This is a genomic window from Pseudomonas bijieensis, from assembly GCF_013347965.1.
Classification (GTDB): Bacteria; Pseudomonadota; Gammaproteobacteria; order Pseudomonadales; family Pseudomonadaceae; genus Aquipseudomonas; species Aquipseudomonas bijieensis.
On sequence record NZ_CP048810.1, the window covers coordinates 2472073 to 2587415 of the forward strand.

92 protein-coding genes, 1 tRNA gene and 7 pseudogenes (2 of these 100 only partly in view) are annotated in these 115343 nt (G+C 60.3%); 40 read left to right on the top strand and 60 right to left on the bottom strand.

Going from position 1 to position 115343, the window contains the following annotated elements:
* Nucleotides 1–3867: the start of a retention module-containing protein gene (locus GN234_RS10665; protein WP_176688439.1), read on the bottom strand. It extends 3963 nt beyond the left edge of the window; the window shows 3867 of its 7830 coding nt (coding positions 1–3867); its start codon is at nucleotides 3865–3867; the stop codon falls past the left edge of the window.
* A gap of 453 nt (nucleotides 3868–4320) precedes the next feature.
* Here GN234_RS10665 and GN234_RS10670 point away from each other — a divergent pair, with 453 nt between their 5' ends.
* From GN234_RS10670 to GN234_RS10680, 3 genes are all read left to right on the top strand, one after another.
* Nucleotides 4321–5679 (top strand): TolC family outer membrane protein, encoded by a 1359-nt coding sequence (locus tag GN234_RS10670; RefSeq protein ID WP_109755801.1) that lies wholly within the window; start codon nucleotides 4321–4323, stop codon nucleotides 5677–5679.
* A gap of 27 nt (nucleotides 5680–5706) precedes the next feature.
* Nucleotides 5707–7866 carry a type I secretion system permease/ATPase gene (locus GN234_RS10675; protein ID WP_116834191.1) on the top strand — a complete coding sequence of 720 codons (2160 nt, stop codon included), beginning with the start codon at nucleotides 5707–5709 and terminating at the stop codon, nucleotides 7864–7866.
* Between the two features lie 186 nt (nucleotides 7867–8052).
* Entirely contained in the window at nucleotides 8053–9417 is a 1365-nt protein-coding gene (locus GN234_RS10680; protein WP_176688440.1) for an HlyD family type I secretion periplasmic adaptor subunit, read from the top strand.
* A gap of 144 nt (nucleotides 9418–9561) precedes the next feature.
* Here GN234_RS10680 and GN234_RS10685 read toward each other — a convergent pair whose 3' ends face one another.
* Nucleotides 9562–10164, bottom strand: coding sequence for a tRNA-uridine aminocarboxypropyltransferase (locus GN234_RS10685; RefSeq protein ID WP_176688441.1), 603 nt, complete (start codon nucleotides 10162–10164; stop codon nucleotides 9562–9564).
* Nucleotides 10165–10166: 2 nt separating this feature from the next.
* Nucleotides 10167–11060: a LysR family transcriptional regulator gene (locus tag GN234_RS10690; protein WP_003184133.1), complete on the bottom strand. Its 894-nt coding sequence runs from the start codon at nucleotides 11058–11060 to the stop codon at nucleotides 10167–10169.
* 340 nt (nucleotides 11061–11400) lie between these two features.
* Here GN234_RS10690 and speB point away from each other — a divergent pair, with 340 nt between their 5' ends.
* From speB to GN234_RS10710, 4 genes and pseudogenes are all read left to right on the top strand, one after another.
* Nucleotides 11401–12351, top strand: a complete 951-nt coding sequence (speB, locus tag GN234_RS10695) for an agmatinase (protein WP_003184135.1) — start codon at nucleotides 11401–11403, stop codon at nucleotides 12349–12351.
* A gap of 9 nt (nucleotides 12352–12360) precedes the next feature.
* On the top strand, nucleotides 12361–12768 hold the full coding sequence (locus GN234_RS10700; protein WP_116831728.1) for a YybH family protein: 408 nt from the start codon (nucleotides 12361–12363) through the stop codon (nucleotides 12766–12768).
* Between the two features lie 54 nt (nucleotides 12769–12822).
* Nucleotides 12823–14335: pseudogene (locus GN234_RS10705) on the top strand (purine-cytosine permease family protein).
* A gap of 197 nt (nucleotides 14336–14532) precedes the next feature.
* A complete protein-coding gene (locus tag GN234_RS10710; RefSeq protein ID WP_116831726.1) occupies nucleotides 14533–15921 on the top strand; it encodes a sodium:solute symporter family protein in 1389 nt (462 codons plus the stop codon).
* A gap of 245 nt (nucleotides 15922–16166) precedes the next feature.
* Here the strand turns inward: GN234_RS10710 and GN234_RS30140 are convergent, their stop codons facing one another.
* Complete coding sequence (locus GN234_RS30140; protein ID WP_267904898.1) at nucleotides 16167–16295, bottom strand: PA1414 family protein; 129 nt, start codon at nucleotides 16293–16295, stop codon at nucleotides 16167–16169.
* A 139-nt stretch (nucleotides 16296–16434) separates the two neighbouring features.
* Entirely contained in the window at nucleotides 16435–17328 is an 894-nt protein-coding gene (ptrR, locus tag GN234_RS10715) for a putrescine utilization regulator PtrR (protein ID WP_176688442.1), read from the bottom strand.
* Nucleotides 17329–17432: 104 nt separating this feature from the next.
* Between ptrR and GN234_RS10720 the strand changes: the two genes are divergently transcribed.
* Nucleotides 17433–18605 carry an MFS transporter gene (locus GN234_RS10720; protein WP_176688443.1) on the top strand — a complete coding sequence of 391 codons (1173 nt, stop codon included), beginning with the start codon at nucleotides 17433–17435 and terminating at the stop codon, nucleotides 18603–18605.
* On the opposite strand, the gene GN234_RS10725 is transcribed toward GN234_RS10720, so the two are convergent.
* Both GN234_RS10725 and GN234_RS10730 read right to left on the bottom strand, forming a co-directional pair.
* Nucleotides 18606–20051 (bottom strand): NCS1 family nucleobase:cation symporter-1, encoded by a 1446-nt coding sequence (locus tag GN234_RS10725; RefSeq protein WP_116831724.1) that lies wholly within the window; start codon nucleotides 20049–20051, stop codon nucleotides 18606–18608.
* Between the two features lie 402 nt (nucleotides 20052–20453).
* On the bottom strand, nucleotides 20454–21290 hold the full coding sequence (locus GN234_RS10730; RefSeq protein ID WP_109755810.1) for a CvfB family protein: 837 nt from the start codon (nucleotides 21288–21290) through the stop codon (nucleotides 20454–20456).
* Between the two features lie 339 nt (nucleotides 21291–21629).
* Here GN234_RS10730 and GN234_RS10735 point away from each other — a divergent pair, with 339 nt between their 5' ends.
* The 3 genes from GN234_RS10735 (at nucleotide 21630) to GN234_RS10745 (ending at nucleotide 23675) form a co-directional block, all read left to right on the top strand.
* Nucleotides 21630–21818: a hypothetical protein gene (locus GN234_RS10735; RefSeq protein WP_172436054.1), complete on the top strand. Its 189-nt coding sequence runs from the start codon at nucleotides 21630–21632 to the stop codon at nucleotides 21816–21818.
* A 192-nt stretch (nucleotides 21819–22010) separates the two neighbouring features.
* Entirely contained in the window at nucleotides 22011–22727 is a 717-nt protein-coding gene (locus GN234_RS10740) for a TorF family putative porin (protein ID WP_109755811.1), read from the top strand.
* 81 nt (nucleotides 22728–22808) lie between these two features.
* Entirely contained in the window at nucleotides 22809–23675 is an 867-nt protein-coding gene (locus GN234_RS10745; RefSeq protein WP_176688444.1) for a DUF6279 family lipoprotein, read from the top strand.
* A gap of 142 nt (nucleotides 23676–23817) precedes the next feature.
* Here GN234_RS10745 and GN234_RS10750 read toward each other — a convergent pair whose 3' ends face one another.
* Nucleotides 23818–24210, bottom strand: a complete 393-nt coding sequence (locus GN234_RS10750) for a transcriptional regulator (protein WP_176688445.1) — start codon at nucleotides 24208–24210, stop codon at nucleotides 23818–23820.
* Nucleotides 24211–24394: 184 nt separating this feature from the next.
* Here GN234_RS10750 and GN234_RS10755 point away from each other — a divergent pair, with 184 nt between their 5' ends.
* From GN234_RS10755 to GN234_RS10765, 3 genes and pseudogenes are all read left to right on the top strand, one after another.
* Nucleotides 24395–25126 (top strand): DUF899 domain-containing protein, encoded by a 732-nt coding sequence (locus tag GN234_RS10755; protein WP_176688446.1) that lies wholly within the window; start codon nucleotides 24395–24397, stop codon nucleotides 25124–25126.
* A gap of 251 nt (nucleotides 25127–25377) precedes the next feature.
* Nucleotides 25378–25650, top strand: a complete 273-nt coding sequence (locus GN234_RS10760; protein WP_176688447.1) for a hypothetical protein — start codon at nucleotides 25378–25380, stop codon at nucleotides 25648–25650.
* 53 nt (nucleotides 25651–25703) lie between these two features.
* Nucleotides 25704–25844: pseudogene (locus GN234_RS10765) on the top strand (helix-turn-helix domain-containing protein); the annotation flags it as partial.
* Nucleotides 25845–25872: 28 nt separating this feature from the next.
* On the opposite strand, the gene GN234_RS10770 reads toward GN234_RS10765, so the two are convergent.
* From GN234_RS10770 to GN234_RS10785, 4 genes are all read right to left on the bottom strand, one after another.
* Nucleotides 25873–26136 (bottom strand): hypothetical protein, encoded by a 264-nt coding sequence (locus GN234_RS10770; protein ID WP_176688448.1) that lies wholly within the window; start codon nucleotides 26134–26136, stop codon nucleotides 25873–25875.
* A gap of 151 nt (nucleotides 26137–26287) precedes the next feature.
* Entirely contained in the window at nucleotides 26288–26641 is a 354-nt protein-coding gene (locus GN234_RS10775; RefSeq protein WP_233459543.1) for a hypothetical protein, read from the bottom strand.
* The gene (locus GN234_RS10780) at nucleotides 26620–26832 is read right to left on the bottom strand and encodes a hypothetical protein (RefSeq protein ID WP_176688449.1); all 213 of its coding nucleotides are present in this window, start codon (nucleotides 26830–26832) and stop codon (nucleotides 26620–26622) included. The genes GN234_RS10775 and GN234_RS10780 overlap by 22 nt, the downstream gene beginning before the upstream one ends.
* Before the next feature lie 335 nt (nucleotides 26833–27167).
* A complete protein-coding gene (locus GN234_RS10785) occupies nucleotides 27168–27497 on the bottom strand; it encodes a hypothetical protein (protein ID WP_176688450.1) in 330 nt (109 codons plus the stop codon).
* 177 nt (nucleotides 27498–27674) lie between these two features.
* Between GN234_RS10785 and GN234_RS10790 the strand changes: the two are divergent.
* A pseudogene (locus GN234_RS10790) lies at nucleotides 27675–27908 on the top strand (IS4 family transposase); the annotation flags it as partial.
* Nucleotides 27909–27983: 75 nt separating this feature from the next.
* Here the strand turns inward: GN234_RS10790 and GN234_RS10795 are convergent.
* The 4 genes from GN234_RS10795 to GN234_RS10810 form a co-directional block, all read right to left on the bottom strand.
* Entirely contained in the window at nucleotides 27984–28331 is a 348-nt protein-coding gene (locus GN234_RS10795; protein ID WP_176688452.1) for a DUF3969 family protein, read from the bottom strand.
* On the bottom strand, nucleotides 28332–41222 hold the full coding sequence (locus GN234_RS10800; protein WP_176688453.1) for a two-partner secretion domain-containing protein: 12891 nt from the start codon (nucleotides 41220–41222) through the stop codon (nucleotides 28332–28334).
* 28 nt (nucleotides 41223–41250) lie between these two features.
* Nucleotides 41251–42957 carry a ShlB/FhaC/HecB family hemolysin secretion/activation protein gene (locus GN234_RS10805; RefSeq protein ID WP_176688454.1) on the bottom strand — a complete coding sequence of 569 codons (1707 nt, stop codon included), beginning with the start codon at nucleotides 42955–42957 and terminating at the stop codon, nucleotides 41251–41253.
* A 335-nt stretch (nucleotides 42958–43292) separates the two neighbouring features.
* Complete coding sequence (locus tag GN234_RS10810; RefSeq protein WP_116831711.1) at nucleotides 43293–45785, bottom strand: sialidase family protein; 2493 nt, start codon at nucleotides 45783–45785, stop codon at nucleotides 43293–43295.
* A 339-nt stretch (nucleotides 45786–46124) separates the two neighbouring features.
* Between GN234_RS10810 and GN234_RS10815 the strand changes: the two genes are divergently transcribed.
* Nucleotides 46125–46397, top strand: coding sequence for a hypothetical protein (locus GN234_RS10815; RefSeq protein ID WP_109755818.1), 273 nt, complete (start codon nucleotides 46125–46127; stop codon nucleotides 46395–46397).
* Between the two features lie 221 nt (nucleotides 46398–46618).
* Here GN234_RS10815 and GN234_RS10820 read toward each other — a convergent pair whose 3' ends face one another.
* On the bottom strand, nucleotides 46619–47965 hold the full coding sequence (locus GN234_RS10820; RefSeq protein WP_109755819.1) for a DEAD/DEAH box helicase: 1347 nt from the start codon (nucleotides 47963–47965) through the stop codon (nucleotides 46619–46621).
* Nucleotides 47966–48158: 193 nt separating this feature from the next.
* On the opposite strand from GN234_RS10820, the gene GN234_RS10825 reads away from it, so the two are divergent.
* On the top strand, nucleotides 48159–49457 hold the full coding sequence (locus GN234_RS10825) for a mechanosensitive ion channel family protein (protein ID WP_109755820.1): 1299 nt from the start codon (nucleotides 48159–48161) through the stop codon (nucleotides 49455–49457).
* Nucleotides 49458–49574: 117 nt separating this feature from the next.
* Here the strand turns inward: GN234_RS10825 and GN234_RS10830 are convergent, their stop codons facing one another.
* Entirely contained in the window at nucleotides 49575–50441 is an 867-nt protein-coding gene (locus GN234_RS10830) for a carboxylate/amino acid/amine transporter (protein ID WP_109755821.1), read from the bottom strand.
* A 162-nt stretch (nucleotides 50442–50603) separates the two neighbouring features.
* On the opposite strand from GN234_RS10830, the gene GN234_RS10835 reads away from it, so the two are divergent.
* A complete protein-coding gene (locus tag GN234_RS10835) occupies nucleotides 50604–51305 on the top strand; it encodes a cyclase family protein (protein WP_116831709.1) in 702 nt (233 codons plus the stop codon).
* 173 nt (nucleotides 51306–51478) lie between these two features.
* Here GN234_RS10835 and GN234_RS10840 read toward each other — a convergent pair whose 3' ends face one another.
* Together GN234_RS10840 and GN234_RS10845 are read right to left on the bottom strand one after the other, a co-directional pair.
* On the bottom strand, nucleotides 51479–52078 hold the full coding sequence (locus GN234_RS10840; protein ID WP_109755823.1) for an FMN-dependent NADH-azoreductase: 600 nt from the start codon (nucleotides 52076–52078) through the stop codon (nucleotides 51479–51481).
* Nucleotides 52079–52228: 150 nt separating this feature from the next.
* The gene (locus GN234_RS10845; protein WP_109755824.1) at nucleotides 52229–52543 is read right to left on the bottom strand and encodes a 3-phosphoglycerate kinase; all 315 of its coding nucleotides are present in this window, start codon (nucleotides 52541–52543) and stop codon (nucleotides 52229–52231) included.
* A gap of 50 nt (nucleotides 52544–52593) precedes the next feature.
* On the opposite strand from GN234_RS10845, the gene GN234_RS10850 reads away from it, so the two are divergent.
* The 5 genes from GN234_RS10850 (at nucleotide 52594) to aqpZ (ending at nucleotide 57910) form a co-directional block, all read left to right on the top strand.
* The gene (locus tag GN234_RS10850) at nucleotides 52594–53517 is read left to right on the top strand and encodes a LysR family transcriptional regulator (RefSeq protein WP_109755825.1); all 924 of its coding nucleotides are present in this window, start codon (nucleotides 52594–52596) and stop codon (nucleotides 53515–53517) included.
* Between the two features lie 14 nt (nucleotides 53518–53531).
* Complete coding sequence (locus tag GN234_RS10855; protein WP_176688455.1) at nucleotides 53532–54335, top strand: alpha/beta fold hydrolase; 804 nt, start codon at nucleotides 53532–53534, stop codon at nucleotides 54333–54335.
* 4 nt (nucleotides 54336–54339) lie between these two features.
* A complete protein-coding gene (locus GN234_RS10860) occupies nucleotides 54340–54903 on the top strand; it encodes a peptidylprolyl isomerase (protein ID WP_109755827.1) in 564 nt (187 codons plus the stop codon).
* A gap of 83 nt (nucleotides 54904–54986) precedes the next feature.
* Nucleotides 54987–56819: an ABC transporter ATP-binding protein gene (locus GN234_RS10865; RefSeq protein ID WP_176688456.1), complete on the top strand. Its 1833-nt coding sequence runs from the start codon at nucleotides 54987–54989 to the stop codon at nucleotides 56817–56819.
* A 401-nt stretch (nucleotides 56820–57220) separates the two neighbouring features.
* A complete protein-coding gene (gene aqpZ, locus GN234_RS10870; RefSeq protein ID WP_116831707.1) occupies nucleotides 57221–57910 on the top strand; it encodes an aquaporin Z in 690 nt (229 codons plus the stop codon).
* Between the two features lie 16 nt (nucleotides 57911–57926).
* On the opposite strand, the gene GN234_RS10875 is transcribed toward aqpZ, so the two are convergent.
* The 7 genes from GN234_RS10875 to aceK all read right to left on the bottom strand — a co-directional run bounded on the left by GN234_RS10875 (nucleotide 57927) and on the right by aceK (nucleotide 69122).
* Nucleotides 57927–59051 carry a GNAT family N-acetyltransferase gene (locus tag GN234_RS10875; protein ID WP_163854944.1) on the bottom strand — a complete coding sequence of 375 codons (1125 nt, stop codon included), beginning with the start codon at nucleotides 59049–59051 and terminating at the stop codon, nucleotides 57927–57929.
* A 143-nt stretch (nucleotides 59052–59194) separates the two neighbouring features.
* Nucleotides 59195–60505 carry an OprO/OprP family phosphate-selective porin gene (locus GN234_RS10880; protein ID WP_109755831.1) on the bottom strand — a complete coding sequence of 437 codons (1311 nt, stop codon included), beginning with the start codon at nucleotides 60503–60505 and terminating at the stop codon, nucleotides 59195–59197.
* Nucleotides 60506–60783: 278 nt separating this feature from the next.
* Entirely contained in the window at nucleotides 60784–61020 is a 237-nt protein-coding gene (locus tag GN234_RS10885) for an anti-sigma factor family protein (RefSeq protein WP_176688457.1), read from the bottom strand.
* Entirely contained in the window at nucleotides 61014–61625 is a 612-nt protein-coding gene (locus tag GN234_RS10890) for an RNA polymerase sigma factor (protein ID WP_176688458.1), read from the bottom strand. Before GN234_RS10890 ends, GN234_RS10885 begins: the two co-directional genes overlap by 7 nt.
* A gap of 175 nt (nucleotides 61626–61800) precedes the next feature.
* Nucleotides 61801–62922, bottom strand: coding sequence for a beta-ketoacyl-ACP synthase III (locus tag GN234_RS10895; RefSeq protein WP_109755834.1), 1122 nt, complete (start codon nucleotides 62920–62922; stop codon nucleotides 61801–61803).
* A 338-nt stretch (nucleotides 62923–63260) separates the two neighbouring features.
* Nucleotides 63261–67172 (bottom strand): ATP-dependent RNA helicase HrpA, encoded by a 3912-nt coding sequence (gene hrpA, locus GN234_RS10900; protein WP_176688459.1) that lies wholly within the window; start codon nucleotides 67170–67172, stop codon nucleotides 63261–63263.
* Nucleotides 67173–67400: 228 nt separating this feature from the next.
* A complete protein-coding gene (gene aceK / locus GN234_RS10905; protein ID WP_109755837.1) occupies nucleotides 67401–69122 on the bottom strand; it encodes a bifunctional isocitrate dehydrogenase kinase/phosphatase in 1722 nt (573 codons plus the stop codon).
* Nucleotides 69123–69251: 129 nt separating this feature from the next.
* Here aceK and GN234_RS10910 point away from each other — a divergent pair, with 129 nt between their 5' ends.
* Entirely contained in the window at nucleotides 69252–70160 is a 909-nt protein-coding gene (locus GN234_RS10910; protein WP_176688460.1) for a DMT family transporter, read from the top strand.
* Between the two features lie 146 nt (nucleotides 70161–70306).
* Here the strand turns inward: GN234_RS10910 and GN234_RS10915 are convergent, their stop codons facing one another.
* The 3 genes from GN234_RS10915 to cysK all read right to left on the bottom strand — a co-directional run bounded on the left by GN234_RS10915 (nucleotide 70307) and on the right by cysK (nucleotide 73816).
* Nucleotides 70307–71170, bottom strand: coding sequence for a DMT family transporter (locus tag GN234_RS10915; RefSeq protein ID WP_176688461.1), 864 nt, complete (start codon nucleotides 71168–71170; stop codon nucleotides 70307–70309).
* A gap of 339 nt (nucleotides 71171–71509) precedes the next feature.
* Nucleotides 71510–72448, bottom strand: a complete 939-nt coding sequence (locus tag GN234_RS10920) for an aspartyl/asparaginyl beta-hydroxylase domain-containing protein (protein ID WP_176688462.1) — start codon at nucleotides 72446–72448, stop codon at nucleotides 71510–71512.
* 393 nt (nucleotides 72449–72841) lie between these two features.
* A complete protein-coding gene (gene cysK / locus GN234_RS10925; RefSeq protein ID WP_109755841.1) occupies nucleotides 72842–73816 on the bottom strand; it encodes a cysteine synthase A in 975 nt (324 codons plus the stop codon).
* 147 nt (nucleotides 73817–73963) lie between these two features.
* Here cysK and GN234_RS10930 point away from each other — a divergent pair, with 147 nt between their 5' ends.
* From GN234_RS10930 to GN234_RS10940, 3 genes are all read left to right on the top strand, one after another.
* Complete coding sequence (locus tag GN234_RS10930) at nucleotides 73964–75040, top strand: DUF748 domain-containing protein (protein WP_176688463.1); 1077 nt, start codon at nucleotides 73964–73966, stop codon at nucleotides 75038–75040.
* Between the two features lie 232 nt (nucleotides 75041–75272).
* The gene (locus GN234_RS10935; RefSeq protein ID WP_003184225.1) at nucleotides 75273–76118 is read left to right on the top strand and encodes an AAA family ATPase; all 846 of its coding nucleotides are present in this window, start codon (nucleotides 75273–75275) and stop codon (nucleotides 76116–76118) included.
* A 34-nt stretch (nucleotides 76119–76152) separates the two neighbouring features.
* The gene (locus tag GN234_RS10940; protein ID WP_176688464.1) at nucleotides 76153–77331 is read left to right on the top strand and encodes a vWA domain-containing protein; all 1179 of its coding nucleotides are present in this window, start codon (nucleotides 76153–76155) and stop codon (nucleotides 77329–77331) included.
* A 106-nt stretch (nucleotides 77332–77437) separates the two neighbouring features.
* On the opposite strand, the gene GN234_RS10945 is transcribed toward GN234_RS10940, so the two are convergent.
* From GN234_RS10945 to GN234_RS10975, 7 genes are all read right to left on the bottom strand, one after another.
* Complete coding sequence (locus GN234_RS10945; protein ID WP_176688465.1) at nucleotides 77438–78358, bottom strand: 5-oxoprolinase subunit C family protein; 921 nt, start codon at nucleotides 78356–78358, stop codon at nucleotides 77438–77440.
* Nucleotides 78355–79059 carry a 5-oxoprolinase subunit PxpB gene (gene pxpB / locus GN234_RS10950; protein ID WP_116831691.1) on the bottom strand — a complete coding sequence of 235 codons (705 nt, stop codon included), beginning with the start codon at nucleotides 79057–79059 and terminating at the stop codon, nucleotides 78355–78357. Before pxpB ends, GN234_RS10945 begins: the two co-directional genes overlap by 4 nt.
* Nucleotides 79056–79808 (bottom strand): 5-oxoprolinase subunit PxpA, encoded by a 753-nt coding sequence (locus tag GN234_RS10955; protein WP_116831690.1) that lies wholly within the window; start codon nucleotides 79806–79808, stop codon nucleotides 79056–79058. Before GN234_RS10955 ends, pxpB begins: the two co-directional genes overlap by 4 nt.
* Before the next feature lie 64 nt (nucleotides 79809–79872).
* Nucleotides 79873–81156: an MFS transporter gene (locus tag GN234_RS10960; protein ID WP_176688466.1), complete on the bottom strand. Its 1284-nt coding sequence runs from the start codon at nucleotides 81154–81156 to the stop codon at nucleotides 79873–79875.
* Nucleotides 81157–81512: 356 nt separating this feature from the next.
* The gene (locus GN234_RS10965; protein WP_109755849.1) at nucleotides 81513–82055 is read right to left on the bottom strand and encodes a DUF2937 family protein; all 543 of its coding nucleotides are present in this window, start codon (nucleotides 82053–82055) and stop codon (nucleotides 81513–81515) included.
* Between the two features lie 12 nt (nucleotides 82056–82067).
* Nucleotides 82068–82844 (bottom strand): class II glutamine amidotransferase, encoded by a 777-nt coding sequence (locus GN234_RS10970; RefSeq protein ID WP_116831687.1) that lies wholly within the window; start codon nucleotides 82842–82844, stop codon nucleotides 82068–82070.
* A gap of 32 nt (nucleotides 82845–82876) precedes the next feature.
* Nucleotides 82877–83374, bottom strand: a complete 498-nt coding sequence (locus GN234_RS10975) for an MFS transporter (protein ID WP_109755851.1) — start codon at nucleotides 83372–83374, stop codon at nucleotides 82877–82879.
* A gap of 135 nt (nucleotides 83375–83509) precedes the next feature.
* Between GN234_RS10975 and GN234_RS10980 the strand changes: the two genes are divergently transcribed.
* Both GN234_RS10980 and GN234_RS10985 read left to right on the top strand, forming a co-directional pair.
* Nucleotides 83510–85564 (top strand): S9 family peptidase, encoded by a 2055-nt coding sequence (locus GN234_RS10980; RefSeq protein WP_176688467.1) that lies wholly within the window; start codon nucleotides 83510–83512, stop codon nucleotides 85562–85564.
* Between the two features lie 152 nt (nucleotides 85565–85716).
* Nucleotides 85717–86191, top strand: a pseudogene (locus GN234_RS10985) (cyclic nucleotide-binding domain-containing protein).
* Between the two features lie 148 nt (nucleotides 86192–86339).
* Here the strand turns inward: GN234_RS10985 and GN234_RS10990 are convergent.
* Complete coding sequence (locus GN234_RS10990; RefSeq protein ID WP_176688468.1) at nucleotides 86340–86636, bottom strand: hypothetical protein; 297 nt, start codon at nucleotides 86634–86636, stop codon at nucleotides 86340–86342.
* A gap of 73 nt (nucleotides 86637–86709) precedes the next feature.
* Here GN234_RS10990 and GN234_RS10995 point away from each other — a divergent pair, with 73 nt between their 5' ends.
* The 4 genes from GN234_RS10995 (at nucleotide 86710) to GN234_RS11010 (ending at nucleotide 90518) form a co-directional block, all read left to right on the top strand.
* On the top strand, nucleotides 86710–87396 hold the full coding sequence (locus GN234_RS10995) for a spermidine synthase (RefSeq protein ID WP_176688469.1): 687 nt from the start codon (nucleotides 86710–86712) through the stop codon (nucleotides 87394–87396).
* Nucleotides 87397–87444: 48 nt separating this feature from the next.
* Entirely contained in the window at nucleotides 87445–87819 is a 375-nt protein-coding gene (locus GN234_RS11000; protein WP_003184246.1) for a YajD family HNH nuclease, read from the top strand.
* A gap of 285 nt (nucleotides 87820–88104) precedes the next feature.
* Complete coding sequence (locus GN234_RS11005; protein WP_176688470.1) at nucleotides 88105–88356, top strand: DUF2933 domain-containing protein; 252 nt, start codon at nucleotides 88105–88107, stop codon at nucleotides 88354–88356.
* A 2-nt stretch (nucleotides 88357–88358) separates the two neighbouring features.
* Nucleotides 88359–90518, top strand: coding sequence for a copper-transporting P-type ATPase (locus GN234_RS11010; RefSeq protein ID WP_176688471.1), 2160 nt, complete (start codon nucleotides 88359–88361; stop codon nucleotides 90516–90518).
* A 77-nt stretch (nucleotides 90519–90595) separates the two neighbouring features.
* On the opposite strand, the gene GN234_RS11015 is transcribed toward GN234_RS11010, so the two are convergent.
* The gene (locus GN234_RS11015) at nucleotides 90596–90928 is read right to left on the bottom strand and encodes a DUF2790 domain-containing protein (RefSeq protein ID WP_116831682.1); all 333 of its coding nucleotides are present in this window, start codon (nucleotides 90926–90928) and stop codon (nucleotides 90596–90598) included.
* Nucleotides 90929–91111: 183 nt separating this feature from the next.
* Here GN234_RS11015 and GN234_RS11020 point away from each other — a divergent pair, with 183 nt between their 5' ends.
* Nucleotides 91112–91582, top strand: a complete 471-nt coding sequence (locus GN234_RS11020) for an RNA methyltransferase (protein ID WP_003198862.1) — start codon at nucleotides 91112–91114, stop codon at nucleotides 91580–91582.
* Nucleotides 91583–91659: 77 nt separating this feature from the next.
* Nucleotides 91660–92037, top strand: a complete 378-nt coding sequence (locus GN234_RS11025) for a YgaP family membrane protein (RefSeq protein ID WP_109755858.1) — start codon at nucleotides 91660–91662, stop codon at nucleotides 92035–92037.
* A gap of 124 nt (nucleotides 92038–92161) precedes the next feature.
* Here GN234_RS11025 and GN234_RS11030 read toward each other — a convergent pair whose 3' ends face one another.
* Nucleotides 92162–93391: a hypothetical protein gene (locus GN234_RS11030; RefSeq protein ID WP_109755859.1), complete on the bottom strand. Its 1230-nt coding sequence runs from the start codon at nucleotides 93389–93391 to the stop codon at nucleotides 92162–92164.
* 32 nt (nucleotides 93392–93423) lie between these two features.
* Nucleotides 93424–93873, bottom strand: a complete 450-nt coding sequence (locus tag GN234_RS11035) for a YcgN family cysteine cluster protein (RefSeq protein ID WP_109755860.1) — start codon at nucleotides 93871–93873, stop codon at nucleotides 93424–93426.
* Between the two features lie 161 nt (nucleotides 93874–94034).
* Here GN234_RS11035 and GN234_RS11040 point away from each other — a divergent pair, with 161 nt between their 5' ends.
* Nucleotides 94035–94628, top strand: a complete 594-nt coding sequence (locus GN234_RS11040) for a nitroreductase family protein (RefSeq protein ID WP_109755861.1) — start codon at nucleotides 94035–94037, stop codon at nucleotides 94626–94628.
* A 136-nt stretch (nucleotides 94629–94764) separates the two neighbouring features.
* Here GN234_RS11040 and GN234_RS11045 read toward each other — a convergent pair whose 3' ends face one another.
* The 6 genes from GN234_RS11045 to GN234_RS11070 form a co-directional block, all read right to left on the bottom strand.
* Nucleotides 94765–95697 carry a D-2-hydroxyacid dehydrogenase gene (locus tag GN234_RS11045; RefSeq protein WP_163854969.1) on the bottom strand — a complete coding sequence of 311 codons (933 nt, stop codon included), beginning with the start codon at nucleotides 95695–95697 and terminating at the stop codon, nucleotides 94765–94767.
* A 127-nt stretch (nucleotides 95698–95824) separates the two neighbouring features.
* Entirely contained in the window at nucleotides 95825–96118 is a 294-nt protein-coding gene (locus GN234_RS11050) for a YcgL domain-containing protein (protein ID WP_053120094.1), read from the bottom strand.
* Nucleotides 96115–97248 (bottom strand): ribonuclease D, encoded by a 1134-nt coding sequence (gene rnd / locus GN234_RS11055; RefSeq protein WP_176688472.1) that lies wholly within the window; start codon nucleotides 97246–97248, stop codon nucleotides 96115–96117. The genes GN234_RS11050 and rnd overlap by 4 nt, the downstream gene beginning before the upstream one ends.
* A gap of 121 nt (nucleotides 97249–97369) precedes the next feature.
* Nucleotides 97370–98011 carry a class I SAM-dependent methyltransferase gene (locus GN234_RS11060; RefSeq protein WP_109755864.1) on the bottom strand — a complete coding sequence of 214 codons (642 nt, stop codon included), beginning with the start codon at nucleotides 98009–98011 and terminating at the stop codon, nucleotides 97370–97372.
* A gap of 68 nt (nucleotides 98012–98079) precedes the next feature.
* Complete coding sequence (locus GN234_RS11065; protein ID WP_163854974.1) at nucleotides 98080–99729, bottom strand: phosphoethanolamine transferase; 1650 nt, start codon at nucleotides 99727–99729, stop codon at nucleotides 98080–98082.
* Between the two features lie 165 nt (nucleotides 99730–99894).
* Entirely contained in the window at nucleotides 99895–101277 is a 1383-nt protein-coding gene (locus tag GN234_RS11070; RefSeq protein WP_109755866.1) for a glutamine synthetase family protein, read from the bottom strand.
* A gap of 521 nt (nucleotides 101278–101798) precedes the next feature.
* On the opposite strand from GN234_RS11070, the gene GN234_RS11075 reads away from it, so the two are divergent.
* The gene (locus GN234_RS11075; protein ID WP_176688473.1) at nucleotides 101799–102731 is read left to right on the top strand and encodes a LysR family transcriptional regulator; all 933 of its coding nucleotides are present in this window, start codon (nucleotides 101799–101801) and stop codon (nucleotides 102729–102731) included.
* Between the two features lie 3 nt (nucleotides 102732–102734).
* Here the strand turns inward: GN234_RS11075 and GN234_RS11080 are convergent, their stop codons facing one another.
* The 6 genes and pseudogenes from GN234_RS11080 to GN234_RS11105 all read right to left on the bottom strand — a co-directional run bounded on the left by GN234_RS11080 (nucleotide 102735) and on the right by GN234_RS11105 (nucleotide 108508).
* Nucleotides 102735–103100 carry a 5-carboxymethyl-2-hydroxymuconate Delta-isomerase gene (locus GN234_RS11080; protein WP_176688474.1) on the bottom strand — a complete coding sequence of 122 codons (366 nt, stop codon included), beginning with the start codon at nucleotides 103098–103100 and terminating at the stop codon, nucleotides 102735–102737.
* A gap of 103 nt (nucleotides 103101–103203) precedes the next feature.
* Nucleotides 103204–104127 carry a LysR family transcriptional regulator gene (locus GN234_RS11085; protein ID WP_176688475.1) on the bottom strand — a complete coding sequence of 308 codons (924 nt, stop codon included), beginning with the start codon at nucleotides 104125–104127 and terminating at the stop codon, nucleotides 103204–103206.
* Between the two features lie 240 nt (nucleotides 104128–104367).
* Nucleotides 104368–106453, bottom strand: a pseudogene (locus GN234_RS11090) (DUF6311 domain-containing protein).
* Nucleotides 106450–106785 carry a GtrA family protein gene (locus tag GN234_RS11095; RefSeq protein ID WP_109755951.1) on the bottom strand — a complete coding sequence of 112 codons (336 nt, stop codon included), beginning with the start codon at nucleotides 106783–106785 and terminating at the stop codon, nucleotides 106450–106452. Before GN234_RS11095 ends, GN234_RS11090 begins: the two are co-directional and overlap by 4 nt.
* Before the next feature lie 44 nt (nucleotides 106786–106829).
* Nucleotides 106830–107537 (bottom strand): class I SAM-dependent methyltransferase, encoded by a 708-nt coding sequence (locus GN234_RS11100; protein WP_109755870.1) that lies wholly within the window; start codon nucleotides 107535–107537, stop codon nucleotides 106830–106832.
* Nucleotides 107538–107539: 2 nt separating this feature from the next.
* Nucleotides 107540–108508: a glycosyltransferase family 2 protein gene (locus GN234_RS11105; RefSeq protein WP_176688476.1), complete on the bottom strand. Its 969-nt coding sequence runs from the start codon at nucleotides 108506–108508 to the stop codon at nucleotides 107540–107542.
* A 302-nt stretch (nucleotides 108509–108810) separates the two neighbouring features.
* Here GN234_RS11105 and GN234_RS11110 point away from each other — a divergent pair.
* The 3 genes and pseudogenes from GN234_RS11110 to GN234_RS11120 form a co-directional block, all read left to right on the top strand.
* Nucleotides 108811–108993, top strand: a pseudogene (locus GN234_RS11110) (YegP family protein); the annotation flags it as partial.
* 332 nt (nucleotides 108994–109325) lie between these two features.
* On the top strand, nucleotides 109326–110132 hold the full coding sequence (locus GN234_RS11115) for an AraC family transcriptional regulator (RefSeq protein ID WP_176688478.1): 807 nt from the start codon (nucleotides 109326–109328) through the stop codon (nucleotides 110130–110132).
* Nucleotides 110133–110232: 100 nt separating this feature from the next.
* Complete coding sequence (locus GN234_RS11120) at nucleotides 110233–110601, top strand: cupin domain-containing protein (RefSeq protein WP_109755873.1); 369 nt, start codon at nucleotides 110233–110235, stop codon at nucleotides 110599–110601.
* Nucleotides 110602–110612: 11 nt separating this feature from the next.
* Here the strand turns inward: GN234_RS11120 and GN234_RS11125 are convergent, their stop codons facing one another.
* The 7 genes and pseudogenes from GN234_RS11125 to purC form a co-directional block, all read right to left on the bottom strand.
* Complete coding sequence (locus GN234_RS11125) at nucleotides 110613–111359, bottom strand: phytanoyl-CoA dioxygenase family protein (protein ID WP_176688479.1); 747 nt, start codon at nucleotides 111357–111359, stop codon at nucleotides 110613–110615.
* 12 nt (nucleotides 111360–111371) lie between these two features.
* Nucleotides 111372–112160: a methyl-accepting chemotaxis protein gene (locus tag GN234_RS30305; RefSeq protein WP_371925648.1), complete on the bottom strand. Its 789-nt coding sequence runs from the start codon at nucleotides 112158–112160 to the stop codon at nucleotides 111372–111374.
* A gap of 117 nt (nucleotides 112161–112277) precedes the next feature.
* Nucleotides 112278–113006, bottom strand: a pseudogene (locus GN234_RS30310) (MCP four helix bundle domain-containing protein); the annotation flags it as partial.
* Between the two features lie 207 nt (nucleotides 113007–113213).
* Nucleotides 113214–113870 (bottom strand): hypothetical protein, encoded by a 657-nt coding sequence (locus tag GN234_RS11135; protein WP_176688481.1) that lies wholly within the window; start codon nucleotides 113868–113870, stop codon nucleotides 113214–113216.
* Nucleotides 113870–114277 (bottom strand): hypothetical protein, encoded by a 408-nt coding sequence (locus tag GN234_RS11140; protein ID WP_176688482.1) that lies wholly within the window; start codon nucleotides 114275–114277, stop codon nucleotides 113870–113872. Before GN234_RS11140 ends, GN234_RS11135 begins: the two co-directional genes overlap by 1 nt.
* Before the next feature lie 529 nt (nucleotides 114278–114806).
* Nucleotides 114807–114896, bottom strand: a tRNA-Ser gene (locus tag GN234_RS11145).
* 83 nt (nucleotides 114897–114979) lie between these two features.
* Nucleotides 114980–115343, bottom strand: partial view of a phosphoribosylaminoimidazolesuccinocarboxamide synthase gene (gene purC, locus GN234_RS11150; RefSeq protein WP_116831670.1) — the 3' portion only. 350 nt of this gene lie beyond the right edge of the window; only the last 364 of its 714 coding nucleotides appear in the window; its start codon lies off the right edge, out of view; it ends in the stop codon at nucleotides 114980–114982.

Consider the following 115343-nt stretch of genomic DNA (forward strand, 5'->3'; position numbering starts at 1 on the left):
ATAGGTGAAGCTTTCGCTCAACACATTCGGGCCGTCGTTGGCGTGAGGCGTGGTGGTGGCTGGCGCAGTCAATGTGTAGGTATAGGAACCGTCGGGCTGAAGCGACAGTTGACCGTAGGCACCGGTGGCGTTGCCCACCAGCGCGAAGGTCACTGCGCCAACGGCGCCGCTGACCGAACCGACAAGGCTGCCGCTGGCGGTCTCGCTGGTGGCGCTTGGGGCGCTGCCGGTGACGGTGCCGGGCGCCAGGTCCTGGCCGTCCTGGTTCAGGTCGAGGGCTTTTTCGTAGACGCTGACTTCCTGGTCTGGCGTAGCGACGAGGCAGACATCGTGGACATCGATGGTGATGGTGGTGGTGCTTTCATCGCCGTCGGCGTCGCGCACGGTGTAGGTGAACACATCGGTGGCACCCGGGGCGCTGACGGTGTTCGGGTTGCTGTGGTAGACGGCGTTGCCGTTAGCGTCCAGGGTCAGGTAGCCATAGGTGCCGTTGATCTGGGTATTCAAGCCGCCAATCGCCGGGGTCGAGGTGTCGTTGCCAGCACGCACGCCAATCACCGCTCCACTCGCGGCCGGCCCGTCGGCACCGCCTTCGTCGTTATTCAGGACGTTGCCACTGACCGTCCCGCCCTCATCCACGGAGGCGGAATCAGCGTGGGCAGTCGGCAGGTCGTCGACGATGTTCACGTCGAGGTTGCCGTTGGCGGTGGTGCCGTTGTCGTCGGTGACAACTACGGCAAATTGCTCGCTCAGGCTGTTGGCACCGTTGGCGTTTGGATGGGCTTCATTGTCCAGCAGCGTGTAGCTGTAGCTGACCACGCCCGTGGTGGCGTTGTAGCCGGTGATGGTCAACGTATTGCCGAGTGCGGTGGTAATCGATTGCGGGAAACCGGCTGCCACACCGCCGGTGACGACGTTGATGCCGCCGACGCTCAACGTCTGCACACCATCCAAAGCAGTAATCGTAAAAGTACCGCTTTGCGTCAGGGCCGGCGCATCCGGGCTGCTGCCGTCGCTGAGGTTTTTTTCCTGGACCGCCAACTCGCCACCCTCGGTGTCGAGACCGGTGATGATCACCGGGTCGTCGTTGTTGTGCACTTGCAGTACCAGGTTCGCGGTACTGGTGTCGCCATCGGCATCGGTCAGGGTGTAGGTGAAGGTCTCGCTGCCGTTGCCGCCGCCGTGCAAGCCTTTGAAATCGGCGTCGGCAGTGTTGAGGGTGTAGGTGTAGGAGCCATCGGCGTTGAGCACCAGGGTACCGTAGGTGCCGGTGAAGGTACCGGGGGTGATCGGACCGGAGGCCACATGGTCCGCACCTTGAGTGTCATTGGTCAGCACGCTGCCGGTCAGGGTCAGGTTGGTTTCCGAAGCGGTACTGGCATTGCTGTCGTCCACGGCTTTTGGCAGATCGTCAACGATATTCACGTCGAGGTTGCCGTTGGCGGTGGTGCCGTTGTCATCGGTGACAACGACGGCAAATTGCTCGCTCAGGCTGTTGGCACCGTTGGCGTTTGGATGGGCTTCATTGTCCAGCAGCGTGTAGCTGTAGCTGACCACCCCAGTCGCAGCGTTGAAACCGGTGATGGTCAGGGTGTTGCCCAAAGCGGTGGTAATCGATTGCGGGAAACCGGCTGCCACGCCGCCGGTGACGACGTTGATGCCGCCGACGCTCAAGGTCTGCACACCGTCCAAAGCAGTAATCGTAAAAGTACCGCTTTGCGTCAGGGCCGGCGCATCCGGGCTGCTGCCGTCGCTGAGGTTTTTTTCCTGGACCGCCAACTCGCCACCCTCGGTGTCGAGGCCGGTGATGATCACCGGGTCGTCGTTGTTGTGCACTTGCAGCACCAGGTTCGCGGTACTGGTGTCGCCATCGGCATCGGTCAGGGTGTAGGTGAAGGTCTCGCTGCCATTGCCGCCGCCGTGCAAGCCTTTGAAATCGGCGTCGGCAGTGTTGAGGGTGTAGGTGTAGGAACCGTCAGCGTTGAGCACCAGGGTGCCGTAAGTGCCGGTGAAGGTGCCGGGCGTGATAGGGCCTGAGGCCACGTGATCCGCACCTTGAGTGTCGTTGGTCAGCACGCTGCCGGTCAGGGTCAGGTTGGTTTCCGAGGCGGTGCCGGCGTTGCTGTCGTCCACGGCTTTTGGCAGATCGTCAACGATATTCACGTCGAGGTTGCCGTTGGCGGTGGTGCCGTTGTCATCGGTGACAACCACGGCAAACTGCTCGCTCAGGCTGTTGGCACCATTGGCGTTTGGATGGGTTTCATTGTCCAGCAGCGTGTAGCTGTAGCTGACCACCCCAGTCGCAGCGTTGAAACCGGTGATGGTCAGGGTGTTGCCCAAAGCGGTGGTAATCGATTGTGGGAAACCGGCTGCCACGCCGCCCGTAACCACATTGATGCCGCCGACGCTCAAGGTCTGCACACCGTCCAACGCCGTCACGGTGAACGTGCCGCTTTGCGTCAGGGACGATGCATCCGGGCTGCTGCCGTCGCTGAGGTTTTTTTCCTGCAGTGATAACTCTCCACCTTCGGTATCGAGGCCCACCAACACCACTGGATCGTCGTTGTTATGCACCTGCAGCACCAGGTTCGCGGTACTGGTGTCGCCATCAGCGTCGGTCAGGGTGTAGGTGAACGTCTCGGTGCCGCTTCCGCCACCGTGCAACGCGACGAATTGCGGGTCGCTGGTGTTCAGGGTGTAGGTGTACGTGCCATTGGGGTTTAGCACCAGGGTGCCGTAGGTACCGGTGAACGTCCCGCCAATGATCGGCCCGCTGTCGGGGCCGGTGGGGATACGGTCGGCGCCCTGGTGATCGTTGGTCAATACGTTACCCGTGAGGGTGACGAGGGTTTCCGAGGCTGTGTTGGCGTGGCTGTCGTCGATCGCCTGGGGCACGTCGTCGGTGATGTTAACGTCCAGGGTCCCGGTAGCGGTGTCGCCATCGGAATCGACGGCAACGACCGGGAACTGTTCGGTGATGTTGTTGGCACCGCCACCGGCAGGATGGGTTTCATTGTCCGTCAGAGTGTAGGTGTAGCTGACCACGCCGGTAGTCGGGTTGTAGCCGGTGATGGTCAACGTGTTGCCCAGCGCCGAGGTGATGGTTTGAGGGAAACCTGCGGGCACACCGCCAGCAATCACGCTGATGCCGCCGATGCTCAGGCTGCTCAGCCCATCGGGGGCAGAAACCGTGAAGGTGCCGCTTTGCACCAGTGCACTTGGGTTGCTCGCCGAACCATCGGCCAGATTGGCCTCATTGGTGGTCAGTTCGCCGCCTTCCACGTCCACGCCATCCAAGGTCACGGGGTTGTCTGGTGTTTCGGGGGTGACTGGCGGCACGGTGCTATCGCCGTCGTTATCCGGATCACCGGCCAGGCGCAGTTGCGGAAACTCGGGTATCCCGTTGAACCCGGCCGTAGGGAAGCCAATCTGCGGATCGACCTCGCCACCGACTTCTTCCAACAGCACGAAACTGTGCCCGCCGCCCACGCCACCGGGGTTACCACCCTCGGGGCCCGCGGCCGTGGCTTCGCCGGTCTGGGTCGGGTCGGCACCGGCGGCGATGGCTTGTTGCAGTTTTTGTACGTCGGTCAGTTGCGCGTTACTCGGTGTCAGCGCTTCAGGCGTGTCGACATGGGGTGCGTGGTTGGCGAGCAGCTGTGGGGTAAGGGTTAGGTTACTTCCGCGTCCCAGGGTCAATTCCTGGCCATTTTGCAGATGCACCGCCACGGCCCCTTCGCCCCCGGTGATCAGGTGTTCGCCGGCATAGAGCCGGTCGCCTTCGACCAGAGGCCGCCGCAGGCCACCGGCCGCTTCTGCGAAAACCTGCCCGACCACTTTACTGACGATACCGATGAGCGCTGCCATGTGCATTTCCTCCGTTGCCGACCGCAATCGGCACCTGTCTGGGTGAAGAATCCGTCCTCAGGTTGGCGACCGGGAAAGCTGGAAAATCTGCCAGCTTTCGTGAAAGCGGAAGGTGCTGGCAATTCGCCAAAACGACAAAAAACCGTCACACAAACTTGCTTCTCACATCGCCCTTTCGGCACTTCTTCACATCGCTTAAAAAACTGAACGGAACTTTTATTGACGCCTAAAAGCCGTCAGAACCCGCGAATTCAAAGGCTTTCGCTTTGAACAATGTGCTGGTTTTTTTCAAGTACATAAGTTTTTTTCGGCATAAGCGTTATGAGAAATTCTTCTTAGGTTTTGCGCAGGATGTTCTTAGCTGTGTTGTTACAAGGTTGAAACGGTTTTGATCTTAAATACGTCAATATATTGGCGACAACGAAGCACTACAGACCTCAGGAGATGCACCCCATGCGCGTTCTAACCCCCCTCTGCAGCGCGGTTTTGCTGGCCATGGCCTGCTCTTCTCAGGCGCAGGCCATGTCCTTGACCGAAGCGATCCAGAGCACCATCGCTACCCACCCAGAGCTGGCACAACGGGTGGACAGCCGTCTGTCGGCCAATGAAGACGTCAAGGTCGCCAGGGGGGGCTTTTTCCCGTCGGTGGATCTCAATGCCGGTTACGGTCGCGGCTACAGCGACAACACCAACACCCGGGCCTTGGGCAACCACCACACCAATATCCTGACCTACACCCAATCAGAGCTGCGCCTGCGGCAGATGATCTTCGACGGGTTCAACACCGCCAATGAAGTGGAACGTACCCAGGGCGTGGTCAACTCCCGGGCCTATTACGCCCAGGGCACCGCCCAGGATCTGGCGCTGCGTACCATCGAGGTCTACCTGGAAGTGCTCAAGCGTCGCGAACTGGTGACCCTGGCCAAGAACAACCTGCAGGCGCACCTGCGGGTCAACGACCAGATCGGCCTGCGCACCGAACGTGGGGTGGGCAGCACCGCCGACTCCGACCAATCCAATGCCCGTCGGGCCCTGGCGGAAAACAACTACGACACCGCCCAGGTGGACCTGGCCGACGCCGAGGCGAATTTCTACAGCGTGGTCGGGCGCATGCCCGATGAGTTGGAAATGCCGCCCTCGACCAAGGGCGAAATCCCCGCCGATCTGCGCGAAGCCCAGCAAAGCATGGTGGATAACAACCCGTACCTGAAATCGGCCCAGGCCGACATACAGTCCGCCGAAAGCCAGTACGAAGTGGCGAAGTCACCGTTCTACCCCCGTTTCGATGCCGAGGCGGCGGTGGGCGCCAATAACAACATCGGTGGCGAAGAAGGCCATGACAACAACTGGCGGGTCGGCGTGGTGATGAACTACAACCTGTTCCGCGGTGGCAGCGACAAGGCGCGGCTGGCCTCCAACGCCCACCAGATCAACCAGGCCATGGACATTCGCAACAATGCCCTGCGCCAGCTCAACGAAGACACGCGCCTGGCCTGGAACGCAATGCTCAACGCTCGCAAACAGACGCCTACCGCCCGGGAATACGCCGAAACCACTTCCCGCGTGCGGGCCGCCTACCAGGATCAGTTCGGTCTCGGTCAGCGCACCCTGCTCGACCTGCTCGACAGCGAAAACGAGCTGTACAACGCCAACCGTCGCTACACCGAGGTGCGTTACACCGAGGAATACTCGATGTACCGGGTGCTGGCGAACATGGGCCTGCTGTTGCACAAGCAACGGATCGTGCTGCCGGCCGACGCGGTCGCGCAGACCGAAGTCAAGAATCAGGCCCGGCTGCCGGAACTGAAGTAGTCCCCCCGGAAAATGGGAGCGATCAATGTGACCAGCATGGAACCTGCAACCCCCGGCGCTGATCCGCGGCTGAATTTCGATGATCCCTTGCTGGACGGCCTGTTGATCCTCTGCAAACTCCATGGCGCGACGGTCAGCCGCGCCAGCCTCAGCGCCGGGCTTCCTATGGCGCACCAACGCTTGAGCCTGGACCTGCTGCCACGCGCAGCGGCCCGGGCGAGCTTGCAGGCGCGACTGTTGCGTCGTGAGCTGGCGGATATCTCGCCCCTGAACCTACCGGTGATGCTGGTCCTGGTGGGCGGCCGCTGTGCGGTATTGCGGCGCTGGGGTGAGGATGGCAAGGCGCTGATCCTGCCCAGCGAAGCCGACGGCGGCGAACAATGGGTCAGTCGCGAGGAACTGGCCCTCGATTACAGCGGCCAGGCCTTGTTCGCCCGGCCGCGCCATGAACTCGAAGACCTGCGCTCGCCTTTGGTGCCGCGGGTCGAGGCGTGGTTTCGCGACACCTTGAAACTGTCGCGCTGGCTGTACAGCGACGCGATCCTGGCGAGTTTCCTGATCAATCTGCTGGGCCTGATGGTGCCGCTGTTCGTCATGCAGACCTACGATCGCGTGGTGCCGAACCAGGCCACGTCGACCTTATGGGTGCTGGCCGTGGGGCTGCTGATCGGCACCGGTTTCGAACTGGTATTGCGGGTGGTACGCGCCCACCTGCTGGACACTGCTGGCAAGAAAACCGACGTGGTTCTTTCCGCCACCCTGTTCGAGCGCATCACCGGCATGGCGATGAAGGCCAAGCCGGTGACCATCGGCGGCTTCGCCCAGAGCATCCATGACTTCCAGGGCCTGCGGGAGTTTCTCACCGCCGTAACCCTCACCAGCCTCATCGACCTGCCCTTCGCCCTGCTGATGCTGGTGGTGATCGGCCTGCTCGGTGGCTGGCTGGTGGTGATTCCAGTGGTGGCGTTTCCCATCACCATTGTCTTCGCGATGATCATCCAGGTGCGCCTGCGCGACACCGTGCAAAAAAGCCTGGCCCTGGGTGCCCAGCGCCAAGCCTTGTTGATTGAAACCCTCGGCGGCCTGGAAACCCTCAAGGCCTGCAGCGCCGAAAGCGAACGCCAGCATCAGTGGGAAAGCACCCACGGCGCCCTCACCCGCCTGGACAGCCATGCGCGCAACCTCTCGGCATTGGCGACCAACGGCACGTTGTTCCTGCAACAACTGGCCGGCATGGCAACCATCGTCGCCGGGGTCTACAGCATCATCGCCGGCAACCTCAGCGTCGGCGCGCTGGTGGCGACCTACATGCTCGGCAGCCGAGTGCTCGCCCCTCTCGGGCAGATCGCCGGGCTGATCACTCGCTACCAACAAGCCCAGCTCACCATGCGCAGCACCGATGCCTTGATGGCATTGCCCCAGGAGCGTGACGCCAAGCAACGGCCACTGGATCGCACCCAATTGCAGGGCGCGCTGGAGGTCAACGGCGTGACCTTCCATTACAACGGCCAGAGCTCCCCCGCGCTGGCCAATATCAGCTTCAGCCTCAAGCCCGGCGAACGGGTCGGGATCATCGGTCGCAGCGGTTCGGGCAAGAGCACCCTGGCGCGCCTGGTGATGGGCTTCTACGCGCCGGAGGAAGGCCAGTTGCTGCTGGACGGCCTGGACCTGCGGCAACTGGACGTCGCCGACCTGCGCCAACAGATCGGCTATGTCGCCCATGACCTGCCATTGCTGGCCGGCAGCCTGCGGGACAATCTCACCCTGGGCGCCCGCTACATCAGCGATGCGCGCATGCTGGAAGTGGCGGAACTGACCGGTGTCACCGAACTGGCGCGCCAGCATCCCCAAGGTTTCGACCGCCCGGTGGGCGAGCGCGGGCAACTGCTGTCCGGCGGCCAACGCCAGGCCGTGCTGCTGGCCCGGGCCTTGTTGCTCGACCCGCCGATCCTGCTGCTGGACGAACCCACCAGCGCTATGGACAACAGCAGCGAAGACGTTTTGCGACAAAAGCTCCACACCCACGTACAGGGCAAGACCGTGCTGCTGGTGACCCACCGCACCTCGATGCTGAGTCTGGTGGATCGCTTGGTGGTGTTGGACAACGGCCGGATCGTGGCGGATGGACCGAAGGACGCGGTGATCGATGCATTGCGCAAGGGACGGGTGGGGTCTGCGGCGGTATAGCTGCCAATACAGCAACCTGTGGGGGCAAGGTTTGTGTGGGAGCAAGGCTTGCCCGCGATACAGGCGCCTCGGTTCCAGTGAGACCGCATTAGCTTCATCGCGGGCAAGCCTTGCTCCCACAGATAACCCTCTCAAGCCACAGGTATGTGTTCGGCTTTATTTCACTTAACTGACGGGTACCGCCCCATGTCTGCTCAAACCCCGGATTCAGCCGCCCGAAGCTACTTCGGCAGTTTCAGCAAAAGCGCCGAAAGCGAGTTCATGGCGGAAACCGCCGGCGCCACATTGCAGGATTCGCCGCGCCGCTCGCGGGTCACCGTGTGGCTGGCCACCGGCTTGATCGTCACCGGGCTGGTCTGGGCCAAACTGGCGGTCTTGCAAGAAGTCACCACAGGCGAAGGCAAGGCGATTCCGTCGAGCAAGGTCCAGGTGATCCAGAACCTGGAGGGCGGCATCGTCACCGAGATTTTCGTGCGCGAAGGGCAGATGGTGAACAAGGGCGACACCCTGCTGCGCCTGGACGACACGCGCTATCTGTCGAACAAGGGCGAGAGCGAGGCCGACCGCTATGCCTTGACCGCCCAGGTCGAACGCTTGTCGGCCGAGGCTGAAGGGCGGCCATTCGCACTCTCGGCAGAGATAACCGCCAAGGCCCCGCAAGTGGCCGAGGACGAACGCTCCCTGTACGAACAACGGCAACGGCGCCTGGCCAGCGAACAACGGACCCTGACCGAACAACTGCGGCAGAAGACCCAGGAACTGGCGGAGTTTCGCTCCAAGCAAGGCCAGTTCAGCTCTGCCCTGGCCTTGCTGCAAGAAGAAATGAACATGTCCGCACCGCTGGTGCGCACCGGGGCAGTGTCGCCAGTGGAGATCCTGCGACTCAAGCGCAGCGCGGTGGAAATCCGCGGCTCACTCAACGCCACCACCCTGGCCATTCCCCGGGCCGAATCGGCGATCAACGAGATCAAGAGCAAGATCGACGAATCGGAACAGACCTTCCGCTCCGAAGCGGCCAAGGACCTCAACGAGAAACGCACCGAACTGTCGAAAATCACCGCCTCGAGCATCGCCATCGACGACCGCGTGACCCGCACCACCGTGGTCTCGCCGGTGCATGGGGTGATCAAGCAACTGAAGGTCAACACCATCGGCGGCGTGGTGCAGCCGGGCAACGACATGGTGGAAATCGTCCCCCTGGAAGACAACCTGCTGATCGAAGCCAAGGTCCGCCCCCAGGACGTGGCTTTCCTGCACCCGGGTCAGAAAGCCATGGTCAAGTTCAGCGCCTACGACTACACCATCTATGGCGGACTGAGCGCCAAGCTCGAACTGATCGGCGCCGACACCATCACCGACGACAAGGGCAACAGCTTCTACCTGATCCAGGTGCGCACCGATAAAAATCATTTGGGCGGGGATGCCAAACCGTTGCTGATCATTCCGGGGATGGTGGCGACGGTGGATATCATTACCGGGGAGAAAAGCGTGCTGGATTACTTGCTCAAGCCGGTGTTGAAGGCGCGGACCGAGGCGATGCGCGAGCGGTAGCCCCTGAGCTGAGACTTTCATTGATTGTTCTACCACTATCGCGAGCAGGCTCGCTCCCACAGTTGATCTCCAGTGCATGCACAAATCTGCTAACACCACAGATCCAATGTGGGAGCGAGCCTGCTCGCGATGAGGCCAGCACAGTCACGACCTATTCTCAGCATGGTTACGCTGGAAGGTCTCTTCCCCCATCGCCGCAATCTGCCCCTCGATCAATGCCTCGAACGGCCAGAGCAACGGCTCGAAGCTGCTTGGCGCTTCCAATGTCTGCAACGCCTGGACAATCGCCTCCACCGTCGACAACGCCCCCGGCCCCGGGGCCTTGCGCAAGCGATAACGGGACACGCCGCCTTCGGCCAAGGTCACCCTCGGCAGCGCCGCCAACAACGGGTTGAGGTGCAGCAGCTTGCGCGCCTTGCGCCAGGTACCGTCGGGCACGACCAACAGCAGCGGCTCCTCGGACGGAACATAAGCCTGCAGCGGCTGCGCATCCTCATTGGGAAACAGCAACCGCGCCCGATAACCCGGTGGATTGAGCAGCCTGGGCAAGTCCTCGAACACCTCGCCCACGATCAACTCGGCATTATTGAGCCCCAGCGCCGCCAGCCTGGCCGTGTTCAAGGCATGGTTCACTTCGCTGGGATGCTGCAACAGCAAGACCCGGGTGCGGCTGTCGAGGCTGGGGATCAACGGGCACAAGCAATGGCTTTGCGGTCGTTGGCAGCGCGGGCATTGAGTTCTGGACATGGTCAGGCCTGATTCAGTTGAGCTTTGAGCAAATCACGGAATGTCTGGATCAGCGGCTCGCGGCTGCGACCACGACGCACGATCATCGAAAATGGCGCCTGATAACCGAAGGTCGCCGGCAGCAGCACGCGCAAATCGCCCTTGTCGACCCACGCCTGGGCATAGTGCTCAGGCAGATAACCGACGTAGGCACCGGACAACACCAGGATCAATTGCGCCTCCATGCTCTCCACCGTCGCCGCGCTGTGCTTGAAGCCATGGCGGGCCAGCTCGGCCTGGCTCCAGTAACCGCGCCCGACCATGCGCTGCTGGGTGATGACTTGCTCGGGGATGCGCCGCTCGTTGAACAGCGGGTGGCGGTTGCTGCAATACAACCAGTGCTGCTCGCGGTACAGCGGCATGTAGACCAGCCCGCTCATGCGCGTGGAAAACGCACCGATGGCCAGGTCCAGGCGGTTGTCCTGCACGCCGAGTTGCAGTTCGTAAGGGCTCATGACCGACAGGTGCAAATGCACCGCCGGATGCTCCTGGCTGTAGGCGCCGATGGCTTCGGCGAATGGCAAGGCCTTGTCGCTGACCGTGGAATCGATCACCCCCAGGTTCAACGTGCCGCGCAATTCGCCCTTGAGCGCGGCGGCGTACTGCTCGAACCCTTCGAGTTCGCCCAGCAGGCGCAGGGTTTCCTGATGGAACAACTCGCCCTTGCTGGTCAGGCTGAACCCGCCCCGGCCGCGATGACACAACACCAGGCCCAGGGCTGATTCAAGCTGGCTCATATAGGTGCTGATGGCCGACGTGGAAAGGTTGAGTTCGTGCTGGGCATTGGCGAACCCCTGGTGCCGGACCACGCTGACGAAAATGCGCAGCAGTTTCAGGTCGGGTAGAGCGTTGGCCATTGGGTGTCTCCCGATCACATATGGATAGCACTTGTCGCGCTGTTGTGGTGAGGGAGCTTGCTCCCGCTCGGCGGCGCAGCCGTCGTAAAACCTGGCGACGCGGTCTGTCTGATTCACCGAGGTGAATGGTTTTGGGGCCGCTTCGCTGCCCAGCGGGAGCAAGCTCCCTCGCCACAGGGGCATCCTGTCCTCCAGGACTGCACTGCTGCGAAGTCTATCGCCCTCTCCCACATTAGTTTAGAAAAATCTGAACTAAGTATTTGCCCCCAGCGATTCTTCCCCTCCCAGGCTTTTCGCAGAATCGGCCCCTGATAAATAAAACAACGATGAGGCCCTACCCGTGGACAAGATTCTTCACCAACCACTGGGCGGCAACGAAATGCCGCGCTTCGGCGGCATCGCCACCATGATGCGACTCCCCCATTTGCAGACCGCTGCCGGCCTGGACGCTGCGTTCGTCGGCGTGCCGCTGGACATTGGCACCTCCCTTCGCGCTGGCACCCGTTTCGGGCCGCGGGAGATTCGCGCCGAATCCGTGATGATCCGCCCCTACAACATGGCCACTGGCGCCGCGCCGTTCGACTCGCTGTCGGTGGCCGACATCGGAGACGTGGCGATCAACACCTTCAACCTGCTGGATGCGGTGCGGATCATCGAGGAGTCGTACCACAAGATCCTCGAACACAACGTCATTCCCCTGACCCTGGGCGGCGACCACACCATCACCCTGCCGATCCTGCGGGCGATCCACAAGAAACACGGCAAGGTCGGCCTGGTGCACATCGACGCCCACGCCGATGTGAACGACCACATGTTCGGCGAGAAAATCGCCCACGGCACCACCTTCCGCCGCGCCGTGGAAGAAGGCTTGCTCGACTGCGACCGCGTGGTCCAGATCGGCCTGCGGGCCCAGGGCTATACGGCCGATGATTTCAACTGGAGCCGCAACCAGGGTTTCCGCGTGGTCCAGGCCGAAGAGTGCTGGCACAAGTCCCTGGCCCCGCTGATGGCCGAAGTGCGCGAGAAAGTCGGCGGCGGTCCGGTGTACCTAAGCTTCGACATCGACGGCATCGACCCTGCCTGGGCCCCTGGCACCGGCACCCCGGAAATCGGCGGCCTGACCACTATCCAGGCAATCGAAATCGTGCGCGGCTGCCAGGGTCTCGACCTGGTCGGTTGCGATCTGGTAGAAGTCTCGCCACCGTACGACACCACCGGCAACACTTCGCTGTTGGGCGCCAACCTGCTGTACGAGATGCTCTGCGTACTGCCCGGCGTGGTTCATCGCTGAGGTGCGCCCATGAACCAACAGGACCAAGTACGCCAGGCCGCCGCACAACTGGTGTCGGCCTTCGCCCGTAATGACCGTGACGCCTACTTCGGCGCGTTCACGGCCGATGCGAGTTTCGTGTTCCACACCCTCGAACAGCCCCTGCTGTCACGCGATGCCTACCAGGCGTTGTGGGACCGCTGGCGCTCCGAGGATGGCTTCGAGGTGCTGGACTGCACCTCAAGCAACGCCTTCGTCAGCCTGCAAGGGGACGTGGCGGTTTTCATCCATGACGTGGCCACTGAGCTGCGCATGCAAGGGGAGCTTCACTTTAGCCAGGAGCGCGAAACCATTGTGTTTCGCCAAGAACAACAAGGCCTATGGCTGGCCTGTCACGAACATTTGTCCGCAATGCCGGAAGGGCTGCCAATCCCTTAGCCAAACAGGCGACGCTCACACTCGATGAGCGCGCCTTTATGATCGGAGCAGATCATGAATAACAATAACGACAACAGCCTTACGCAAATCGAAACCTTCGGGGTCGAACAGATCCCCGACCACGAACGCACCGCCGGCCCAGGCGATCTGTTTCGCCTGATCTTCGGCGGCGCCAATACCTTTGCCACCGCAGTGCTCGGCAGTTTCCCGGTGCTGTTCGGCCTGTCATTCCAGGCTGGAGTCTGGGCGATTGTGCTGGGGGTATTGGTGGGTTCGATCATCCTCGCGCCGATGGGCCTGTTCGGCCCGCTCAACGGCACCAACAACGCGGTGTCTTCCGGTGCACACTTCGGCGTGCACGGACGGATCGTCGGTTCGTTCCTGTCACTGTTGACCGCCATCGCGTTCTTTTCACTGTCGGTGTGGAGTTCCGGAGACGCATTGATCGGCGGTGCCAAGCGGTTGATCGGCGTACCGGAAACCGACCTGAGCCTGGGCCTGGCCTACGGCCTGTTCGCCTTGCTGGTCTTGACCGTGTGCATCTACGGCTTTCGCTTCATGCTGTGGGTCAACCGCATCGCCGTGTGGGCCGCCAGCCTGTTGTTCTTGCTGGGCATCGTGGCCTTCGCGCCGACCTTCGACAGCCAGTTCGCCGGCACCGTCAGCCTCGGCCAGCCGGGCTTCTATGCCGCCTTCATCGGCGCGGCGCTGGTGGCCATGAGCAACCCGATTTCCTTCGGTGCGTTCCTCGGTGACTGGTCGCGCTACATCCCGCGCAACACGCCCAAGCGCCGCATCATGCTGGCGGTGATCGCCGCGCAACTGGCGACGCTGATTCCGTTCCTGTTCGGCCTCGCCACCGCCACCATCGTGGCGATCAAGGCGCCGGACTACATCGCGGCCAACAACTACGTAGGCGGACTGCTGGTGGTCTCGCCGAGCTGGTTCTTCCTGCCGGTGTGCCTGATCGCGGTGATCGGCGGCATGTCCACCGGCACCACGTCGCTGTACGGCACCGGCCTGGACATGTCCAGCGTGTTCCCACGGGTGCTGTCGCGGGTCAAGGCGACACTGCTGATCGGCGTGTTGTCGATTGCCTTCATCTTCATCGGCCGCTTCGCCGCGAACCTGGTGCAAAGCGTGTCCACCTTCGCCGTACTGATCATCACCTGCACCACGCCGTGGATGGTGATCATGATCATCGGCCTGCTGATACGCCGCGGCTTCTACTGCCCGGATGACCTGCAAGTGTTCACCCGTGGCGAAACCGGCGGGCGCTACTGGTTCAGCCACGGCTGGAACTGGCGCGGCCTGGGGGGCGTGGATCCCTAGCGCGTTGGTGGGCTTGTGCTTCGTCAACCTGCCGGGCCAGTTCGTCGGGCCGCTGGGGGAACTGGCCGGCGGGATCGACATCAGCCTGCCGGTGACCCTGGGTTTGGCTTCGGTGGTGTACCTGGTGTTGCTGGGGCTGTTTCCAGAGCCGGCAGCGGTGTATGGGCCGGGGGATCCGCGTAGCAAGGGTGCTGCGGAGCCAATCGATAAACCCTCCCTCAGCCAGACCGCCTGACCCGAGATCAACGAAAGACCCGTGGCGAGGGAGCTTGCTCCCGCTGGGGCGCGTCGCGGCCGCTGATGGCGACTGCTGCGCAGTCGAGCGGGAGCAAGCTCCCTCGCCACAAAAAGCGCGCTCACGCAGGGGTTGAGGTGCCAGGGACGGCAGCACCCCGACTCACTATAAAAAAAGACAATCGGAGACACGCCACCATGGCTTTGGACTTAATCGTCGTTCTTATCTACGCTGCCGGCATGATCGCCCTCGGCTGGTACGGCATGCGCCGCGCCAAGACCCGTGACGACTACCTGGTCGCCGGGCGTAACCTCGGCCCGGGCTTTTACCTGGGCACCATGGCCGCTACCGTGCTGGGCGGCGCGTCCACCATCGGTACCGTACGCCTGGGCTACGTCTACGGCATCTCTGGATTCTGGCTGTGCGGCGCCATCGGCCTGGGCATCGTCGGCCTGAGCCTGTTTCTCGCCAAGCCGTTGCTCAAGCTCAAGATCTACACCGTGACCCAAGTTCTGGAACGTCGCTACAACCCCGCCGCGCGCCAGGCCAGTGCACTGATCATGCTGGTTTACGCACTGATGATCGGCGCCACCTCGACCATCGCCATTGGCACCGTGATGCAGGTGCTGTTCGGTCTGCCGTTCTGGGTTTCGATCCTGGTGGGCGGCGGCGTGGTGGTGTTGTATTCCACCATTGGCGGCATGTGGTCGCTGACCCTCACCGACATCGTGCAATTCTTGATCATGACCGTTGGCCTGGTGTTCCTGCTGATGCCGATGTCCATCGTCGATGCCGGCGGCTGGGACGCCATGGTGGCCAAGCTGCCGGCCAGCTACTTCGATTTCACCGCCATTGGCTGGGACACCATCCTCACCTACTTCCTGATCTACTTCTTCGGCATCTTCATCGGCCAGGACATCTGGCAACGGGTGTTCACCGCTCGCAGCGAAGGCGTGGCCAAAGTCGCCGGCACCGCCGCCGGCCTGTACTGCGTGCTGTACGGCCTGGCCGGGGCGTTGATCGGCATGGCGGCCAAAGTCTTGCTGCCGGACCTTGCGAACGTCAACAACGCCTTTGCCAGCGTCGTCCAGACCAGCCTGCCCAACGGCATTCGCGGGCTGGTGATCGCCGCGGCCCTGGCGGCCTTGATGTCCACCGCCGCGGCAGGCCTGCTCGCGGCGTCCACCACGGTGGTCCAGGATTTGCTGCCACGCCTGCGCCAGGGCCGTGAAAGCGGCAGTGGCGACGTCCACGAAAACCGTATCGCGACCCTGCTGATGGGGGCCGTGGTGCTGGTGATCGCCCTGGTGGTCAGCGACGTCATCAGCGCCCTGACCCTGGCCTACAACCTGTTGGTGGGCGGCATGCTGATCCCGCTGATCGGTGCCATCTACTGGAAGCGCGCCACCACTGCCGGCGCGATCACCAGCATGTCGCTGGGCTTCTTGACCGCCTTGTTCTTCATGCTCAAGGATGGCCTGGACGCGAACACGCCGATCTACTACAGCCTGAGCGTGGCGCTGGTGAGTTTCGTGCTGGTGAGTGTGTTGGCGCCACGCCCGGGTGTGGTAACCAAGGCGGTTTGACCGGTACGACGCAGTCCCCGTGGCGAGGGGAGCTTGCTCCCGCTGGTGCGCGAAGCGCGCCCAAAAGCCAGGCACCTCGATGTACCCGATTAGGTTGAGGTGGCTGGTTTGGGGCTGCTGCGCAGCCCAGCGGGAGCAAGCTCCCTCGCCACAGGGGGGGTCTTCAGCAATAAAAAGATCGCAGTTCCGGCCCATCTCAATGAAATGGTCCGGAACTGCGATCTCTCCCAAATTCTGCGCTGTATTTACCGGCGGCGCGATTGACGGCGGCGTTGCTCGTCATCGGTGCGGATCGGTACCGGTTGCATTGGCGGCTCGATCAGCCCCAGCGCGACACCCAGGTCGTGAAGCCAGTTCTGGATTTTCTCTTTCATCGTGGTGCCCCCTCAGGGTGGTGCGAGCGGCAGATTTCTGTGGCCCCTTCGCACTGATAATAGTCCGATGTTCTACGCAATGCTCGTCTCAGTTTGCAATGATCTGTTACTGAATTGATCCAAATCCACCTCCCGGAGTTCAAGCCGATTGCGCCGTGATCATTGGCCCTCGCGGCCAGGCCTGTTGTTGCAATTCGATCCAGGCGTTCAGGTTGGCCCCGACCATGCCTTTGCGCCACATCAGCCAGGTGGTGGCGCTGGCGAACGGCTCGGCCAGCGGATGCACCGTCACCCGCTCGCGACCCGGCAGGCTGGCCAGCATCGACTCGGACATCAACGCCACCCCAGACCCGGCGATCACACACGCCAGCATCCCCTGGTAAGACTCGATTTCCATCGCCCGGCCCATGGTCGCATGGTCATGGGCAAACCAGGCTTCCAAGCGCATCCGGTAGGAGCAACCACGCCGGAACGTGAACACCGCGCGGCCCTGCACATCCAGCGCGCTGCGTACCGGCGGATGATCGGCCTCGGTAATCAGTACCAACCGCTCGTCGCACAACGGCACGCCATCGAGCCCCGCCAGTTCCAGTGGGCCGTCCACCAACGCCGCGTCGAGACGGTTGGTGAGCAGGCCTTCAAGCAATTCGCCACTGGGCCCGGATTGCACTTGCAGGTTCACCGCTGGATAGGCACGGTGATAGGTCGCCAACAGGTCCGGCAAATGCGTCGCCGCGGTGCTGTACATCGTGCCCAGCAGGAAATCCCCGGCCGGCTGCCCGCCCTGTACGGCAGCATGGGCTTCGTCGTGCAAGGCAAAAAGCTTGGCCGCATAGTCCAGCAGGACTTTTCCTGCCGGTGACAACTGCAAACGCTGACGCTCCCGCAGGAAAAGGTCCACACCCAATTGCTCTTCAAGCTGCTTGAGCCGGGTCGAGAGGTTCGACGGCACCCGGTGCAAGCGCTCGGCGGCCCGGGTGATGGAACCTTCCTCGGCCACGGCCTGGAAAATCCGCAATTGGCTGAACTCCACGACATTCTCCAAAAAAGAACAAGTTACTCACTATTATTCATTTTTAATGAAAGTCAATCAGTCCTAGCCTGACGGTCATTCGCCCCGATACCCGGAGAACGACCATGTCACCTCTTACTCGCCTGCTCGGCAGCTTCATCGCCCTGATGATGGCCATGGGCATTGGCCGCTTCGCCCTTACACCCCAGTTACCTCATTTGATCGGCGAAGGTCAGCTCGACTTGACCGCCGCCGGTCTGATTGCCGCCGCCAACTACCTGGGTTACTTCCTCGGCGCGCTGGACGCCATGTTCGCCCGCCGCCCGGAACAGGTGCGCCGGCGCTTGCTCGGTGGCCTGTGGCTGTGCGTACTGCTGACCCTGGCGTCGTTCTGGGCCTGGGGCTTCTGGCCGCACTTGGCGCTGCGTTTCGGCACTGGTGTGGCAAGCGCCTGGGTGCTGGTGATGATCACCGCCCTGAGCCAACCCTTGGCTGCGACGGCGGGACGGCCACGGCTCGGCGCCCTGGTGTTTGCCGGCCCTGGGTTGGGGATTTTCCTGACCGGTTTGCTCGCCCTGGGCTCGAACCTGTTGGGCCAGACCTCCGCGACCCTGTGGCTGGTGTATGCCGGCGTGGCATTGGCGATGCTGCTGGTGATTCTGCCGATCCTGCCGCAACCCGCCGCAGCCTCGACCGTTGCCGCGCCAGTGAGCGCCTCGCCGAACCGTGGCATCGCTCGACTTGGCGTGGTGTACGCCCTGTACGGCGTGGGCTACATCATCCCGGCAACGTTCCTGTCGCAGATGGCCTCGGCGCAGTTCCATGGGCAATGGCAGGCCGACCTGTTCTGGCCCTGCTTCGGCCTGGCCGCCGCCACTGGCGTGTTGCTGGTCAGCCTGCGTCGCCCCAACCCGAACACCACCGGCCGCTGGCTGATCGGTACGCTCTGGCTGCAAGCCGCCGGGGTGTTCGCCTGCCTGCTGGGCAGCGGGCCGGGGCTGGCGTTGGGCGTGATCCTGTGTGGCGCACCGTTCCTGGCCTGCATGCAGCTGGTGATGCAGCACTCCCGGGAACTGGCGCCCCACGCCACCCAGCGCAACGCGGGCCTGTTGACCGCCTGCTTTGCCGTGGGCCAGCTCAGCGGGCCACTGCTGGCGGCGTTGAGCAGCCATTTCAGCGGCGGCCTGCAACCGGCGCTGATCATTGCCGGCAGTGGCCTGCTGCTGGCCGGCGGGCTGTTGCTGCGGCCCGCCAGCCGGGGCGCGGTGAGCCCTTGCGTCCAGACCGCCCTGCGTTGATCAGGCCTGGCTGAGCGATGAACTCAAGTGCGTGACCGGCTCACGTCGTGCCAAGGCGAAATACAACACCCCACCGAGGAAGCAACCGGTGAACCAGGCAAAGTTGGCCATCGGTTGCAGCAGTGGCGTGAAGGTGATCGCCACCCCCATCAACGTTGCCGGGATCAGCGCCTTGACCGCGGTCCAGTTGATACCGCCGCTGTAGTAATAGCGCCCGCTCGGCCCATCATTGAACAGCGCGTCGACGTCGATCTGCTGTTTTTTGATCAAGTAGTAATCCACCAGCAGGATCCCGAACAGCGGGCCGATGAACGCCGCCAGTACGTCCAGGGTGTAGTGGATCACTTCGGGGTTGTTGAACAGGTTCCACGGCGTGATGAAAATCGATGCCACTGCCGCGATCATGCCGCCGGCGCGCCAACTGATCTTGCTGGGCGCGACGTTGGCGAAGTCAAAGGCCGGAGAGACGAAGTTGGCGACAATGTTGATGCCGATGGTGGCAGTCACGAAGGCAAAGGCGCCCAGCAAGACCGCCACATCGTTATCGATGCGCGCCACGGTGGCGATCGGGTCATGGAGCATTTCGCCGAACACCGGCAAGGTCCCGGAAACAATCACTACGGTGACCAGGGAGAACGCCAGGAAATTCACCGGCAGCCCCCAGAAATTGCCCCGGCGTACGTCAGACATGCTCCGGCAGTAACGGCTGAAATCGCCGAAATTCAGGGTTGGGCCGGAAAAGTACGACACTACCAAAGCCGTGGCCACGATCACCTGGCCGAACGCCTGCCAACCGGACAACGACTTCTCCGCCAAGGTGAAGCTGATATTGCTCCAACCGGCCTTCCAGACGATCCAGCCGGCCAACAGAAACATCACCGCATACACCACCGGCCCGGCCCAGTCGATGAAGCGACGGATCGACTCCATGCCTGTCCAGAACACCAGCGCCTGGACGAACCACAGGCTGAGGAAACCGAACCAACCCAGGTAGGACAAACCGGCAAAATGCGCCGTTGCGTAGACTTCCATCGAAGGAAAAAACCGCAGCACCACGATGATCAACGCGCTGGACGCCAGGTACGTCTGAATGCCGTACCAGGCCACGGCGATCAAGCCCCGGATCACCGCAGGAATATTCGCCCCGAACACCCCGAACGCCAGCCGACAGATTACCGGATACGGCACCGCCGCCTGCTGGCTCGGCCTGGCGACCAGGTTGGCGATCAACTGCACGATGCAAATCCCACCGAGCAAGGCGATCAACACCTGCCAACTCGCCAGGCCCAACGCGAACAGGCTGGCGGCGAAGACATAACCGCCGACGCTGTGCACATCGCTCATCCAGAACGCGAAGATGTTGTACCAATTCCATTTCTGCGGCAGCGGGCCCAAGTCCTCGTTATAGAGGCGGGGGCTGTAGCCGTTGGGCAATTGCTCGGACATTGCGGGGCTCCTTTTGAGTACCGCCGTGCCCCCGCATCAACCTGCTCACCATACTGCGCACGGGAGCCGGCATGGTTTGTATACGCGTTGCCACGCAGAATGCGTGCCATAGCGGCGAAATGTGAGACAAACCGGGGTGTGTAGCGGGAGTAAAAGGCGAGCAAGAGCAGACATGCGCCCACGAACAGGGCGCGGATGCATGCTAAAGGTGCAGGGTTTTGTATACAGAGGGAAGTCGCAGTACGTCGCTATTATGTGGGAGCAAAGCTTGCTCGCGAAACAGGCGCCTCGGTTTCAGAAAAGACCGCATCGCCTTCATCGCGGGCAAGCCTTGCTCCCACAGCTGGCCTCCCTGGCCACATAAACCCTTACTTGCCACCGATGCTGTGGCTCGGCTGAAGATCAGCTCAACTCAATGCGATCAGCATGAATGACAATCTGCCCATTCTTGTACAGCGCGCCAATGGCTTTCTTGAAGTTGCCCTTGCTCACGCCAAACAGGCTGCTGATCAGCGCCGGGTCGCTCTTGTCGCTGACTGCCAGCGTGCCGTTGTTCTCGCGCAACTTGGCGAGGATCTTGGCGTTCAGGCTGGTGGCGGCTTCCTGGCCCACCGGCTGCAAGCTCAGGCTGATCTTGCCGTCCGGGCGGATTTCCTTGATGAAGCCTTTTTCCTGTTTGCCGGCGCGCATGAACTTGAAGATTTCGTTCTTGTGGATCAAGCCCCAATGCTTGTTATTGATGATCGCCTTGAACCCCATGTCGGTGGCTTCGGCGACCAACAAATCCACTTCCTGCCCTGGCGTGTAGTTGGCCGGGGTCTTGTCCAGATAACGATCCAGGCGCGCCGTGGCGGTGATGCGACGGGTGTGTTTGTCGAGGTAGACATGCACCACGCAGTATTCGCCAGCGGTCATCTGGCGCTTTTCTTCGGAATACGGCAGCAGCAGATCCTTGGGCAGGCCCCAGTCCAGGAACACGCCGATGCTGTTGACCTCGACCACTTTCAGGCTGGCGAACTCACCCACCTGCACTTTTGGTTTTTCCGTGGTGGCGATCAGTTTGTCGTCGCTGTCCAGATAAATGAAAACATTGAGCCAATCTTCATCTTCACTGGGAATATCCTTGGGAATATATCGGTTGGGCAGCAGGATTTCGCCGTCCGCACCGCCGTCCAGATATAAACCGAAGTTAGTGTGTTTAACCACTTGCAAACTGTTGTAGCGCCCGACTAAAGCCATTTCCAATACCCTCATTGCGTGGGCGGCATTCTACCCGGTTTTGCAGCGCGATTCGTGGCCGCCAGCAAGGTTTGCCGGCAAGCCCCTGCGCAATCATTGATTTTCCTGGGTTTTCCCCCGGCACACGGCCATTCGTCAGGCCGGCGACGGTGCATACCGCTCGCCATCAGCACCCTATTTCTTTCACGGTTGTTATTTAAAACAGAGGCTTAGGGCAATAATTGCAGGGTAATCGCGCATTATTGCCGTCACCATAGCGATAATTGAGAAGGATATTTGCCAAGCAATTGTCAAGTATTTACTGTACGATGCCTGGCCCAATTAATTATTTACAGGTTAATGGTCGTCATGCGCGTAAAAGCATCCAACAGCAAATCGAAGCCAGCTCCAGCCGTTGAAACCAGCGAGTCGATCAACGATCAGATCGCTGCGTTCCTCAAGTCCGGCGGTGAGATCCAGCAAATTGCCAAAGGCGTCAGCGGCCAGACATTCGGCCCGTCCAAGCAGATCAGCCTGGGCAAGAAGTAACCTGCGTGTCACCTGGTCCCAAGGCGCTTTGAACTTCGAAGCGCTTGGACTGGAACCCTCCCCGCCCCACCCATTTCCCATGAATCGACGAACGGCCTTCGCTGCCGAGCATTCGCCGGTATGCTTTCACCTCTCTAGCTCAAGCGTTTCAGCTTAATACCGATCCTGCTTCTCGCTATTCATGGAGGAAGCATGCGCAGCTCTATCGTTCTGCTGATGATCAGCCTACTGACATGTTCCCTCGCTCAGGGGCAGGTGTTCCAACGCGAACTCGGCGACTTCGACCTCAAACTCGGCACCACGCCCAGCCGCAGCATGGCCGAAGGTTTGGTCACGCCGTCGAGCACCGGTTCGTTTCATGGCGGCCTGGACCTGAGCCACGACAGCGGCTGGTACGTCGGCCAATGGTCACCCAGCGCCGGCCTCACACCTTCCACCGAACTGGAAGTCGATTCCTACATGGGCTTTAAACAACCCTTCGACCAGACCCTGGGCTACGAGGTCGGCCTGATCCACTACAGCTATCCCACCGCCGATACCCTCGATAGCCAGGAGTTCTACGGCGGCCTGACCGTGCTCGGCAGCCGTTTCGGCGCGGCCCTGAGCAACGATCCGGACAAACAGAACAGCACGCTGTTTGCCGACCTGGGCGGCAACGTGCCGTTCGGCATTGGCATCAGCGCCAAATACACCACCCACCAACTCAATACACCGGTCTCGGTCGAGAACGGCTATGTAGGCAGTTTCAGCGACTGGTCATTGAAAATTTCCCGGCCATGGAAGGGCATCGACCTGGACCTGATCTACAGCGACTCAAGCCTCAGCGGCAGCAGTTGCTCGGCATACTCCGGCCACAACAGCGAATGCGACAGCCTGCTGACCCTCAAGATGGCCCATCCTTTTTACTAAGCGTTACTTATTTGATCGGCTGAACTGCCGCGCGCCTGCCATGCTCAAACAAAGCACCTACGCCTTCGCAAGGACTCGCTCATGCCGCGCTGGTTGACTCGCACTGCCATGTTCATCGCCCTGCTGCTGACGCTTACCGCCTGCAGCCGTGTAGGCCTGGCCTACCGCAACCTCGACCTGATCATCCCCTGGACCCTCAACGACTACCTGGAGATCAACGGCGAGAAAAAAGACTGGTTCAACGAACGCCTCAAGGAGCACCTGAGCTGGCATTGCACCACGCAACTGCCCGGCTACCTCGACTGGCTGGATCGCCTCAAGACCATGGTGCAAACCGACCAGGTGACCGACGAAGCCCTGCAACAGCGTACCCGGGAAGCCAAGGCCGCCATCGCCGAGACCGCCCGGGAAATCACCCCCTCGGCCATTGAACTGCTGCAAGGCTTGAGCGACGACCAGGTCGACGACATGGACGCAGCCTTCGTCAAGGACCAGCGCAAACGCCAGCAGCAATACCTCAAGCCGACGTTGCAGGAACAGATCCAGGAGCGCAGCGAACGCATGGTCAAACGCCTGGACGACTGGCTCGGCCCACTCAACGACGCCCAGCGCCAACGGGTAATGGCCTGGTCCACTGCCCTGGGCGACCAGAACCAGCAATGGATCGCCAACCGCGCCCACTGGCAAAACCAGTTCAGCGAAGCCGTGGCCCAACGCCACAGCCCCGACTTCCCCAAACGCATCGAGCAACTGCTGGTCAACCGCGAAAGCCTCTGGACCCCCGCCTACCGCGAGGCCTTCAGCAAAACCGAAGCCCAGGCCCGCAGCCTCCTGGTGGACCTGATGGCCGAAAGCACTCCGGCCCAGCGCGAACGGCTGCTGAAGAAAATCGACGGAGTGAAGAAGGACTTCACTGACTTGAAGTGCCTGAAAGCGGCACAAAGCTGAATAAGCACGAACTTGAAAACACAGAGATCCTATGTGGGAGCGAGCCTGCTCGCGATAGCATTCCGACAGGCAACTTATCTATGACTGTCAGGCCGCTATTGCGAGCAGGCTCGCTCCCACATCAGGAATCGATGCAGACCTGTCAGGCAATCTGCGCCTTCGAAGCCAAATCATCAAAGGTAAACTCATCCAGCGCATCTTCCTGCTCATCCAACACCTGACGCGGATGATCATTGCCCGGAATGCTGCTGTCGATCAGGCTCAACAACCGCGAGCCACGCGGTGTCAGCACAAAGTTCTCGCCATTACCGCCCTCTTCCTCCGGCCGCGGCTCGATATAGCTACGCTCCAGCAACAACTTTTCGTACTCCCCGGCGACCGCTTTCAGATGATCGAGGTTCTCGATCGCCTCGCCTGCGGCGGCCTTCTCTGCCGCGTACTGCTCCGCATAAGGCCGAGGGGTAAAGCTGTGGCCGGCGCCGTTCTGCACTTCGTGCAACAACCGTTCGATCAAGTCCCAGTTATAAGTCGTCATCCTGGTCCATCCTCCAAAGAGTGAGATGCCTACTTAAGGTGTGACCGAGGCGCTGCGTCGCCGTTCAGCCGGGTTTCCAGGCGGTCTCGGCCTCAAGCCGACCAACGGCCTGTCGAATTGCGCCAAGGCCAAACGACCACCTGTTGAAAGCCGATTTCGCAGCTCAGCCACAGGAGAAATCACCATGAACGTAGAGAAGCATCCAGTCGTCTCGCGGGAAGAATGGCTCGCCGCCCGCCGCCAACACCTGGCCCACGAAAAAGCCTTCACTCGCGAACGGGACAAACTCAGCGCCGAACGCCGCGCCCTGCCCTGGGTAAAAATCGACAAACCCTACCGCTTCCAAGGCCCCCACGGCGAACTGAGCCTGGCCGACCTGTCCGGCGGCCGCAGCCAACTGATCGTCTACCACTTCATGTTCGGCCCCGGCTGGACCGAAGGCTGCCAAGGCTGCTCGTTCCTGTCCGACCACATCGACGGCGCCAACCAACACCTGGCCCACCATGACGTGGCCGTGGTGGCCGTCTCCCGCGCCCCGTTCGCCGAATTCCAAGCCTTCAAACGCCGCATGGGCTGGAAATTCGATTGGGTCTCGTCAAACGGCTGCGACTTCAACTACGACTTCGGGGTCAGCTTCAAAACCGAAGACACCGCTGGCGGACAAGCTACCTACAACTACGAAAAAACCGACACCACCGAAGGCGAACTCCCCGGCCTGAGCGTCTTCTATCGCAACGCAGCCGGTGACATCTTCCACACCTACTCCACCTATGCCCGCGGCCTGGACATATTGGTCGGCACCTACAACTACCTCGACCTGACGCCCAAGGGCCGCAACGAAGACGAAATCATGGACTGGGTGCGGCATCACGATAAATACGAAGAGGCCAAGCCCCATGGCTGCTGCCATGGCTGATACGCCAACCCGCCCAGTCGAGCGCGATCCCCGTGGCGAGGGAGCTTGCTCCCGCTCGACTGCGCAGCAGTCGCCTGCGTTGCCTGAACCAAAGCCGACAACTTCCAGGCCAAAGGTCCTACATGAAGCTCGGAAAGCGGTGTCTTGTAGCTCAAGAGCGGATCGCCCTATAGTCCCTCGTCACCCAAAAAGGCGACCGGGTTTGGCGACCCGATCTACAGAGAGACTCATCAACTTTCGAGGCTCTGCTTATGACCAAATACATGCCAATCACCGGAATCGACTGCATCCCAGCCACCCTGCTCATCGACACCGAAGCCCCGCTCGATGTTCTCTTCGAAACCGCCGACTACCGCATCCGCACGGTGACCCAGTTACTGGAAAATATCGCGTTCCGTTCGGATATCAGCTCCGATACGGTGGTGCTTTCAGACTTTTGCAAGATGCTGACAATAGCGTTGCGTGATGGGTGTGATGTGATGGACGTGATTGGGAGGCGGTTGCGGGCACAGGCAGCTGAATAATGAAAACGGGCGACCTCTGGGTCGTCCGTTTTCATAAACATGGAAAGTACAAAATGATTGAGACTTTTACAGAGTTTGACCCCGCGGAATACCTCAGCACTCCAGAGGCCATTGAGGAATTTATGAGAGATGCCCTGGAAACCGGTGATGCAAACTATATCGCCAAAGCAATGGAAGTGGTCGCACGCGCCAGGAAGCACATTATTAATAGCGCACAGCCCCTTAACGCTCATTCAGACCACAGAGAATAACAAAGTCTGAAATCGGCATTTCCACACTACTCTCTTCCCCTGAGCCAAGAACATCTTGAACGACAACCACATCTTTTAAAAAATCAAATTCAATATCAAAGCAATTAAATTCACACTGCCTAGCTAGAATTTTATCGGAGCCAGCTCTTTGCTGAAGAGCCTCCTTTAAAACCTTGCGAACATGGGGACTTAATTCTTGAACGATAAACCGCTCAACCAAACCGTCGTTGACCATAGTCCCTCCATCACTTTGGAAGCGAAAAGGTGCTAAAAAGGGGGACTGCTAAAATGGGCACGCCAAACATGTTAAGTAAGTGCCATTCAAATCTATCCCCTTTTCCCATTTTCTTTTTTTATTTGATAACATGGTCTATCCCCACCCCACTTTAAACTTTAAGCACAACAGAGAAATCCGCCCCCAGTTCTTCTCTCAACATCATGACTAACCGCTCCCCCTCTCGCCTAAACTCACGCTCCAACTTCTCACTCTTAAACCCGGAGTTTGGTGGATAATCAGCATCCAACGTCTCATCATAAATGGCGGCCCATTTTAATATTCTCACCTGAAGCTCTTTAGAGATAGGGAGTTCACAAGGATCCATATCCCGATAATCACCAGGCAACATATTCCAAATAGGAAAGCACTGATAATCCGCCATCAGTTTTATATATTTCACTAACCCGTACTGAATAAGGTTTACACCTTCCAATCCACTTTTCAGGAGGATGAGGCCATCCACTCAACATCAAAATCGACTAATTGGGCTTGAAGTCCCGTTTCATGCTCAAACCAATAATCGAATCCTTCACCTTCATTTTTTTCCAAGAATAAATAATACCCACCGGTGCCTCCATCGCGATCATCATCAACAAATATTTTCCAACCTAGATACTCACCACTAACAACTACACCCTTTCGAATTATAGACATAATTACATCCTAATCCACGTAGGGAACATGATTATTAGATATATAACTTCCAGTCACAGGATTTTTAACTCCAAAATGCACGTGCGGAACTCCTGGAGCGTGTGCTCCTGATATAGATCCTGAATCGATACGGAATTCTCTTGTACCATCCGCGCTATGGAACACACCAGAACCAGGCTTACCGATTTCCCTATACCCAGGACCCAGATATTGCTGTCCTGCTGATAGAGAATTCGGGGACAGACCACTATTAAAATACTAGACTGCTACCGGTCAACCCCTAATCGTGGTCTGTCCCCGTTTATTCGGTTTGACCCTGAGGGATCCTTTCCCTCTCAATCACATCTGTAATCATCTGGAATTTTTGGCCACGACGGGTGTTTTGCCAGAACATCAAGATCATCATATATATCCCTAAAAAAATTTGAAAGATCTAGAAATCTCGTGCGCCCTAAAATTATTGCCACAATCAATCCAACATCATCTTCTCTCTCTAGTGACTCCAAAGCCTTAGCAATGCATTTCTTGCCTTCTTCGAACCTTTCTAGAAACTCAGCATCCCAATTCAAGCTATAATCAGCAACCCAATCTGCTCCCTCGCCCCCTCCTTCCTTCGCTTCCATCAGCTTGACAATTACGCCCTTTAACTCTTCCAAATCGCTCATCTCAATTTCCTCCCAGCCGCCACAGCTTTTTTTGTCTCATCTGCATTTATCGAGCCATCCAAACTCAATACAAATCTCACGTTACCAAACCTATCAAAAACCTCCAAATGATCATTATGTATGATTATCCAAAGACAAATACAAAGACAAATAACGGAGACAGACCCTGAGGGGTCGATTGCGGCTCTGACCAATTACCTCATCTTCCTGATAGGGCTACAGGCGCGTGAAAGCAAATTGGAACAGCGCTATCAAAGCAACAGTCTTAAAGATCGGCGAGTGCTTTCGTTGTGGCGTTTAGGGCTGGAGTATTGGCGTTGCTGTACGGATTTTGGCGGACGAGAGCATTTAGAAAAACTGGAGCAGGCTCTGCGCGATGAGGTGCATCATCAGGCGCAGAGCTTGGAGTAGATTTGTGGGGATCCCTCAGGGTCTGTCCCCGGTTCCCCCGGTTCCCTTTCAAATCTGTCCCTTTTTTTCTTATCTCTATCGTATTTCTAAAAAATTCAAATCTGTTTCTCTAACTTTCGAAGACTTTAAAAAAGATATAAATCTGTCCAATACCATCTGAAGGCTATTATTAAATTCTGAAGGAACTAAACTAAGCACATCCTCTAACTCACAGCAATCCATCACCAATCTACTAAGCTCTGGAGAGATACCCTTCTCTCTCAGAATTCTCGAATTCCTTGGTGAAAAAAGAAGCCTTTCAGCCTCTTCCAGAGACATCGTGCCATTTTGCACAGAAATCAATAGCCCTATCGACAAAGCAGATAAAAATCTAGCTGCCTCTTCAGCCTCAAAAACTTCCAATACTAAAGACATATCTTTCATTTAGTTATTGCTCCAACCGGGTTTAGTCTTCACATTAAAAACCTTTCCACTCTCGCTCTGAAAATAATGAACCGAGACTCTAGATCCATCCGAAGAGAAGCCATCCTTATAGACTTTCGTCCATTTACCTGGTTCAACCTTACGTAAGTCATCTAGGACGGCCATATTATTCACAACATTTTTTGTCGTCCCACCATTTTTTTCCCGAAAACCTTCTGGGTACTGAGGAGCTTTCCTTATTGATTCGTATACATTTCTAATTCCAGAATTTTTATCGTCTCCCCCTACAATACCGACCTTAACCCCGGTTGTACCACCCTTCCCCCCAGCAGTCGACGAGAACAGATCCGTCCCCGGATACAGCGCATCCAAAGCAACGTCCGTCAGCAGCCCCACTACCTCGCCATTTTCAGACCGCGACTTCTCTGCAATGCTGGTATTAATGGCTTGCTGGTTATTCTGTGCGGACAGCCAAAGTTGTATCGAATGCGCAAAACTGCTTTCGCTACCGGAAACCCTGACCTCCTCCAGCAATTTCTCATTTGCAGGAATCTCGTCTGCTAACTGCTGCGTAACGTTCGCGCACCCTGCTGGGTTTTGTCGGCAGTACTGTCCAAACTCTTTGTTGCGGGTAGCATCAAGATTGTTGTAATAATCCCGGATGGACTGGCACTCGGCTGGCGACGTGCAAGCATTCAGCTTCTGTTCTCTTTCGACCAGTTCCGCGTGAAACAGATAGTTGTAGGTGGTCGCGTTCTCGGCAATCTTCGAGCCTGTATCCAGATCGCCTCCGACCGCAGCTGCCGCCAACAAACCCGTTAGCTGCGACAGCACCACTTGCAGCTCGTCGTTCCCGTTCGCAATTTTGGTCATGCCGGGAATCAGCGCTTCGTTCAAACCAGCGGCGACCGCACCTGTCTTGAAATCACTCCCCGTCAGTTCAGCCAGTAGCCCTCCCATGATCGCGTGGGCAACGATTTTCTGAAGGCCGCCATCGGGGAACTTGATGGTATCGCCAACCCATTTGAATCCCGTGGCCATGGCCACATTGCCGGCCTCCCCCAACAACGCCGCCCCCAGGTTGTCACCAAAACTGCCGCCCCCAATGGCAGTTGAGATTCCACTAGAGAGCACCGCACGGCCACCCGTTCGGATAGCAACATCGGTGAAGTTAGTGCTGGTAAGCAGGTTGGCGTTTTTTGGACCTTGCGACGCGGCGGAGAACCAATTGCTGTCCGCATAATTGAGTACGCCAGCGGTAACCCCCGCAATAGCGGCCCCCTTCAGGCTGTCCGAACTAAACGTTTCCTTAAGCGCAGCCCCCAGGTTGCCTTTATTGTTGATGGTGCTGGTTACCGCAGTAGTCGCCAGACTGGTGGCAACAGCGCCACCGGCACCAGCGCCCACCACGCCCAGCCCTGCCGGCCCCATAACGAACGACATCAAAATGGCAATGATGAGCTGCGAAGCAGGACCCAGCCCGGAATTGTTGTACTTGAACGACTCGTGAATCTCTTTCACTTGCCGCCAATCCACATCCCCCCGTGCTTCGGCCTCTTTCAGCCAGGCCAATTTCGGATCGGCCTTGACCATCGCATCGATGGATTGGCTGACCGTTTCCTGATTGACCTGCTTGACGTCGATTTGGAGGCCATCGACGGCTTTGATCATGATGTTGCCAGCGGCCACCATCTGGGTCTGGCGCAAGGTTTCGTCAGTGTTTCCTTTGCCTTTGGACGAGACCCAAAAAGCGCTGTTGTTGGTTTTTTCGTGGGTTTCTTGATGGAGGTCTTTCACCCCTTCGAAAGTAATCGAACCGCCGCTCTGCACCGTAATGTCATCGCCACTGTTCAGCTTCGCAGCCTGATAATGCTGGTCACTCCCACTGACCAACGTCAGATCCCCCCCGGTGGTGATCTGACTGCTCACATTAGTGACCTTCGTGACCTCATCGTGCTGAGTCTGCTTTTTCCCCCAACTACCCTTTTTCTTTTTGTCATACAGTGAATAATCACTGTCTTGTGCAGCCAGCACCCCAAGTTTCTCGCCAGCCACAAGATAAGCTTCGTCGCCCGCGCTAATGCGGCTGGAGATAAGCGCCAGGTCCTTACCTGCGCTCATCGTGACATCCTCGCCAGCGCTGATGGAACTGCCGATCTGTTTGACGTGGTCTTCCTGGATCGTGACTTTTTTCGTCTTGGAGTAAAAATGGGTTTCATCGGCCCCGGAGGAGACTGTCATATCTTCTCCTGCGGCCAGCGCGACATTGCGATCAGCGCTGATCTGACTGGCGACGGCGTTGAAGTCTCGGGCGGCGCTAACAATGATGTCGCGACCCGCTTCCGCGCTCGAACCAAACTGCGTCACCGAGCTTTTGCGAGCACCGATATTGCTGGAGCTTTCCTGTTGTGCCGAGACAATGCTGGCATCCCGACCGGCATCGATCCGGGTATCGCGACCACTGACCGTGACGCTGCCAATATTTTTATAGTCCCGACCGGCGCCCATGTTCAGATCATTAGCAGCCTCGATGCGTGCGGCGCTGTCCATGTAATCCTGCCGCCGGCTGTAATTTGCAGTGGTAACAGTGCGCTCATTGACGATGTCCCCCGACACCGTATTCATGCTGATGTCACGCCCAGAAATGATGCCGCCAGCGGTATTGACTATAGTGTTGCCGGCTAGCAAATCGAGACGGTTTCCGGCTTCGATCAATCCACTGCTGGCGATGTTTTGGCCTGCCATGGCGGACAGGTTGTGGGTTGCCCGGAGCGTACCAGCGTTGATCAGATCTTTACCGGCGATCAGCGTCACGTCCTGACCGGCAATTAATGCCCCAGTAGGTGCCAGGCGGTTGTTGGCCTGAGCCAGGTAGAGCACCGGCACCAAGACTTTTTCTCCATTCACTTCGTGCTCTTCGAGCCAGACGATGTCGTGAGTCAGCGCCGCGACTTGCTCTGAAGTCAGCGTTACGCCCATCGACAAACCGAGTTGCTGTTTGCTGGCGATGGCATTGTTCATCAGGTACTTGAACATCGCGTCGTCGGAGGTCTGGCCGTCAATGAAGCGCTGGCCGGTGCGAGCGACGACCGCTTGCTGGATCAGGCGCTGTTCGAATAGGCCATCACCCAGACGCTTCTGGCTCTCGTCGGGGTTGTAACCCAGGTTGGAGAGCAGGTAGTCCGAGCTCATGAACTGTTTCAACTCGGTCAGCACCGGGTTGGTTTCGATGAGGTATTTCTGCGGGTTGGATTGGAACGAGGTGTCCGGCAGTCCCTGAACCCGCTCGAGTGTCTGACTGGCCACTGGGGCAACGGCTGCTGTATTGCCCACGAACGGGACGACGTTGGTCGCCGGGTTCCCGCTGGAGCCATCGACGTTCACGGTCCCTACTTCGGTGATGCCGCCGGAACCGCTGTTGCGGCTCGGCATTGGAAGGGAGTGGCCGGTTTCGACGGGGGCGCTGACATTGAGCGCACTGGCGCTCACATTACCGTTGTTGGTTTGACGACTGATCAGGGCCAGTTGCCGATCAGTGGTTGCCACCGGGGCAACAGCACCGACCTGAACGCTTCGAGCCTGAGTATCAGGCAGGTCTTGTTGGCGCTGGGCAGCGCTGATCGAGGCGCTGCTCATGCTCCAGTTTTGTGGCCCGCCGCTGGCCAGGGTTACCTGTTGAGCCGACCCACCCTGGCCGCTCAAGCGAAACAGGCCGTTTTGCCCCGTTGGCAAGGTAAAGCCAGGCAAACTCAGTGGGTTGACTTGCTGCTGGGCAAGATCAGGAGGCAGCTGACTGTTGATCCTGACCACGGTAGTCCCGGTACCGTTTGCCCTGGTATCCGCGACTTTGTTCGCACCACCGGCAGTGTTGTAGTCCTGATGGATGACACTGTTCTGCAGATCCTGGGTGGCCGAGATCGAGACATTGCCACCCGCCTGGACAACGGCGTTGCGACTGCCGACCGTACTAACGGCCCCGGAACTGTCCTTGGCGATTTCGATGTCACTGAGCAACTTGTACTGGTCCAGGTTCGGCAGCTCAAGCAGGTTATTCGGATCGTACTGGGATGACATTGACGTTTCGAAGCCATACTTCAATCCGGGCAATACAATGTTGTAACCAAAGCGAGCGCTGACAACTGCTCCGGTTTCACTGTCCTTGAGAGACACTACTTCGTACGACTCCCCCTCTCGTCCGCCCTCTCTCTCACGGCCAGATTTAGGTATGGCTTTGTGAATGCCACCGTCCAGGTCGAGGTAATACACATAAGGGAAATCAGGGTTGTTTCGTTGGTTGTAAGGCGTCAAGACATTGGTAAAAAACCGGTCAGTATTACCGTCACTCATGCCCGCGACCTGATAACTGCGCGTGCGCTCGATGGTCCCATTCTGTGCGCCAATGTTTTGAAAACTGTCAGCCGTGATATTGATATTGCCAGCAGCGCTCACGGTGCTTTTGCTATTGAGAAAAGACCCGCCCTGAAAAACGAAATCCTTACCGGCGAAGAGCTGCGCGGAGGCACTGGTGTCGTTGTCGATGCTTTCGAACACCTCGCGAGCAGCCAATGTAAATGTGAAATAGTCCCCCCGGCAGTCGTTACATATATTGGCGATAAAACCTGAGATCAGCTTGCGGCCACCAGAAGCCACTTCGCCCTCGGTACGATTCTGAAATACATCAGCGTTTAACGTGAATGCGCCACCACTTTCCATTGCGCCGGAAACGTTGTGAACACCAGCAGCTCGTGCGGCTGCGCCATAACCACCGATTACAACATTACCAAGCCCGTATAGGTTCCCCTTTTGGTTGGTGAAGTCAGCGACGCCCAGCGTCATGTCAGCGCCGCTAAATACCAGCCCACGATCATTGAGCAGCGAAGGGGTTTTCAGAGTGAGGTTCCGGGCGGAACCCAGCGTTCCATAATTGACGAGGCTCCCGGCCTGAATGGTCAGGTTTGCATTGGAAGTCAGACGCCCAGCATTGGTCAGTTGTCCGCCGATGTTTACCGTAGAGTCACCGCCACCGGCGATGCTGGAAGCCGCATTCAGATTCAGTTGCGCCGCCGTCAAGGCAAGACCACCGAGGCTCGACATTCGTCCGTTGCCACCGTAGTTGCCGCCCAACGTTAGGCTAATGGAGCCATCACTGGCAATCAGCCCCTCGTTGCTCCAGTTGACCCCGCTGCCCACCAGACTGCTGGATGCCAGCAATTGCCCAGTGCTGGTCTGGCTCAGGTTGTTGACGTTGACAGTCAGCCGCCCCGCCTGGATCACGCTGCTGTTGGTCCAGCTATCGGCAGTCAGCGTCAGCCCCCCGCGCGTGACAAGGCTGCCACCGGCGTTGGTGATGTTGGCCGTGGAGATGTCAAAGACGCCGCCGCCCACATGCAACAAGCTGCCGCCCAAGTTCTGGAAGCTCGTGGCGTTGAGGGTCAGGTCACTGTTGGCGGTTTCCAGGGTGCCGTTACGGTTATCGAACAGCCCACCGATCTGGAAGTTGGTCTTGCCACTGCTGCCCAAGGCACGCAACTGACCGGTCTGGTTATCCAGGCTGGCGGCTTTGATCGCCAAGGTACTGTCGCTTTCGATGATGCCCAGGCGGTTGTTCAAAGCGCCGCTCAGGTCCAGATCGATCTGGCTACCCGCGATCTGACCATCGTTATCACCACTGTTATCGAAATTGGCGCCGGTGACGTTGACCTTGCCCTTGGCGTACAACCCACCGTTGCGGTTGTCGAAGTTGCCGGTGATGACGGTGGCGTCGCCGGTCTGTGCGGAAATGCGTCCGCCGTAGTTATCGACTCCGCCCCGTGCGGTCAGGCTCAGGCGTTGGGCCTGGGTGATGCCGCCCTGGCGGTTGTTGTTCAGGTCGTAGCCGTTTTTCAGCACGCCGGTCAGTTGTGTGGTGAGCAAACCTTGCAGGCTGGCAAGGACGCCGCCACGGTTATCGAAATGGCGGCCCGTTACGGTCACGTCGCCGGCCTTGGCTTGGAGCCGGCCGCTTTGGTTGTCGACATCGCCACTTACGGTGAGCGTCAGATCACCCTGGCTTTGCACCACACCCTTACCGTTGCCAAGACTGGCCGCATCGATTTGCACGCCACCGTTCTGGCTGTAGATCAGGCCATCGGCGTCGTTCTGCACGGCGCCGGTTGCGTTCAAGACCAACAGATCATTAGCCGCGACAGTGCCGCGATTGCGGTTGTCCAGGCCGCCGGTGAGCAAGGTCAACAGACCTTGGCTGGCGAGTTGGCCGCCCTGGTTGTTGATTTGCGTGGCGCGTTCGACCCGCAGCGGGCCGACGCTGGCGATCTTGCCGTTGGTGTTGGTCAGGGCGCCGAGCAGGTCCAGGGTCACGGCGGCGTTGCCGATCAGGTTGCCGCCGCTGTTGTCCAGGGAGGTGCCGGTGAAGCTCACGGCTTTTTGCGCGTTGACGGTGCCGCCAGCGTTGCCCAGGGTCATGGCGTTCATGACCAGGGTCGCGCCGCTGTCGATCAGGCCGCCTTGGGCGTTGTTCAGCAAGCCGCCAGTGACGGTCAGGGTCTGGTCGCTGCCGCTGGACAGAATGCCGCCGCTGTTGTCCAGGCTGGCGGCGCTGACGGTCAGTTTGTTCTGGCCGACCAAGGCTCCGGCACCGCTGTTGAGCAGCGCTCCGCCGAGGGTGACGCCGACGTCACCATTGCGGCTGGAAAGCGTGCCGCTGTTGCGGTTGTCGAGGCTGGTGCCGTTGACCTGAAGCCCTTGCCAGCCGGAGATCAAGCCGTTCTGGTTGACCAACGTGCCGCCGTTAAGGCCCAGGCTCTGGCTGCTGATCAGCTTGCCGCCCGTGTTGTCGAGGGTGCGCCCGGCCAGGGTGAAGCTCTGGCTGCTGGAAACTTCACCGCCCTGGTTGTTCAGGTCGCGCAAGCCATTGAGGGTCAGCGGACCTTTGGCGGTGATCAGGCCATTGCGGTTGTTCAGGTCATGGCCGCCGAGGTTCAGCGTGAGGGCTTTCTCGCCCAGCAGGCGACCGCCGTTTTGGCTGAGTGCCGCCAGGGTCAGGTTCATGTCGCCCTTGGCCGACACTTCACCGCCGTTGCTGGAGTCCAGCGAATCGGCGTCGAGGGTGAGATTCTCCTGGGCATTGATAAGGCCATTGGCGCTGTTGTTCAGGGCCATCGCGTTGAGGACCAAAGCGCCGCCCGCCAGCACGCTGCCGCCCTGGTTGTTCAGGTCGCCGCTGTTGAGTGTCAGCCGTTGCGCGGCGCTGATCAGGCCTTGAGCCTGGTTATCCAGTTGTCCAACCGTCGTCAGGTCGAGGTTAGCGCGACTGGTGAGGGTACCGCCGTTGTTGTTCAGGCTTTGCGCCCGGGCGTCGAGGGTGGCCGCGCCGATCATGCCTTTGACGTTGTTCAAGGCCTGGGCGATGCGCAGGGTCAGGCCCTGGTTGCTGAGCAGCCGGCCGGTGTCGTTGTTGAGGTTGTTCGCCGCCAGGGTGAACGCCTGGGCGCTGGAGATTTCGCCGCCCTGGTTGTTCACGCCGTTGAGGTTGTTCAGCAGCAACGCGCCGGGGGCGTTGATCAAGCCGCTCTGGTTGTTGAGCTGGCCATTGTTCATGTCCAGGCTCAGCGAAGTGTTGCTGAACAGTTGACCGCCCTGTTGATCCAGGCCGGAAACCGATGCGGTCAACGCGCCTTGGCTGCCGATGCGTCCGCCGTCCTGGTTGGTGACTTGGGCAGCCGTGAGGTTCAGCGTGCTGCCACTGTTGAGCCGCCCCTTCTGGCTGTTGTCGAACGCACCGGTGGTGACATTCACCGCACCTTTGCCGCTGATGTTGCCCTGCTGACGATTGTCCAGTGCCGCGCTTGTGAGCAGCAACGCACCGTCGGTGACCAGTTCGCCACCCTGGTTGTCGAGACGCCCCAGGCTGTTCACGGTCAGGTCCGCCGCGCTGGACAGGCTGCCGCCGGTGTTGGTCAGGTTGGCGGCGCTGACATTCAGCGTGCCTTCGCTGCTGAGCTGGCCTTGGGTGTTATCCAGATCGCGGCTCAGGCTGACGCGCTGGTTCTGCTGGCTGACCAGGTAACCGCCGCTGTTGTCCAGGGAACCGCCATCGAGGCTCAATTGAGTCTTGGCACTGAGCAGGCCTTTGCTGCGGTTGAGCAGTTTGTCCACGGTCAACTTCAGCGCTTGCCCGGCGAACACCTGGCCGCCGTCGCTGTTGTCGAAGTTCTGGCTGACCAGCGTGACGTCCGCGTTGCCCGACAGTTCACCGCCTCGGTTGTCGAGATCGTCAACGTCGAGATCCAGCGCTTTTGTCGCGCCGATCAAACCGGCCTGACGGTTGTCGAGGCTGGCGGCTTTCAGCGTCAAGGCATCGGTGCTGATCAGCGCGCCCTGGCGGTTATCGAAACTGTCGAGGGTGGCATCGAGCCCGGTCTTGCCGGCGATATTCCCGGCACGATTGTCCAGACGATCAGCAACCAGCAGCAGCGCACCGTCGGCAATCAACGAGCCGCGCTGGTTGTCGAGAACGGTTGCCACATTCAGATCGAGACGGTCGCGACTGCTGATCAGGCCATCGCGGTTGTCCAGGCTGTCGCTGCGACTGTCCACGGACGTTGCCGAGATCACGCCGCGGGCGTTGTTGAGTACCTGGGCGGTTCTCAGCACCAGGCCTTGGTTGCTCAGCAATTTACCGCCACTGTTATCAAGGTTTTGCACCGCCAGCGTAAAGGCTTGCTGGCTGGAGATTTCACCGTTCTGGTTGTTGACGTCCTTGAGGTTGCTCAGCAGCAACGCACCCGAGGCGTTGATCAGGCCCGCCTGGTTGTTCAGTTGGCCCTGGTTCATGTCCAGGCTCAGGCGGGTGTTGCTGAACAGTTCCCCTTGCTGTTGATCCAGCCCGGTGACCGAGGCGGTCAAGGCTTGGCTGCTGGCGATGCGGCCGGCGGCGTTATTCACCTGCGTGGCGTTGAGCTTGAGGGTATTGCCTGAGGTCAGGCGCCCGCCCTGGCTATTGTCGAAAGCACCGGTGGTGATTTGGGTTGCGGCGTTGCCCGAAATCAGGCCCTTCTGGCTGTTGTCCAGGCTGGCGCTTTTGAGGGTCAGGGCGGCATCGGTGCTGATGGAGCCACCCTGGTTGCTCAGCCCGCCACTGCTCACGATCGACAACGCCCCGGCGCTGCCCAAGCTGCCAGCGGAGTTATCGAGGCTGCTCGCGTTGACGCTCAGTTCACCTTCGCTGCTGATCAAGCCTTTGCTGTTCAACAGTGCGTTATCGAGAGTGATCACCAGGCCGTTGAGGCTAGCGAGCGCGCCATCGGTGTTGTCCAGCGTGCCGCCGCTGAGCGTCATGTTGCCTTGAGCGTGGATCAACCCCTTGCTCTGGTTGATGAGTTGAGCGACTTTCAATTCCAGATCGGTGCCGGCGATGAGTTTGCCGCCAGCGCTGTTGTCCAGCCGTTGACCGCCAACCTTCACGCCAAGCCCTGCGGACAATTCGCCCGCCCGGTTATCGATCTGCCCAACCTGCAAATCCAGCGCTTTTGTGCTGCCGACCAAACCGCCGTTGCGGTTATCCAGTGTGCTGCCGGTCAGGCTCAGGTTGCCTTGGGCCACCAGCGCACCGCCCTGTTGTTGCAGGGTATCGATAACGGCAGTGAGGTCGGTTTGGCTGGAGATGCGCCCGAGGCCGTTCTGCACTTCGCCGGCCTTCAAGGTCAGCGGACCTGCGCTTGTCAGCAGGCCGCCGCTGTTGTCCAGACGCGAGCCTTCGAAGTAGGTGCCAGCCTTGCCGGCGATGATGCCGTTGCTCCGGTTGTCCATCTGATCAACCGTCAATTGCAGCGTCTTGTCGGCACGGATATTCCCGCCCCGGTTGTCGAGCGAATCGCTGTGCAACGTCAGCAGGTCATTGCCGGACAGGCGACCGCTACGGTTGTCGAGGGCGCCGGTTTGCAGGTCGAGTGCGCCTTTGGCCGCCACTTCGCCCAGGCCCTGATTATTCAGAAGACCGCTGATGCGCGCGGTCAGGGTGCCGTCGCTGATCACTTGCCCGCCATTGCTGTTGTTCAGGCTGGCCGCCTGGATATCCACGGCCTTGCCCGAACCCAGCACACCCTGGCGGTTGTCCAGCGCACCGCCGAGGGTAATGTTCAAAGCGTTGTCGCCCAGGACTTGGCCATTGCCGTTATTCAGCGCCATCGCGTTGAGCCGGGTCAGGCCCGCGCTGGAAATTTCGCCATTGAGGTTGGTCAGGGTCCCGTCGACATTCACGGTCAGGTCGGCATCGCTGCCCAGGGTACCGCCGCCGTTGTCCAGGCTGGCGGCACGTACCTCAAGGCCATGGGCCGAGATCAGGCCTTTGGTGTTGTTCAAGGCCTGGGCAACGACCAGATTGAGGCTTTGCTTGCTGGCAATCGAACCGGCGCTGTTGTCCAGGCTCGTGGCGTTCAGGCTGAAGGCCTGGTCGCTGGAAATCTCGCCGTCACGGTTGTTCACTGCTGCGAGGTTTTTCAGCAGCAGACTGCCTGGGGCATTGATCAATCCGCCCTGGTTGTTCAACTGCCCATGGTTAAGGTCGAGGGAAAGACTGGTGTTGCTGACCAATTGACCGTTCTGTTGATCCAGACCGCTGACGCTGGCATCCAAGGCTTTAGCGCTGGCGATGCGACCGCCGGCGTTATTCACCTGGCCGGCCTTCAATAGCAGCGTATCGCCGCTGATTACGCTACCACCCAGGTTGCTCAGGGTTGAGGCGCTGTCGATGGCCAGTGCGCCGATACTGGATAGCTGACCGGCGTCGTTGTTCATCTCGGCCGCTTTGACGCTGGCCGTGGTGTCGCTTTTCACACTGCCCTGGGCGTTGAGCAATTGACCGCGCAGGTCCAGATTCAACCCTTGTCGGGCATACAGCGATCCCTGGCGGTTATCCACTTGACCCGCGTTGATAGTCAGGGCGGTACGAGTGGAGACCAATCCTTTACTCTGGTTGATCAAGCGTTCGAGCGTCAGGCGCAGGTCGCCATAGGCAATCACTTTGCCGCTGTTGCTGTTGTCCAGTTCGGTGCCGGTCAGCGCCAGGACACCCTGGCTCGACACTTCGCCGCCTCGGTTATCCAGCATGCCTACGCTGAGGCTGGCGGCCTGGGTTGTGGTGACGACGCCGCTCTGCCGGTTGTCCAGACTCGCCGCGTTGAGGGTCAGCAGCCCGGCCGATGACAGCAACCCGGCCTGGTTGAGCAACTGCGCCGAGATGCTTGCGGTGAGCGCGCCGTCACTGAGCAAGCGACCTGCCGTGTTATCCAGCGACCCGACATTCAGCTGGACGCTCTTGCTTGCGGTAAGCCGCCCGCCTCTATTGTTCACCCGGCCACTGGCATTGATATCCAGTCCTTGCCCCGCCGCCACCAAACCCGCAACGTTATCCAAAGACGCAACGCGCAACTTAACGTTACTCAAGCTGTTGAGTTCGCCGCTGCTGTTGTTCAGTTGCCCGACATGGGCCGTGAGGTTGCCATTGCTGCTGACCAGGCCCTGAGCGTTGATGAGCTTATCGGCGGTGACATCCAGGGTGCCGCTGCTCAACACCCGTCCCTTGTTCTGGTTGTCCAGGGTCGCGGCTTTTACCGTGCCGGTTTGTCCAGCGCTCAAGGTCCCGCCCTGGTTGCTCAACGTCTGTGCAACATTGGCCGTCAGGTTGCGGCTGGCAATAACGCTGCCGCTGTTACCGAGGTTCTGCGCCGTCAGGCTCACATCACCGGTTGCGTTACGGGTGTTATCAGCCTTGACCCCGGCTTCGATGATGCCGTTGTTGGTCAACTGCCCACCCGCGTTCAGGGTGATGCTGTCCCGCGCCGCGAGGGTTTGCTGGTTGCTCAGGTTGCCCTGGGTCTGGGCGTTCAAGGTGGTGCCAGCGTAGACCGCGCCCTGGGCGTCGAGGCTGGCGGCTTTGACGTTGATGGCGCCGCTGGCCGAGGTCTCGGCCAGGCTCAGGCGGCCGTTGGCATCGAGTTGGATGTCGCCGCCGCTGGCGATCAGTTTGCCGTCCAGCTTCACCCCGACGCCGGCCTCGGTGCCCACCAGTTTGATGGCGCCCGCGTACATGCCGCCCAGGGCCGAGGAGTCGATGGCCAGTTGTGGTTTGGCACTGCCGTCGTCGGCGCGGGCAGTGGCGTTGAGGGTGTCGGCGTTGACGTCGTTGCGCCCGGCGACGATGGTCAGGTTCTTGGCCTGTATCTCGGCGTTGATCTTGGCGCTGCGGGTGATGATTTCGAAGTGATCGACGTTGTTGGCGTTGAGGCCTACGCCTTCAATGGCAACGCTGCCCTGGTCGACTTGATAACGATCCAGCCGGCCGTTTTCCACGATCGGTTTGCCGGTGCTCAAGGTCACTTTCGGGCTGTTGATAAAACCGCAGCCGTTACAGGTGATGCCGTAGGGGTTGGCAACAATCACCCGCGCCGATTGCCCCGCCACTTCGGTGTAGCCACGCAGTTGGCTGGGGTTGCCGCCGTTGACTTCGTTGAGGATGGTGGAGGCGGCCACGCCGTTGAGGTTCGGGTTGCCGAGGATGATCCCGCCCAACTGCGTGGACTGGGTGCGGGCGGTGGCGTTGTTGAGGATCACGCCGTTGCTGCCGACGTTGTAATCCGTGAACTGGTTGTGAGACAGGCCGTTGCCATTGGGCCTGGCGATATTGACGATGGGTACGCCGTTGCCCGCCCGATCGAGGCCGGTGCCCGGCGCACTGACCACGATACCGTCGGCCTGGGCCCACATCGGTTGCCAGAACATGACGTTGGCCAACAGGAACGCCAGGCCGCGCTTGGGCATGCCCCAGAACTGCTCGCGGGGTTGCAGGGCAGCGGAGGGTTGGCGGGCCAGGAAAGTGTATTGGCGATCGTCCATGTTCAGGTCTCGTTGCAGCAGAATTTGTTTAAAGGAGTACATCCACGCGGAAGTAGATCGGCGCTTCGCGCTCGGTCAGGGCGTCCGGACGTTCCAGGGAATGGGCAAAGGTGACGCTGGTGTTCAGGTGCTCACCGCGGGCGAACAGCTCCAGCGAGTTGCTCGACATGCGCCCGTGCTGGTCGCCGTTGTAGCGATCACCACGAATCACGCCCTGGTCATAACCGAGGCTGGTGCCGTATTCGCCAAACACCGGGCGCAGCCATTCCAGCGTCACCGGGCGGCTCCAACGCAGGTCGTTGCGCCAGTAGCCACCGCTGTCGCCGGACAGGGATTGGTCCTTGTAGCCGCGAATCGACGACTGCCCGCCCAGGCTCATGCGCTGCGGACTGAACAACACGTCCTCGCTGCGTTGGCCAGTCATCAGGCTGCTGAAGCTGAACGATTCGCCCCACACCTGGAACGGTTGCAGATAGCTGAGGGTGGCGGTGTATTTGCGGTAACGGGCATCGGCCTGGCCGGGCCCCGGATCGTTGTCACTCTGGGCATCGAAGACACCGATGCCTTGCTGCATGCCCAGGTCAAGGTTGACGAAGGCGCTGCCGATGCGCCGGCCATGGTTGATGCCGAACTGCGCTTCGCTGAGACGGTTACTGCTCACCGCCAGCTTGCTGTCTTCGATGAAGTTGTTGGTGCGCAGGTAAGCCAGGCCGGTGTTGAGAGAGGTCTTGCTCAGGGCGTCGCGATGGATCACCCGCTCGACCCGCAACTGATGGTTCTGGCTGTCGCCGGTCTGCTTGAAGTTGAAACCGTTGGCAGGGATCTGCGAGCGGTACTCGCTCTGGCTGTAGGTGTAACTGACGTTCCACCAGCCAAACGGCAGGTTGTAATAAAGCATGGCGTTGCGCGAAGTGTGCTGGTGATCGGTCATCCCATCGTGGCCGCCGCGCAGCATCAACTGGTCGGCCAGGCCCAGCGGGCTGTCCCACTCGAAACTGCTGCCCCACTGCTGCTCGCCCGTGCTGCGCTGGCCGTCGTTGCTGCGCGACAGTCCAACACGCCAGGGCTTTTGTGGATCATTAGTCACATGGACTTCACTGCCGCCGACATTCTGCCCGGGGGTCAGCTCCATCTTGGCCTGATTCGATGGCAGGCGGTTGAGCTGGTCCACCATCTGCTCAATCTCCCGCAGGTTGACCAGATCGCCGGTCGCGCCGGGAAATGCCATTGCCAACTCTCGGTCCGATAGCTGGCTATTCTCGGCGCCCTTCAAACCTTCGAGCCGCCCTTCCACCACCAGCACGCTCAAATGCCCGCCGGACAGGTCCTGCTGTGGCAGATAGGCGCGGCTGGTGACCAGGCCCTTTTCGATGTAGTGGTCGGTGATGACTTTGAGCAGTTCGTTAAGCTGCGGCACGCCCAGGCATTGGCCGATGTAGGGCTTGAGCAGTTCCTCGCGCTCGCTGGCGGAAAGGCTGTCGGCACCCTTGAGCTCGATGGTCTTGATGGGGAAGCAACGGGTATCGACAGGTGCGCTCGGCTGGGTCGGCTTCGCCTCCTTGCCGGGCAGGTCCTTGAGTTCCTCCAGGCGACGGCGCTGCTCTTCGAGCAAACGGTTCTGGCGCTCGCGGATCAGGTCCGTGTCACCAGGCGTGGGGGCGGCGTGAGCCTGGGTGAGTGGAGAAAGGCACAGCAAAGCCACGCACAACCTCGCCCAAAAGGCGGGTGAGGACATGTTCGATCCCTCGAGCAGAAAGTGACATCAAAATAGTGGCGCGATATTAATGAGCCATCATTTTGACGTCAACTAAATGGATTTGGCTTTGAGGCTATTGCTGGAACCATTCGTCTGAAATCAGATCGCTCCGGTACGGAGGTACGAAAGGTCCCGAGGCATATCTGTAAACCTCCTACAAAACGTACCAGCAGCACTCGTCCACGGTTTCGCGCTTCAGCTGTAGCCCTCGTCCATCCCATAAAAAAACCGGACTCAAGGTCCGGTTTTTTATCGAAAGGGCTATGGCGCCCGCCTCAGAAAGCGGGGTTTTCCTGCTTAGCAGAGGTTTACGACTACTTGTTGGCCTCCTCGACTGCCTCCGTATTCTGAGGACCGAAAGAGTATTTCAGGGCCCGTGCCTTCATGGTGCGCGGATCAGGTAAACCTACGGTTTCCGGGTTCGCGAAACCGGTGATCCCGTTGCCGAGCGTGGGATTGATCGCATCGAACAGGAAGCTGAAACCTTGTTTCAGCGAGCTCTGGGCGATGCCGTGACAGCCCATGCAGCCGCCCATGGTCAGACTTTGAGTGCTGTGGTCGTAATCCGGCACTTTGATGTTCGGTTGGTTGCGGGCATTGGTTAAGGTGTTGTTATTCGGGATGGGGAATACGTTGCTCCCGCGAAACAGCTGGATTCCCGGCTGACTGCTTTCGACCATGATATTGGCCAGGTAATAATCCGGGTCGGTTTGAGTGCTCGACGGGATGGCCTGCACCCCTTTGAGCTGATAGTGCTTCCAGACCGAATTGTTGAATTCGCTGCTGCCGTCCATCAGTTGCTTGACTTGGTTGTTCACCGCCTTGACTTCGGAATGCATGGTGAGCGGTTGCACGACCCGGATCGGGCCGGCCTGCCCTTCGGGGATCCCGTTGCTGCCGGAGTAGACCGGCGGATTAAGGGACGCGTTTGCGACAGCACCCTCCTTGGGCAGGGAAACCGTATAGGTCTTGTTGCCGTCAGAGAAGGTGGCGCTCGGCGGCCTGGCTGAATCGAGGCCGGGGTAATCGATCTTGTTGTAGTTGGCGATGTAGTAGAGTCCGGTCGGCGATTTACCGTCGGCCAGCGTCAAGGCATCTTCGTGCTCGAACGTGGCAAAGATGAAGGTCGGGTAGTTGGGCGTCTTATGGATGATGTGCAAGGCTACCAGCGCATAGTCTTCGTTCTGCGCCACCGGGTCACTGTCGAGGCCCTTATAGGTCACCACCGTCGCCGTATGGTAGCGCGCGCGATTCTGTGCCGGGATGTCTGCCAGCTTGCGCCATGTCGCCTTGACCTCCACCGCGCCGTCGGGCAGCACAATATTATCCGGGAAGCTGCTCAGGCCTTTCGCATACTCGTAGACAACGGGGTTCGCCTTGGCCTCGAACAGGATCTGACTGTCATGTGAAGGGGCATAGTCACCCCTTGCGTCTGTTGTCTTCGCCACATTTGGAGGATTAACCGGGAAAAATATGGCGTTCTGACCGATTTGGGTCGCTTCGTCCAGATTGTTGTAATGATTAAAGGTAGCGCCTGGCGCCAAACGAATACCGTTGGGGAATTTGATATAGCTGTATTGCGGGTCAGAACCAAACGGACGCGTCGGACCACCTGCAGTGTTTTTTTCTGGTCCCGCTGGAAACAACTCGGTGCGGTGGGCGAAGGTTTGCCACAACAAGGGGCTTGGAGATTGTGGCACCTTGCCCGAATCTGCAAAGCTGCTGGCAGGGTTGCCGACGCCACGGTTGGCCGGCAACGGCGCCTTGGCCGTATTGTTCAGTGCGAAAAAGCTCCGCCAGGCGAAAGTGGCATAGTCGGTATGGCTGAGGCCTGTGGCCAGGTCCGACGGTAGTTGCGGGTTGCGTACGGTTAGATCGTTTTCGGTAATGCCATAGGAAACGCCCAATCCCGAGGGATAGGCAGAACGCCCGGAAAAAGCGAAATAGGGCGCCCATTTGAGGCCATCGGTTGAATAAAAAGTAGTGGCGCCACTGCTGATGAACAGGCGCTCATTGACCATCGCAGCGCTGTTGAGGAAGCCCTTTTCAGGTATACCGGTCAGCCCCTGCTTCGCACCCCAGTTACCACCCCGGTCATAAGTGCGTTCGAACAGGCCGCCGTTAAAAAAAGTGTAATAGACCCTCAAGTCACCGTTATAGACCACGGGTACCAGGTTCAAGATCGTGTCGGCGGTTTCCTGAAACGCTGTTTTTTCCGGACTCCACTTAAGGCCATCGTAGGTCACGTAGTAAACAGCCTTGCCGCCGTTTTCGTTATACAAAACGAACAACTGGCCGTTGTACACGACGGCTTTGTTATTCAGGGCGGTATGGCGAGTATTGATCGAATCAACAGGTGACCAATTGATGCCGTCGTCGGAACTGATGCTCTTTAACTGTTGGCGCGGGGCGTCGGCAAAGGTCAGTACCAGTTTTTGCTTGAAGACGGTGGCGGAGACGCCACTGTAGATGTTATCGACCGGGATGGGCTTCGGCGCGGACCAGACCTTCCCCTCTGCTGAAGAGGAAAAATAGATATTTTTTTGATCATTGTTGCTGGCCCAGAACATGTAGACCTTGCCCTTGAACGACTGCACCACGGGGACAAAGTACGATGAACTGTAGCGCACCACGCTCGTTGAAGAGGGTTTGCCACTTGAGGCATCTGGATTATCAAATACATTGACTTCGATCCCCACGCCTTGTTGCGGCGTCGCAACAATCACACTCTCCGCATAGGCCGAGGAGATAATAAATAAACCACACAAGCACAACATCAGCCGACTGAGTATTGCTTTAACGCTCATAGATTCATTCCTTGAGTGAGTGGCTACTCCAGGCCATACGTGTGCCTGGGTAATTATTCCATTGCTAAAGCGTGATCGATACCGACAGCGAAGTGTCCAGGTTCAACTCACCTCCGTTGTTATTCGGGGATACGCATGGGGTGGAAGGCATCGACTGCAGGCACGCTCCGTGTTTTGCAGCGGATGTGCGGCAGGCGCATCCTCCATGGTAGTCGACTGTTTAATATCGGCTAGGAGAACGCCAAAAAAGACCTCAAGCGGTGGCGACTCAAGATGAACTTTCCAGCCAACCCGGGCCTCAACCCATTACCTGCCCAACAAGGAATATGAGGCCCTGCCATGAAAACCCTCTTGAAACTCACCTTGGCCGCCACCCTTACCTGCGCCCTGCCCGCCTGGGCCTGCACCCCCGAGGAAGCCACCGCCAAGCGAGAGCAACTGGCCCAGGAAGTGAGCAAACTCACCGAGCAGAACCCGGCCAAGGCCAAGGAGATCAACGACGAGTTGCAGAACATGGACCTGAAAACCGCCAGCAAGGATTTGCCGGACAAGTGCCAGTTGATCGATAAGCGTCTGGAAGAGTTGAAGAACGCAGAGAAGAAGGCTGGGTGATCAGCCAAAGCCGCACAACCCGCTTTGGTGGCGAGGGGATTTGTGGGAGCAAGGCTTGCCCGCGATGAAGGCGATGCGGTCTTTCAGAAATCGAGGCGTCTGTGTCGAGAGCAAGCTTTGCTCCCACAAATCTGCCTCGCCACGGGGTTTTGCGTCAGATTCAGTTACCCATAAAAAAACCGGACTCAACGTCCGGTTTTTTATCAAGCACTAACGCCGACTCACTCAGCCGCCGGTGCCTCTGGTTTGCGGCGCTTGAGCGGGGCCATGCCGTCCTTGCTGACCAGCGATGGAGCGTCGCTCTTCGGGCGGTTGGCGGTCTTGCGCTTGGTCGGGGCCTTGGCGCCGGTTTTCTTCTTGTCGCCCTTGGCGTCGACCTTTTTCTTCTTCACGCCAACAGCCTTGCCCGAGGCCTTGACCTTCTTCGGTCCGCCGTAGGTGCCTTTGACTTCCTTGATGGTGCGGCGCTCGAAGCTCTGCTTGAGGTAGCGCTCGATGCTCGACATCAGGTTCCAGTCGCCGTGGCAGATCAGCGAGATCGCCAGGCCATCGTTACCGGCACGACCGGTACGACCGATGCGGTGCACGTACTCGTCGCCGCTGCGGGGCATGTCGAAGTTGATGACCATGTCCAGGCCTTCCACGTCCAGGCCGCGGGCGGCGACGTCGGTGGCGACGAGGATTTTCACCCCGCCCTGTTTGAGACGGTCGATGGCCAGCTTGCGGTCCTTCTGGTCTTTCTCGCCGTGCAGGACGAACGCCTTGTATTCCTGGGCCACCAGGCGGCCATAGATACGGTCGGCCATGGCCCGGGTGTTGGTGAACACGATGGCTTTTTCGTAGGTCTCGTTGGCCAGCAACCAGTTCACGATCTGCTCTTTGTGCTGGTTGTGGTCGGCGGTAATGATCTGCTGGCGGGTGGTGGAGTTCAGTTGGCTGACCGCGTTGAGCTGCAAGTGCTCGGGGTTGTTCAGCACCTTGGCGATCATCTCGCGCAGGCCCGAACCGCCGGTGGTGGCGGAGAACAACATGGTCTGCTGGCGGTTGACGCATTCGTCCACCAGGCGCTGCACGTCTTCGGCAAAGCCCATGTCGAGCATACGGTCGGCTTCGTCCAGCACCAGTACTTCGACTTCCTTGAGGTCGAGGTTGCCGGCGTTCAACTGCTCGATCATCCGCCCTGGGGTGCCGATCAGGATGTCCGGCACCTTGCGCAGCATGGCGGCCTGGACCTTGAAGTCTTCGCCGCCGGTGATCAGGCCGGACTTGATGAAGGTGAACTGCGAGAAACGCTCCACTTCCTTCAAGGTCTGCTGGGCCAGTTCACGGGTCGGCAACAGGATCAGGGTCTTGATGCTGACGCGGACCTTGGCCGGGCCGATCAGGCGGTTGAGGATCGGCAGCACGAACGCGGCGGTCTTGCCGCTGCCGGTCTGCGCCGTCACCCGCAGGTCACGCCCCTGGAGCGCGAGCGGAATGGCCGCTGCCTGCACCGGCGTTGGCTCGACAAATTTAAGCTCGGCCACGGCTTTGAGCAGGCGTTCGTGCAGGGCGAATTGGGAAAACACGGGTGCTACCTCGAAGAAATGCAAAAAAACAGCTGCATAGGGTAACGGTTTCGAGCGCGAAGGCCGAGTTTCTTTATACAAACGGCGGTAAATCAGTGCATTTTTATCAGCCGTTATTGCATCAACGGTCACTTGAGCAGGCTTAAATGCTCTAATCGCCACGTCGCATCTTTATAGAAGAACCGTTTCGTCCATGGACATCAAACAACTCTGGGTCAACATCCAAGACCTCTGGGGTGCCCTTGACCAGCACCCGCTCCTGCATTCCAGCCTCGCCCTGGTGTTGCTGCTGGTCATCGCCCTGGTGCTTGGGCGCGTGGCGCGCTACCTGATTTTGCATGCCGCCAAGTTGCTGGGGCGCCAACCGGCCCTGAACTGGGTCAACGACCTGCGCCAGAACAAAGTGTTCCATCGCCTGGCGCAGATGACGCCGTCACTGATCATCCAGTTCGGCCTGCACCTGGTGCCGGAACTGAGCAAGACCAGCATGATTTTCCTCGGCAATGTCGCCCTGGCTTTCACCATCTTGTTCATGGTGCTGAGCCTCAGTGCCCTGCTCAGCGCCATGCTGGATGTATACGCACGCACCGAACATGCGCGTACCCGTTCGATCAAAGGCTACGTGCAACTGACGAAGATGGTGCTGTATGTGTTTGGGGCGATCATCATCGTCGCCACCCTGATCGACCGTTCGCCACTGTTGTTGCTGTCGGGCCTGGGTGCGATGTCGGCGGTGATCCTGTTGGTCTACAAGGACACCTTGCTGTCGTTCGTCGCCAGTGTGCAGTTGACCAGCAACGACATGCTGCGGGTCGGCGACTGGATCGAGATGCCTCAGGTCGGCGCCGACGGTGACGTGGTGGACATCACGCTGCACACGGTCAAGGTGCAGAATTTCGACAAGACCATTGTCTCGATCCCGACCTGGCGCCTGATGTCCGAATCGTTCAAGAACTGGCGCGGCATGCAGCAATCCGGTGGACGGCGGATCAAGCGCAGTCTGTTCATCGATGCCAGCGGCGTGCGTTTCCTGCACGACGAGGAAGAGCAGCGCCTGACCCAGGTTCGCCTGCTGACCGACTACATCGGCCGCAAGCAAGCCGAACTCAAGGCCTGGAACGAGGCCCAGGGCAACGTCGCGGCGATGTCGGCCAACCGTCGGCGAATGACCAACCTGGGCACCTTCCGCGCCTATGCCCTGGCGTATTTGAAGAGCCACCCGGAAATCCAGCCGAACATGACTTGCATGGTCCGGCAGATGCAGACCACCGCCCAAGGCATCCCGCTGGAAATCTACTGCTTCACCCGCACCACTGCGTGGACCGACTACGAGCGCATCCAGGGGGATATTTTCGATTACCTGCTGGCGGTGATGCCGGAGTTCGGGTTGAACCTGTACCAGCAGCCTAGCGGCATGGACCTGCGCTCCGGGCTGCTGCCGGCGGTGCTGGGGGCGAGCCATCTGCCGGAGCCGCAGAAGCAGGTGGTCTGACCCTCAACCATCCAAGATCCCTTGTGGGAGCGAGCCTGCTCGCGAAAGCGGAGTGCCAGACAACAGATATACCGACTGATATGACGCCTTCGCGAGCAGGCTCGCTCCCACAGAGAGTCAGCGTGTGACTAGCGGTTGGCGCACGCCCAACCGACTGATCCACACCGCCACCAGTATCACCGACCCACCCAGCAGCAATCGCCCAAGTTCCTCGTGCTGGTTCCAGATCAGCAGGTTCACCAGCAGCCCTACCGGCACGTGCAGGTTGTTCATCACCGCCAGCGTCCCGCCGTTGACCAGGCACGCGCCTTTGTTCCACCAGTACAGCCCCAGCGCGGTGGAGACCAGGCCGAGGAACACCAGCACGCCCCATTGCAGCGGCGCTTCGGGCCAGAAATCCGCCTTGCCGAACAGCAGGAAAGCCGGCAACGCCACCATCAGTGCACCAAGATAGAAATAACCGAAACGTCGGTAATGCGGCAGGTCGCTCGGGTGACGGGCCACCAGGTGCTTGTACAGCACCTGTCCGGCCGCATAGGTGAAGTTGGCCAGTTGCAGCAGCAAAAAGCCCATGAAGAAATCCGGGTTGATCCGGTCGTAGCGAATCACCGCCGCGCCGGCCACGGCCACCAGCGCCGCGATCAGCGCCCAGGGATTGAAGCGACGGTTCAACGCGTCTTCGATCAAGGTCACGTGCAAAGGCGTAAGGATGGTGAACAGCAGCACCTCGGGCACCGTCAAGACCCGGAAGCTCAAGTACAGGCATACGTAGGTCACGCCGAACTGCAAGGCACCGATCAACAGCATGCCGCGCATGAACGATGGCTCCACCTGGCGCCAGCGCGTCAGCGGAATGAACACCAGCCCGGCCAGCAGCACCCGCACCAACACCGCGAAATAACTGTCCACATGTCCGGCCAGGTACTCACCGATCAAGCTGAAGGAAAACGCCTGGATCAGCGTCACAAAAAGTAGATAGCCCATAAGCCCCTCGTTTCGAATGGCGGCGAAGATAGCGGTTTTGAGGGATGGGCGCGAGCGTGATGGGCCGCTAGTTTCGGGTCACGGGTATGCACAGGAAGGCTGAGCGCAGTACTGTCCGCTCAGCATCGCTCAAAGTTTCGCCAAGGATAAGGAAGCCCCTCCATGCAACGTATTGAGTTTCGAAAAGTCATCGACCTCAGCCACATCATCAGCCCGGACATTCCGCTCTGGCCTGGCGATCCTCCGGTGACGTTCGATGAGGTGGCATCACCGGAAAAGGACGGGTATTACCTGCGCCGTTTCGCCATGGGCGAGCACAGTGCAACCCATATGAACGCGCCGAACAGCTTTCACCCCAATGCCATCGGGATTGATGCCTATGAGCCGGCGTCCCTGGTCCGGCCGGCCGTCGTGATCGATCTACGCATCCAGGCGCGGGACAATCCAGATTACGTGATCGGCATCCAAGACATCGAAAAATGGGAACAGGCTCACGGACGCATCGATCAGGGCAGCGTCGTGCTTTTTTACACGGGGTGGCAGACCCTGTGGGACGACCCCAGGCGTTTTATCAATGCGGATGACAAGGGCCCGCACTTTCCCGGCATAGGTGCCGCAACCACCACATTTCTGCTTGAGCAACGCCGTATAGCTGGCGTTGGTATCGATACCCATGGCGCCGATCCGGGCCAGGACACGGTTTACGCCACCAACAGCCAGATCCTGGCAAATGAGGGCATCGTCCTGGAATGCCTGACCAATCTCGATCAGTTGCCCGCGAAAGGCACGACGCTGGTGATTGGTGTGCTTCGACTGAAAAAGGGTTCGGGCTCTCCTGTTTCCGTCATGGCGTTTGTACCCTGAGCCCAGTCAGGCGCAGATCATCGAGGCAAAAAAAAGCCCGATCTCGCTAACGCGTTCAATCGGGCTGATGCACTCAGGAGCAATAAGTGCAAAGGGAGGTTCGATGCGCAAAACGGTTTGAAGGGAAGCGCCAGGACACTAGACCACCTGGCGATTACCCGAGGATTAACGGATCAGGCGACCTGGGACAGTTTGGCGTTGGCCTGATTCAGGCCCTTCTCCTGGAAGTCGCCGCCCAGGTTCATGCCCTCGGCATGGATGAAGGTCACGTCGTGGATCCCGATGAAGCCCATGACCTGACGCAGGTAGGGTTCCTGGTGGTCAGTGCTGCCACCGGCATGAATGCCGCCACGGGCAGTCAGCACGAAGGCGCGCTTGTCGGCCAGCAGGCCTTGGGGACCGGTTGGAGTGTATTTGAACGTCACGCCGGCACGCAGTACATGGTCGAGCCAGGCTTTCAAAGTGCTGGGGATGGCGAAGTTGTACATCGGCGCAGCCATCACCAGTACGTCGGCGGCCAGCAGCTCATCGGTCAGTTGGTTGGAGCGCTCCAGCGAGGCATTTTCAACCTCGTTGCGCTGCTCGACAGGCTTCATCCAGCCACCCAGCAGATTGGCATCCAGGTGCGGCACCGGATTGATGGCCAGGTCGCGAACGCTGATTTCGTCGGCCGGGTGTGCAGCTTTCCACTGGCTGATGAAGGTCTGGGTCAGTTGACGGGAAACCGAGTCTTGCTGGCGGGCACTGCTTTCGATGATCAGAACGCGGGACATGGCTTGTAGGCTCCATCTGAGAATGTTGTCAGTCGATGGAGTGAAGGTTAAACGCGAGCTTATCGATGAAAAAGCGCAAATAACTGCTGTAAAGCATCGATAATTTCGTTTATAAGCGGAGCAAGCCATGTCGCTTGCCCCGCTGCCGGGTTATTTCGGCTGGCAGGTCAGCTTGATGCGCAACTTGATGATGTTGCGGTTGAACTTGGCCGTGGCGTTCTTGAACTTGCCGGCGGCGACTTCGATCTTGCGGGTACGAGGCGCCTCGGGGCCATTGTTGAAGACCACGGTACAGGCCGCGTCGACGTTGCCGTAGTTGTTCACCTGGATAGAGCCGATGTCGGCATCGGTGTCATAGGCGTTGTAGTCGATGCTCAGGCCGTTGAGGTGTTTTTCCACATCGATCGGGTAGGCAAACGCAGTCAGCGGCAGCAAGGCCAGCACCGCACAACAGATTTTTTTCATTCGGCAGTCTCCACCAAGGGACCGCCAGCTTAGGACAAGAGGAGCTCATTATGAAAGCGCCCCGCGTGACCCTTGATCAATGGCGCACCCTGCAGGCCGTGGTCGACCATGGCGGTTTCGCCCAGGCCGCCGAAGTGCTGCATCGCTCCCAGTCATCAGTGAGCTACACCGTGGCCCGCATGCAGGATCAGCTCGGTGTACCGCTGCTGCGCATCGATGGGCGCAAGGCCGTGTTGACCGAAGCCGGCGGCGTGCTGCTGCGCCGCTCGCGGCAACTGGTGAAACAGGCCAGCCAACTGGAAGACCTGGCCCACCACATGGAGCAAGGCTGGGAAGCGGAAGTGCGCCTGGTGGTCGACGCGGCCTACCCCAACGCCCGCCTCGTTCGCGCCTTGACCGCGTTCATGCCACAAAGCCGTGGCTGCCGGGTGCGGCTGCGCGAAGAAGTGTTGTCGGGTGTCGAAGAAGTGCTGCTCGAAGGCGTGGCCGACCTGGCCATCAGTGGCTTCAGCATTCCCGGTTACCTGGGCGCGGAACTGAGCGATGTGGAGTTCATTGCGGTGGCCCACCCCGAGCATGCCTTGCACCGCCTCAATCGCGAGTTGAATTTCCAGGACCTGGAAAGCCAGTTGCAAGTGGTTATCCGCGATTCCGGCCGCCAGCAACCCCGGGACGTCGGCTGGCTCGGCGCCGAACAGCGCTGGACCGTGGGCAGCCTGGCCACCGCCGCCTCCTTTGTCGGCAGCGGCCTGGGATTCGCCTGGTTGCCCCGGCACATGATCGAACGGGAACTCAAGGAAGGCTTGCTCAAGCGTCTACCCTTGGAACAGGGAGGCAGCCGCAACTCGACCTTCTATCTTTTTTCAAACAAGGAAAAACCCCTGGGCCCGGCCACGCAAATCCTGATCGAATTGCTGCGCACCTTCGACACCGCGCCGCTGGATGCGCCGTTCGCCGCCCCTGAACAAGCCTGACAAGGACTTCGCCGATGGCCTACTTCGAACACGAAGGTTGCAACCTGCACTACGAGGAATACGGCCACGGCACGCCCCTGGTGCTGATCCACGGGCTGGGCTCCAGCACTCGGGACTGGGAAAAGCAGATCCCGGTGCTGTCCGCCCATTACCATCTGATCGTAGTAGATGTGCGCGGTCACGGTCGCTCCGACAAACCACGGGAGCGCTACAGCATCAAAGGCTTCAGCGCCGACCTGAGCGCCCTGATCGAACACCTGGACCTTGGCCCGGTGCACTTGGTGGGCTGGTCCATGGGCGGCATGATCTGCTTTCAACTGGCCGTGGATGAACCCGGGCGAATCAAGAGCCTGTGCATCGTCAACAGCGCCCCTGAAGTCAAGGTCCGCACGCCCGACGACTGCTGGCAGTGGTTCAAGCGCTGGAGCCTGATGCGTCTGCTCAGCCTGAAAACCATCGGCAAGGCCCTGGGCGCCAAGTTGTTCCCCAAGCCAGAGCAAACCGAGTTACGCCTGGAAATGGCCCGACGCTGGGCAAAGAACGACAAACGTGCTTATCTCGCCAGCTTCGATGCGATCGTAGGGTGGGGCGTTCAGGAACGACTTTCACAGGTCGCCTGTCCAACCCTCGTCATCTGCGCCGACCACGACTACACCCCGGTGGCGCTGAAAGAAGCCTATGTAAAGCTGCTGCCCGATGCACGGCTGGCGGTCATCGCCGATTCACGGCACGCTACCCCGCTGGATCAACCCGAACGCTTCAACCAGACCCTGCTCGAATTTTTGACTGCAACCGATTCCACCACTCAGGATCACTGACCCCATGCTGAAAAAAATCGCCCTCGCCGCCGGCACCGTACTGTTTGCTGCCAACCTGATGGCCGCCACGCCAGCCAAGGCACCCCATGTATTGCTGGACACCACCAACGGCCAGATCGAAATCGAACTGGACCCGGTCAAGGCCCCCATCAGTACCAAGAACTTCCTCGAGTACGTGGACAGTGGTTTCTACACCAACACGATTTTCCACCGTGTGATCCCAGGCTTCATGGCCCAGGGCGGTGGCTTTACCGCACAGATGCAACAAAAAGACACCAAGGCACCGATCAAGAACGAAGCCAGCAATGGCCTGCACAACGTTCGCGGTACCTTGTCGATGGCTCGCACCTCCAACCCGGACTCGGCCACCAGCCAGTTCTTCATCAACGTCGCCGACAACGCCTTCCTCGACCCGGGCCGCGACGCCGGTTACGCGGTGTTCGCCAAAGTGGTCAAAGGCATGGATGTGGTGGACATCATCGTCAACTCCCAGACCACCACTAAACAAGGCATGCAAAACGTGCCGGTCGACCCTGTGATCATCAAGTCGGCCAAGCGCATCGACTGAAGAGGCACACGGCAAGCCTGGGCGGCGCGGTGATCCCGTGCCGCCCATAGCAATAAGGAGAGCCCCTGCCAGGGCATTTACAAATGGTTTATCGCCGCTTCGAAACACTGATCGATATCTTCCGCGACGCCCCGACCTCGGCCCCACCGAACCGCGTCCTGCCCTTCTACACGTATTACCTGAAACAGGTCTGGCCCAGCTTCGCCGTGCTGCTGGTGGTCGGCCTGATCGGCGCGCTGATCGAAGTGGCACTGTTCAGCTACCTGAGCCGCATCATCGACCTGACCCAGGGCACGCCCAATGTCGACTTCTTCAAGATCCATGGCCTGGAACTGGCCTGGATGGCCGTGGTGGCGCTGATCTTCCGCCCCATTTTCGTGGCCCTGCATGACCTGCTGGTGCACCAGACCCTGAGCCCCAGTATGACCAGCCTGATCCGCTGGCAGAATCACAGCTACGTGCTCAAGCAGAGCCTGAACTTCTTCCAGAACGACTTTGCCGGGCGCATCGCCCAGCGCATCATGCAGACCGGCAACTCCCTGCGCGACTCGGCGGTCCAGGCCGTGGATGCCCTGTGGCATGTGCTGATCTACGCCGTCAGTTCCCTGGTGCTGTTTGCCGAAGCCGATTGGCGCCTGATGATTCCCTTGCTGCTCTGGATCGCCGGTTACATCGGCGCCCTTTATTACTTCGTGCCACGGGTCAAGGAACGCTCTGTAGTGTCTTCCGACGCCCGTTCCAAGCTCATGGGACGGATTGTCGATGGCTACACCAACATCACCACCCTGAAGCTGTTCGCCCACACCAACTTCGAACAGCAATACGCCCGCGAAGCCATCGAGGAACAGACCGAGAAGGCCCAACTGGCCGGCCGCGTGGTGACGAGCATGGACGTGGCCATCACCAGCATGAACGGGCTACTGATCGTCGGCACCACGGCGCTGGCGCTGTGGTTGTGGACCCAGTCGCTGATCAGCGTCGGCGCTATCGCGTTGGCCACCGGCCTGGTGATCCGCATCGTCAACATGTCCGGTTGGATCATGTGGGTCGTCACCGGCATTTTCGAAAACATCGGCATGGTCCAGGACGGCCTGCAGACCATTTCCCAGCCCGTCAGCGTCACTGACCGCGACCAGGCCAAGCCCCTGGCCGTGGGCCGGGGCGAGGTACGCTTCGAGCATGTGGATTTCCACTATGGCAAGAAAAGCGGCGTGATCGGCGACCTCAACCTGACCATCAGGCCTGGCGAAAAAATCGGCCTGATCGGCCCGTCCGGCGCCGGTAAATCCACCTTGGTCAATCTGCTGCTGCGCCTCTACGACGTGCAGGGCGGGCGTATTCTCATCGACGGCCAGGACATCGCCGAAGTTGGTCAGGAAAGCCTGCGCGAGCGCATCGGCATGATCACCCAGGACACCTCGCTGCTGCATCGCTCGATTCGTGACAACCTGCTCTACGGCAAGCCCGACGCCACCGACGCGCAACTCTGGGAAGCCGTGCGCAAGGCCCGGGCCGACGAGTTCATCCCACTGCTGTCGGACGCCGAAGGCCGCACCGGCTTCGATGCCCATGTGGGCGAGCGCGGCGTGAAATTGTCCGGTGGCCAGCGCCAGCGCATCGCTATCGCGCGGGTGCTGCTCAAGGACGCGCCGATCCTGATCATGGACGAAGCGACGTCAGCACTGGATTCGGAAGTCGAGGCCGCGATCCAGGAAAGTCTCGAGACCCTGATGCAAGGCAAGACCGTGATCGCCATCGCCCACCGCCTCTCCACCATCGCCCGGATGGACCGCTTGGTGGTGCTGGAGAATGGGCGTATCGCCGAAACGGGTAGCCATGCTGAACTGCTGGCCCATGGCGGGTTGTATGCACGGTTGTGGCAGCATCAGACGGGTGGGTTTGTGGGGATCGACTGAGCTCTACCTGACACAGCCAAACCCTGTGGCGAGGGAGCTTGCTCCCGCTGGGGCGCGAAGCGCCCCCCAAATCTGCGCCCCAACGCAATCAATAGGTTGGACACCCAGCCTTATTGGGGCTGCTGCGCAGCCCAGCGGGAACAAGCTCCCTCGCCACGGGGATCCGGTTTGAATCAGCAATACTGAAAAATTCTGTCCAGAATCCATTTAGCCCACATAGCAACGACATACTCCCCGCCGACCACGGCCAAGACCGCCACAGTCCCTGACTCTGGCGGTTTTTTGTACCGCTGGATTTGTCGATAAACCCTGCTGTACTCAGCTCAGGTTCTGGAGATGAACCTGTCGTAATTCTGCTGGATGCATAACCGATTATCACGACTGTTTTATCAAGGATGCTTATGTCTTTACTCAAACGTTCAACGACTGAGTTGTTGGGTACGTTCTGGCTGGTACTGGGCGGCTGCGGCAGCGCGGTATTGGCCGCTTCCGGGATTGGCGTGCTGGGCGTTGCCCTGGCGTTCGGCCTGACGGTATTGACCATGGCATTCGCCATCGGTCATATCTCGGGTTGCCATTTGAACCCCGCCGTTTCACTGGGCTTGTACGTGGGCGGGCGGTTTCCGGCCAGGGAGTTGCCTGCCTACATCATCGCCCAGGTTATCGGGGGGGTGCTGGCCGCCGCGTTGATCTACTTCATCGCCAGCGGCAAGGAAGGCTTTGACCTGGCCGCTTCCGGCCTGGCAGCGAACGGTTACGGCGAGCATTCGCCCGGTGGGTATTCGATGGCGGCGGGCTTTGTCACCGAGCTGGTCATGACGGCAATGTTCATCCTGATCATCCTCGGCGCCACCGATAAACGTGCGCCGGTCGGGCTGGCACCGATTGCCATCGGCCTGGCCCTGACGCTGATTCACCTGATCTCGATCCCGGTCACCAACACTTCGGTCAACCCGGCCCGCAGTACCGGTCCGGCGCTGATCGTCGGTGGTTGGGCCATCGAGCAACTATGGCTGTTTTGGGTGGCGCCGCTGCTGGGCGCGGTCATCGGCGGAGTCTCGTACCGCTGGCTAGGCCAGGAAAGCCGCTGAGTCACGCCTTCAAGGATCAGCACTGCCGATAAGGCAGTGCTGTTTTCGCTTCTTCGGCATATGCCAGCACCCCCTCATGCTCGCGCACGAGGAAATCCGCCACCGCTGCTTTCAGCCCCGGATGACGCAGGTAATGCCATGAGCGGGTAATCACCGGTTCGAACCCGCGAATCAATTTGTGCTCGCCCTGGGCACCGGCATCGAAACGCTGCAAGCCATGGGCAATCGCGTAGTCCATGCCCTGGTAGAAACAAGTCTCGAAGTGCAAACGGTCAAACTCCGCCAGGCAGCCCCAGTAGCGCCCGTAGAAACTGTCGCCGCCCACCAGGCTGAACGCCATCGCCACTGGCCGCGAACCTTGCTTGGCCAGCACCACACGAATGGCCTCGGGCATGCGTTCGGCCAGCAGGCTGAAGAATGTCCGGGTCAAATAGGGCGCCTGCCGTCGTATCGCGTAGGTGTTGGCGTAACAGGCGTAGACAAAATCCCACTGCGCCTCGTCCAACTGATGACCTTCGAGCCATTCGAACTCGATGCCCTGCCCCGCCACCTGTTCACGCTCCTTGCGCATCTGCTTGCGCTTGCGGGAACTGAGCGCATCGAGAAAGTCCTGGAAGTCCCGGTAACCGCGATTTTGCCAGTGGTACTGGCAGCCGATCCGTTGCAGCCAACCTTCCTGCCCGGCCAGCGCCGAATCGGTGAAAGCATCGGTGAAGTTGATATGGGCGCTGGAAAGCTCTTCGATTTCCAGATAACCCGGCAGGCTGCCCAGCAGTTCCAAGCCATCTTCGGCGCGCACCGCCAATAATCGCGGGCCACTGACCGGACTGAACGGCACCGCCGTCAGCAGCTTGGGGTAATACTCGATCCCGGCCCTGGCGCAAGCGTCGGCCCAGCCGTGGTCGAACACGTATTCACCATAGGAATGCCACTTGCGGTAACTGGGCAAGGCTGCCAGCAGACGACCGTCTTCAATGTGCAGCAAATGCTCGGGTTGCCAACCGGATTGCGGGCCCAGGCTGGCGCTGTCTTCCAGGGTACCGAGGAAGGCGTGGCGCAGGAACGGTTGATTGGCAGGCACCAGCGCGTCCCACTCGTGCGGGGCGATGGCGGACAGGCTATCCAAGACGTGAAGCGGCATGCGGTTCCTCGATATCCAGACGGCGGATGGGGCGAGTATCGCCGATCCTGAGCGGCCGGGCACAAAAAAAACCCCGCCAGGGGCGGGGTTCAAAGGAGCGCTTTAACGGATGAAGTCAGAGCGGTGTATCAAGTCAGCGCGATTCAGAACACGTACTGGGCACGGACTACGAAGCCGTCGCCATCGTCATCGCCATTGGCGTTGGTGACTTTGTCGGTCTTGGCCTTGACGTAGGCACCGGTGATTTTCACCGCTTCGTTGGCGTACCAGTTCACGCCCAGGTTGTGCACCTTGGCTTCGGCATCGCCCACTTCACGGGTCGCCGAGGCAGTGGTGATGTTGTCGTCTTCGACGGTCATGCTGTCGAAGCGGTAGAACACTTCCCAGGCACCGATGGATTTGTTCTGAGGCTTGATCGCGTCAAACTTGCCGACTTTATAACCACGGGACTCACCGGTGATGGTGTAGGCACCCTGGACGTAGAAGCCGTGGCCTTTGAGGTCTTCGAAGGCGTCGCTGTCAGCCTTGGTCTTACGGGAGATGTACTCACCCTGGATCGACGCAGGCCCCATGGCGAACGCGGCTTCCAGGCCGAAAGCGGTATCAGTGTCGTAAGAGCCGGCTGGCGAGTTGTTGGCGCCGCCCAGTACCGGACGGTTGCCGTTAGGACCGGCGTCGTTACCACCCAGGGTTTCAACACCACGCATGCCCAGACGGGAGCGATAACGCGCATCGAACGCGGTGTCCGAAACGTCACGGGAGGCTACGTTCAAACCGAAGTGCAGCACGTTGCCCGCTTCGTGCATCGGGGCGAACACGAAACGACCGTTGACTTGCTTGACGCTGTCGCCGTCGGTGTCGTCGGTGTCCTTGCTGAACACGCCGGCCGAAGCATAGAACGAATCGGCGAAGGTGCTGGACGCCTGGATGCCCAGGCCGTTCTGATGGCTGTTGGCCCAGTCGATCAGGTCGTAGGCAGCGTTACGCTCAGGCGCGGTCACCCACTTGGAGCTGGTGGCTTTTTCCAGGCCGAAGTCGGGGTCGAAGCGACCGACCTTGATCGACACCGGCTTGAAGCCGTTGTAGGCCAGGGACGCTTCGTCGAAGTAGCCGTTATCGGAGTCGCCACTGTTGTGGGACATGTCGTAGTTGATGGTGTAGGCCCAATCCGTGTACAGCACGCCGGACAGTTCCAGGAACGCACGGCGGATGTAAGCGGCGTCGGCCGATTTGCCGTTGTCGGTGTAGATACCGTCGAACTGGCTGTAGTCAGCCTGCACACGACCACCGAGCTTGAAGCTGAACTCTTTGTCAGTGGTAGCGACCTCAAGGCCGCCCTTGGTCTTGACCACGATATCGGCGCCATCGGTGGTGACGGTGCCGGCGAAAGCCTGGGCGGTTACTGCCATTGCCAGTGCGCTGGCGGCAACACCTGCGAAGTGCTTACGGATCATCGAAGAATTCCCCTGTTGGTAGTCTATGCGTTAGAAAACACGCGGAACTGGGCCCGCTGGTGTTGGGAGGGGATCTTGGCGGCCGGTTGTGTCAGGCGAGTTGCTATCACATAAAGATTTTATGACAGCGGAACTTTTTACTTCGAATGGGAATATAAAACCCCCTGTGGGAGCGAGCCTGCTCGCGATAGCGGTGGGTCAGTCAACACAACGCTGGCTGATCCGCCGTTATCGCGAGCAGGCTCGCTCCCACAGGGGGGTCGGTGGTGTATCGAAGATTACTTAGATGTTTTGCGACGCTCGGCGGCGAGTTTCTCGGCGAGGTGATCCAGGTCGGGAACCGGCGGTTGCGGCAGTTTTCTGAGGGTCGCCTGCATCAGGCGCATCTGGCGGATGAATCGTCGGCAATTGGGACAGAACATCAGGTGATGGCGCACCATCAGGCGTTCACGAAAGCTTAACTGGCCGTCGAGATAATCGCTGGAGCGCGCCACTTGTTCCTTGCAGGTCAGCATTCGCCGGTTTCCTCGAAATGTTCAACAGTCGCGAAGACCTTCAGTCGGGCGCGATGCAGCAGCACGCGGACATTGGAGAGCGAAATGCCCAGCAGATTACAGATTTCGTCCAGTTCCAGGCCCTGTTGTTCCCGCAGAGTCAGCACGCTGCCTTGCAGTTCCGACAGGCTGAGCAACGTATGCTCCAGGCAATCACGCAACTCACGCTCGGTGAGCAACGCTTCGGGCGTGTCCTGGTGCCAGGCGAACGGCGCCAGCAGCCAATGCCCATCGGCGGCGAAACGATCATCGCCAAGGGTGCCGTGGGGCGACGGCAGGTCGTCGAGCAGCACTTCCCGACGGTTCTGTTTGTAGCGGCCCTTGGCGGCATTGGCCGTGATGGTCAACAACCAGGTCTTGAGGCTGGAACGCCCCTGGAAACCGCTGAGATTGTGCACCACCGACAGCCAGGCGTCCTGCACCACTTCGTCGGCATGACGGCTGCCAACGATGGCATAGGCCACGGCGCGCATCGGGCTCTGGTAGGTGCTGACCAGTTCCTTGAAGGCCTGCTGCTCACCGGCCAGGAGGCGTTGGAGCAGGTGGGTGTCGTCGGTGACCGTCATTCAACGCCCTATGGCTGGATAGATCGCTGTTGTGGCATGGGAATTCATGTGGGAGCAAGGCTTGCCCGCGATGCAGGCGACGAGGTCTTCCATAAACCAAGTCGCCTGTTTCGCGAGCAAGCTTTGCTCCCACATGGCCTTGCTCCACAAAAAATTTCGGCGTAGCAACAGTGGATCAACGCTTGCGCAAAATCACGCTACCAATCGAATACCCGGCGCCGAACGAGCTGAGCACGGCGACCGAACCGCTGGGCAAGTCGTCCTGGTACTTGTGGAACGCAATCACCGACCCCGCCGAACTGGTGTTGGCATAGCGGTCGAGGATCACCGGGGCTTCCTCTTCGGTGGCTTCACGCCCCAGCAGTTTGCGTACGATCAGGTGGTTCATGCTCAGGTTGGCCTGGTGCAACCAGAAGCGCTTGACCTCGCCAACGTTCAACTGGTTTTCCTCCAGGTGGGCACCGATCAGTTCGGCCACCATCGGGCAGACGTCACGGAACACCTTGCGGCCTTCCTGGACGAACAACTTGTCGCGGCTGCCGATGCCTTCTTCTGCGGCGCGGTTGAGGAAGCCGAAGTTGTTGCGGATGTTGTTGGAGAACTTGGTCAGCAGCTTGGTGCTGACCACGTCGAACTGGTACGGCGAGGTCGCCAGGTCCGCACGCTCGATGATCACGGCAGTGGCCGCGTCGCCAAAGATGAAGTGGCTGTCACGGTCGCGGAAGTTCAGGTGGCCGGTGCACACTTCCGGGTTGACCATCAGGATCGCCCGGGCCTGGCCCAGTTGCACGCTGTTGGCCGCGGCCTGGATGCCGAAGGTGGCCGAGGAACAGGCCACGTTCATGTCGAAACCGAAACCTTCGATGCCCAGGGCTTCCTGGACTTCAATGGCGATGGCCGGGTACGCGCGCTGCAGGTTGGAGCAGGCGACGATCACGCCATCGATGTCGGCGGCGGTGCGACCGGCGCGTTCCAACGCCTGTTTTGCCGCGCCGACAGCCATTTCACACAGCACCGACCACTCGTCGTTGGAGCGCTCGGGCAAACGGGGGGTCATGCGTTGCGGGTCGAGGATGCCGTCCTTGTCCATGACGAAGCGGCTCTTGATGCCCGAGGCCTTTTCGATGAACGCGGCGTTGGATTCGGTCAACGCCTCGACTTCACCGCGCTCGATGGCCTCGGCGTTGTCGGCGTTGAATTGCGCGACATAGGTATTGAAAGATTGCACCAGCTCTTCGTTGGAGATGCTGTTGGCCGGGGTGTACAGGCCGGTGCCGCTGATGACGACGTTATGCATGGTCGTGTCTCTGATCTGTTCAGGCAGAAAGCATTGGCACCGACGTACCAATACACAAAGGGACTTTTCCCATCCGGGGAAGCAGTCCTGGCATCGCTTTATTCCGATCCGCCCGGGGCATTGAAGCTCAAAACCACGGGACCGGCATTTATAGCCGCGAAGTTTGCCACAAACGCTGGCGTTTGGCCCATTCTCAGTGAGCTACACCAACTAACCCTGTGGGAGCGAGCCTGCTCGCGATAGCGGTGGTTTACTCAGTATTTATGTCGACTGACACAACGCTATCGCGAGCAGGCTCGCTCCCACAGGGGTTAGTAGTGTTCATCTGGTTTGTGGCATCAGGCCTCCACCTGCCCCCACTGCTTACTCAAGCGCTTATCGGAAATCGGCACCTTGGTCCCCAACTGCTGGGCGAACAGCGACACCCGGTACTCCTCCAGCCACCAGCGATACAGCTCCAGTTGCGGATCGCGCTTGCCTTCCTGGAGGTGTTTGCTGGCGCGGGTCTGGTATTGGGCCCAGAGGTTCGACAGTTCGCCGCTCCAGACCCGGTCTTTCTGCACCTGGCTGCCCAGTTTCTCGAAGCGTTGCTCGATGGCCTTGAGGTAGCGCGGCAGTTCCTTGAGCCATTGATGGGGGGTTTCGCGGACGAAGCCCGGATACACCAGGTGGCTGAGCTGTTGCTTGATGTCGTTCAACGCCACGGCCTGGGCCAGGTCGATCTTGCCCTTGAAGCGTTTTTGCAGGCCGTGCCAGAGCTTGAGGATGTCCAGGGTCAGCTTCGCCAGGCGTTCGGCGTGTTCGGTCCAGCCGCCACGCTTGCGCTCGGCCAGGGAAGCCAGCGCTGCGCCGTCACGGGGCAGGCTCGCTTCGCCTTCGAGCACGCAACTGTCGAGGCTGACCAGCAGGATGTCTTCCACCAGGCTGTCGATGCGACCCAGGTCGCGGTACAACAGGCCCAGCTCCGTCAGGCCGGGCAGCTTGCCGCGCTGGAACTTGGCCGACTCGGCCAATTGCTGCATCAACAAGCGCTGCAAGGCACGACGATGCTGGAACTCGGCTTCGGCCGGGGTCGGGAATCGCCCTTCCTTGACCACGCCGCCCTCTTCCACCAGCGCCGGGTAGACCGTCATCGACAGCCCGGCGATCTTCTGTTGGGTTTTCTCCGCCACCGGTGCGAAAACCTTCGCCTCCACCGGTGCCTGGCTCTTCGCCGTTTGCGGCACGGCCAAGGCCGCCTGGCTGGCTTCGGCAAAGCGCGCCGTCAGTTCGGCCAGGTCGCGACCTTCGCCAAGGAACTTGCCCTGGCCGTCGACGATTTCCAGGTTCATACGCAGATGGCTTTCCACCTGCTGCGCCGCTTCCGCCCAGGCTTCGTCGCTGACCCGCGCGCCGGTCATGCGCAGCAGTTCGCGGCCCAGGGATTGCGGCAACGAGCCTTCGGCGAAGGTGATGCGTTGCAGTGCGGCCTTGACGAAGTCCGGCACCGGCACGAAGTTCTTGCGCAAGGCCTTGGGCAGGTTGCGCACCAGGGCGATGCACTTGGCCTCGATCATTCCCGGCACCAACCAATCCAGGCGTTCCGGCGGCAGCATTGGCAACAGCGGCGCCGGTACCCGCAGCGTCACGCCATCACGAGGATGGTTGGGCTCGAAGTGATAGCTCAACGGCAAGGTCAGATCGCCGACGCGCAATGTGTCCGGGTAGTACGCGGCCGTGACTTCACTGGCCTCGCGGGCCAGCACGTCTTCTTCGCGCATGATCAGTAGCTGCGGATCTTTCTGGCTGTTGATCCGGTACCAGCTGTCGAAGGTCGCGGTCTGGTGGATCTCGGCCGGCAAACGCGCATCGTAGAAAGCGAACAGGGTTTCTTCGTCCGCCAGGATGTCACGGCGGCGGGCCTTGGCTTCCAGTTCGTCGAGCTGCTCCAGCAACTTGGTATTGGCGTCCAGGCACTTGGCCTTGGACTGGATCTCACCGCGCACCAACGCCTCACGGATGAACAGCTCCCGCGACACCACCGGGTCCACCGGCCCGTAATGCACCGGTCGCCGACCGACGACAATCAGCCCGAACAGGGTGATCTGCTCATACGCCACCACTTGCCCGCGCTTCTTCTCCCAATGGGGTTCGAAGTGGTTTTTCTTGATCAAGTGCCCGGCCAGCGGCTCGATCCAGTCCGGCTCGATCTTGGCTACCATGCGCGCGTAGAGCTTGGTGGTTTCCACCAGCTCAGCGGTCATCAACCACTGCGGACGCTTCTTGCCCAGGCCCGACGAGGGGTGGACCCAGAACCGCCGCTGACGGGCGCCGAGGTAGTCGCCGTCTTCGGTTTTCTGGCCGATCTGGCTCAACAGGCCCGAGAGCACCGCCTTGTGCAGTTTCGGGTAATCGGCCGGGTCTTTGTTGAGGCTCAACTGCATGTCGCGGCAGATCAGACTCAACTGGCGATGGGAATCACGCCATTCACGCAGGCGCAGGTAGTTGAGGAAGTTCTTGCGACACCAGTTGCGCAGCGGGCTGGCGGTCAGGGCCTGGCGCTGCTCTTCGAAACCGCGCCACAGGTTGACCAGCCCGGCAAAGTCCGAGTCCGCATCCTTCCACTGGGCGTGGGCCTGGTCGGCCGCTTGTTGACGCTCAGGCGGGCGCTCGCGCGGGTCCTGGATCGACATGGCGCTGGCGACGATCAGCACTTCCTGCAAACTGCCCAGCTTCGCCGCTTCCAGCAGCATGCGGCCCATGCGCGGGTCCACCGGCAGGCGCGCCAACTGGCGACCGAGTGGGGTCAGTTGACTGTTGCGGTCCACCGCCGACAATTCTTGCAGCAGGTTGAAACCGTCGCTGATGGCCTTGCCGTCCGGCGGCTCGATGAACGGGAAATCGGTGATCTCGCCAAGGCGCAGGTGCAACATCTGCAGGATCACCGCCGCCAGGTTGGTGCGCAAGATCTCCGGGTCGGTGAATTCCGGCCGACCGAGGAAATCCTCTTCGCTGTACAACCGCACACAAATCCCCGGCTCGACCCGTCCGCAGCGACCCTTGCGCTGGTTGGCGCTGGCCTGGGAAATGGCTTCGATGGGCAGGCGCTGGACCTTGGCCCGATAGCTGTAGCGGCTGATGCGCGCGGTGCCGCTGTCGATCACGTAACGGATGCCCGGCACGGTCAGCGAGGTTTCGGCGACGTTGGTCGCCAGGACCACGCGACGGCCTGGATGGGACTGGAAGATCCGTTGCTGTTCGGCCGGCGACAGGCGCGCGTACAGCGGCAGAATCTCGGTGTGCTTGAGTTGGGCCTTGCGCAGCATTTCGGCTGCGTCGCGAATCTCCCGTTCGCCCGGCAGGAACACCAGCACATCCCCGGGGCTGCGGCGCTCGCTGCGCTCGTAGGCGGCGATTTCATCGAGGGTGGCGAGAATCGCCTGGTCGACGGTCAAGTCGTCCTCGACGCGGTTGCCTTCTTCGTCCTGCTCCAGGGTCAGCGGGCGATACCAGGTTTCCACCGGGAAGGTGCGGCCCGAGACTTCCACGATCGGCGCGTCATCGAAATGCTTGGAAAAGCGCTCCAGGTCGATGGTCGCCGAGGTGATGATGACTTTCAGGTCCGGGCGGCGCGGCAGCAGCGTCTTGAGGTAGCCGAGCAGGAAGTCGATGTTCAGGCTGCGCTCGTGGGCTTCGTCGACAATGATCGTGTCGTAGCGTTCGAGGTAGCGGTCGTTCTGGGTCTCGGCCAGCAGGATGCCGTCGGTCATCAACTTGATCAGGGTGTTGGCGTCGCTCTGGTCCTCGAACCGCACCTGATAACCCACCAGCGCCCCCAAGGGGGTGGCCAGTTCCTCGGCCACCCGACTGGCGACGCTGCGGGCAGCGATCCGGCGCGGCTGGGTGTGACCGATCAAGCCATGCTGGCCGCGACCGATTTCCAGGCAGATCTTCGGCAACTGCGTGGTTTTCCCCGAGCCGGTTTCGCCGGCGATGATCAACACCTGATGCTTGAGCAACGCCTGCTTGATTTCGTCGCGCTTGGCGGCAATCGGCAAATTGTCGTCATAGCGGATCACCGGCAAGCTCGCCTTGCGCGCCAGCACCTGATCGCACGACGCCTGCATGCGCGTCACCCACTGGGCCAGCTTGGCCTCGTCGGGTTTCTTGCGCAGCTCAAGCAACTGCCGCCGCAACCGGTGACGGTCGGCGAGCATGGCGTGATCGAGGTTTTTCAGCAGCTTGTCGATAGCGGGGGCTTGGTCAGTCATCAGGTACGCAAGGGTCGTCGGTTTGAGCAGAGGGCGATTGTCGCAGATTTGCGGCTACTGCGCCGACACATGGCAGTCTGCCGGCGGTTCCCTTGTGGGAGCGAGCCTGCTCGCGATGGCGGTGTGTCAGTCGACATGAATGCTGGCTGATCCACTGCTATCGCGAGCAGGCTCGCTCCCACAGGGGATTTGCGTCAAGGATGCCTTTTGTGGAGAGCAGTCGCAGGGTTACTCGTTGTCCAGGTCCTTGCGCCGATACGGGAACACATCGATCACCTTCCCCGCCCGAATCGCCTCTTGCAGGCCTTTCCAGTAATCGGCGTTGTACAACTCACCGTGCAACTGGTCGAACAGCTTGCGCTGCCCCGCGTCGGCGAACAGGAACGGCGGGAATTCTTCGGGGAACACGTCCAGCGGGCCGATGGAATACCAGGGCTCGGAAGCCATTTCGTCTTCCGGCGTGCGGGGCTGGGGGATGTGGCGGAAGTTGGCTTCGGTGAGGAAGCAGATTTCATCATAGTCGTAGAACACCACGCGGCCGTGGCGGGTCACGCCGAAGTTCTTGAGCAGCATGTCGCCGGGGAAGATATTCGCCGCCGCCAGTTGCTTGATCGCCAGGCCATAGTCTTCCAGGGCCTCGCGCACCTGGGCGTCGTTGGCGTTTTCCAGGTACAGGTTCAACGGTGTCATCCGGCGTTCGGTCCAGCAGTGACGGATCAGCACCGTATCGCCTTCCACCGACACCGTGGACGGCGCCACTTCCAGCAGTTCCTCAAGGCACGCCGGCTCGAATTTGCTCAGGGGAAAACGAAAATCGGCGAACTCCTGGGTATCGGCCATGCGCCCGACCCGGTCGACGCTTTTCACTAATCGGTACTTCTCGATCACCGTGGCCCGGTCGACGTTTTTCGACGGCGAGAACCGGTCCTTGATGATCTTGAACACCGTGTTGAAGCCCGGCAGGGTGAACACGCTCATGACCATGCCACGCACACCGGGGGCCATGATGAACTGGTCGTCGGTGTTCGCCAGATGATTGATCAGTGCCCGGTAGAACTCCGATTTGCCGTGCTTGTAGAAACCGATGGAGGTGTACAACTCGGCGATGTGTTTGCCCGGCAGGATGCGCTTGAGAAAGCCGATGAATTCCGCCGGCACTGGCACGTCTACCATGAAGTACGAGCGGGTGAACGAGAAGATGATCGAGACCTGCGCCTCGTCGGTGATCAGCGCATCGATCTGGATACCCCGGCCCTCACGGTGCAACAGCGGGATCACCAGCGGCCATTGATCGTCGCGGGTGTAGATCCGCCCCACCAGGTAGGCCCCCTTGTTGCGATAGAGCACCGAAGAAAACAACTCCACCGTCAGTTCCGGATCCTTGCAGACCCAGTCCGGCAGGTTCTCGCGCAACTGCGCTTCGAGGCGTTGCAGGTCGCCCGGCAAATCGGCGTAGTCCTCGCTGAAACGGTAGTCGGCGAACACGCTCGCCAGTATCCGGTCCAACTGCCCCTGAGGCTTGTAGGTGCGGGTCTGGGCAGCGCGGGCCCGACGCAGGCTGGGCCGGGTGGTGTGGATGAACATGGTGCCGTCGCTGATCAGGTCGTGGCTGAACAACCCGCAGAAGATCGAGTTGTACCAGGTTTCCGACAGCTCATCGTCGAAGCGCAGGTCGATCAGGCTGATGTAGGCGCTTTTGACCAGCGGCCAGCAGCCCACATCCATCAGGGTTTCGGCATCGAAGGCCTTGTGCAGCTTGGCGACGGTTTCGAAGACTTTTTCTTCATACAAGTTGATGCGCGCCGCCGAAGCCGCTTGCGCCTCCAGCCACAGGGCCTGCTCGAACCGGGCGCGGGCGCCATCGGTGATCTGCCGGAAATGCTCACGATAATCGTCGAAGCCGTCGAGGATCGAACGGGCGATTTCAATGGCGGGCCATGGCTGCGGCATAGGTAAACCTCGGCGGGTCATGCTTGTTATTGGCGACTGAGCTTAGAGGCCAATCAGGCGGCAACGCAACCATTGCCATCGCTATTCAGGACGGCGACACTTGCCGCCCGATCAAGGAAGGAATGACTCGTGAACCTCGTCGATATCCTGCGTTTACTGTCACTGGCCGCCATCTGGGGGGCCAGTTTCCTGTTCATGCGCATTATCGCCCCCGTCATTGGCACAATCCCCACTGCTTTTTTTCGCGTGTCCATCGCCTTCGTCGGGTTGCTGGTGATCCTGGCCCTGATGCGCGTCGACTGGAATTTTCGCGGCAAGCTCAAAGTCGTGATGGGGCTGGGCCTGATCAACTCGGGCATTCCGGCAACGTTCTATTCAGTGGCGGCCCAGGTGCTACCGGCCGGTTACTCGGCGATCTTCAACGCCACCACGCCATTGATGGGGGTATTGATCGGCGGTTTGTTCTTCAGCGAAAAACTCACCCTGGCCAAGGTCAGCGGTGTCTGCCTGGGGCTGCTGGGTGTTGGCATCCTGACCCGCGCCGGCCCGGTGGCGTTCGACCTGCAATTGTTGATGGGCGCCCTCGCCTGCCTGCTGGCCACGACCTGCTACGGCTTTGCCGGCTTCCTCACCCGTCGCTGGCTCGATCACCAAGGAGGCCTGGACAGCCGTCTCTCGGCCCTGGGCAGCATGTTCGGTGCCACGGTGTTCTTGCTGCCGCTGTTTGGCTACAGCGTCATCAGCCAGCCACCGGCCAGCTGGGGTGGCTGGAGCGTCTGGTTGTCACTGCTGGGGCTGGGCCTGGTGTGTACCGCCCTGGCATACATTCTTTACTTCCGCTTGCTCAGTTCCATCGGTCCGGTCAAATCGATGACCGTGACCTTCCTGATTCCACCGTTCGGTGTGTTGTGGGGGGCGTTGCTGCTGGATGAGCCGTTGGGGATGGCGCATTTGTATGGCGGGGTGTTGATTGCGGCGGCGTTGTGGTTGGTGCTCAAGCCCGCTGCGGCGAAACCGGCTGAAGTGTCTGCCCGGTAGTTCATCGGTGTGGCTGAAAATGCCATCGCGGGCAAGCCTTGCTCCCACAAGGACTACACATAACCTGTGGGAGCAGGCTTGTACATAACCTGTGGGAGCAAGGCTTGCCCGCGATAGCGGTTGTTCAGTCAGCGAGCATCCAAGGCTCAGCGACTTTTACGAAACACAAACACCAATCCCACGATGATCAGCACCATCCCCAGCAAGCTCAACAACGCCAGCCGATTGCCAAACACCAGGTAGTCCATGATCGCCGTCACCGCCGGCACCAGGTAGAACAGGCTGGTGACATTCACCAGGTTGCCACGGGCGATCAGTCGGTACAGCAGCAACGTCGCCAGCACCGATACCACCAGCCCCATCCACAACACCGGCACGAAGAACCCCGTGCTGTATTCGAAGTGAAACGGCTGGAACGGCACGAACACCGCGCACAGTAACAATCCGGCCAGGTATTGCACCGGCAGCGTACCCAGTGGGTTGTCGGTGATGCGCTTCTGCATGATGGAACCGGCCGTCATGCTCACCAGTGCCAGCAACCCGCACACCATCCCCGCCAGGGACATGCCCGCCAGGCCAATGCCTTGGTACACCACCATGACCAACCCGACCAACCCCAGCACCAGGCCGAACATCCGCGACCAGGATCGCTGACGTTCCATGAGCACCACGGTCAGGATCGGTTGCACGCCCATCAGGGTTGCCATGACCCCGGGAGTGACACTCATTTGCAGCGCCAGCAGATAAAAAATCTGGTAGGCGCCCAGCAGCACCAACCCGGTGGTTGCCGCGTACAGCATCGGCTTGCCGGTCTTGGGCAGCTTGAACTTGAGCAACGGAATCAACAGCACCAACGCAAACAGCGCAATGGCAAAACGGATCAGCAAAAAGGCGAAGGGTGAAGCGTGGGCCAGGCCCAGCTTGGAAAAGATCGCCCCACTGCTCCACAGAAAAACGAACAGGCTCGTGGAAGCCGCCGCCAATAAGGCGTTTTTGGAAAGGGAAAACATGGATACCACCTGTAGTCAGGCAAAAAGCCAACTCAGCCGAGGCTGAAGTCCAGTAGTTTTTTTCAGGCGGGCACAGGGGATGGCAACCGTTGCCGATCAGCCCTGAATGCCAACACCCGGCGGTGATACGACGGCGTACACCGATGAGCTACGGACAGGTGGGGGGTATTGACCGATCTGCGCAGGCTGCTGATTCCCACACGGCACGACGCCAGCGTTGAACGCTGGAACCACGACCGCGATGACAGGGGATGCAGGCATGAGCCGATCTCTTGAAGAGTGGGTTCGAAAACCCGAAGAGCGCTGACTATAACCAGCGCCCGAGGGACTATGCAATATTTAAACGAACAACCAATAACCAAGCGCCGTGAGCACCACCACCGCCAACACGGGCCGCATCACCCGGTACGCCTTGGGATGCTTGCGCTTGAATTGCTTGACCCGGCCACTGATGCCGTCGCTGAACGACTTGCTCCAGGCATACGCCCGGTTGATGCCGCCGACGTGTTCATCGTCCAGGTTCTGCGGCGCGGTGGCGCGGCCGAGGAAAGCGCTGATGGTACGGTTGAGGCGGGTCATCAAGCGGCTTTTCAAGGGCCGCTCGACATCACAGAAAAGGATCACGCGGGTCTGCGGGGTTTCGTTCTTCACCCAGTGCACATAGGTTTCATCGAACATGACGTCTTCGCCATCGCGCCAGGCGTAGATCTGGCCGTCGACGAAGATCCGGCAATCATCGGAATTGGGCGTGGACAGCCCCAGGTGATAACGCAACGAACCGGCAAAGGGGTCTCGATGTGGATTCAGGTGGCTGCCACCCGGCAGCAGGGCAAACATCGCGCCCCGCACGTTGGGGATCTGGTTGACCAGCTCGACAGTCCTGGGGCACAGCAACTCAGCCGACGGCAGCGGTTTGTCGTACCATTTGAGGTAGAAACGCTTCCAGCCCTTCTTGAAGAACGAGCCAAAACCTGCGTCGTTGTTCTTCTCGGCAGCGCGAATATAGCCCTCGTCGAACAAGTGCATGGCCTCGTCGCGAATGACTTGCCAGTTATCCTTGAGCACATCCAGCTCGGGAAACTTGCTGCGGTCCAGGTAAGGTTTCGAGGGTACGCCGGAGAACAGGTACATCAAGGTGTTATAGGGGGCGAACAGCGCCGAGTGGTTGACGAACTGGCGCAACATCGGCAAACGCGCCTTACCGCGCAAATGCACATAAAGCGTACTGCCCAAAAACAGCAGCAACACTGAGGCCTTGGCGGCAAACGAAACGGTCATTTTACAACTCCTTGTCCAAAAACAACTTACGCAACGCCAACTGCCCGACGTAGCCGAGGGCCATGGTAAAGCCTCATGGCCCAGGTAAAAACCGTCTGACGCAACATTTTCTGTTGAGTGAAACGCAACAATCACTTTCTAACAGGGGCCGCCTGAACCTTGGCTGACGCCGGGTTAAACAACCCCTCTTCTTAGACCTTGTATTACCCTGTGGCGAGGGGATTTATCCCCGTTGGGTTGCGAAGCAGCCCCCAAACCTGACACCTCGTCTATTGAGAGTAACTGGTCCTCCGAGGGACTGCTACGCAGTCCAACGGGGATAAATCCCCCCTCGCCACAACAAGATCCACTCACCACCGCAAAGGTCCACTCACCACCGCAGTGAATTCACGGTTACTGCTGAATCTCCTGCTCGGTAAACAGATCACTGAACAACATGCTCGACAAGTACCGCTCGCCCGAGTCCGGCAGGATCACAACGATGGTCTTGCCCTGCATTTCCGGTTTCTCCGCCAGGCGCACGGCCACGGCCATCGCCGCGCCACAAGAGATCCCGCAGAGGATTCCCTCCTCCTGCATCAAGCGCAGGGCCATCGCCTTGGACTCGTCGTCGGAGACCCGCTCGACCTGGTCGACGATCGACAGATCGAGGTTCTTCGGCACGAACCCGGCACCGATCCCCTGGATCTTGTGAGGGCTGGGCTTGATCTCCTGGCCCGCCATCGCCTGGGTAATCACCGGCGAAACCTCGGGCTCTACCGCCACCGACAGGATCGGTTTGCCACAGGTGTTCTTGATATACCGCGAAACCCCGGTAATGGTTCCGCCGGTGCCCACGCCCGCGACGAGCACATCCACCGCGCCATCGGTGTCGTTCCAGATTTCCGGTCCGGTGGTTTTTTCGTGGATCGCCGGGTTCGCCGGGTTATCGAACTGCTGCGGCATGAAGTATTTGGATGGATCGCTGGCCAGGATCTCGGTGGCTTTCTCGATGGCACCCTTCATTCCCTTCGCCGGCTCGGTGAGCACCAGCTCAGCACCCAGGGCCTTGAGCACCTTGCGCCGCTCGATGCTCATGGAAGCGGGCATGGTCAGCATCAGCTTGTAGCCACGGGCGGCGGCGACGAACGCCAGGCCAATACCGGTGTTGCCCGAAGTCGGTTCGACGATGGTCATGCCAGGCTTGAGTTTGCCCGAGCTTTCAGCGTCCCAGATCATGTTCGCGCCGATCCGGCATTTGACCGAATACCCCGGGTTACGCCCCTCGATCTTGGCCAGGATGGTCACACCGCGCGGCGCAATGCGGTTGATCTGTACCAGTGGCGTATTACCGATGGAATGGGCGTTGTCAGCGAATATACGGCTCATGGCTGGGTCCTTAATGCGGCGGGAATTTAAGCCTTTAAAGGTATGCCTGTTGCCCATGGGCGTCCAGTTTCACCGAACGTTCCCATTGTTGCGACAGTCAATGGCAGTAGAAGGCGCTCCCCCAACAAACGCTGGAGACTGACTGACATGAAGCGTCGATACAGCTGGCCACTGTGGGTTTTCGCCACCATCGTCGCGGTGCTGGTGGCCCTGCATTTCACCCTGCCTTATCTGGTGCGCAACTATCTGAACGACAAACTGGCCGACATGGGCGACTACCGTGGCCAGGTTCTCGATGTAGACCTGGCGCTTTGGCGCGGGGCCTACCGGATCAATGGCCTGAAAATCGTCAAGGTCGACGGCAAGGTCCCGGTGCCGTTCGTCGATGCGCCGTTGATCGACTTGTCCGTGAGCTGGCATTCGCTGTGGTACGACCATGCGGTGGTGGCCGAAGTGGAGTTTGCCCGTCCCGAAGTGAACTTCGTCGACGGTGGGGCCAACCGACAGAACTCCCAGACCGGTCAAGGCACCAACTGGCGCGAGCAACTGGAAAAACTGCTGCCCATCACCTTCAACGAAGTGCGCATCAGGGATGGCAAGGTCACCTTTCGCAATTTCAATTCCAAGCCACCGGTCAACCTGCGGGCCACCGACGTCAACGCCAGCTTCTACAACCTGACCAACGTGGTCGACACAAAAGGCAAGCGCGACGCCCGTTTCGAAGGCAAGGCTCTGGTGGCCGAACATGCGCCCCTGGAAATGCAGGCCACCTTCGACCCCTTGAGCAACTTCGAAGATTTCGATTTTCGCCTGCGGGCCAGGAACATCGAACTCAGGCGCCTTAACGACTTCGCCGCGGCCTATGGCAAATTCGATTTCAACGCCGGCCACGGCGACCTGGTGGTCGAGGCCGAAGCCGACAATGCCCGGCTCAGCGGCTACATCAAGCCATTGCTGCGTGATGTCGATGTGTTCGACTGGCAGCAGGACGTGGAAAACCAGAACAAAAACATCTTCCGCTCGGTCTGGGAAGCGCTGGTCGGCACAGGCGAAACGGCCCTCAAGAACCAGCGCAAGAACCAGTTCGCCACTCGGGTGGAACTCAGCGGCAATGTTCACCAGCAGGACATCAGCGCCTTCGAAGCCTTCCTGCAGATTTTGCGCAACGGTTTCGTCCAGGCCTTCAATGCCCGTTATGAACAACCACCGCCGGCGACCGACTAGGTGTCCGTGGCTTTTTTTTTGTGGCGAGGGGATTTATCCCCGCTGGGCTGCGCAGCTCAACGGGGATAAATCCCCCTCGCCACAAGACTGAGTCAACATGTGACGCTCCATTCAGAGACTGAATACAGCGTCTGCGTTCACAGTCGGCGGGGCGTCGCGTTATAGTCGGGCACGATATTTATTTCGCGCGCCCCGCCTCGCCGGGCCGGCGACACGTTCGAGGAAATTGCAGATGAAGTTCGAAGGCACCAGCGCCTACGTGGCCACCGATGACCTGAAACTGGCCGTGAACGCCGCCATCACCCTGGAGCGGCCGTTGCTGGTCAAGGGCGAACCGGGCACCGGCAAGACCATGCTCGCCGAACAACTGGCCGAGTCCTTCGGCGCGCGCCTGATCACCTGGCACATCAAGTCCACCACCAAAGCCCACCAGGGCCTGTACGAGTACGACGCGGTCAGCCGCCTGCGGGACTCGCAGTTGGGCGTGGACAAAGTCCACGACGTACGCAACTACCTGAAGAAGGGCAAGCTCTGGGAAGCCTTCGAGTCCGAAGAGCGGGTGATCCTGCTGATCGACGAAATCGACAAGGCCGACATCGAGTTCCCCAATGACCTGCTGCAAGAACTCGACAAGATGGAGTTCTACGTCTACGAGACCGACGAAACCATCAAGGCCAAGCAACGGCCGATCATCATCATTACCTCCAACAACGAGAAGGAACTGCCCGATGCGTTCCTGCGCCGCTGCTTCTTCCACTACATCGCCTTCCCCGACCGCGTCACCCTGCAGAAAATCGTCGATGTGCATTACCCGGACATCAAGAAAGACCTGGTCAGCGAAGCGCTGGACGTGTTCTTCGACGTGCGCAAAGTGCCGGGCCTGAAGAAGAAACCTTCCACTTCCGAACTGGTGGACTGGCTCAAGCTGCTGATGGCCGACAACATCGGTGAAGCGGTACTGCGCGAGCGAGATCCGACCAAGGCCATCCCGCCGCTGGCCGGTGCCCTGGTCAAGAACGAACAGGACGTGCAATTGCTCGAGCGCCTGGCGTTCATGAGCCGTCGCGGCACTCGCTGATCCTCTTCGTTTAACAAGAGCGAGGGCGATTGCCATGCTGCTTAACCTGTTCAATGAAATGCGCGCCGCCAAGGTGCCCGTGTCGGTGCGTGAACTGCTGGACCTGATCAACGCGCTGGAACAGCGGGTGATCTTCGCCGACATGGACGAGTTCTATTACCTGTCCCGGGCGATCCTGGTGAAGGACGAACGGCATTTCGACAAGTTCGACCGGGCGTTCGCCGCGTACTTCAATGGCCTGGAGAAACTCGACGACCATCTCCAGGCGCTGATCCCCGAAGACTGGTTGCGCAAGGAATTCGAGCGGTCACTGACTGACGAAGAGCGGGCGCAGATCCAGTCCCTGGGTGGCCTGGACAAGCTGATCGAAGAATTCAAGAAGCGCCTGGAGGAACAGAAGGAACGCCATGCCGGCGGTAACAAGTGGATCGGCACTGGCGGCACCAGCCCATTCGGCTCCGGCGGCTTCAACCCCGAGGGCATTCGTGTCGGCGACGCCGGCAAGCGCCAGGGCAAAGCCGTGAAGGTCTGGGACCAGCGTGAGTACAAGAACCTCGACGACCAGGTGGAACTGGGCACGCGCAATATCAAGATCGCCCTGCGCCGCCTGCGCAAGTTCGCCCGCCAGGGTGCGGCCGAAGAGCTGGACATCGACGGCACCATCGACCACACCGCCCGGGACGCCGGCTTGTTGAACATCCAGATGCGCCCGGAGCGACGCAACACGGTCAAGTTGTTGCTGCTGTTCGACATCGGCGGCTCGATGGATGCCCACGTGAAGATCTGCGAAGAACTGTTCTCGGCCTGCAAGACCGAGTTCAAGCACCTGGAGTATTTCTACTTCCACAACTTCGTCTACGAATCGGTGTGGAAGAACAATCTGCGCCGCACTTCGGAGCGCACCTCGACCCAGGACTTGCTGCACAAATACGGCGCCGACTACAAAGTGATCTTCATCGGTGACGCCGCCATGGCGCCCTATGAAATCACCCAGGCCGGGGGCAGCGTCGAACACTGGAACGAAGAAGCCGGTTATGTGTGGATGCAGCGCTTCATGGAAAAGTACAAGAAGCTCATCTGGATCAACCCTTACCCCAAGGACACCTGGGGTTACACCGCCTCGACCAATATCGTGCGCGAGTTGGTGGAAGACCGGATGTATCCGCTGACCTTGCGAGGGTTGGAGGAAGGAATGCGGTTTCTTTCCAAATAAGATTTATTGGTGCCCTTCAGGGCCTCATCGCGAGCAGGCTCGCTCCCACAAGGGGTCTTGTGTACGACGAAGATCCAGTGTGAGAGCGAGCCTGCTCGCGATGCTTTTAGCGGTTTAACAGCCCCCGCAGGCACTCCACCTGCTGCCGATGCGCAACCTCCTGCATCACTGGCCGCAAGCGCACCTGCGTCCCCGGCAGGCATTGCGCCAGCCGAGCCAGGGCCAATGGGGTCAAGGCACCCAGACGTGGGTAGCCACCGATGGTTTGCCGATCGTTGAGCAGCACGATCGGCTGGCCGTCCGGCGGCACCTGCACAGCGCCCAGGGGGATGCCTTCGGAAATCATCGCCGGCCCCTGATACTCCAGGGCCGTGCCCAGCAAGCGGATGCCCATGCGGTCGGCGCGACTGTCCAGCGTCCACGGCGCGTTAAACGCATCGAACAGGCTCCGTCCACTGAACGCCCCGTTCTGCGCCCCCAGGATCAGGTCCAGCGGCTGTGCTGGCTGGAAATCCGGAATCAGCGCGTGCGGCATGGGCCGAGGCATCGCCGAGCCTGAATAGCTCAAGTGCGCACCGCGACTCAACGCCCGCCCTCGTCCATCCAGGCCACCAAGTTCCTCACGCACCACCGTCGCCTGGCTACCCAACACCGCCGGCGCATTGAAACCGCCGGGGGCTGCCAGGTAGGCCCGGGCACCGAGCACGGGCTGGGTGAGCGCCAGCACCTGGCCTTTGCGCAAGCTGAAAAAGCGCCAGGACGCCACCGCCTGGCCGTCTATCCGTGCACCCAGGTCCGCACCGGCCAGCGCCAGCACGCAATCCTCTTCGGCCACTACGGTGAAGCCGCCGAGGGTAATTTCCACCACCGTCGCCCCCAGGGCATTGCCAAGCATCCAATTGGCCCAGGCCATCGACAACCAGTCCGCCGCGCCGCCCTGGGTCACGCCCAGATGCCTCACGCCAAAACGACCGGCGTCCTGCAACAGGCACAGTGGGGTACTGGCCTCGATCAACAAGCGGCTCATGCCTGGGCCTCCAACGGTGTGTCGTCGCCACCCAGCGCGATGAATTCGCCATGGTCCACCGGAGCAAAACGCACCGTGTCCCCCGGCTGCATCAGGCTGTAGCCGTCGCGCTCGCGATCAAACAGTTTGGCCGGGGTGCGACCGATCAGGTTCCAGCCGCCGGGCGACACCACCGGATACGCCGCAGTCTGGCGCTCGGCGATGCCGACGCTGCCTGCCGCCACGCGTTTGCGCGGCGTGCCTAAGCGCGGTGCGGCCAGTTCCTCGTCCACCAGCCCCATGAAGGCGAAGCCGGGGGCGAAGCCCAAGGCAAACACCTGGTACTCGCGCTCGCTATGGCGGCGGATCACCTGGGCGACCGTCAAGCCACTGCGGCTCGCCAGCAGGTCCAGCTCGGGTCCGACACGGGGGTCGTACCACACCGGCAGCACGTGACACTGGCCGGCAGCCTGGGCATCCGGTGAAAGATTATTCAGCGCCTCGCCGACCAGATCACGCGCCTGCGCCGGGGTCAGGGCGAGCAAATCGTAGTGCACCATCAACGTGGTATAGGACGGCACCAGGTCGATCAGATCCTCGGCAAACACCGCCCGCAGGCGTTCGCTGGCGGCGAGCATCCAGGGCATGTTGGCCTCGGCGATCTCATCGAACAGGCGCACCATCAGGCAGTCCACCGCCACCACTTCCAAGCGTGGTTTCATGGTGCACTCTGCCGGTCCAGGGCTTCGCGGATGCGTTGCACGGCCGCCACGGAGCTGGCGTTGTCGCCGTGCACACACAGGGTGTTGGCCTTCAGGTGCAAGGCGCTGCCATCACTGGCGGTCAACGCATCGCCGCGGGCGATGGTCAGGGCCTGCCCGATAATCACCTCGGGCTCGTGGTGCACCGCACCCGGCGTTTGCCGCGAAACCAGGCGACCGGCACTGTCATAGGCGCGATCAGCGAAGGCTTCGAACCACAGGGTCAGGCCGTATTCGTCGCCCAGGGCCTGGGCGGCACTGTTGTCCCGGGTCGCCATGAGCATCAACGGCAACTGCCGATCATAGGCTGCGACGGCCTGGATCACGGCACGCAGTTGCGTCGGGTTGGCCATCATGTCGTTGTACATCGCCCCATGAGGCTTGACGTAGCTGACCCGTCCGCCCTGAGCCCGGCAAATGCCGTCGAGGGCGCCGATCTGGTAGTGCAGCAAGTCCTGCAACTCCTGGGCGCCATAGGCCATGGAGCGGCGACCGAAGCCCGCCAGGTCCTGATAGGCCGGGTGCGCACCGATCCGCACGCCGTGGCTCAGGGCCAGGCTGACGGTTTTGCGCATGATGCTCGGGTCGCCGGCGTGAAAGCCGCAGGCGATGTTGGCGCAATCGATGAAGGGCATCACCTCGGCGTCCAGACCCATGGTCCAGCTGCCGAAGCTTTCGCCGATGTCGCAGTTCAATAGCAGGCGGTTCACGGTGAACGCTCCTGTAGGTTCTTTCTTTGTTTAACTGTGAGGCACGTGCCCCGCAGGTTATCAGTTACTCGGCTTCCAACTGCTTGCCCTGGGTTTCCGGCAGGCTCAGGGCCGCCAGAATCACGACGCCATAGGACACCGCCGCAAATGCGCCGATACCCACGCTCAGCGGCACCTTCTGGCTCAAAATACCGATCAACAGCGGGAACAATGCCGCCACCGCCCGGCCAATGTTGTAGCAGAAACCCTGACCCGAACCACGAATGCGTGTAGGGAACAGTTCGGTGAGGAACGAGCCCATGCCGCTGAACATCCCCGACGCGAAGAACCCCAGGGGAAAGCCCAGCCAGAGCATCACGTTATTGCTCACCGGCACCTGGGTATACAGGAGGACGATGGTGAACGAGCCGATGGCGTACAGGACGAAGTTCTTTTTCCGACCCAGGATATCCGACAGGTACGCGCTGATGACGTAACCCACGTAGGAACCGACGATCACCATCGCCAGGTAGCCACCGGTACTCAATACACTCAATCCACGTTCATTCTTGAGGAACGTCGGCAGCCAGGACGTGATGGCGTAGTAGCCGCCCAGGGCACCGGTGGTCAGCAGCGAGGCGCGAAGGGTGGTAAAGAGGATGCCGGGGGCAAAAATCTCGTAGAACTTCGCGGGGTTTTCCGGCGTCAACCGGGCCTTGGTCTGGTTATAGACTTCCGGATCCTTGACCAGCCGGCGAACGAAAATCACGAACACCGCCGGGACAATGCCAAGGATGAACAAGGCACGCCAGGCATCCTCCGGTGGCAGTACCGAGAACAGCAGCGCATATAAAATCGCCGTCATGCCCCAGCCCAGCGCCCAGCCCGACTGCACCATGCCCACTGCCTTGCCGCGATCCTTGGCGCGGATCACCTCGCCCATCAACACCGCGCCGGCAGTCCATTCACCGCCGAAGCCAAAGCCCATCAGCGTGCGGGCGATCAACAGTTGTTCATAGTTCTGGGCAAAGCCACAGAGGAAAGTGAAGAACGCGAACCACAGCACCGTCAGCTGCAGGGTGCGCACCCGACCGATGCGGTCGGAAAGTATGCCCGCCACCCAGCCACCGATGGCCGAAGCGATCAAGGTGCTGGTGTGGATCAGCCCTGCCTGGCCGGTGGTGATGCCCCACATCGCGATCAGGGTCGGCACCACGAAACTGAGCATTTGCGTGTCCATGCCGTCCAGGGCGTAGCCGATCTTGCAACTCCAGAATGTGCGACGTTCCTGCTGGTTGATGTTGCGATACCAATCGAACGGGCCAGAACGGGCCTGGGGTTGGGGGGACGCCGAGCGTGTCGGGTGCACTCATGGTGGTTCTCCACGGTTTTATTGTTCTTGAGTCTCGACGACGCTGACGTGGAGACCGTTGCCCCGATTCTTGAGCGCACGGCCGATCCCGTCCAACGAATAAAACCTTGGCTGGGTCATAAGAAAAACTTGATTGGGCAGAACATCGCCAACAAAGGCGAACCGCTTTTGTGGCGAGGGAGCTTGCTCCCGCTGGGCTGCGCAGCAGACCCGAAAGGCGCGATATCACCTGCCTGAAACTGCGCGGAGTCAGTTTTTGGGGCCGCTGCGCGCCCCAGCGGGAGCAAGCTCCCTCGCCACAGGAGCCGACCCTATACCTGCTCCAGACAAAAAAACTTTGATCCGAGCGGTGGTTACAACCCGCGCAAATCGCGCTCTTCGATCGGCCGGCTCTGGCGCAGACGCTTGCCGCCCAACACCACCCAATCGATCAGGCGGAACAGGCATTCCAGGCCGAACGACAGCAGCATCGCACCGCTGATGCCCCAGATCATCGCCTCGGGAGTCAGCAGGATCTGGTAGCTGTAGCCGTTCCAGGTTTCCTTGCGAATGTCCGGGTCGGCGGCCAGCGCCACTTGCAGAAAGCGGATGTACCACGGGCCTTGCATCGCCTGGAATTGCTTGTCCAAAGCCTGCTGGCGTACGAGCAAGGTGTTCAGGCTGTCGGCATCGCTGCGGAAGATCGGGTCCTCGCTGGCGCGGTAATGGGCCACCAGGGCCTGCATGTCGCCCTTGAAGAACTGGTTGGCGGTGCCCTGGAACCCTTGCAGGCCGGTTTGCGCCTCGATCAGGTGAGCCTCGACCCGCTTGGCGTAATCATTGATGAAGCCCGGCACCTGGACCCCAACCAGCAGGCCCACCGCGAACAACACCAGGCGTAGATAACTGAGCAACATAACGTGACGTCCTTATTCGGTCCGACCGTGACTGACGCATTCGCCGCGTCGCCACAGGCTCCATTGGCCCGGCTCGTAGCGGGTCCAGGTTTCGTTTTCGGTCAAGGGTTCGGTGGCAATCACCGTGACCACGTCGTTGGGTGTGGTTTCAGCCTGGAAGTCGACAATCACATCCACATCCTTGAGCCGTGCCGGGCCGAACGGCGCGCGACGGGTAATCTGAGCCAGTTTGGTCGAGCAATAGCAGAACAGCCAGTCGCCATCGCTGAGCAGGCAGTTGAACACGCCCTTGCTGCGGTATTCGGTGCAGGCCTGGATCAACGACGGTAGCAACTGTTCCACCTCCACCGGCTCGGGGAAGGCCTGGCGCACGCGGTTGAGCAGATCGCAGAAGGCCGCTTCGCTGTCGGTGTCGCCCACTGGCCGGTAGAAACTGACCTCAGGCTGGAAGTCGGCGAGCTGGCCGTTGTGGGCAAAGCACCAGTTACGCCCCCACAACTCACGCACGAACGGGTGCGTGTTGGACAGGCAGACCTTGCCGACGTTGGCCTGGCGAATATGCCCGATCACCACTTCGCTCTTGATCGGATAGCGCTGCACCAGATTCGCCACTTCCGATTCGCTGCTGGCGGCCGGGTCCTGGAACAGGCGCAGGCCGCGGCCTTCATAGAAGGCGATGCCCCAACCATCCCGGTGCGGCCCGGTCTTGCCGCCGCGCTGCATCAGCCCGGTAAAGCTGAACACGATGTCGGTCGGCACATTGGCGCTCATGCCCAATAACTCACACATGCTCGAACTCTCGCTTCAAAGGGCAGGCCCGGTTACAGGCGCGGTTCGATACGCGAACGCTGGGGGTTACTCGGCACGGGCGGGCGACCGTAACGGTCATCACCGGCCACGCCGAACGGCGGCTCATCGTCGGGCTCATCGGCCGCAGCGGCGGCTTTTGCGGCGGCGGCCCGTTCCTTGCGAGCGTTGGCGGAACGCTCGATGGGGAAGCGGATCAACACGATCACCAGATAGAGGCCGAAGGCAATCATGCCGTACATGAGCAGATCGGACGCTGCTCGCCAGACGTTGTTGCCGACCTTGAACAGTACGTCCAGGGCGACAATGGCCAAGGCCGGGGCAACTTTGTCCTTCACCGGGTCGACGATGGTGGGGCTGAACAGCAACACCGCCATCAGCAACCGCAGCGGTTCGCGCAACCAGCGCCACATCCAGCGGGTCATGCGCATCCACACCAGCAGGCAGCCCAGGGCGGCGAAGGCGTAGAGGCCCCAGGCGATCAGATAGTCATTCTCGGTCATGGTGTCCATGGCAAGGCAGGCAAAGAGACGCTTATAGTAACGGCTTTTCGCTCGTCAGGCTGCCCCGGCGTCTGGCGAATGGCCTGTGTGGTTACTTCTGCCCAGGCCACGCGCCCCTTTTCGTACAACGTTCGAGAGCCTTTCATGTCCCTATCTGCCCACGTTTCCAACGCCCCGATTGCCCGCAGGGACCCCGGTGTTGACCCGTACGCCTGGCTGCAGGAACGCGACACCGACGCCGTGCTCGACTACCTCAAGGCCGAAAACAGCTACCAGCAGGCGCAACTGGCCGATCAGGCCGAACTGCGCGAAACCCTGTTCCAGGAGATCAAGGGCCGGATCCTCGAGACCGATCTGTCGCTGCCCTCGCCCTGGGGTCCGTACCTGTATTACACCCGCACCACGGCCGGTGACGAATACCCGCGCCACTACCGCTGCCCGCGCCCGACCGATGACAGCCTGACCGTGGATGAAAGCCGCGAACAACTGCTGCTGGACCCGAACGCGTTGGCCGGCGGCGGCTTCTTCTCCCTGGGCGCCTTCAGCATCAGCCCCGACCACCAGCGCCTGGCCTACAGCCTGGACACCACAGGCGACGAAATCTACACCCTGTTCGTGAAGGAACTGTCCAACGACAAGGTCAGTGAACTGTCCTTCGACGATTGCGACGGCAGCATGACCTGGGCCAATGACAGCCTGACGCTGTTTTTTGGCGAGCTGGACGACACCCACCGTCCTCACAAACTCTGGCGCTACCGCCTGGACGGCACGGCCGCCGAGGAGGTGTTCCATGAGCCGGACGGGCGCTTCTTCCTGCATTGCTATCGTTCGAGCTCGGAACAGCAGTTGATCCTGTCCCTGGGCAGCAAGACCACCAGCGAAGTCTGGGTGCTGGACGCCACGCAGCCGCAACAGCCCTTCACCTGCCTGGCGCCTCGGCGGGAAGAACACGAGTATGACGTCGACCATGGCCTGCTCGATGGCCAATGGACTTGGTTGATCCGCAGCAACCGCGACGGGATCAACTTCGCCCTGTACCAGGCCGTCGACACCGGCGTCGCGCCGACCGAGGCCGACTGGCAGAACCTGATCCCCCACAGCGACACGGTGATGATCGACGGCCTGAGCCTGAACGCAGGGGCCATGACCCTGAGCCTGCGTGAAGGTGGCCTGCCGATCATCGAGGTTCACCCCCAGGGTTTGCCGGCCTATCGGGTGCAATTGCCAGACGCGGCCTACAGCCTGCATGTGCAGAACAGCCTGGAATTCATCAGTGATCGCATTCGCCTGCGCTACGAAGCCCTGAACCGCCCGGCGCAGATCCGTCAGTTGGACCTGGCCAGCGGCGAACAGGTCGTGCTCAAGCAAACCCCGGTACTAGGCCCGTTCGACGCCGACGCCTACGTCAGCCAGCGGCTTTGGGCAACGGCACCGGACGGCACCCAGGTGCCCATCAGCCTGGTGGTCAAGCGCGAAGCCCTCGGCCGGCCCGTACCGCTGTACCTGTACGGCTACGGAGCCTATGGCGAGAGTCTCGACCCTTGGTTTTCCCACGCGCGGCTGAGCCTGCTCGACCGTGGTGTGGCGTTTGCCATCGCCCACGTGCGCGGCGGCGGAGAGCTGGGAGAAGCCTGGTACCGCGCCGGCAAGCAGGAGCACAAGCACAACACCTTCAGCGACTTCATCGCCTGTGCCGAACATTTGATCGCCAACGGTTTCACCACCGCCGGACAACTGGCGATCAGCGGCGGCAGCGCCGGTGGCCTGCTGATTGGCGCAGTACTCAATCAACGCCCGGAGCTGTTCAAGGTGGCGATTGCCGAAGTGCCGTTCGTCGATGTGCTCAACACCATGCTCGACCCGGACTTGCCATTGACCGTCACTGAATACGACGAATGGGGCAACCCCGAGGAACCAGACGTTTATGATCGGATCCGGGCCTACGCCCCGTACGAAAACGTCAGCGCCCAGGCCTATCCGGCGCTGCTGGTGATCGCCGGGTACAACGACAGCCGCGTGCAGTACTGGGAAGCGGCCAAGTGGGTGGCGAAATTGCGCGCCACCAAGACCGATGACAACCCTTTGCTGCTCAAGACCGAACTGGACGCCGGCCACGGCGGGATGAGTGGGCGCTACCAGGGATTGCGTGACGTAGCGCTCGAATATGCATTTGTCTTGAAAGTTTTGGGGTTGGGTTGAGGAACTCCATCGGATCGCCGGGTCTTAGCTCCATGCGCAGGCTCTGATGCAACCACAGTCCAATGTGGGAGCGAGCTTGCTCCCACATTGGATCTTCTTACATCCAGGCCAACCCGAAACCGCAACAAACACAAGAAAAAGACCGTGACAACATGTCAGAACCGACCTTACTGAACAAAGAAATCCGCGACTGGCTGATGGACTGCGGTCTGTTCGACCAGTTGCTGCCTGTCGACTTCGCCGCGGCGTCTGGCTATTTCAGCATCAGCGCCATCGCCGAGGGTGAAGCGATTTTCCGCGAAGGGGATGCCGGCAGTTTCATGTGCATCATCCACACCGGCCAAGTGGCCGTGCAGAAAACCGGCCCCGACGGCCAACCCGTGACCATCGCCACGCTGCGCAGCGGACGGGCCTTCGGCGAAATGGCCGTGCTCGACGGCGAACGACGCTCGGCCAGCTGCATCGCGGCCAGTGATTGCCAGCTGCTGAACCTGGGCAAGGACTCCCCTGGAAAAAATGCTCAACGACGCCCCGAAGATCGCCGCCAAGATCATCCGCGCCCTCGCCGTCTCCCTGTCCAAGCGCCTGCGCATGGCCGATGGGCAGTTGCTGTCGCAGCAGGTCTAGCTCACCTCCAGTTGAAATACAGAATCTGTGGGAGCGAGCCTGCTCGCGATAGCGTCGGATCAGCCAGTATCCATGTTGACTGGTATATCGCTATCGCGAGCAGGCTCGCTCCCACAGGTTTTTGCCATTCAGTTGTTTCACCGACTGGCTACAAGCCTATCCCCCCGGGCGTCTTGGCCTTCACCGGCTGAGGCTCCATGCCCGGTATCGGCTGGTCCTTCGGCGGCTTGGGCATTTCGATCGGTGGCAGCAACGGCGGCCCACCACTTCCAGCACCGGGCTTGGGTATGCCGTTGGGCGTGACCGGCGGATACGGCATCGGGGTCGCGGTGCCAGGCGACCCGGGGATAGTGGGTGGGTTGACCGGAATCGTCGGTTGTTGGGCCTGGGCGCAACTTATTGAGAGCGTCGCCAGGGCAATGGCCGTTAGAATGATGCACTTCATCAATGGCTCCGTGGCTATTGTCTGCTTTAAGGCTAGTCGTTGCCGCGCCGGTTCGCCCTCCTACGAGATTTCCATGAAACGTTTCGTCCTGCTCGACACCACGCCCATCCCTGATAACGGCGGTGCCCTGTGCCTGTTCGAGTACGGCGAAGACTTCGTCATCAAGATCCAGGGCGGTGACGGCGGGCAGTTGATGAACACCCGTATGCACGGTTCCGAAGACGCCCTGGCGGAGATTCCCTGCCGCAAGGTCGCCGGCCGTCCCGGCTCGCGCGTACTGATCGGCGGCCTCGGCATGGGCTTCACCCTCGCCTCGGCTCTCAAGCACCTGGGCAAGACCGCCGAAGTGGTGGTGGCCGAGCTGGTGCCCGGCGTGGTGGAGTGGAACCGTGGCCCTTTGGGTGAAAAGGCCGGGCGACCCTTGTCGGACCCGCGCACGGTGATCCGCATGGAAGACGTGGCCAAGGTGCTGCAAGCCGAGCCCCAGGGTTTCGACGCGATCATGCTGGATGTCGACAACGGCCCGGAAGGCCTGACCCAGAAAGCCAACAGTTGGCTGTATTCGACCGGTGGCCTGGCTGCCTGCGCCAAGGCCCTGCGGCCCAAGGGCGTGCTGTCGGTGTGGTCGGCCAGCGCTGACCGGCAGTTTTCCGACAAGCTGAAGAAAGCCGGCTTCAAGGCCGAAGAGGTGCAGGTGTTCGCCCATGGCAACAAAGGCACCCGCCACACCATCTGGATTGCCGAGAAGCTCAAGGGCTGAGCTAAACTCTGTCCAACCGTCATCAGTCTTTTCTACAAAGGTGGACCCATGAGTTCGTCAACACCGCCGTCCAACACCGCCAAGCTGGACCGCATCCTTGCCGATGCCCAGCGCGACCGGGAGATGGGCTATCGCGACAAAGCCCTGAAAATGTACCCCCATGTCTGTGGCCGCTGCGCCCGCGAATTTTCCGGCAAGCGCCTGAGCGAACTGACCGTTCACCACCGCGACCACAACCACGACAACAATCCGCAGGACGGTTCCAACTGGGAACTGCTGTGCCTGTACTGCCACGACAACGAGCACTCGCGCTACACCGACCAGCAATACTTCGGCGACGGCTCCCTGAGCACGCCGAAAATCGCCAAGGCCACCCACAACCCCTTCGCCGCGCTGGCCGGGTTGATGAAGAAAGACGAATAGTCAGCCATTGCGGCGAGGGTGTTTATCTTGCGCTGCAACGTTTTGCGCCCAGATAAACCCCTCGCCACACGTGGCCCGCTCGACTGCCCATGCCGCTCGCATGGACCCGCTGACAAATCTGCAATGTCCCCGTCAGGTCACTGACAGCCTCGCACCTTTAGCATGCCCGTTGCTTCCCTCATTCAGAGGTGAAGTAAGCCAAGGTTGATGAATGTCAATCTGCCAAAGCACGCCCTGCCTATGCTGTGGCTATGGGTGGCTCGCCCGGCCTGAAGGAGCGATACCATGAACACTCATCAACCCCCATCTGCTGGCGCAACGCCATTCTGGCGGAACAAGACCGGCATTGTATTGATCATGCTGTTGGCCATCGGCCTCTTCTATCTGGCGCGAGAACACTTCAGCCACATCGCGGGGAATTGGCCGTACCTGATTCTCCTGATGTGTCCCTTGATGCATGTCTTCGGACACGGCCACAGCGGTCATGGACGACATGAAGAGCCACCCGTAGACGGCAAGGATGAGGAAGGCCGCTGACCATGTCCGACACTCCCGCGCACCTTCACCACAGCGCCGCAGCGCTCAGCGGCGACATGGCGACTGAATACACCTGTCCCATGCACCCGGAAATACGCCAACCCGGCCCCGGTACCTGCCCCAAGTGCGGCATGACGCTGGAGGCGGTGATGCCCGCGCTGGAAGAAGAGGACAATCCAGAACTCAAGGATTTCACCCGCCGCTTCTGGTGGTCCCTGCCGTTGACGGTGATCGTCACCGTGCTCGCCATGGCGGGGCACGCCTTGTCGCTGTTCCACGGTGTCACGCAAAATTTCGTCGAGTTTTTTCTGGCCACGCCAGTGGTCCTGTGGGCAGGCTGGCCGTTTTTTGTGCGGGGAGTGGCCTCTGTTCGCCAGCGCAGCCCGAACATGTGGACCCTGATTGGCCTGGGCACTGCGGCGGCCTATCTCTACAGTGTCGCCGCCACGTTTTGGCCTGGAGGATTTCCCGCCACGTTCATGCAAGAGGGGCGTATCGGCGTCTACTTTGAAGCCGCCGCGGTGATCATCTCCCTCACATTGCTGGGGCAGATGCTGGAGCTCAAGGCTCGCTCACAGACGTCGGCCGCCATCAAGTCGCTGCTGGGGCTGTCACCCAAGACCGCGCGCCGGATCAATGCCGATGGCCAGGAGCAAGACATCCCCCTGAGCCACGTCCATCGGGGTGACCACCTGAGGATCAGGCCCGGTGAGAAGGTCCCGGTCGATGGTACGGTGCTCGAAGGCGAAAGTGCCGTTGACGAGTCGATGCTCACCGGCGAGCCGGTTCCGGTGATCAAACGCGCCGGGGACAGCCTGATCGGGGCCACGATCAACACCCACGGCAGCTTGGTGATGACGGCCCAGAAGGTCGGTGCCGAGACCGTCCTGGCGCAGATTGTTCAGATGGTCGCCCGGGCCCAACGCTCGAAAGCACCGATGCAGCGCATGGCCGACCTGATCGCTGGTTATTTCGTCATGGGCGTGATTGCCATCGCCGTACTGACCTTTTTCGGCTGGGGGCTGTTGGGTCCCGAACCTGGCTGGGTCTTCGGGTTGATCAATGCCGTCGCCGTGCTGATCATCGCCTGCCCCTGTGCGTTGGGGCTCGCAACCCCCATGTCGATCATGGTGTCCACCGGCAAGGCGGCCAGCCTGGGCGTGCTTTTCCGGGACGCCAGCGCCATCGAGAACTTATGCAGGATCGACACGCTGATCGTCGACAAGACCGGCACCCTGACCGAAGGGCGCCCGGCTTTTCACAGCGTAAAAGCCACCCAGGGCTTCGACGGCCGCCAAGTGCTGCTGTTGGCCGCCAGCCTCGACCAGGGCAGCGAGCATCCCCTGGCCCACGCCATCGTCGATCACGCCCGATCCGAGCATCTTGAACTGATCAAGCCGGCTTCATTTGAATCCGCCAGTGGCATCGGTGTCAGTGGCCGGGTGGACGGCAAACTGGTCCACTTGGGCAATACCGCGCTGATGAATGCCGTCAGCATCAACGTTTATCCATTGCAGCAACAGGCCGAGCAGCTACGCGCCCAAGGCATCAGCATTATCTACATGGCGATCGACGGCGTGCTGGCCGGGCTACTGGCCGTTTCGGACCCGATCAAGCCGACCTCCAGGGAAGCGGTCAACCGCCTCAAGGCTCACGACATAAAAATCATCATGGCCACCGGCGACGGCCTCACCACTGCACGCGCCGTGGCCATGGAGATGGGCATTGAAGAGGTCCATGGCGAAGTCAAACCCGAGGACAAAGAGCGCCTGGTGGCGGACCTGCAACGCGATGGCCGCCAGGTCGCGATGGCGGGTGACGGGATAAACGACGCACCGGCCCTGGCTCGGGCGAACGTAGGCATTGCAATGGGGACAGGCACGGACGTCGCGATGAACAGCGCCCAACTGACCTTGGTAAAAGGCGATTTGATGGGGATCTTGCGAGCCCGCACCCTTTCGGTGGCAACCGTCAGGAACATGCGCCAGAACCTCGGCTTTGCCTTCCTCTACAACTCGATGGGTATTCCGTTGGCTGCCGGCCTGCTGTACCCCCTGACCGGTCACTTGCTCTCGCCCATGATTGCCGCCATCGCCATGAGCGTAAGTTCGGCATCGGTGGTGTTCAATGCCTTGAGGTTGCGTAACACGCCAGCACAATAATCCGGCGCACATAAAAAACAGGCGCCACCAGGGCGCCTGACCGTCTCAAAACCAAAGGAGAACAAACGAGACGGTAATCAGCCGCCCTTCGGACAGTTATCACCCAGGAGCCTGTATTCCACGGTGTTGAGCTTGCCGTTCGAATCTTCGTAAGTCATACGCGACGGTCCGACACCACAGCCTTTAATGGCCGGTGTAATGCTCACCACTTTTTTTACATCGAGTTTCATGCCGTATTCGTAATGAACGATTTCGGCGACGGCTTTGCCGTTTTCGGCGGCGAATTGGGCCATGGCTTGTTGATTGTTCTGGATCATCCGGCCATAAACCCGGTCACCTCCTCCTTCCGCCAAGGCAAGGGAAGAAAGGGACAGGATCGAAACGGCGAGCAAGGCATCAAGGGTTTTCATAGGGAACTCCGGCAGTCATTTGTCAGGCAAACCATAACGACTGGCGCCTTTCACGACGCTGGCGGGGACGTTACCGATTGGTCAGGTTCGTGATAGGTAACCGACCATCAGTCCCCACTCACAAACTGAACACGCAGCCCCATTCCCCGTATAATCGCGCCTTTTCCCAAAGGCACCCCGTCCGTGGCCAACAAACGCTATAGCTGCATCGGTCTGTTCAACCCCAAGTCACCGGAAAACGTCGGTTCGGTCATGCGTGCCGCCGGCTGCTACGGCGTGGCGTCGGTGTTCTACACCGGCAAGCGCTATGAGCGTGCCGCCGACTTCGTTACCGACACCAAGAAAGTCCACTACGACATCCCGCTGATCGGTATCGACGACCTGAAGAAGATCCTGCCCCTGGGTTGCGTACCGGTGGCCGTGGAACTGGTGGAAGGCGCTCGTCCACTGCCCGAATACACCCACCCGGACCGGGCGTTGTACATCTTCGGTCCCGAGGACGGTTCGCTGGATAAAGACATTCGCGATTGGTGCGAGGACGTGGTGTACATCCCCACCACTGGCTGCATGAACCTGGCCGCCACGGTCAACGTCGTGCTGTATGACCGCATGGCCAAAGGCAACAACACCCGTTCGGGGCCGCAATTCCGCTGACCGGCGCTAAATCCAATTGAACAAGGCAATCGCTCGGGCAGTCAGTTTTATACCAACCCCCACACCGGAGACAGATCATGAGCGATAACAACCCGTTCGAGCCGATTGAGACCACCCCTTTCCAATCTCATCCGCCGCAAAACGTACATGGTTGGGAACGCATTGGCTCACTGGCCGGCGGTGTCCTGATGATGGGCAAGGGCTTGCGTCGTGGTGGTGTGATCGGCCTGGCCCAACTGGCGATCGGCGGCATGGCGCTGGCGCGGGGGATCACCGGGCATTGTTCGGCCAAGGCCTTGTTGGAAAAGAACCGTCAGAACCTCAGCGACGCCCGCGCCCGCATCGAGCAGGCCGGCGACGAGCTGAGCCGCCTGAAGGCCAATGCCGAGGCGGCGACCGGTACGGCTACGGTGACGGGGAATGATTCGCTGGTTTCACCCAAAGTTGGGCTCTGATTTTTTGCGGTGGGGCTGATGGCCTCATCGCGGGCAAGCCTTGCTCCCACAGGATCGAGTCGTATCCAATAGCTCATCCGGCGAAGATTCAGTGTGGGAGCAAGGCTTGCCCGCGATAGCGATATTACTGAAGTAACTTGGTATCCAGCACTGCAGAGTTCCCACCCAGGACACTTTCACTGAGCTGCACAAACTCCTGGGTATCAACTGTTTCCAGCCGCATCGCCCCCTGCAACACATCATCCAGCGAACGCTTGTTACGGGTTTTCAAGCGAATCTCGCGGTCCAGCTCCTGTAGCAGCAATACCGCCTTGGCCACCGTCGCGGTGCCGACCCGCTCACCGCGCAAGGTGGTGACGCCTTTGCTGTCGCGGGCGAGGCGGTCATTGAGGGCCTGATAGCGCTCATCACTCAGGCCGCCAGCGCGGCGCAGCAGTTCGACGGCGTAGTACTCGGTCAGTCCCTCGCTGATCCAATCGCTGCGATCATGGTCGTTGATACGCGCCAGCGCCTGCACCAATTCGCGCAACAACGGGCTGCTGCCCCGCTCGCTGACCAGCGGTGGACGGCTGTGCAGGTAAATCGAGTCGTGCCCGGCCTGGGCACCACGCCACAACGGATCACCGGCACCGACAATCAGCAACTTGGCAGGATGGCGCGGCACCAGCGCCTGCACCTGCGGCCAGACAAAAGTCAGTAGCGTCAGCACATCCATCCGGCGCATGCCCTGGCCTCGGGGCGAGGCCACTGTCACTTCGGTTTCGCCCAGGCGTGTGCGCCGGCTCCCCAGTTTGCCGGCGAGCATCCAGCCGGTGGGACGGTCGAACAGGCGCGAGGGGTTGTCGATGCGAAAGCGTTGCTTGCCGATGCGTGGCCAGGGAGTCTCTATGCTTTTCCAGCCATCGGGCAATTCAACTTCGAGACGGGCCACCAATTCGACGCCGTCCTGCTGATCGAGTTTGGCCGACGGCACCAGATCGTCGCCGCGCAACAACGCCCACGTCGGGGTCATGCGGGTTTCGAAGGTCGCGCTCTTGCGCGCATGGCTGATGCGTACGCGGTAGCTCAGGCTGGCCTTGTCGGCGGCCGGGCGCCAGACGCCACGCGCCTCATTGCCGGGGGTGAGCTGCCATTGGCCGTCGGCCTTGAAATCGCTGTAGCGGCTGCCGTCGCCGAGGTCGAAGTCCAGGCTGCGCACCGCCGAACCCCGGGCCAGGGTCAGGCGCACCTCAGCCTGATCGCTCTGCGGCAGCAGGTGCACGTGATAATCCAGATCGACTTTCTGCGCCGCCCACAGCGGCCCGCACATTACCAGCAGCCCGACTGCCAGCATCCGTTTCAATCCTGCCGCCATGGGGTCTCCCTGAGGGTGCGATGCCCGGCGGTTCAGCCGGCGCGGAAAATCAGATGATCTTCCCAATCTTCTTCCGGCACACTGCCTTCGGCCAGCATACGCCCGGACTGGGAAATGCGTTCGTGGTGCACGGCATCGCGATCACCGCAGACCAGGTGGTGCCACAACGGCAAGTCCTTGCCCTCGCTGACCAGCCGATAACCGCAGGTCGGCGGCAGCCATTTGAACTCATCGGCCTTGCCCGGCGTGAGCTGGATGCAATCGGGCACGAACTCACGGCGGTTGGGGTAGTCGCTGCACTGGCAGGTTTTCAGGTCCAGCAGTTTGCAGGCGATACGCGTGTAATAGACGCTGTTGTCGTCTTCGTCTTCGAGTTTTTGCAGGCAGCACAGGCCACAGCCGTCGCACAGCGATTCCCACTCCTGCGGATCGAGCTGATCGAGGGTTTTGCGTATCCAGAACGGTTCGACTTTGGCGGCCATGGCTCGAGCATCAACATCAGGTGGTGAAAAGGCCGACAGTCTAGTGCCGGGGCCTCTTCAGGCCAAGCGTTGGCGACTGTCGGTAAACTGGGGGCTTGTCAGGCTCGGCGCCGGGACGTAGGTTGCTTTATCCACTTTCCCTATCCCTTCAAGGTAATCCCATGAGCGCCAATCCCCGCATCGCCGATTACGCTATCCACCCTCAGTTCATCGAACGCTGGTCGCCTCGTGCCTTTACCGGCGAGAGCATTGCAGAAGAAACCCTGCTGGGCTTTTTCGAAGCCGCCCGCTGGGCACCGTCGGCCTACAACTCGCAGCCGTGGCGCTTCCTGTATGCGCGCCGCGATACGCCGAACTGGGAGCGGTTCCTGGGCCTGCTCAATGAATTCAACCGCGGCTGGGCCCAACACGCCTCGGCATTGGTGATCGTCGTTTCGAAAACCACCTTCGCCGTGCCCGGCGCCACTGAAGAAACCCCGGCACAGAGCCACACCTTCGACACGGGCGCGGCCTGGGGCCACCTGGCGCTGCAAGCCAGCCTCAGCGGCTGGCACACCCACGGCATGGCCGGTTTCGACCAGGAGCTGACTCGCAAGGAACTGAAGATCCCGCAAGGCTATGACCTGCACGCCGCCGTGGCGATCGGCAAGCTGGGGGACAAATCGACACTGGCTGAGTACCTCCAGGCCCGTGAAGTCCCAAGCTCGCGCCGGCCGTTGAGCGAACTGGTGGCGGAAGGCGATTTCAGCCTGTAACCCCAATTTTGTGACCGCTGAAGATCAACTGTGGGAGCGGGCTTGCTCGCGAAAGCGAAATGTCAGTCAACATAATTGTTGAATGTATCGGCCCCTTCGCGAGCAAGCCCGCTCCCACAAGTTGATTGGGGCAGTGTCAGTAGCCCCGGGTGAAATCCACTTCCCCGCGTAACGCTTCGCCGGCCTGATAGGCCCGCAGGTTTTCCAGGAACAACTGCACCATCATCGTCGGCGAGGTCGGTGCCGAGCTATGCCCGGTCAACAACAGCCCCCAGGCGGTCCAGAATGGATGGCGCTGCGGCAGCGGTTCCTGGCGGCAGACGTCGATCACCGCACCGGCCAGGTGCCCTTCCTTCAAGGCTTGCACCAGATCCGCATCCACTACCGCCACGCCGCGTCCGACATTGATGAACAGCCCGGTTGGCTTGAATTGCTTGAACAGCGCCGCGTCGTATACATCATGAGTGTTGGGCGTGTTGGGCAGCAGGTTGATGACGTAGTCCACTTCGCCCACCAAGCGCGGCAGATCCTGCAGTGCCCCGACTTCGATGAACGGCGCCAGCTCCCGGGCTTCGCTGGCAATGCCGTACAGCTGCACGCCAAACGGCACCAGGAACTGCGCCACACGCTGGCCGATATCGCCGGTGCCGACGATCAGCACCTTGCGCCCGGCCAGGCCTTGCCCCTGGCGGTTGTCCCACTTGCGCTCGACCTGGCTGACCAACCGCGCCAGTACCTCGCGCTCATGGCCGAGCATGTAGGTGAGCACGTACTCAGCCATCACCTGGCCGAAAATGCCTACCGCGCGGGTCAGGCGGTAATTGCGCGTCAAGCCCTCGGCCAACAGCGGCGTGATACCTGCCCAGGTCGATTGCAGCCAACGGGGTTTATGGCCTTGACGCAACAGGGTGGCCAGCAGATCGGGCTGGCCAAGCCAGACCGGGCAATCGGTGGCCAGTCGCGACAGTTCGGCGGAATCGCCGCTGGTCAGCACTTCAATATCGGGTGCAGCCTGGCGCAGAAGCTGGGCATACACCGCGTGGTCGTGTTCGGCAATCAGAACGCGCATGAATCAAACCTTTCAAAAACAGTGCAGACGACCGCCGACAGAGTGTCGCTCCATCCATGCGATCGTCGTCAATAAACCATTCCAGTGTGTTTCAAGAGGCCCCCAGAACAGGCACCTCCGATTACCGTCAGACCGGGTCGTTGCGGCGCAACAACTCTTCGGGTAAATGCTCGATGTACTCGTCTTCGGCCGGCGGCATCTGCAAGTGATAGCCCTGGGTGTCGAGGTTTTCCAGCACCTTGTTGATGTCTTCCCGGGACAGCTCCCGTTCGGGGCTCAGCACCAGGTCGAAGGCGTGGATAGCCTTGCCAAAGGCAGCCATCAGGGGCTCCGGCACACGCTTCAAGGCATCGCTCTTGAGCACATACAGGTACATCTCGTTTTTCTTCGAGCTTCGGTAGATGGAGCAGATACGTTTCAAGGCTGTTCTCCGGCAGTGGCCAGGCTGTCGAGCAGCGCCTGGCCCATCAATTCGCGGCGCCAGCCACGCAGCGAATCGGGCAATTGGTAAGGGCCCTCGGGAAAGCCGCTCTTGATCAGCGCTTCGAGGGTTTTCTTGCGTAGCATCAACTCCGGGGCGATCCCCAGGCGCTCGGCTTCAGCCTGCCCCAGCGCCTTTAGACGCTTGACCAGCGCCGACGCCTCGATGGGCAACGGCTCGGCCACGGCCGGTGGCCATTGCTCGGGCGGCACGCTGGCGGCGCGCTGGATCAGGTCCAGCAGAAACTGGCCGTCCTGGCGCACGGTGCGCGGGTGCATGTCTTCAATTTTCGCCAGCGCGCCGAGGTTATCCGGCTGGGTGCGGGCCAGGGGCCACAGCGAATGCTCGCGAATGATGCGATTGCGCGGCAGGTCACGGGCCCGCGCCTCGCGTTCGCGCCAGGCGCACAGCTCGCGCAGCACGGCCAACTGGGCGCGGGACAGTTTCCAGGCGAGCTTGGCCTCGCGGTAGACCTCGTACGGGTCGACTTCGCGACGCAGGTTGGCCACCAGTTCGGCACCATCCTCCAGGACCCAACTGTATTTTTCGTCGGAAAGCTTCGGGCGCAGCTGTACGAAAACTTCTGCCAGATGCACGGCATCCTCTGCCGCGTAGCTGATCTGCGTCTCGGATAGCGGCCGTTGCAACCAGTCGGAACGAGTCTCGCCCTTGGGCAGCTCGATACCCAGCACTTCCTGCACCAGCCGCGAATAGCCCATGGAGAAGCCCAGGTTCAGGTAAGCGGCAGCCAGTTGAGTATCGAACAGCGGCGCAGGCAGGCTGCCAGTCAAGCGCAGCAGCACTTCAAGATCTTCGCTGCAGGCGTGCAACACCTTGAGCACCGCCGGATTTTCCAGCAGCGCGGCCAAGGGTTGCCAATTGTCGATGGTCAAGGGGTCGATCAGGTAGGCACGCTGGCCGTCGCCGATCTGCAATAAACCGGCAATAGGATAAAAGGTGTCGACCCGCATGAATTCGGTGTCGAGGGCGACGAATGGCAACTGCTGCCACTCGGCGCAAAACTGACCGAGGCTATCGTTGTCGCGAATCCAGTGAATATCGATGGCCACACGGCTCTCCCTTGAAGAATGGCGCGCAGTATATATCGCCGCCGGCGATTGCGAGCATCCATAGAGCAGCAGCCTAAGAGAAATCGCCTGCGAAAAAGCAAGAATAGTCCTACATCAGGACTTAACCGGTCTTACGCAGTACATAAACACGCGTCAGCGCAAAACCGGGCAGGAAATCCTGATACCAGAGCACGCTAAAACCGGCCTGGCGAAACTCGGCTTCGACATCGGCCTTGTCGGCCAGGCTTCGTTGCGGCGCCTGACCAATCTTGAGACGCCCTTCGATTTGCAGCGAAACGATGACCGTATCGCGACTGACCCGATGAAATTCGCGCAACAGCGCCAGGCGATGTTCGCTGGCGCTGACATGACGGAACAGTTGCAGACAACAAATACAATCCACCGCGTTGGCCGACAGCCCGATGGTGAACGCCGAACTCGGGAAGGTCTTGACTCGCTGGAGCAGCGCGCCGCCATGGTGAGTAAGCGCGTGTTCGAGCATATCCGGCGACGGGTCCGCCGCCAGGATCACCCGGTTGGCGTGCTCGGCCAGCACCGGCCAGAACCGCCCTGCCCCACAGGCCACATCCAGCACCAACCCAGGCTCGCCCGCCACTTTCAGGGCGTTGCGCACCATTTGCTCGTCGCGCCAGAACGCCAGGCGCAACCGCCGAGGCGCCGGTTGGCAGCAGATCTGCGCATGTTCCTGGTCATGCTGCCTGGCGAACTCAAGCTCGACGGTGGAAGGGGGTAGCCTGGACATACAAACGGCTCTTGGAAAAGATTGGATGACAGGTTAATCAACGCCGCGTGAAAAAAAGGTCCAGGCCATCACTCCCGCGCCAGGACACCGTCGATCACCGCGCCGCGACAGTTGGCGAACAGGTCCAGGTCCCGGTTGTAGACCTGGCTGTTGACTTCCAGCAACCCAAGCATCGAGTGAAACAGGTTGTCCTGGCTCAGGGGCTTTTCCCGACTCAGTTGCAGGCAATGGGTATCGACCGAGAAAGACTTCTGATAACTGTCGGAGAACCAGGCGAGCATCGCCACATGCTTTTGTTGCTCCGGGGCGAGCATGTAGGGCGTGCCGTGGAGAAACAGGTTGTATTCGCCCAGGGACTCGCCGTGGTCCGACAGGTACAGCATGGCCGTGTCGACCTTGTCCTGGTTGGCCCGCAGCAGATCGATCAGGGTCGACAGCACATGATCGGTATACACCAGCGTGTTGTCGTAGCCGTTGACGATGCTTTCGCGACTGCAATTGTTCAGCGCGTTGCTTTCACACACCGGGGTGAAATGTTCGTACTCCTTGGGATAACGCTTGAAATACTCCGGCCCATGGCTACCCATTTGGTGCAGCACCAGCACCGTGTCTTTGTCGAGCGTGTCGATGAAATGCTGCAACCCCTGGAGCAGGATCTCGTCGCGGCACTCACTGTTGGCGCACAGGTCCGGGTCCTTGAGATTGCTGACATCCTGCAACGTGACCCGATCGCAAGTGCCCTTGCAACCGGACTGGTTATCCCGCCAGATCACCTCCAGCCCGGCGCGCTTGAGCACATCCAACAGGCCTTCTTCATTTCTGGCCTTGCTGGCGTCGTAGTTCTTGCGCCCCATGTTGGAAAACATGCAGGGCACCGACACGGCGGTTTCAGTGCCGCAGGAATGCACGTCGGTGAAGGCGATCAACCCGGCCTCTTTATCCAGTGTCGGCGTGGTATCACGGTTATAGCCGAGGATGCCGAAGTTCTCGGCCCGGGCGCTCTCGCCCACCACCAATACGGTCAGGGATTTGCGGCCATGGGTTTGCCAGGCCGGGTTGCGACTGGCGTCCTCGCCCAGCGTGATGAATGGCTGCTTGGCCGACGCGACCTGCTCACGCAAGTACCCGAGCGAAGCACCGATGTAGTTGCTCGGCACCACCATCAAGCGCAACTCGTGGTGGTTGCGAAACAACGAAGACAGGCCTTGGTAGTTGACCAGGGCAACCATGCCTATCACCGCAGCCGAGGCCACGCCGACCACCAACTTACTTATTAACTCTTTAGGCCAGCGACGATAGTTGATCGGTGTCTTGAACAACAACCAACAAGGCACCACGCCCAATAACCCGAGGTAGATAAACAACTTCAGCGACAATAGGTCACGGACTTCCGTGGCATTGGTTTCAGCAAAGTTGCGAAACATGCCGGCGTCGATCAATACGCCGTACTGGGCCATGAAATAGGCCACGCCGGCGCTGATCATGAACAGCAGCATCAACACCGGCTTGAGCAGTGGACGGAAAGCCACGAGCGTCAACACCAGGTTGAACGCGCAGAAGATCATCACGCCGAACGCCACGCACATCAGCAGGCCGCGGGCGTCAGCCGTCGTGATCGCCAGCAAGTGTTGCCAGAGAACGAGGTTGAAGCCCACTAATAAAAAGGCACTGGCGGCCAGCGTCACCCACTCGGGGCGCACGGCTTTAATGGTCAGCATGATGGTTGACGGTTTCCTGAAAGTTGCTCTTTTAAAAAGAAGTGCCGTAGGAAATGTGAAAAATTCATTTCCTACGGCAACACAAACTTTAGGTAGCTCACCATCAATTTTTCGTGAAAAAGTTGCTACTAAATAATTATTTAAGAAACAGGCGGCCAGCCGTTTTCAAGCCTGATTCAGGTACCAGCGCCAATCCTGCTCCCCGACTTCCCCCATGAATTGACGGTACTCGGCGCGCTTGACCGCCAGATAAACGCCAAGAAATTCAGCGCCAAATGCTTCCCGCGCCCAGGCCGACGCTTCGAGGGCATGCAGGGTGGTGAGCCAGTCGGTGGGCAACAGCTCAGTCGCCTGGGCATAGCCGTTGCCTTCGACAGGTTCCCCAGGGTCGCACTGCTCACGTATGCCGCGATGAATGCCGGCCAGTATCGCCGCCGCAGCCAGGTAAGGGTTGGCATCGGCACCGCAGATGCGATGCTCGATGTGCCGCGAGAATGCCGGGCCGCCCGGCACTCTCAGGCTCACGGTGCGGTTGTCCACGCCCCAGGTCGCCGCCAGCGGTGCATAGCTGTTGCTTTGGAATCGCCGGTAGGAGTTGGCGTTCGGACAAAACATCAACAGCGAATCGAGCAAGGTGTCGAGCATCCCGCCCACCGCCTGGCGCAACAGCGGCGTGCCGTCGCCAGCCTCACTGGCGAACAGGTTGTGGCCATCGCGGTCCGCCAGGCTGACATGCATGTGCATGCCGGAGCCCGCCAGGTGATCGAACGGCTTGGCCATGAAGCACGCCTGCATGCCATGCTTGTGGGCCACCCCCTTGACCAGTCGCTTGTAACGCACCGCCTCGTCCATGGCTTGCAACGCATCGCTGCGGTGTTCGAGGGTGATCTCCACTTGCCCCGGTGCGTATTCGGAAATGGCGGTCCGGGCTGGAATGCCTTGCAGCTTGCACGCAGCGTACAGGTCGGCCAGGAACGGCTCGATCTGTTCCAGCTCGCGCAAACCGTAGACCTGGGTAGCGCGCGGTCGACCGCCGTCGGCGTCCGGCGCCGGCTGTGGTCGGCCTTGGCTGTCGCGTTGCGTGTCCAGCAGATAAAACTCCAGCTCCGCCGCCATAACCGGGTAATAACCGTCGGCCTGCAAGGCCTCTATCACCCGGCTGAGCAGATAACGCGGATCGGCGATGGCCGCCGGCATTCCCTCCTGGGGATGCATGCCAACCTGCACGGCAGCCGTGGGAATCGACCGCCACGGCATGCGCTGCAAGCTGCCGCTGATGGGATAGGCACGACAATCGATGTCACCGACGTCCCACACCAGCCCGGAATTTTCCACATCGTCGCCATTGATGGTCAGCCCGAGAATCGTACTGGGCAGCGGCCGGCCACTTTCAAAGACCGCCAGCAACTCGTCCCGGTGCAACAACTTGCCCCGGGGCACGCCGTTGTTGTCGAGAATGAACAGCTCGAACAGTTCAATATCGGGGTTCTGGGCAAGGAACGCCTGGGCGTGCTCTACGGGTGCGAAAGAAATCTTGGCAAGGCTCATGAGAAGGCTCGTATTTCCATGTCGGACGGGCGACAAGGCGCCGTCAGTCTGTGCTCGCCACTGCGCGAGCACCGTGAATGATCAACAGGAAATACGAATATCTGGAGGACGCGCGTGACGGCAATGCCAGAGCGCCCAGAAGGCCAGCTCGGAGGGCAACGCACTGAGGGTCGGGGCCATGGCAGGCGTGAACCTGCCGACCGGATCGACTGCGGCGGATGAAGGGTATTGCACTGCCAGGGGCCAACCGTCCATGAGCGCATCACAGGAAACACATCGGGCAAGCGTCCCACGGCATCCTGGCAGGTTAAACCTGGATTTGATGGAGCTTGGATCGCAGCGAACTAAACATAGGCCAACGAAACAGTCGTTGATCGAGACGTCGTGTTCCCTACATTATCTGTCCCGTTCCCGACCATGAAAGCGCCTGCCCGGCATTCTCTTGGCACGATCGTTCCGCTAGGATCGTCAGCCTGGTTTGCGCAAAATCCGCGCAAGGAGCACAGCGAGAGACAGAACGGATGCTGAACAGTAACTCCCTCAGAAAGCTCGACATGCAAGACCTCATGGTGTTTAGCGCCGTGTACGAGCAAAGCAGTGTCACCGGCGTGTCCGAGGCATTGTGCGTCAGCCAGTCAACCGTCAGTTATTGCCTCAAGAAACTGCGAACCTGTTTCGAAGACGAGTTGTTCATCAACACCCGCACGGGCATGCGTCCCACCTACAAGGCCGAGGGCATGTACGATCACGTGCGCGCCATTTTGCAAAGCATCAACCTGTGCCATGCCGGTACGCCAACCTTCGATCCGACCCGACAAGCCATTACTTTCAACATCTGCGCACCGGAATATTTCGAACAACTGATCCTGCCGCCACTGCTGCAAAGCTTCGATTACGCCAACTTGCCGGTGGTGGTGAACGTGCACAAGCTCGAAGCCGACATTCCCGCCGAAGAACTGCGCGACGGCAGCCTGGACCTGGTGATCTGCTTCGGCCCGAATTTCCACAGCAACCATGCCGATTTCAAATCCCGGCAGTTACTGGAGGAAGACCTGGTTTGTGTCGTGGATAAACGGGCGACACCACTTGAGCCGCAACTGAGTCTTCAATCTTTCGTACAGCGCCGACACGTGTTTCCGACACCCTGGACGTCAGCGACCAACATGGTGGATGGCTGGCTATCGCAACAGGCGCACCAACGCCAGATTGCCGCGCGCGCCAACAGCTACGGTGCCGCACTGAAGATGATCACCGGCACCGACTTCATCCTGACCCTGCCCCGCCGCATCCAGAAACTGCTGGCCAACGAGGCGATCTTCAATCACCACGAAGTGCCCAAGGGTCTGCCGGGGTTTACCTTGAACATGCAGTGGAGCCTGGCCCTTGATAAGGACAGTGCCAACGCCTGGTTGCGCGAACAGATCATCAAGGCCTGCGCCCCACCCGACGCCTGATCGTCATTGACCGATCAAGGCCTTGGCATACGACTCCCGGTCGATGTCGAGGATCTCCACGCACAGCTGCACGCTGACCTCAGCGGGCCATGGCCCCAGGTCCTTGATCACCGCCAGCAGGCTAGCGGACAGTTGTTTCTTGATTTCCGGCGAGCGGCCGCTGAGCAAGGCCAGCTTCACGTGTACGAAACCCCGCTCGCCCAGACTCGTGCCCACCCGAAAAGTCTCGTGCTTCACGGCCCGGCTCTTGATATCCAACTCGGCGCCAAATTGACCGGAGGCCACCAGCGCATTGTTCAGGCGCATCAGCGCGGAATCGGCCTTCAGCTCAGGCAGGTTGGCGGTGTACTCCAGGTGCAGGTGAGGCATGTGTTCGACTCCGATTCGAAAATATGACGAGGTGATGTCAGCCATCACAACCTTACCTCGACTTTCTTGATTGAGGCAGGTTTTGTTTCGCCACGGGCCGGTGTCAGGCGTGCGCCAAGACCCCTCGCTCGCCCATGAAGGCCTCCAACCGCGACCGCAACCAGCGCTCGGCCGGGTCACTGTCGACATGGCTCAACCAGACCATGGACAAATCCAGGGTCGGGGTCTTGAAGGGAAAGGGCTCGTTGAACAGTTGTCCCGAGGCGGCCATGGCGGCGGCGGTATAGTCCGGCAGGCTGGCAATCAGGTCAGTGCCGGCCAGCAACGCCGGCAATGCGCTGTATTGCGGCACCGACAGCACGACCTGGCGCTTGCGTCCGATCTCGGCCAGCCATTCGTCAGCAAAACCGGCGACGTTCGCGGTATGGGACACCAGCACATGAGGCCGCGCGCAGTATTCGTCCAGGCTCAGCGGTGTGTCCGACGCATCGGCACGCAGCACGCGGGGCTGGATGTGTCGCAACAGCTTGCGCTTGGCATTGGCCGGCAGCCCGCGAGTCTGGCTGATGCCCACGGTGATATCGCCCGAGGCCAGCAAGTCGGGGATGCGCCAGTAATCGACATGCTGGACCACAAACACGATTTGCGGCGCCTCTTGCCGCAAGCTGCTCAACAGTGGCGGCAGCAGGCCGAACTCGACGTCGTCCGACAGGCCGATGCGAAACGTCATGGTGCTGCTGGAGGGGTCGAAGTCGTGGGTCAGGCTCAAAGCCACCGACAGCGAATCGAGCGCTGGGGATAGATGCCGGATGATTTCCTCGGCCCTTGCCGTCGGCTCCATGCGGTGGCCGACGCGAATGAACAGCGGGTCGTTGAACATCTTGCGCAAGCGATTGAGGGCCGAGCTGATGGTCGGCTGGCCCAGGAACAGTTTTTCCGCCACCCGTGTCACGTTACGCTCAAGCATCAGCGTTTCGAAAACCACCATCAGGTTGATGTCGGCCTTGCGCAATTCGTTGCGGTTCATCCACTGCCCCCCTGATTCCTTGACTGGATGCAGTGTAGAAATGCTGGGGGTCGTGCGTCTATGCGCAAAAGGCCCATGGCCTTCGCAATACCATCCAAAGAGTTGGAAGAGGCCCCCTGCTTTTGTGGCGAGGGAGCTTGCTCCCGCTCGGTTACGCGGCAACCGCAAAGTCTTGGAGCCGCTTCGCCCGAAGCGTCGGACCGGCCCAGCGGGAGCAAGCTCCCTCGCCACGGTGAACAGCTACTTAACCGTTAGCGATTTCAGTCCCAGCCCCATGACTCGCTCGTCACTTCCCCAACCCCAGCGCCTTGGGACTGATGGCATCGGGTAAATGGAACTGCACGCGCAACCGCCCATCCGCGCCAATCGTTTCACGAATGGCCGGAGTCAGGAACAGTTCAAGGGTGTTGTCCTGCAAGCGCGTGAACTGCGTCGACAGCGCCTCGACACCGTTGATCGAGACCTCCACCCGCTGGCGCGTGTGCGAGGGTTGCACGAACGCCGCCGCTTCGATCGAAATGGCACGCGCCTCTGACGGTATGCGCAAAACAACCTCGGCCTCGGTTCCTTCCGACCAGGTGCCCCACTCCTCGACGCGCCCCCAGCCGTCGGCCAACATGGCGTTGATTCGGCTGAACACTTGGCGCTCACCGATCTTCACCTGCATGTCCAACGTCTCGTCGGCAAACGGCGGGCATTGGGCGCAAGTTTTCCAGCCCGGCGCCAGCACTACGAGGCCATCGATACGGGTCAACAGGTCGGTTTGGCGGTTGACGGTTTTCGTCGCCTGGAGCGCGGCGCGAGGGTCGAGGATGTACAGCGAATCCGCCGCGTACTGGCCGCTGGCGAGCATCTGCTCAGTGTGTCGCTGGGCCTGCTCGATCGCCCGGTCGCTCATGCGTCCCAGGTACACGCCATCGGTTTCCAGGCCATGCGTCAGGGCGTATTGACTGGTTAGCAGCCAGTTGTCCGGCTGGTTCTGCGGCAACAGCGTCCGGACTTTCGAATAATGGCGGGCCGCGCTGGCCCAGAACGGATCATTCATGGACGTGGGCCAACTCGAGGCGACCGGCGTCATCCGACTGTGACGCAGGCCGGCCCATCCCGCGCGGGTGTCCAGGACTTGTACCACCAGCGCGATAGCCAGCAGGCACGCCGCTGCGCGTGGCTTGTTGCCGCGGATCACCGCGAAGATAACGACAAATACGATGGCGTAGAACACCGGCCAGAACATCCGGCCAGCCGCGCGAAAGACGTTTGCCAGAAGCTCGAGGGGCTTGGGCAGCCAGTAATGCATATTCTGCATGCCGATGCCGAGGTGGTTGGTCAGCGAGAACAGCGTCAGTCCGATCAATGCCAACAGCAACAGTCGCCGGTGGCGCACGGCCTTCGCCAGACCGGTGTTGCCCTGCAGCAATGCCACGCCGGCGCAGATCGCCAGCAGGAGGACGCCCAATCCCAGGTAATTGAAACCTTCGTAGTCCCCGGGGCCCTGGGGCATGTCGCGCAAGGTGTAAGACCAGCCGCTGGGGTTGACCAGCGACATGACGTTGAGGCGATACAACCCATAGCCGCCCGCCACGGTCCCGCCGCCCACGCTGAAATAACCCGCCTGCCAGCAGCAGAATGCGACGAGCAGGAACAAGCCGCACAACTCGACCAAGGCATTGCGCCGGGATAACCGAGCCTTGACGGCCCTGCTGGCAAGATCGGCCAGCCAGATCAACGCCACCATGGCCAGCAGATACGCATGCACCAGCGCCGTAGCAGCCAACAACCCGCCCCAGGCCAGCCGACGCTTCTCCAGGCCGGGCCGCAGCGCCAGATACAGGGCCGCCAGGATCAGGAAGTGCCCGGACAGCGACAGGTGCCCGCCCATGCGCAGGAACATCGGCGGCGAAAACACAAACAGGCCCGCCCCCAACAACCTGATCCACACCGACGGTGTCAGCAGGCCGACGAGTTTCCAGGCGAACCAGGCTTGCAGGATGAAACAGGCCAGCAACCAGAGACCGAAATACTGGAATGTCTCGGGAAGCCAGGCGTTGAAGGGTTTGAACAGAAACGCCAACAGCGGATTGGAATCGGAAAAAATGATGCCGTTGCCCAACTCCAAACCATAGGACGGGTTCATGCCCAACGGAAAGGTCCAGGGCGAACTGCGGAAGAACGCCCAGCCCATGTAGTGGGTCGCCGCATCGCCCTCCCCCAGCCAGGCGATGTTCGTCGGGTCCAGCACCCGGGGGCCGATCACCAGCAGGAACGCCAGAATACCCAGCAGTATGGGCAACAAGGGAGCCAAGTCATGCTTGCCGCGAACGGTCATCGATACGTCCAGAAATTATGCAGGATGAAGGTGAACACGGGGATGATCAGCGCGACGGCCGCGATGCCAGCCAGGTAACCCAGGCCGAGGCTCTGGGCCACCCAGGCCACCAGCATCGCCAGCCCGAACCCACCGGCCGAGACCACCAGGAACCGGCCAAGAGTCCGCCCATGCAAGCGGCTGGAAAAACTCCAGAGGGTGTTGATCAGGTACGACACCACGGTCGCCACCACAAAGGCGAAACCATTGGCCAGCGGCGGGTTTTCCAGGATCAGGTGCACGAACAGCACGGCAGCCACCACATGGACCGCAGTGACCACCAGGCCCGTCATGGCAAAGCGAAAGGCACGTCGCAGCAACGGCGAGTGCGTCCAGGTCACGGCTTCTGCGCCAGGCAGAACACCGTCAGACCGGCAATACGATTGGCGCCCATGATCGGACGTTCCAGGCTGCACAGTGACCTCAACACGCCATTGACCAGCGGATGATGCCGCGCAAGCTGCGACTTGGGTGCCCCGTGGGATTTGCGTTGCAACAGGCGCAGGCCGGCGGCAATGGGGAATACCAGGCCGAAGTAATAGGCGCCCTGCTGGACCTGCAAACCGGCCTGTGCCACGACGGTCTCCAACTGTTTGAGGGTGTAACGGCGCTTGTGCTCGAGAAAATCGTCATGGCCGCTCCAGAGGAACTGGAATGCCGGCACGGTGATCAGGAAGCGGCTGCCGGACGGCACTTTGTCGACATAAGACTTGAGCAGCCCCACGTCATCGTCCACGTGCTCCAGCACATCCATCAGCAGCACCAGGTCGGCGTCCAGCGAGTCCACCGCCCGACGATAACGCACCGGTTTCCCGGCGGTGCTGGCATCGGAGTCGGCCGGGTAACTGATGTCTACGCACCAGGCCTGGGCCGTTGCGGTATGGGTCAGCAGGTGATGGGAAAAAAAACCCGACCCGGCGCCCACGTCCAGTAGCGTATTGGCTGAAGTGCCCTTGAGCATGTGCAGCATGGCGCGCGCTTTCGACCGGTAGTACCAATGCTGCCCGATATCGGGGCCCAGGATGTCGGTTTCCTTGAGGTCCATGGTCAGTCCTTGGCGTCATAGATGCGCCGCACCAGGAAAACCGGTCGGCGCTTGGATTCGATATAGGTGCGGCCCAGGTATTCACCCAGTACGCCGATGCCGATCAGTTGCAACCCGCCCAGGAAGGTGACCGCCACCATCAGCGAGGCATAACCTGGCAGGTCAACTCCGGAAATCAGGGTTCGCAGCACGATGAAGATGGCGAACGCAAAGGACACCAGCGAGACGCAAAGTCCCAGGTAGGTCCAGATACGCAGCGGTTCGGTGCTGAAGCTGGTGATGCCTTCAAGGGCAAAATTCCACAGGCGCCAGCCATTGAACTTGCTTACGCCGGCCGCCCGTTCAGGTCTGACGTAGTCCACGTAGGTGGTCCGGAACCCGACCCAGGCGAACAGCCCTTTCATGAAGCGGCGCGATTCAGGCAGGGTTTGCAACGCATCGACCACGCAGCGATCCATCAAGCGAAAATCGCCGACATTTTCCGGCAACTTGTGGTCGGCGATTTTATTGTGCAGCCGGTAAAACCCGTTGGCGGAAACCTGCTTGGCCCAGGAGTCGGAGTTGCGGTTGATCCGGTGCCCCAGCACCACTTCGGCACCGTTGCGCCAATGGGCGATCATTTCCAGGATCACTTCGGGAGGGTCTTGCAGATCGACATCGATCGGCACCACCGCCTGGCCACGGGCGGCTTGCAGGCCGGCACTCAACGCCGCCTCCTTGCCAAAGTTGCGACTCAGGTCGACGATCCGGATGCGCGGGTCGGTCTTCTGCCGTTCCAGCAGCAGCACCAATGTGTCGTCCACACTGCCGTCGTTGACGAACACCAGCTCCAGGTCCAACAGCGACTCATGGGCAAAGACCTGGTCGATCCTGGCCATGAACACATCGATGGACTGGACTTCGTTGTAGACCGGAATGACAAGCGAAAGCGCTAGACGACCTTGCAGATCCACTCCTGGATATTCAGTCACTTGATGGCTCTTTTTCTTATAGTGTTTTCAGTCCCATCGGGCTTCCGGCCCTTGGCGTCGAAACGTATTAAGCAGGACCGGAGAAGGCAACGCAAGGATCAAACTGGAACTTCAGCAGACTGCATGTTCGCAACATGACTTTTTCCACGCATAAAGTCGAATACTCGATCCGGGCTCATACCCAGCAATATTTGATAACCAATGGAAACGAATTCCCCGTAGCCAAAACCACCCACTTGGATAGGCTTGCAGCCACATGTCCAACGCATGTCTTGACTGAATGAATCGCAGGGAGCGAACCCATGTATTTTGAAATCTATCGACAGACCCGAGGCACCCCCAGCACCGGAAAAGGCCAATGGCGCTGGCGTTTGCGAGCCGGCAACCATGAAACGATCGCCAGTGGCGAATCCTATGTGAACAAGAGTGACTGCCTTCATGTCATCAGGCTGATCAAGAATGTCCAGGGTGAAGCGCCGGTAAAAAGAGATCTGAACTGTGCTGTGTGGGATTGGCCGACAAGCTGCTCGACGAACGGGCAGCTTGCGGGCTCGACCTGAGCTCATCTTCACCGGCTTGTCTGATCATTGTGGCGAGGGGATTTATCCCCGCTGGGCTGCGCAGCAGCCCTAAAGCAGTGAACTCAATCCTCCTGGCACACCGAGTTGCCTGGTTTGGGGGCCGCTGCGCAGCCCAACGGGGATAAATCCCCTCGCCACAGGCTCAATCGCCTCAAGTGAACAGGCGGAGTTTTTTTTGCTGTGACGAAAGTTTCCAGGCAGGTAGGGTATACGGACAACAGCAGGAGGCCGGTGCAATGACTCGATCAATCCCTAACCGCGACTGGCTGGTGCGGGCGCCCGAGTCGAGGAACATGGAGCGCATCGAGGCCTATTTCAGCGGGCATGGCTATACCACCCATCGCCATGACACCTACGCCATCGGAATTACGCTTTCGGGCGTGCAGAGCTTCAACTACCGCCACAGCAAACGCCACAGTCAGCCCGGCGGAACCATCGTCCTGCACCCGGACGAGGTACACGATGGCGAAGCAGGGACGAGCGAGGGTTTTCGCTACAGGATGTTCTACATAGAACCGTCGGTGATCCAGCACGTGCTGGGGGGCAAGCCATTGCCCTTTATCGAAGGTGGATTGTCCAACGACCCTCGCCTCAACATCGCGACCCGTCGACTGTTGAACAGCCTGGATCATCCCCTCGACCCGCTGGAAGAAGAAGACGCCATCTACGATGTGGCCCAGGCACTGGATATCGCGGCAGGCAACAGGCGGGGACGGCGGCTGATCGACTACCCGGCGGCAGAGCGTGCCCGCCTGTTCATCCACGACGCCCTCGACCAGGTGATCACCTTGGACGACCTGGTGCAGGCCAGCGGCCGGGATCGATGGAGCCTGTCCCGGGATTTCAGGGCGCTGTACGGCACCAGCCCCTATCGCTACATCACCCAGCGGCGCTTGAGCGAAGCCCGGCGCCTGGCCTTCCACGGCACGCCCTTGAGCGAAGTGGCCCTGGCCTGTGGTTTTTTCGATCAGAGCCACATGACCCGATTGCATACCCAGGCCTTCGGTATTTCACCGGCACGCTGGCTGAACATGCTGCGCTAAGACAGCGACTGCGCGCCGCGAAAAGCTGCACGATCATCCAATACGCGACGTTGGCTCGAGCAATAAAGTAGGACGCACCACCCACCAAGGAGCATCCTCGATGACCCGTTACGCCCCCATCAACTTCGCCCAGAAATACACCCTGTTCCAGGAACAGTGGATGCCAAAAGTCGTGGCCGAAATGAACGACTACCAATTCAAGATCGCCCGGCTCGAAGGCGACTTCGTCTGGCACGCCCACGCCGATACGGATGAAACCTTCATCGTGCTGGAGGGCGAGCTGCGCATCGACTTTCGCGACGGTGCGGTGACGATTGGCCCGGGCGAGATGTATGTGGTCAAGAAAGGTGTGGAGCATAAGCCCTGCGCCGCCCAGGAAGTGAAACTGCTGTTGATCGAGCCTCGCGGCGTCATCAATACCGGCGACGAAACCAATGAACGAACGGCGGTCAACGATGTGTGGATCTGATTGAGCCAGGCTCAATCGTATTCAGCTTCCTGGTGCTCGCCCAATAACCGCCGCTGGCGAGGTGTCGCGGCGGCCAGGACCTCAGGATTGAACTGCCAGTGCAGATAGGGTGAGAACTTCTGCGCGACCATCCGCCGACCGTAGTGCACCTGGAGCAGGTACCGCGTGCGGTCGACGGTGCGGTTGTCACTGCCGGCATGCCATAGTTCGCTGCGCAGAATCAGCACATCGCCCGCCCTGCACAGTACTGGCTGCGCGGGGCGCCCTTGCCATTGCGTTTCGCCCGCTAGCGGTGCTCGACCGGCCTTGTGGCTGCCAGGAATCACCTGGGTCGGGCTCAAGTCGGCGTCGATGTCATCCAGGTAAAACTGCGCGGTGAACACCTGCATCGGCAGGTCAAAGGTCGGGTCAGCCAACAGGTTGGGCGGCAACGCCATCACCAGGTGATCCAGGTGCAACGGTGCCCCGGCAAAACCGGGATGGCAGCGCCAGGCTGTCTGGCCGATGACATGGCAATCATCGCCCAGCGCCGCCTCGGCCAGTTCGATCACCCCGGCCACATCCAGGAACGACAGCCAGAACGGATCACGATTGAACACACATTTGTAATGATCGATGACGCCGCTGTAGTCCCAATGCTCAGGCTTCAACTGGTCGATGGCGTGGCGCAGGTCGGCAACCTGTGTGGCACTCAGTACCGCGGGCAGCAGGACGAAACCGTCCTGATGCAATGCTTGGAGACTGTCGTTGGTGTCCACCGCGCACCTGCCTCAGGTGCGGAAGCGGCCGATCAACCCTGCCAGGTTTTGTGACAGGTTGGAAAGCTGTTGGCTGGCCTGCATGCTCTGGGCGGAATTCGCTGCCGCTTCGTTGGACAAGTCGCGGATGTCGGAAATGTTGCGGGCAATCTCCTCGGTGACGCTGCTCTGCTCCTCACAAGCGTTGGCGATTTGCGCGGCCATGTCATTGATCCGCTGGATCGAGCCGCTGGTGCCACTGAGCACCTGATCGACGCCCGCGGCGCGCTCGACACTGTCACGGGCCTTGCTGCTACCGACCTGCATGGCTTGCACGGCCTTGGCGACACCGCTTTGCAAGCGCTCGATGCGAACCTGGATGTCCTTGGTCGAATCCTGGGTACGTGCCGCCAGGGCCCTGACTTCATCGGCCACGACAGCAAAACCACGGCCTTGCTCGCCCGCTCGTGCCGCCTCGATGGCAGCGTTCAGTGCCAGCAGGTTGGTCTGTTCGGCAATGCCGCGGATCACCTCGAGCACGGCACCGATGCTGGAAGTTTCCTGGGCCAAAGCCTCGATGGTGCCCGAGGCGCTCTCCACTTCCTGGGCCAACTGACGGATCGACTCGATGGTGCTGCTGACCACCTCGGTGCCATCGCGAGACTGACTGCTGGCTTGCTGCGCGGCGTCCGACGCGTTCACGGCATTGTGTGCCACCTCATGCACAGCGGCACTCATCTGGGTCGCGGCGGTACTGACCTGGTCGAGCGCCGCGTGTTCGCTGCTGATCAGTTGATCATTGGTCGCCGCCATATTCGCCATGGCGCGGGCCGCGGCATCGACCTCCCCGGTCACCCGGCCCACTTCGGCAATCAGCGGTTGTAGCTTATCGAGGAAGCGGTTGAACGCACTGCCAAGCTGACCCAACTCATCAGCCGAACGCACTTCGAGACGGCCCTTCAGATCGCCACCGCCCTCGGCGATCTGCTCGACACGGTGCAGCAGGCGACGCATTGGACGCAGCACGACCATCGGCAAGGCAACGATCAGCAGGATGCAACCCAGCAGACCCACCAACAAGATACCGCCCTGCTGCACCCCAACCGCCTGGCCACGGTCAATCGCTGCTTGCCCCTCGCGCAGCGACGCTTCGTCTTCCAGCTCACCCAGCTTATCGATGGCATCACGCATGGTGTCGAACTTACTTTCGCCGTCACCAAAACTCAGCGCACTGGCCACCTGCGGATTGCTCGCGGCCTGCTCGACGACCTGCCGCGAAACCTGCGACCACTGTGCAAAACGATCATTGAACTGACTGACCAGCGCCAACGCCTCGGCGCTGGGTTGCATCGCGGCATATTTCTGCACACGATCATAAGCTTGCTTCAGATTATCTCGATGACTGGCCCGCAGTGCCTCGGAATGATTACCCGCATTGCCCCCAAGCAGACTGCGCTCGGCAACAAAGGCCTGGTAGAGATCGCGATCGGCGTTGAGCAACAGGCTGATGGCCGGCAGATAGCGCTTGGTCAGTTGCGTGCTGGACTCCGTCACCTGGCCGATGCCCCGCATACCCGACCACCCCATCAGCACCAACAGCAGCGCCAGGAACGCAATGGGCAGGGTGATTTTCCAGCGGAAGCCTAGATCGGCGAAAAACCGCAACATGGGGTGACACTCCTTTCATGGGGGTTAGCTTGCCTATCGGCAGCCATGCCTTGAGCTATAGACCATTTGTCCAATTGTTACAAAGCTTTGGGTGTTGGGAAGGCTGTGTCTATACAGATCGCGGAGTGTGTTCGGCGGGATAAAAAGGTGGAGTGGACGCAAGCGTACCGGGGGATTTTTCTGATCTCGCCCGCGCCACATTTGGCTTCAATTGCTACCAGTGATGCGAACGTTACCTTCCTCATGATATTGGGGGTAATGAGTAATCAATCCCCAGCTTTCGACGCTGTGTTTGCGGCCAAACGCATTCATCGGCGAATCAGGCGTGACGAAGACGGTGAGCGTGTTGTCGGCTGGGCCATTGAACGGCTGTACACGCGCATAGATTTGCATCGTCCGTTGCTTTCCGAGCCCCTTTGGCAGTTGACCATTAACAACCGTATTGGGTAACGGACCGGTGCCATAGAACCCCGTTCCAGCCTGAACCCGCTGATGCAGGTTGATGACATATTTGGGATACAGGACGACACAGCGTCGAACATTGTCCCACTCCACCGGAAGATGATCAGGCAAGGTTGTCAGTGACTGAATCGCCAACCGCAAATCGCTATAGGCTTCTGTTCGCTGCGTTTGCGCAAGCCCCCGCTGAACGCCTGCGGCATGAAGGAACAGCGCTTCGGCCTCGGCACAGGCATCCAGGTTAGGTTTGAGCAAGCGACGCGTCTTGGCAAGCGCGCTGGTCATTGCGACATGGACCATCCGCAACGACTCGAAAAACACATCCTCGGAGGCAAAACGCGAACTGACACCGCTGGTTGGAGCCGGCTCACCCTCCGGATCGAGGCCGGTCAACAACCTGTCCATCAGTGCTGGTCCGTCAGGGATGGATGATGCCGGGCCAGGACATGACCGCTCTCGCCCTGTCGAGCCCGCACGTTGGCACGCACGCGCAACGCCCGGACTTCTCGACTGACGAGGGCCTCCTGCAAGCTGAGAGCAGCCGGAACAACGTTCATGTTCATGACGTTAAGCCCGTTCATGGGCGGCGGAGGCGGAAACGGAACACCGTTGAGCCCCGCATTCTGCGGGGGTATGCCAGCATTTTGCTGAATGCCCGGGCCCTGCTGCTGGACATTCAGATGGCCACCACCTTGCACCACTTGGGCACGTACGGGTGCCGCGCCACCGGCATTTTCTGGAGGGGTCATGTTATTGCCCGTCGTCAGCCAGTTGTAGAACTGTTGTACGTAGGCCAAAACTCCATAGATCATCGTTGAGCCTCCAGGAAAATCCTTTTAGGACCGTCGAAAACACCTTGCCGGGCGGTTGTCCGTTAACGGGTGCGTTATCAATCAGACTGCCCGCTCTACCCCAGTGACCATGCGCAAGCCAAGCAGATGACTGGCTTAAACGCAAATAAGGGAGGATTTCTTTGTTTGTCGGCTCGTGCGCCAAATCCTGGGCTACGTGAAAAAACGGGTGTGAGGTAGGAATCCCTCAGGGACGGACCACGACTTTGAGTTCACATAATCGCCCCGTCTCATAATTGTGGTCTGGCTCACTGTTTTCCCGGGGATAAAAAGTGAGGGACGCAATTGCTGCAGCAGGGAATCTTCTTACGCCAACAAATGACATGCAAAGCTACAAGGCAGACACTCTGGCGTAGTAGACAGCCGGAGCGGGCCTGGAGCGGACTCAAGTACACACGAATCTGTCTTAAAAAAGCCCTAATCAATGTGACGAAAACGAAAAAGCCCCTGAAATGTTCAACCATTTCAGGGGCTTAGTCATACACAATAATGGCGGAGAGATAGGGATTTGAACCCTAGGTACTGTCGCCAGTACAACGGATTTCGAATCCGTCCCGTTCGGCCACTCCGGCATCTCTCCAGTGGCGCGCATCATACCAGCACATTCGCCGGAAGCGAACCCCCGAGCGAAATTTTTTCCGTGCTATCAGATGCTTGCGTCGATTACAGCGGCACACCAAGGCGACGGGCGACTTCTTCGTAGGCTTCGATGACATCACCGAGGCCCTGGCGGAAGCGGTCCTTGTCCATCTTCTTCTTGGTGTCCTTGTCCCACAGGCGGCAGCCGTCCGGGCTGAATTCGTCGCCCAGGACGATGGAGCCGTCGCTGAACACGCCGAATTCAAGCTTGAAGTCCACCAGCAGCAGGCCGGCGTCGTCGAACAGCTTGGTCAGCACTTCGTTGACCTTGAGGGACAGCTCCTTCATGCGGGCCAGTTGCTCGGCGGTGCCCCAACCGAATGCCACGACGTGGGATTCGTTGATGAACGGGTCGCCCTTGGCGTCGTCCTTCAGGAACAGCTCGAAG

Excerpts from the sequence above, each read along its gene's own strand:
- GN234_RS10670 (WP_109755801.1), top strand. The coding sequence starts at position 4,321 with ATGCGCGTTCTAACCCCCCTCTGCAGCGCGGTTTTGCTGGCCATGGCC.
- GN234_RS10680 (WP_176688440.1), top strand. The coding sequence starts at position 8,053 with ATGTCTGCTCAAACCCCGGATTCAGCCGCCCGAAGCTACTTCGGCAGT.
- GN234_RS10685 (WP_176688441.1), bottom strand. The coding sequence starts at position 10,164 with ATGTCCAGAACTCAATGCCCGCGCTGCCAACGACCGCAAAGCCATTGC.
- GN234_RS10690 (WP_003184133.1), bottom strand. The coding sequence starts at position 11,060 with ATGGCCAACGCTCTACCCGACCTGAAACTGCTGCGCATTTTCGTCAGC.
- GN234_RS10700 (WP_116831728.1), top strand. The coding sequence starts at position 12,361 with ATGAACCAACAGGACCAAGTACGCCAGGCCGCCGCACAACTGGTGTCG.
- GN234_RS10710 (WP_116831726.1), top strand. The coding sequence starts at position 14,533 with ATGGCTTTGGACTTAATCGTCGTTCTTATCTACGCTGCCGGCATGATC.
- GN234_RS30140 (WP_267904898.1), bottom strand. The coding sequence starts at position 16,295 with ATGAAAGAGAAAATCCAGAACTGGCTTCACGACCTGGGTGTCGCGCTG.
- GN234_RS10720 (WP_176688443.1), top strand. The coding sequence starts at position 17,433 with ATGTCACCTCTTACTCGCCTGCTCGGCAGCTTCATCGCCCTGATGATG.
- GN234_RS10725 (WP_116831724.1), bottom strand. The coding sequence starts at position 20,051 with ATGTCCGAGCAATTGCCCAACGGCTACAGCCCCCGCCTCTATAACGAG.
- GN234_RS10730 (WP_109755810.1), bottom strand. The coding sequence starts at position 21,290 with ATGGCTTTAGTCGGGCGCTACAACAGTTTGCAAGTGGTTAAACACACT.
- GN234_RS10735 (WP_172436054.1), top strand. The coding sequence starts at position 21,630 with ATGGTCGTCATGCGCGTAAAAGCATCCAACAGCAAATCGAAGCCAGCT.
- GN234_RS10740 (WP_109755811.1), top strand. The coding sequence starts at position 22,011 with ATGCGCAGCTCTATCGTTCTGCTGATGATCAGCCTACTGACATGTTCC.
- GN234_RS10745 (WP_176688444.1), top strand. The coding sequence starts at position 22,809 with ATGCCGCGCTGGTTGACTCGCACTGCCATGTTCATCGCCCTGCTGCTG.
- GN234_RS10750 (WP_176688445.1), bottom strand. The coding sequence starts at position 24,210 with ATGACGACTTATAACTGGGACTTGATCGAACGGTTGTTGCACGAAGTG.
- GN234_RS10755 (WP_176688446.1), top strand. The coding sequence starts at position 24,395 with ATGAACGTAGAGAAGCATCCAGTCGTCTCGCGGGAAGAATGGCTCGCC.
- GN234_RS10760 (WP_176688447.1), top strand. The coding sequence starts at position 25,378 with ATGACCAAATACATGCCAATCACCGGAATCGACTGCATCCCAGCCACC.
- GN234_RS10770 (WP_176688448.1), bottom strand. The coding sequence starts at position 26,136 with ATGGTCAACGACGGTTTGGTTGAGCGGTTTATCGTTCAAGAATTAAGT.
- GN234_RS10780 (WP_176688449.1), bottom strand. The coding sequence starts at position 26,832 with ATGTCTATAATTCGAAAGGGTGTAGTTGTTAGTGGTGAGTATCTAGGT.
- GN234_RS10785 (WP_176688450.1), bottom strand. The coding sequence starts at position 27,497 with ATGAGCGATTTGGAAGAGTTAAAGGGCGTAATTGTCAAGCTGATGGAA.
- GN234_RS10795 (WP_176688452.1), bottom strand. The coding sequence starts at position 28,331 with ATGAAAGATATGTCTTTAGTATTGGAAGTTTTTGAGGCTGAAGAGGCA.
- GN234_RS10800 (WP_176688453.1), bottom strand. The coding sequence starts at position 41,222 with ATGGACGATCGCCAATACACTTTCCTGGCCCGCCAACCCTCCGCTGCC.
- GN234_RS10805 (WP_176688454.1), bottom strand. The coding sequence starts at position 42,957 with ATGTCCTCACCCGCCTTTTGGGCGAGGTTGTGCGTGGCTTTGCTGTGC.
- GN234_RS10810 (WP_116831711.1), bottom strand. The coding sequence starts at position 45,785 with ATGAGCGTTAAAGCAATACTCAGTCGGCTGATGTTGTGCTTGTGTGGT.
- GN234_RS10815 (WP_109755818.1), top strand. The coding sequence starts at position 46,125 with ATGAAAACCCTCTTGAAACTCACCTTGGCCGCCACCCTTACCTGCGCC.
- GN234_RS10825 (WP_109755820.1), top strand. The coding sequence starts at position 48,159 with ATGGACATCAAACAACTCTGGGTCAACATCCAAGACCTCTGGGGTGCC.
- GN234_RS10830 (WP_109755821.1), bottom strand. The coding sequence starts at position 50,441 with ATGGGCTATCTACTTTTTGTGACGCTGATCCAGGCGTTTTCCTTCAGC.
- GN234_RS10835 (WP_116831709.1), top strand. The coding sequence starts at position 50,604 with ATGCAACGTATTGAGTTTCGAAAAGTCATCGACCTCAGCCACATCATC.
- GN234_RS10840 (WP_109755823.1), bottom strand. The coding sequence starts at position 52,078 with ATGTCCCGCGTTCTGATCATCGAAAGCAGTGCCCGCCAGCAAGACTCG.
- GN234_RS10845 (WP_109755824.1), bottom strand. The coding sequence starts at position 52,543 with ATGAAAAAAATCTGTTGTGCGGTGCTGGCCTTGCTGCCGCTGACTGCG.
- GN234_RS10850 (WP_109755825.1), top strand. The coding sequence starts at position 52,594 with ATGAAAGCGCCCCGCGTGACCCTTGATCAATGGCGCACCCTGCAGGCC.
- GN234_RS10855 (WP_176688455.1), top strand. The coding sequence starts at position 53,532 with ATGGCCTACTTCGAACACGAAGGTTGCAACCTGCACTACGAGGAATAC.
- GN234_RS10860 (WP_109755827.1), top strand. The coding sequence starts at position 54,340 with ATGCTGAAAAAAATCGCCCTCGCCGCCGGCACCGTACTGTTTGCTGCC.
- GN234_RS10865 (WP_176688456.1), top strand. The coding sequence starts at position 54,987 with ATGGTTTATCGCCGCTTCGAAACACTGATCGATATCTTCCGCGACGCC.
- aqpZ (WP_116831707.1), top strand. The coding sequence starts at position 57,221 with ATGTCTTTACTCAAACGTTCAACGACTGAGTTGTTGGGTACGTTCTGG.
- GN234_RS10875 (WP_163854944.1), bottom strand. The coding sequence starts at position 59,051 with ATGCCGCTTCACGTCTTGGATAGCCTGTCCGCCATCGCCCCGCACGAG.
- GN234_RS10880 (WP_109755831.1), bottom strand. The coding sequence starts at position 60,505 with ATGATCCGTAAGCACTTCGCAGGTGTTGCCGCCAGCGCACTGGCAATG.
- GN234_RS10885 (WP_176688457.1), bottom strand. The coding sequence starts at position 61,020 with ATGCTGACCTGCAAGGAACAAGTGGCGCGCTCCAGCGATTATCTCGAC.
- GN234_RS10890 (WP_176688458.1), bottom strand. The coding sequence starts at position 61,625 with ATGACGGTCACCGACGACACCCACCTGCTCCAACGCCTCCTGGCCGGT.
- GN234_RS10895 (WP_109755834.1), bottom strand. The coding sequence starts at position 62,922 with ATGCATAACGTCGTCATCAGCGGCACCGGCCTGTACACCCCGGCCAAC.
- hrpA (WP_176688459.1), bottom strand. The coding sequence starts at position 67,172 with ATGACTGACCAAGCCCCCGCTATCGACAAGCTGCTGAAAAACCTCGAT.
- aceK (WP_109755837.1), bottom strand. The coding sequence starts at position 69,122 with ATGCCGCAGCCATGGCCCGCCATTGAAATCGCCCGTTCGATCCTCGAC.
- GN234_RS10915 (WP_176688461.1), bottom strand. The coding sequence starts at position 71,170 with ATGTTTTCCCTTTCCAAAAACGCCTTATTGGCGGCGGCTTCCACGAGC.
- GN234_RS10920 (WP_176688462.1), bottom strand. The coding sequence starts at position 72,448 with ATGACCGTTTCGTTTGCCGCCAAGGCCTCAGTGTTGCTGCTGTTTTTG.
- cysK (WP_109755841.1), bottom strand. The coding sequence starts at position 73,816 with ATGAGCCGTATATTCGCTGACAACGCCCATTCCATCGGTAATACGCCA.
- GN234_RS10930 (WP_176688463.1), top strand. The coding sequence starts at position 73,964 with ATGAAGCGTCGATACAGCTGGCCACTGTGGGTTTTCGCCACCATCGTC.
- GN234_RS10935 (WP_003184225.1), top strand. The coding sequence starts at position 75,273 with ATGAAGTTCGAAGGCACCAGCGCCTACGTGGCCACCGATGACCTGAAA.
- GN234_RS10940 (WP_176688464.1), top strand. The coding sequence starts at position 76,153 with ATGCTGCTTAACCTGTTCAATGAAATGCGCGCCGCCAAGGTGCCCGTG.
- GN234_RS10945 (WP_176688465.1), bottom strand. The coding sequence starts at position 78,358 with ATGAGCCGCTTGTTGATCGAGGCCAGTACCCCACTGTGCCTGTTGCAG.
- pxpB (WP_116831691.1), bottom strand. The coding sequence starts at position 79,059 with ATGAAACCACGCTTGGAAGTGGTGGCGGTGGACTGCCTGATGGTGCGC.
- GN234_RS10965 (WP_109755849.1), bottom strand. The coding sequence starts at position 82,055 with ATGTTGCTCAGTTATCTACGCCTGGTGTTGTTCGCGGTGGGCCTGCTG.
- GN234_RS10970 (WP_116831687.1), bottom strand. The coding sequence starts at position 82,844 with ATGTGTGAGTTATTGGGCATGAGCGCCAATGTGCCGACCGACATCGTG.
- GN234_RS10975 (WP_109755851.1), bottom strand. The coding sequence starts at position 83,374 with ATGGACACCATGACCGAGAATGACTATCTGATCGCCTGGGGCCTCTAC.
- GN234_RS10980 (WP_176688467.1), top strand. The coding sequence starts at position 83,510 with ATGTCCCTATCTGCCCACGTTTCCAACGCCCCGATTGCCCGCAGGGAC.
- GN234_RS10990 (WP_176688468.1), bottom strand. The coding sequence starts at position 86,636 with ATGAAGTGCATCATTCTAACGGCCATTGCCCTGGCGACGCTCTCAATA.
- GN234_RS10995 (WP_176688469.1), top strand. The coding sequence starts at position 86,710 with ATGAAACGTTTCGTCCTGCTCGACACCACGCCCATCCCTGATAACGGC.
- GN234_RS11000 (WP_003184246.1), top strand. The coding sequence starts at position 87,445 with ATGAGTTCGTCAACACCGCCGTCCAACACCGCCAAGCTGGACCGCATC.
- GN234_RS11005 (WP_176688470.1), top strand. The coding sequence starts at position 88,105 with ATGAACACTCATCAACCCCCATCTGCTGGCGCAACGCCATTCTGGCGG.
- GN234_RS11010 (WP_176688471.1), top strand. The coding sequence starts at position 88,359 with ATGTCCGACACTCCCGCGCACCTTCACCACAGCGCCGCAGCGCTCAGC.
- GN234_RS11015 (WP_116831682.1), bottom strand. The coding sequence starts at position 90,928 with ATGAAAACCCTTGATGCCTTGCTCGCCGTTTCGATCCTGTCCCTTTCT.
- GN234_RS11025 (WP_109755858.1), top strand. The coding sequence starts at position 91,660 with ATGAGCGATAACAACCCGTTCGAGCCGATTGAGACCACCCCTTTCCAA.
- GN234_RS11030 (WP_109755859.1), bottom strand. The coding sequence starts at position 93,391 with ATGGCGGCAGGATTGAAACGGATGCTGGCAGTCGGGCTGCTGGTAATG.
- GN234_RS11035 (WP_109755860.1), bottom strand. The coding sequence starts at position 93,873 with ATGGCCGCCAAAGTCGAACCGTTCTGGATACGCAAAACCCTCGATCAG.
- GN234_RS11040 (WP_109755861.1), top strand. The coding sequence starts at position 94,035 with ATGAGCGCCAATCCCCGCATCGCCGATTACGCTATCCACCCTCAGTTC.
- GN234_RS11045 (WP_163854969.1), bottom strand. The coding sequence starts at position 95,697 with ATGCGCGTTCTGATTGCCGAACACGACCACGCGGTGTATGCCCAGCTT.
- GN234_RS11060 (WP_109755864.1), bottom strand. The coding sequence starts at position 98,011 with ATGTCCAGGCTACCCCCTTCCACCGTCGAGCTTGAGTTCGCCAGGCAG.
- GN234_RS11065 (WP_163854974.1), bottom strand. The coding sequence starts at position 99,729 with ATGCTGACCATTAAAGCCGTGCGCCCCGAGTGGGTGACGCTGGCCGCC.
- GN234_RS11070 (WP_109755866.1), bottom strand. The coding sequence starts at position 101,277 with ATGAGCCTTGCCAAGATTTCTTTCGCACCCGTAGAGCACGCCCAGGCG.
- GN234_RS11075 (WP_176688473.1), top strand. The coding sequence starts at position 101,799 with ATGCTGAACAGTAACTCCCTCAGAAAGCTCGACATGCAAGACCTCATG.
- GN234_RS11080 (WP_176688474.1), bottom strand. The coding sequence starts at position 103,100 with ATGCCTCACCTGCACCTGGAGTACACCGCCAACCTGCCTGAGCTGAAG.
- GN234_RS11085 (WP_176688475.1), bottom strand. The coding sequence starts at position 104,127 with ATGAACCGCAACGAATTGCGCAAGGCCGACATCAACCTGATGGTGGTT.
- GN234_RS11095 (WP_109755951.1), bottom strand. The coding sequence starts at position 106,785 with ATGACGGGCCTGGTGGTCACTGCGGTCCATGTGGTGGCTGCCGTGCTG.
- GN234_RS11100 (WP_109755870.1), bottom strand. The coding sequence starts at position 107,537 with ATGGACCTCAAGGAAACCGACATCCTGGGCCCCGATATCGGGCAGCAT.
- GN234_RS11115 (WP_176688478.1), top strand. The coding sequence starts at position 109,326 with ATGACTCGATCAATCCCTAACCGCGACTGGCTGGTGCGGGCGCCCGAG.
- GN234_RS11120 (WP_109755873.1), top strand. The coding sequence starts at position 110,233 with ATGACCCGTTACGCCCCCATCAACTTCGCCCAGAAATACACCCTGTTC.
- GN234_RS30305 (WP_371925648.1), bottom strand. The coding sequence starts at position 112,160 with ATGGCGAATATGGCGGCGACCAATGATCAACTGATCAGCAGCGAACAC.
- GN234_RS11135 (WP_176688481.1), bottom strand. The coding sequence starts at position 113,870 with ATGGACAGGTTGTTGACCGGCCTCGATCCGGAGGGTGAGCCGGCTCCA.
- GN234_RS11140 (WP_176688482.1), bottom strand. The coding sequence starts at position 114,277 with ATGATCTATGGAGTTTTGGCCTACGTACAACAGTTCTACAACTGGCTG.